This window comes from Paenibacillus sp. J31R98, assembly GCF_056269245.1.
This window is the reverse complement of sequence record NZ_JBWDNO010000010.1, coordinates 1-115343: the sequence shown is the minus strand read 5'-3', so window position 1 is coordinate 115343 and position 115343 is coordinate 1. Positions and strand designations below refer to the sequence as shown.

Annotated in this window: 101 protein-coding genes, 1 other RNA gene, 1 riboswitch and 1 other annotated feature (1 of these 104 running past the window's edge); of the genes, 67 read left to right on the top strand and 35 right to left on the bottom strand. The window is 52.8% G+C overall.

From position 1 onward, the window contains the following. Both AC0YNX_RS27395 and AC0YNX_RS27390 read left to right on the top strand, forming a co-directional pair. Positions 1–75, top strand: the 3' end of a protein-coding gene (locus AC0YNX_RS27395) for a DMT family transporter (protein WP_475818886.1). It extends 897 nt beyond the left edge of the window; 75 of the gene's 972 nt are visible here — the last part of the coding sequence; the start codon falls outside the window, past its left edge; the stop codon is at positions 73–75. An 81-nt stretch (positions 76–156) separates the two neighbouring features. Then, positions 157–540 (top strand): VOC family protein, encoded by a 384-nt coding sequence (locus AC0YNX_RS27390; RefSeq protein ID WP_475818885.1) that lies wholly within the window; start codon positions 157–159, stop codon positions 538–540. A gap of 231 nt (positions 541–771) precedes the next feature. Here AC0YNX_RS27390 and AC0YNX_RS27385 read toward each other — a convergent pair whose 3' ends face one another. Next, entirely contained in the window at positions 772–1398 is a 627-nt protein-coding gene (locus tag AC0YNX_RS27385) for a DUF975 family protein (protein WP_475818884.1), read from the bottom strand. Between the two features lie 253 nt (positions 1399–1651). Between AC0YNX_RS27385 and AC0YNX_RS27380 the strand changes: the two genes are divergently transcribed. Together AC0YNX_RS27380 and AC0YNX_RS27375 are read left to right on the top strand one after the other, a co-directional pair. Then, positions 1652–2530 (top strand): AraC family transcriptional regulator, encoded by an 879-nt coding sequence (locus AC0YNX_RS27380; protein WP_475818883.1) that lies wholly within the window; start codon positions 1652–1654, stop codon positions 2528–2530. A gap of 191 nt (positions 2531–2721) precedes the next feature. Next, positions 2722–4068 (top strand): transglutaminase domain-containing protein, encoded by a 1347-nt coding sequence (locus AC0YNX_RS27375; protein ID WP_475818882.1) that lies wholly within the window; start codon positions 2722–2724, stop codon positions 4066–4068. Between the two features lie 18 nt (positions 4069–4086). On the opposite strand, the gene AC0YNX_RS27370 is transcribed toward AC0YNX_RS27375, so the two are convergent. Beyond that, positions 4087–5280, bottom strand: coding sequence for a GGDEF domain-containing protein (locus tag AC0YNX_RS27370; protein WP_475818881.1), 1194 nt, complete (start codon positions 5278–5280; stop codon positions 4087–4089). Between the two features lie 103 nt (positions 5281–5383). On the opposite strand from AC0YNX_RS27370, the gene AC0YNX_RS27365 reads away from it, so the two are divergent. Continuing rightward, positions 5384–6019, top strand: a complete 636-nt coding sequence (locus AC0YNX_RS27365) for a hypothetical protein (protein WP_475818880.1) — start codon at positions 5384–5386, stop codon at positions 6017–6019. A gap of 13 nt (positions 6020–6032) precedes the next feature. On the opposite strand, the gene AC0YNX_RS27360 is transcribed toward AC0YNX_RS27365, so the two are convergent. The 3 genes from AC0YNX_RS27360 to AC0YNX_RS27350 form a co-directional block, all read right to left on the bottom strand. After that, positions 6033–6236 (bottom strand): hypothetical protein, encoded by a 204-nt coding sequence (locus AC0YNX_RS27360; protein ID WP_475818879.1) that lies wholly within the window; start codon positions 6234–6236, stop codon positions 6033–6035. 157 nt (positions 6237–6393) lie between these two features. Further along, on the bottom strand, positions 6394–6684 hold the full coding sequence (locus AC0YNX_RS27355) for a transporter (RefSeq protein ID WP_475818878.1): 291 nt from the start codon (positions 6682–6684) through the stop codon (positions 6394–6396). A 49-nt stretch (positions 6685–6733) separates the two neighbouring features. Continuing rightward, complete coding sequence (locus AC0YNX_RS27350) at positions 6734–7144, bottom strand: hypothetical protein (protein ID WP_475818877.1); 411 nt, start codon at positions 7142–7144, stop codon at positions 6734–6736. A 217-nt stretch (positions 7145–7361) separates the two neighbouring features. Between AC0YNX_RS27350 and AC0YNX_RS27345 the strand changes: the two genes are divergently transcribed. The 3 genes from AC0YNX_RS27345 (at position 7362) to AC0YNX_RS27335 (ending at position 10186) form a co-directional block, all read left to right on the top strand. After that, positions 7362–8366, top strand: a complete 1005-nt coding sequence (locus AC0YNX_RS27345) for an asparaginase (RefSeq protein ID WP_475818876.1) — start codon at positions 7362–7364, stop codon at positions 8364–8366. A gap of 97 nt (positions 8367–8463) precedes the next feature. Then, on the top strand, positions 8464–9198 hold the full coding sequence (locus AC0YNX_RS27340) for a glucosamine-6-phosphate deaminase (protein ID WP_475818875.1): 735 nt from the start codon (positions 8464–8466) through the stop codon (positions 9196–9198). Between the two features lie 22 nt (positions 9199–9220). Continuing rightward, positions 9221–10186, top strand: a complete 966-nt coding sequence (locus tag AC0YNX_RS27335; RefSeq protein ID WP_475818874.1) for a D-2-hydroxyacid dehydrogenase — start codon at positions 9221–9223, stop codon at positions 10184–10186. Positions 10187–10529: 343 nt separating this feature from the next. Here AC0YNX_RS27335 and AC0YNX_RS27330 read toward each other — a convergent pair whose 3' ends face one another. Beyond that, positions 10530–11420, bottom strand: coding sequence for a LysR family transcriptional regulator (locus AC0YNX_RS27330; protein WP_475818873.1), 891 nt, complete (start codon positions 11418–11420; stop codon positions 10530–10532). Positions 11421–11543: 123 nt separating this feature from the next. On the opposite strand from AC0YNX_RS27330, the gene AC0YNX_RS27325 reads away from it, so the two are divergent. Then, a complete protein-coding gene (locus AC0YNX_RS27325; protein ID WP_475818872.1) occupies positions 11544–12638 on the top strand; it encodes a branched-chain amino acid aminotransferase in 1095 nt (364 codons plus the stop codon). Between the two features lie 31 nt (positions 12639–12669). Here the strand turns inward: AC0YNX_RS27325 and AC0YNX_RS27320 are convergent, their stop codons facing one another. Beyond that, positions 12670–13995 (bottom strand): amino acid permease, encoded by a 1326-nt coding sequence (locus tag AC0YNX_RS27320; protein WP_475818871.1) that lies wholly within the window; start codon positions 13993–13995, stop codon positions 12670–12672. Here AC0YNX_RS27320 and AC0YNX_RS27315 point away from each other — a divergent pair. The 6 genes from AC0YNX_RS27315 to AC0YNX_RS27290 all read left to right on the top strand — a co-directional run bounded on the left by AC0YNX_RS27315 (position 13990) and on the right by AC0YNX_RS27290 (position 20395). Continuing rightward, positions 13990–14637 (top strand): GyrI-like domain-containing protein, encoded by a 648-nt coding sequence (locus AC0YNX_RS27315; protein ID WP_475818870.1) that lies wholly within the window; start codon positions 13990–13992, stop codon positions 14635–14637. The two genes, AC0YNX_RS27320 and AC0YNX_RS27315, sit on opposite strands and share 6 nt — an antisense overlap. A gap of 126 nt (positions 14638–14763) precedes the next feature. Further along, on the top strand, positions 14764–16731 hold the full coding sequence (locus AC0YNX_RS27310) for a CTP synthase C-terminal region-related (seleno)protein (RefSeq protein ID WP_475818869.1): 1968 nt from the start codon (positions 14764–14766) through the stop codon (positions 16729–16731). Between the two features lie 34 nt (positions 16732–16765). Further along, positions 16766–17176: a VOC family protein gene (locus AC0YNX_RS27305; protein WP_475818868.1), complete on the top strand. Its 411-nt coding sequence runs from the start codon at positions 16766–16768 to the stop codon at positions 17174–17176. Positions 17177–17352: 176 nt separating this feature from the next. Next, positions 17353–18366: a lysylphosphatidylglycerol synthase domain-containing protein gene (locus AC0YNX_RS27300; protein WP_475818867.1), complete on the top strand. Its 1014-nt coding sequence runs from the start codon at positions 17353–17355 to the stop codon at positions 18364–18366. Next, positions 18356–19561 carry a glycosyltransferase family 4 protein gene (locus AC0YNX_RS27295; protein ID WP_475818866.1) on the top strand — a complete coding sequence of 402 codons (1206 nt, stop codon included), beginning with the start codon at positions 18356–18358 and terminating at the stop codon, positions 19559–19561. Before AC0YNX_RS27300 ends, AC0YNX_RS27295 begins: the two co-directional genes overlap by 11 nt. Before the next feature lie 123 nt (positions 19562–19684). After that, complete coding sequence (locus AC0YNX_RS27290) at positions 19685–20395, top strand: M50 family metallopeptidase (protein WP_475818865.1); 711 nt, start codon at positions 19685–19687, stop codon at positions 20393–20395. Here AC0YNX_RS27290 and AC0YNX_RS27285 read toward each other — a convergent pair. After that, positions 20379–20834 (bottom strand): VOC family protein, encoded by a 456-nt coding sequence (locus tag AC0YNX_RS27285; RefSeq protein ID WP_475818864.1) that lies wholly within the window; start codon positions 20832–20834, stop codon positions 20379–20381. The genes AC0YNX_RS27290 and AC0YNX_RS27285 overlap by 17 nt on opposite strands. 160 nt (positions 20835–20994) lie before the next feature. Here AC0YNX_RS27285 and AC0YNX_RS27280 point away from each other — a divergent pair, with 160 nt between their 5' ends. The 3 genes from AC0YNX_RS27280 to AC0YNX_RS27270 all read left to right on the top strand — a co-directional run bounded on the left by AC0YNX_RS27280 (position 20995) and on the right by AC0YNX_RS27270 (position 24104). Beyond that, a complete protein-coding gene (locus AC0YNX_RS27280) occupies positions 20995–21666 on the top strand; it encodes an RNA polymerase sigma factor (RefSeq protein ID WP_475818863.1) in 672 nt (223 codons plus the stop codon). After that, positions 21624–22571 (top strand): hypothetical protein, encoded by a 948-nt coding sequence (locus AC0YNX_RS27275; protein WP_475818862.1) that lies wholly within the window; start codon positions 21624–21626, stop codon positions 22569–22571. The genes AC0YNX_RS27280 and AC0YNX_RS27275 overlap by 43 nt, the downstream gene beginning before the upstream one ends. Positions 22572–22796: 225 nt before the next feature. Continuing rightward, on the top strand, positions 22797–24104 hold the full coding sequence (locus tag AC0YNX_RS27270) for a glycoside hydrolase family 140 protein (RefSeq protein WP_475818861.1): 1308 nt from the start codon (positions 22797–22799) through the stop codon (positions 24102–24104). An 82-nt stretch (positions 24105–24186) separates the two neighbouring features. Here the strand turns inward: AC0YNX_RS27270 and AC0YNX_RS27265 are convergent, their stop codons facing one another. After that, the gene (locus AC0YNX_RS27265; RefSeq protein WP_475818860.1) at positions 24187–25953 is read right to left on the bottom strand and encodes a cache domain-containing sensor histidine kinase; all 1767 of its coding nucleotides are present in this window, start codon (positions 25951–25953) and stop codon (positions 24187–24189) included. After that, positions 25950–27656 (bottom strand): response regulator, encoded by a 1707-nt coding sequence (locus tag AC0YNX_RS27260; RefSeq protein WP_475818859.1) that lies wholly within the window; start codon positions 27654–27656, stop codon positions 25950–25952. The genes AC0YNX_RS27265 and AC0YNX_RS27260 overlap by 4 nt, the downstream gene beginning before the upstream one ends. A gap of 97 nt (positions 27657–27753) precedes the next feature. Between AC0YNX_RS27260 and AC0YNX_RS27255 the strand changes: the two genes are divergently transcribed. The 4 genes from AC0YNX_RS27255 (at position 27754) to AC0YNX_RS27240 (ending at position 33585) form a co-directional block, all read left to right on the top strand. After that, positions 27754–28677: an ABC transporter permease gene (locus tag AC0YNX_RS27255; RefSeq protein ID WP_475818858.1), complete on the top strand. Its 924-nt coding sequence runs from the start codon at positions 27754–27756 to the stop codon at positions 28675–28677. A 13-nt stretch (positions 28678–28690) separates the two neighbouring features. Further along, the gene (locus AC0YNX_RS27250; RefSeq protein WP_475818857.1) at positions 28691–29575 is read left to right on the top strand and encodes a carbohydrate ABC transporter permease; all 885 of its coding nucleotides are present in this window, start codon (positions 28691–28693) and stop codon (positions 29573–29575) included. 106 nt (positions 29576–29681) lie between these two features. Next, the gene (locus AC0YNX_RS27245; protein ID WP_475818856.1) at positions 29682–31319 is read left to right on the top strand and encodes an extracellular solute-binding protein; all 1638 of its coding nucleotides are present in this window, start codon (positions 29682–29684) and stop codon (positions 31317–31319) included. A 193-nt stretch (positions 31320–31512) separates the two neighbouring features. Then, a complete protein-coding gene (locus AC0YNX_RS27240) occupies positions 31513–33585 on the top strand; it encodes a hypothetical protein (protein ID WP_475818855.1) in 2073 nt (690 codons plus the stop codon). Between the two features lie 48 nt (positions 33586–33633). On the opposite strand, the gene AC0YNX_RS27235 is transcribed toward AC0YNX_RS27240, so the two are convergent. The 5 genes from AC0YNX_RS27235 to AC0YNX_RS27215 form a co-directional block, all read right to left on the bottom strand. Next, complete coding sequence (locus AC0YNX_RS27235) at positions 33634–34158, bottom strand: MarR family transcriptional regulator (RefSeq protein ID WP_475818854.1); 525 nt, start codon at positions 34156–34158, stop codon at positions 33634–33636. 30 nt (positions 34159–34188) lie between these two features. Continuing rightward, the gene (locus tag AC0YNX_RS27230; protein ID WP_475818853.1) at positions 34189–34917 is read right to left on the bottom strand and encodes a siderophore-interacting protein; all 729 of its coding nucleotides are present in this window, start codon (positions 34915–34917) and stop codon (positions 34189–34191) included. A gap of 136 nt (positions 34918–35053) precedes the next feature. After that, entirely contained in the window at positions 35054–35785 is a 732-nt protein-coding gene (locus tag AC0YNX_RS27225; protein ID WP_475818852.1) for a suppressor of fused domain protein, read from the bottom strand. Positions 35786–35816: 31 nt separating this feature from the next. After that, positions 35817–36800: a sensor domain-containing diguanylate cyclase gene (locus AC0YNX_RS27220; protein ID WP_475818851.1), complete on the bottom strand. Its 984-nt coding sequence runs from the start codon at positions 36798–36800 to the stop codon at positions 35817–35819. Positions 36801–36827: 27 nt separating this feature from the next. Beyond that, positions 36828–37634, bottom strand: a complete 807-nt coding sequence (locus AC0YNX_RS27215; protein ID WP_475818850.1) for an alpha/beta fold hydrolase — start codon at positions 37632–37634, stop codon at positions 36828–36830. Positions 37635–37873: 239 nt separating this feature from the next. On the opposite strand from AC0YNX_RS27215, the gene AC0YNX_RS27210 reads away from it, so the two are divergent. From AC0YNX_RS27210 to AC0YNX_RS27200, 3 genes are all read left to right on the top strand, one after another. Further along, positions 37874–38662, top strand: a complete 789-nt coding sequence (locus AC0YNX_RS27210; protein ID WP_475818849.1) for an alpha/beta fold hydrolase — start codon at positions 37874–37876, stop codon at positions 38660–38662. 176 nt (positions 38663–38838) lie between these two features. Beyond that, positions 38839–39300 (top strand): flavodoxin, encoded by a 462-nt coding sequence (locus AC0YNX_RS27205; RefSeq protein WP_475818848.1) that lies wholly within the window; start codon positions 38839–38841, stop codon positions 39298–39300. Between the two features lie 212 nt (positions 39301–39512). Beyond that, entirely contained in the window at positions 39513–40418 is a 906-nt protein-coding gene (locus AC0YNX_RS27200) for a peptidoglycan-binding domain-containing protein (RefSeq protein ID WP_475818847.1), read from the top strand. 78 nt (positions 40419–40496) lie between these two features. On the opposite strand, the gene AC0YNX_RS27195 is transcribed toward AC0YNX_RS27200, so the two are convergent. Continuing rightward, a complete protein-coding gene (locus tag AC0YNX_RS27195) occupies positions 40497–40985 on the bottom strand; it encodes a DinB family protein (protein WP_475818846.1) in 489 nt (162 codons plus the stop codon). Positions 40986–41005: 20 nt separating this feature from the next. Beyond that, complete coding sequence (locus AC0YNX_RS27190; protein ID WP_475818845.1) at positions 41006–41503, bottom strand: HugZ family pyridoxamine 5'-phosphate oxidase; 498 nt, start codon at positions 41501–41503, stop codon at positions 41006–41008. 179 nt (positions 41504–41682) lie between these two features. Between AC0YNX_RS27190 and AC0YNX_RS27185 the strand changes: the two genes are divergently transcribed. After that, on the top strand, positions 41683–42630 hold the full coding sequence (locus tag AC0YNX_RS27185; protein ID WP_475818844.1) for a DMT family transporter: 948 nt from the start codon (positions 41683–41685) through the stop codon (positions 42628–42630). Between the two features lie 128 nt (positions 42631–42758). Here the strand turns inward: AC0YNX_RS27185 and AC0YNX_RS27180 are convergent, their stop codons facing one another. The 4 genes from AC0YNX_RS27180 to AC0YNX_RS27165 all read right to left on the bottom strand — a co-directional run bounded on the left by AC0YNX_RS27180 (position 42759) and on the right by AC0YNX_RS27165 (position 48297). Further along, positions 42759–43961 (bottom strand): Calx-beta domain-containing protein, encoded by a 1203-nt coding sequence (locus AC0YNX_RS27180; protein ID WP_475818843.1) that lies wholly within the window; start codon positions 43959–43961, stop codon positions 42759–42761. Positions 43962–44098: 137 nt separating this feature from the next. Next, complete coding sequence (locus AC0YNX_RS27175; protein ID WP_475818842.1) at positions 44099–45019, bottom strand: nucleoside hydrolase; 921 nt, start codon at positions 45017–45019, stop codon at positions 44099–44101. Beyond that, positions 45016–47019: a dihydroorotate dehydrogenase gene (locus AC0YNX_RS27170; RefSeq protein WP_475818841.1), complete on the bottom strand. Its 2004-nt coding sequence runs from the start codon at positions 47017–47019 to the stop codon at positions 45016–45018. The genes AC0YNX_RS27175 and AC0YNX_RS27170 overlap by 4 nt, the downstream gene beginning before the upstream one ends. A 582-nt stretch (positions 47020–47601) precedes the next feature. After that, positions 47602–48297, bottom strand: coding sequence for a metal-dependent hydrolase (locus tag AC0YNX_RS27165; protein ID WP_475818840.1), 696 nt, complete (start codon positions 48295–48297; stop codon positions 47602–47604). Positions 48298–48418: 121 nt separating this feature from the next. On the opposite strand from AC0YNX_RS27165, the gene AC0YNX_RS27160 reads away from it, so the two are divergent. After that, the gene (locus AC0YNX_RS27160) at positions 48419–48922 is read left to right on the top strand and encodes a CYTH domain-containing protein (protein WP_475818839.1); all 504 of its coding nucleotides are present in this window, start codon (positions 48419–48421) and stop codon (positions 48920–48922) included. Continuing rightward, a complete protein-coding gene (locus tag AC0YNX_RS27155) occupies positions 48922–49572 on the top strand; it encodes an HD domain-containing protein (RefSeq protein ID WP_475818838.1) in 651 nt (216 codons plus the stop codon). The genes AC0YNX_RS27160 and AC0YNX_RS27155 overlap by 1 nt, the downstream gene beginning before the upstream one ends. A 72-nt stretch (positions 49573–49644) precedes the next feature. Here the strand turns inward: AC0YNX_RS27155 and AC0YNX_RS27150 are convergent, their stop codons facing one another. Further along, a complete protein-coding gene (locus tag AC0YNX_RS27150) occupies positions 49645–50412 on the bottom strand; it encodes an exodeoxyribonuclease III (protein ID WP_475818837.1) in 768 nt (255 codons plus the stop codon). 162 nt (positions 50413–50574) lie between these two features. Between AC0YNX_RS27150 and AC0YNX_RS27145 the strand changes: the two genes are divergently transcribed. From AC0YNX_RS27145 to AC0YNX_RS27100, 10 genes are all read left to right on the top strand, one after another. Then, complete coding sequence (locus AC0YNX_RS27145; RefSeq protein ID WP_475818836.1) at positions 50575–52146, top strand: methyl-accepting chemotaxis protein; 1572 nt, start codon at positions 50575–50577, stop codon at positions 52144–52146. Between the two features lie 254 nt (positions 52147–52400). Further along, positions 52401–53786, top strand: a complete 1386-nt coding sequence (locus AC0YNX_RS27140) for a response regulator transcription factor (protein ID WP_475818835.1) — start codon at positions 52401–52403, stop codon at positions 53784–53786. Then, the gene (locus AC0YNX_RS27135) at positions 53783–55507 is read left to right on the top strand and encodes a sensor histidine kinase (protein WP_475818834.1); all 1725 of its coding nucleotides are present in this window, start codon (positions 53783–53785) and stop codon (positions 55505–55507) included. Before AC0YNX_RS27140 ends, AC0YNX_RS27135 begins: the two co-directional genes overlap by 4 nt. 2 nt (positions 55508–55509) lie before the next feature. Further along, positions 55510–57141 carry an extracellular solute-binding protein gene (locus tag AC0YNX_RS27130; RefSeq protein WP_475818833.1) on the top strand — a complete coding sequence of 544 codons (1632 nt, stop codon included), beginning with the start codon at positions 55510–55512 and terminating at the stop codon, positions 57139–57141. A gap of 103 nt (positions 57142–57244) precedes the next feature. After that, positions 57245–59545, top strand: coding sequence for a discoidin domain-containing protein (locus AC0YNX_RS27125; RefSeq protein WP_475818832.1), 2301 nt, complete (start codon positions 57245–57247; stop codon positions 59543–59545). A 253-nt stretch (positions 59546–59798) separates the two neighbouring features. After that, positions 59799–61109: an ABC transporter substrate-binding protein gene (locus tag AC0YNX_RS27120; RefSeq protein WP_475818831.1), complete on the top strand. Its 1311-nt coding sequence runs from the start codon at positions 59799–59801 to the stop codon at positions 61107–61109. 100 nt (positions 61110–61209) lie between these two features. After that, positions 61210–62100 carry a carbohydrate ABC transporter permease gene (locus AC0YNX_RS27115; protein ID WP_475818830.1) on the top strand — a complete coding sequence of 297 codons (891 nt, stop codon included), beginning with the start codon at positions 61210–61212 and terminating at the stop codon, positions 62098–62100. Between the two features lie 18 nt (positions 62101–62118). After that, complete coding sequence (locus AC0YNX_RS27110) at positions 62119–62943, top strand: carbohydrate ABC transporter permease (protein WP_475818829.1); 825 nt, start codon at positions 62119–62121, stop codon at positions 62941–62943. A gap of 160 nt (positions 62944–63103) precedes the next feature. Further along, entirely contained in the window at positions 63104–64087 is a 984-nt protein-coding gene (locus AC0YNX_RS27105) for an MBL fold metallo-hydrolase (protein ID WP_475818828.1), read from the top strand. Between the two features lie 32 nt (positions 64088–64119). Next, complete coding sequence (locus AC0YNX_RS27100) at positions 64120–65034, top strand: polysaccharide deacetylase family protein (protein WP_475819009.1); 915 nt, start codon at positions 64120–64122, stop codon at positions 65032–65034. A 53-nt stretch (positions 65035–65087) separates the two neighbouring features. Here the strand turns inward: AC0YNX_RS27100 and AC0YNX_RS27095 are convergent, their stop codons facing one another. Next, positions 65088–66668 (bottom strand): methyl-accepting chemotaxis protein, encoded by a 1581-nt coding sequence (locus AC0YNX_RS27095; RefSeq protein WP_475818827.1) that lies wholly within the window; start codon positions 66666–66668, stop codon positions 65088–65090. An 84-nt stretch (positions 66669–66752) separates the two neighbouring features. After that, a complete protein-coding gene (locus AC0YNX_RS27090) occupies positions 66753–67595 on the bottom strand; it encodes a nucleotidyltransferase domain-containing protein (RefSeq protein WP_475818826.1) in 843 nt (280 codons plus the stop codon). Positions 67596–67637: 42 nt separating this feature from the next. Between AC0YNX_RS27090 and AC0YNX_RS27085 the strand changes: the two genes are divergently transcribed. Next, positions 67638–68789, top strand: a complete 1152-nt coding sequence (locus AC0YNX_RS27085; protein WP_475818825.1) for a cation:proton antiporter — start codon at positions 67638–67640, stop codon at positions 68787–68789. A 24-nt stretch (positions 68790–68813) separates the two neighbouring features. On the opposite strand, the gene AC0YNX_RS27080 is transcribed toward AC0YNX_RS27085, so the two are convergent. From AC0YNX_RS27080 to AC0YNX_RS27065, 4 genes are all read right to left on the bottom strand, one after another. Continuing rightward, positions 68814–69311, bottom strand: coding sequence for a DUF5946 family protein (locus tag AC0YNX_RS27080; RefSeq protein ID WP_475818824.1), 498 nt, complete (start codon positions 69309–69311; stop codon positions 68814–68816). Positions 69312–69495: 184 nt separating this feature from the next. Next, a complete protein-coding gene (locus tag AC0YNX_RS27075) occupies positions 69496–70467 on the bottom strand; it encodes an acetylxylan esterase (RefSeq protein ID WP_475818823.1) in 972 nt (323 codons plus the stop codon). Positions 70468–70485: 18 nt separating this feature from the next. After that, a complete protein-coding gene (locus tag AC0YNX_RS27070; protein ID WP_475818822.1) occupies positions 70486–71727 on the bottom strand; it encodes an MFS transporter in 1242 nt (413 codons plus the stop codon). 459 nt (positions 71728–72186) lie between these two features. Then, complete coding sequence (locus AC0YNX_RS27065; RefSeq protein WP_475818821.1) at positions 72187–76824, bottom strand: DEAD/DEAH box helicase; 4638 nt, start codon at positions 76822–76824, stop codon at positions 72187–72189. Between the two features lie 233 nt (positions 76825–77057). On the opposite strand from AC0YNX_RS27065, the gene AC0YNX_RS27060 reads away from it, so the two are divergent. Further along, a complete protein-coding gene (locus AC0YNX_RS27060; RefSeq protein WP_475818820.1) occupies positions 77058–77477 on the top strand; it encodes a hypothetical protein in 420 nt (139 codons plus the stop codon). Positions 77478–77767: 290 nt separating this feature from the next. On the opposite strand, the gene AC0YNX_RS27055 is transcribed toward AC0YNX_RS27060, so the two are convergent. The 3 genes from AC0YNX_RS27055 to AC0YNX_RS27045 all read right to left on the bottom strand — a co-directional run bounded on the left by AC0YNX_RS27055 (position 77768) and on the right by AC0YNX_RS27045 (position 81633). Further along, positions 77768–78265, bottom strand: coding sequence for a C40 family peptidase (locus AC0YNX_RS27055; protein ID WP_475818819.1), 498 nt, complete (start codon positions 78263–78265; stop codon positions 77768–77770). 4 nt (positions 78266–78269) lie between these two features. Then, a riboswitch (cyclic di-AMP (ydaO/yuaA leader) is annotated at positions 78270–78434 on the bottom strand. 345 nt (positions 78435–78779) lie between these two features. Continuing rightward, entirely contained in the window at positions 78780–79598 is an 819-nt protein-coding gene (locus AC0YNX_RS27050) for a hypothetical protein (RefSeq protein WP_475818818.1), read from the bottom strand. A gap of 28 nt (positions 79599–79626) precedes the next feature. After that, on the bottom strand, positions 79627–81633 hold the full coding sequence (locus tag AC0YNX_RS27045) for a M1 family metallopeptidase (protein WP_475818817.1): 2007 nt from the start codon (positions 81631–81633) through the stop codon (positions 79627–79629). A gap of 161 nt (positions 81634–81794) precedes the next feature. On the opposite strand from AC0YNX_RS27045, the gene AC0YNX_RS27040 reads away from it, so the two are divergent. The 3 genes from AC0YNX_RS27040 (at position 81795) to AC0YNX_RS27030 (ending at position 86010) form a co-directional block, all read left to right on the top strand. After that, positions 81795–82319, top strand: coding sequence for a YwhD family protein (locus tag AC0YNX_RS27040; RefSeq protein ID WP_475818816.1), 525 nt, complete (start codon positions 81795–81797; stop codon positions 82317–82319). A 149-nt stretch (positions 82320–82468) separates the two neighbouring features. After that, positions 82469–84235 carry an ABC transporter ATP-binding protein gene (locus tag AC0YNX_RS27035; protein ID WP_475818815.1) on the top strand — a complete coding sequence of 589 codons (1767 nt, stop codon included), beginning with the start codon at positions 82469–82471 and terminating at the stop codon, positions 84233–84235. Next, positions 84232–86010, top strand: a complete 1779-nt coding sequence (locus AC0YNX_RS27030; protein WP_475818814.1) for an ABC transporter ATP-binding protein — start codon at positions 84232–84234, stop codon at positions 86008–86010. Before AC0YNX_RS27035 ends, AC0YNX_RS27030 begins: the two co-directional genes overlap by 4 nt. Positions 86011–86418: 408 nt before the next feature. Here the strand turns inward: AC0YNX_RS27030 and AC0YNX_RS27025 are convergent, their stop codons facing one another. Further along, a complete protein-coding gene (locus AC0YNX_RS27025; RefSeq protein ID WP_475818813.1) occupies positions 86419–87120 on the bottom strand; it encodes an SDR family oxidoreductase in 702 nt (233 codons plus the stop codon). Between the two features lie 15 nt (positions 87121–87135). Next, positions 87136–87588, bottom strand: coding sequence for a VOC family protein (locus tag AC0YNX_RS27020; protein ID WP_475818812.1), 453 nt, complete (start codon positions 87586–87588; stop codon positions 87136–87138). A gap of 148 nt (positions 87589–87736) precedes the next feature. Between AC0YNX_RS27020 and AC0YNX_RS27015 the strand changes: the two genes are divergently transcribed. Next, entirely contained in the window at positions 87737–88579 is an 843-nt protein-coding gene (locus AC0YNX_RS27015; RefSeq protein WP_475818811.1) for a sugar phosphate isomerase/epimerase family protein, read from the top strand. Between the two features lie 381 nt (positions 88580–88960). Here the strand turns inward: AC0YNX_RS27015 and AC0YNX_RS27010 are convergent, their stop codons facing one another. Continuing rightward, entirely contained in the window at positions 88961–91069 is a 2109-nt protein-coding gene (locus tag AC0YNX_RS27010) for a transglycosylase domain-containing protein (RefSeq protein ID WP_475818810.1), read from the bottom strand. A 213-nt stretch (positions 91070–91282) separates the two neighbouring features. On the opposite strand from AC0YNX_RS27010, the gene speE reads away from it, so the two are divergent. The 7 genes from speE (at position 91283) to argS (AC0YNX_RS26975) (ending at position 98668) form a co-directional block, all read left to right on the top strand. Beyond that, on the top strand, positions 91283–92110 hold the full coding sequence (speE, locus tag AC0YNX_RS27005; RefSeq protein ID WP_475818809.1) for a polyamine aminopropyltransferase: 828 nt from the start codon (positions 91283–91285) through the stop codon (positions 92108–92110). Positions 92111–92129: 19 nt separating this feature from the next. Beyond that, a complete protein-coding gene (gene speB, locus AC0YNX_RS27000) occupies positions 92130–92999 on the top strand; it encodes an agmatinase (RefSeq protein WP_475818808.1) in 870 nt (289 codons plus the stop codon). Between the two features lie 312 nt (positions 93000–93311). Next, entirely contained in the window at positions 93312–93563 is a 252-nt protein-coding gene (locus AC0YNX_RS26995; protein WP_475818807.1) for a DUF7667 family protein, read from the top strand. 77 nt (positions 93564–93640) lie between these two features. Next, positions 93641–94150: a DNA-deoxyinosine glycosylase gene (locus AC0YNX_RS26990; RefSeq protein WP_475818806.1), complete on the top strand. Its 510-nt coding sequence runs from the start codon at positions 93641–93643 to the stop codon at positions 94148–94150. A gap of 69 nt (positions 94151–94219) precedes the next feature. After that, positions 94220–94485: a binding site (T-box leader), on the top strand. 106 nt (positions 94486–94591) lie between these two features. Beyond that, a complete protein-coding gene (argS, locus tag AC0YNX_RS26985) occupies positions 94592–96316 on the top strand; it encodes an arginine--tRNA ligase (protein ID WP_475819008.1) in 1725 nt (574 codons plus the stop codon). 99 nt (positions 96317–96415) lie between these two features. Then, positions 96416–96919, top strand: coding sequence for a YwiB family protein (locus AC0YNX_RS26980; RefSeq protein WP_475818805.1), 504 nt, complete (start codon positions 96416–96418; stop codon positions 96917–96919). A gap of 69 nt (positions 96920–96988) precedes the next feature. After that, on the top strand, positions 96989–98668 hold the full coding sequence (gene argS, locus AC0YNX_RS26975; protein WP_475818804.1) for an arginine--tRNA ligase: 1680 nt from the start codon (positions 96989–96991) through the stop codon (positions 98666–98668). 115 nt (positions 98669–98783) lie between these two features. On the opposite strand, the gene AC0YNX_RS26970 is transcribed toward argS (AC0YNX_RS26975), so the two are convergent. After that, positions 98784–99908: a S8 family peptidase gene (locus AC0YNX_RS26970; RefSeq protein WP_475818803.1), complete on the bottom strand. Its 1125-nt coding sequence runs from the start codon at positions 99906–99908 to the stop codon at positions 98784–98786. A gap of 420 nt (positions 99909–100328) precedes the next feature. Here AC0YNX_RS26970 and rpoE point away from each other — a divergent pair, with 420 nt between their 5' ends. The 16 genes from rpoE (at position 100329) to AC0YNX_RS26890 (ending at position 115037) form a co-directional block, all read left to right on the top strand. Continuing rightward, positions 100329–100904, top strand: coding sequence for a DNA-directed RNA polymerase subunit delta (gene rpoE / locus AC0YNX_RS26965; protein WP_475818802.1), 576 nt, complete (start codon positions 100329–100331; stop codon positions 100902–100904). A 237-nt stretch (positions 100905–101141) separates the two neighbouring features. Beyond that, positions 101142–102746 (top strand): CTP synthase, encoded by a 1605-nt coding sequence (locus tag AC0YNX_RS26960; RefSeq protein ID WP_475818801.1) that lies wholly within the window; start codon positions 101142–101144, stop codon positions 102744–102746. Positions 102747–102886: 140 nt separating this feature from the next. Beyond that, on the top strand, positions 102887–103285 hold the full coding sequence (locus AC0YNX_RS26955) for a response regulator (protein WP_475818800.1): 399 nt from the start codon (positions 102887–102889) through the stop codon (positions 103283–103285). A gap of 210 nt (positions 103286–103495) precedes the next feature. Next, positions 103496–104350 carry a class II fructose-1,6-bisphosphate aldolase gene (gene fba, locus AC0YNX_RS26950; protein ID WP_475818799.1) on the top strand — a complete coding sequence of 285 codons (855 nt, stop codon included), beginning with the start codon at positions 103496–103498 and terminating at the stop codon, positions 104348–104350. A gap of 215 nt (positions 104351–104565) precedes the next feature. Further along, entirely contained in the window at positions 104566–105813 is a 1248-nt protein-coding gene (locus AC0YNX_RS26945) for a UDP-N-acetylglucosamine 1-carboxyvinyltransferase (RefSeq protein WP_475818798.1), read from the top strand. A 144-nt stretch (positions 105814–105957) separates the two neighbouring features. Next, positions 105958–107337 carry a transcription termination factor Rho gene (gene rho / locus AC0YNX_RS26940; protein WP_475818797.1) on the top strand — a complete coding sequence of 460 codons (1380 nt, stop codon included), beginning with the start codon at positions 105958–105960 and terminating at the stop codon, positions 107335–107337. 64 nt (positions 107338–107401) lie between these two features. Beyond that, positions 107402–108661 carry a radical SAM family protein gene (locus tag AC0YNX_RS26935; protein ID WP_475818796.1) on the top strand — a complete coding sequence of 420 codons (1260 nt, stop codon included), beginning with the start codon at positions 107402–107404 and terminating at the stop codon, positions 108659–108661. Between the two features lie 137 nt (positions 108662–108798). Beyond that, positions 108799–108996 (top strand): 50S ribosomal protein L31, encoded by a 198-nt coding sequence (gene rpmE / locus AC0YNX_RS26930; protein ID WP_475818795.1) that lies wholly within the window; start codon positions 108799–108801, stop codon positions 108994–108996. A 67-nt stretch (positions 108997–109063) separates the two neighbouring features. Continuing rightward, entirely contained in the window at positions 109064–109459 is a 396-nt protein-coding gene (locus tag AC0YNX_RS26925) for a hypothetical protein (protein ID WP_475818794.1), read from the top strand. A 94-nt stretch (positions 109460–109553) separates the two neighbouring features. Continuing rightward, positions 109554–109818: signal recognition particle sRNA large type (gene ffs / locus AC0YNX_RS26920), an RNA gene on the top strand. Positions 109819–109962: 144 nt separating this feature from the next. Continuing rightward, the gene (locus AC0YNX_RS26915) at positions 109963–111420 is read left to right on the top strand and encodes an ATP-binding protein (protein WP_475818793.1); all 1458 of its coding nucleotides are present in this window, start codon (positions 109963–109965) and stop codon (positions 111418–111420) included. Positions 111421–111551: 131 nt separating this feature from the next. Continuing rightward, complete coding sequence (gene dnaX, locus AC0YNX_RS26910) at positions 111552–113351, top strand: DNA polymerase III subunit gamma/tau (RefSeq protein ID WP_475818792.1); 1800 nt, start codon at positions 111552–111554, stop codon at positions 113349–113351. Positions 113352–113394: 43 nt separating this feature from the next. Then, a complete protein-coding gene (locus AC0YNX_RS26905; protein ID WP_090582045.1) occupies positions 113395–113706 on the top strand; it encodes a YbaB/EbfC family nucleoid-associated protein in 312 nt (103 codons plus the stop codon). Between the two features lie 27 nt (positions 113707–113733). Continuing rightward, positions 113734–114333, top strand: coding sequence for a recombination mediator RecR (recR, locus tag AC0YNX_RS26900; protein ID WP_475818791.1), 600 nt, complete (start codon positions 113734–113736; stop codon positions 114331–114333). 165 nt (positions 114334–114498) lie between these two features. After that, positions 114499–114777, top strand: coding sequence for a DUF2508 family protein (locus AC0YNX_RS26895; RefSeq protein ID WP_475818790.1), 279 nt, complete (start codon positions 114499–114501; stop codon positions 114775–114777). Continuing rightward, complete coding sequence (locus AC0YNX_RS26890) at positions 114774–115037, top strand: pro-sigmaK processing inhibitor BofA family protein (RefSeq protein ID WP_475818789.1); 264 nt, start codon at positions 114774–114776, stop codon at positions 115035–115037. Before AC0YNX_RS26895 ends, AC0YNX_RS26890 begins: the two co-directional genes overlap by 4 nt. Positions 115038–115343: the final 306 nt, after the last annotated feature.

Genomic DNA, 115343 nt, shown 5'->3' with positions numbered 1-115343 from the left:
CAGCTTCCGCAGTTCAAATTGTTGCGTGGGGATGGACGGCTGAGAGCTTCAAAGACGAGTCCAGAATCGCGCTAGGCTGGGGAGGAATTCGGGCAGCGGATGTCGTATTCATACGGCAGCAGTTAACATCCATCAGGTGATGAAGGGGTTGTCCGAATGTCAGCAGCAGAAGCAAGGGCAGGGATTGCACCATGGTTGCTCGTCCATGACGCGGAAGAGGCGGCGGCTTACTATAAATCGGCGTTCAGCGCGGATGAATTGCATAGGCTGGAAGGCGATGCCGGCAAGCTGGAGCTTGCGCAGCTAGCCATTCAAGGCGCGGAGTTCTGGATTCAAGAGGATCGTGAATTTGATCCTCATGCAGCTGGCAGAGGACTGGCGCGGATGATCTTGACGGTTGCTGATCCGGACGCGCTGTTCGATCAAGCGGTGACGGCAGGAGCTGCCGTTGTCGTACCGATGGAAGAAGCGCACGGCTGGCGCGTCGGACGCATTGCCGATCCGTTCGGGCATCATTGGGAAATTGCAAAGCAGCTTTGAAATGGCAGAGCATGACGAGTCGCAGACTCGCTTATGCTCTGTTTTTGTTTACGCGTGAGGCGGAGCTTCGCCAAGCAGCTGAAATCGGCTGGTTTCTCATCTGAGAATTCGAAAAATGCACTCTCAGCCCCGCCCAGGCTACGACCGCCGAAGACGTTTGCTCACGAGGCTAGAAATACAAAAACAGAGCACAGCGCCATATACGCTAGTGCTCTGTTTTATCTTTGGCGGCTATACGTGGTTCAGATAGCCGTTATTGCCGCTGGCATTGTGCTGTCCACGCAGATCTTCGTAGAAGTGCGCGATGGATGTGTAATAATACGGTCCAAGCCAGAGGAAGCCGATGCCGAGTGTCAGGATACACAGCAGCCCCCAGCCGATGAAGGAGAGGTTCAGTACAAATAGCCGCCACTTGTGACCAATCATCAGCTGCTTGCTCTGGCTAATGGCTTCAAGCGGTGACAGGCTCGGATTGTCTCTAAGCAGGAATGGAGCCTGCGAGTACCGGAGTGCTGCGATAATGCCGGGAATGATGAACAGCAGCGTCCATAGGATGGTGAAAATCATCGTCAGGATATATAGGATAAACGTTTCTTTGTACCGTTTGTAGCCGCGGAACAGGCCGTTCGCGTCGGGCAGCTTTCCGCGGGCATAGTCCAGATAATGATTATAGATTCCGTATCCGAGCGGCGCTTCAAGCAGAATGCCGATCCACCAGCCGATGTACTTGATGTTCTGTGTAACCATGTTGATGAGGCTGCTGACAACGATGAACAGCAAGAAGTGCAGGACGGCAGACTTCCAGTTTCCGGATAAGCTTTGCCTTGCTTGCGCGCGGATTTGCGGGCGTGTGAGCATGAATAGATTCCTCCCGATATTCTTAGGGTTTGGTTCATTGTATGGTTGTGGTTGTCCTGATATGAGCTTGGCGGGACGATTATTGGTAAAATAAAATACGTAATCAGGAACAATGCGTTCCATAAAGAAGCTATTTGGCAAGTCTAAACTACAGCCGCGCCATGAAACGAGGCAACCCCATAAAACCCGAACGCATATTGTCGGGCTGCGCACCCTTGTCGCTGCTATTCTCTTGTAAGGAGGTCATAACGAAATGGATGCACTCAGAGGCATGAACAGTGCGCTGGCGTATATAGAGGCGAACTTGGCGTCGGACGAGCTGGATGTGAAGGCAGCAGCCAGGCTTGCGCTCTGTTCGGAGTATCATTTTCAGCGGATGTTCTCGTTCCTTGCTGGCGTATCGCTATCCGACTATATTCGCCGCAGACGGATGACGCTTGCCGCACTCGAACTTACAGGCAGCAGTGCCAAAGTAATCGACATCGCGGTCAAGTACGGCTACAGCTCGCCCGATTCTTTCACAAGAGCGTTCCAGGCGATGCACGGCATATCCCCGTCGGAAGCGAGAACGGGCGGTCATGCGCTGAAAGCTTATTCGAAAGTGACCTTCCAACTATCTGTTCGAGGAGGCAGCGAAATGCAATACCGCATTGTAGAGAAAGAAGCATTCCGCATCGTCGGCATCATGCGAAGAGTGCCGATTGTGTTCGGCGGCGTGAACCCGGAGATCGCCGCGATGTGGCAGAGCTTGGACGCCGCATTGATTAAGACGATAAAGGAGCTATCCAATACGGAGCCCAGCGGCTTCATTAGTGCGTCTACGAATTTCTCCGATGGGAGGATGCAGGAGCAGGGCGAGCTGGACCATTACATTGGAGCGGCAACGACGCTTCCGTGTCCTTCAACGATGAAGGCACTTGAAGTTGAAGCGTCGACGTGGGCCGTGTTCGAGGTCGTGGGACCTTTCCCGAATACGCTTCAGGATATATGGGGCCGCATCTATTCGGAGTGGTTCCCTACTTCGAGCTATGAACAGGTGATGGGACCGGAGATGCTCTGGAACGCGGATAAAGATACGACTTCGCCAACCTTCCGCAGCGAGATCTGGATTCCGGTTAAGCGCAGAACGTAACGAAGCGATACAATGGCAGCGCGCTGTCAATGTATGATTAACGTATACGGCAAAAGAGCCTTGGTCTGGATCATACGGACGAAGGCTCTTTCATTTGAACAAAATTCGCCAAGCTATTTACAAATTCAACCTCCTTACTTATAATGTGGAAATATTTTTCAACCTATTATAAGTGTCGGAGAGTGAACAAAATGCGGATATTCAGATCGCTGTGTCTAACGGTACTCGCTTTGATGGTATGGGCGGTTACCGTGCCGGTGGATCAATCGGCTGTTGTAGACGCTGCGGCGGGACAAGCGGCAGATTGCGGTAAGACGTGGTATAACGCGAGCATGACCGTTGTGCCGAGAGGCATGATTACGTTCAAGGGGCAGGAAGAGCCGATTTACTTTAAGGAACCTTTCAAAGATGGCATTTACAAGCTCAAGGAAACATTAAGCAAAGGTTCTCAAGTCTATGTGAGAGAGCCAGTCAAGAATTCAGGTGTTCTCTACTACGATATCGGCAATAACCAACTTGTTAAGGCTAGTGCTAGCGTCAAATATACAGCTATTCCAACGAAGGTTAGAACCTGTGTTGAACAAGCGGTATTTAATCATAACGTCAGCACATGGGTTGCCGAGGCGAAGAAGCTGAAGACGCCACTGCTTCGGCTTGCGTATTTGTTTACGCAGCTTAGCAAACATGTTGATTACGATTATCCGCTCTATTATGGTACTGGGGGATATGTGGAGTCGTATTCGAATCTTGGTGCAATTTCCTATGGCAGAGCAGTCTGCGAAGGATATGCAGAGGCGCTAAAGCTGTTGCTTGACAAGGTCGGCATTGCCAACCGGCTGATTACTGGTACTGCTGTCAATGGAGATGGACCAGGGGGGCATATGTGGAATCTTGTGAAGCTTGGCGGGTTAAGCTATCATGTCGATCCGACGTGGGGAGATAATGATGGAAACTCGTTCCGCTACTTCTTGATTCCGGACCAGGACATGCAGCGCGATCACCAGTGGAGCGGGAAGACATACGCCACTAGCGATAAATATGCTTTCATTGACCGATATTCGATATACGGATTTAATTTCAACTTCCAAGATGGTTCTTTCTTAACAGGGGGAGCCACCATTGATAGAATGTGGCTGGACAACTCGAAGGCAACGCAGATTTCACCAAAGGGCGACTATGTATTCCGGCACCAGCAGGTGTACAACAATCAGATTTATTATCTGACCCTCGATGGAGTCAAGAGGATGGATATAAACGGCGGGAATGCTCAGCTTCTTACGGATGCTCGAGGGGCAACGAATGATTACTATGTATTTAACGGCAAGGTGTACTACACTAGTAATATAATGAATCCCGACCAGTCGTATTCGTTTGAGCTGTATCAATGCAACCTGGATGGCAGTAGCGTCAAGCTTGTGCATGAATTCACCGATTCGAATCGCAGCTTTGACGGTTTCACCGTCGTCCGTGTCGGCAATCGTGATGCGCTCTACTACTATACCAGTGACAAACAAATGGTAGAGCTCGATAAAGTGTGAAAAAAAAGGCCGGACTTCTCATACGAGAAGCTCGGCCTTCTGTTCGATGTGCAGCTGGCTGCGGGACATGCGGTTACGCCCGGTTCGTTTGGCATGGTAGAGCGCCCTGTCGCAGCTCGTGTAGAGATGTTCAATCCGTGTTTTCGCGTCAGGAACAACCGTTATGACACCTAAGCTAATCGTATAATTCAGGGAAACAGCGTCAAGCGGTGCGGATTGCCGGACCTTCTGCATGATCGCTGAGGCCAGCTTGTCTGATTCGACCTCGTTAGAGTCTGGCAACAGAATTCCGAATTCATCGCCGCCGTAGCGTACGAACAGATCAGCCTCACTGAGATACGGCTTAATCTGCCCGACCAGGTCCTGCAGCACTTGGTCACCGGCGTGATGACCATGCGTATCGTTGATTTGTTTGAATTGATCGATATCAAACAAGAGATAGGAGACCGGATTGGCCTGCTTCGCAGCATGATGGATCGCTTTGTCCGCATAGTCTGTAAAGGCTCTGCGGTTGAAGGTATTCGTCAAGCTGTCATAGCTCGCCAAGCGGACAAGCTCATGACTGGCCTGTTCCTTCAGGAGGAGGACAAAGCCGGTACTGCTAAGAACAAGGGCAAGATAAATGGTCATGATGGAGATGAGTTGAAACGAGCTCGGTTCATACAGGCTTGTCCAGTTGGTTGCCTGCCAAGCGGATATTCCTCTGAATAAGCAAGCCGCCATAATAAGCATATATACACCGCCGATGGCGCGCATTAAGGCGCTGGCACTTTGGTGAAGAGCGACTCGGCAGGTCGGGAGCAATAGAACGCCCATGGTTATCGAAGAGCAGACGATGCGATAATGCTCCTCGTTATGGAATACGTATACATATTGAAAACTGCCGATACAGAGTGCGGTAATGAGGAGATAGAGTTGTACTAGCGGCCGGTTAGGCGCATACTGGATGCGAAGCAGGGCAATGACCTCGAGCGCCAAGCCGAGCAGCATCAGTGAATTAGCAATTGAGATCGACAGCCAGTCCGCAATATCGCCGCGAAACACCGCTAGGAACCATCCGGCCGTTTGGGCTGTTTTTGACGTGAGGAACAGGATCTTGATCGTATTCATCCTCTGTTTATCTCGCCAATATGCGGCGATAAGCAGCAATGTTAATAGATAGCCGATGCCAAGAGCTGTTGTAATGGTCTTCATATCGAATAAGATAGGCATATGATGTGTCACCAGCTTGAGATGTAATTTATTACAAGGACTCCTCTATTATAGCAAAAGCAGATGTGCTGTATATAAAAGCTTCTGACAGGAGGAACTAGAGTTGCAGTTGTTTCGCATGAACATTCAAGCAGAGGGCAAGCATGGATTGTCCGAATATCTTGCCAATCATTATATCCGCTTCGGCAAGCAGGGTCTTGGCGATCTAAGTCTCATAGCCAATTACGGTCAGCTCGCTGTGAAGCTGGCGGAAGTCTACCCGATAGCTGAAGTGCAGCAGCAGGTGGATATGCATATGTTATTCGCCCACGTTATGCAAGACGGCGATTATATTCTCGTTAACGATGGCGAGCGCACTTATTTAGGTGACCTCGGCGACTATTACTATGTTGAAGAATATGATACGACGGAGGAAGACAGCGGTCACCGGCGAGGTGTTACGTGGCTTCAGCAGGTGGAGAGGGAGAGCATACATCCGGAGCTAGCAGCTTTCCTTGAACAGGACGCGGAAATCAGCCAGTTCGATCGTCCGCTCAGCCGCGAGCAGTTGGACCAATTGCTCGTGAAGCCGGCTGCTGCAGCTGCGTCGCAGCTAATTGACGCTGAGACAATCTCGCAAGCGGTCGCGATTCTAAAAGAAGCAATGCGAAGCGAGGACACGGAGCGGCGGGAACGGGCGGCGATTGCGCTCTTGCAAGCGGCGGCTCTGCAGCTGCATCGGCCGGCCTCGCTAGAATAGGACGTTATGCGCCTTAGCGAGAGCCTTTGCCTCCACGCAGCGATCTGCGAATAATCATGGGGCCGATCATGCTGCCAAACATACCGATCATGACCGAATGCAGCGGCAGCTTGATCATATAATACAGCGCGGTACCGCCGATAATATCAATGACGATAAACTTCTTGATTTCAGACATCGGAATAACGACGACGATAAACTCCTGTTTGGTTGACATGTGCGGCACTCTGCCTCCTTGAATCATCTCTCCATGTGAAAGTGTATGGCGAGAAGGCTTTGTCCGATGTCCGCCTCACTGGCTTTACGTGAATAAAACCTGTATACCCGGCTTAGCAAGCAGCGGCGGGCATACAGGTTTTTTTGATGGTCATTATTTATACACAAGTGAATGCGTCAATACGGGACAGATCGAAGCCGGAGAACATCCAGAAGAAACCGTTCCAGCGGAAGCCGGATACGGAAGTCCGGCCGACGAAGATCGGATAGAACCAGAAGCCTGCTCCATTGCGAGGCCAGATGTACGTATAGCGGAACATGCAGCGGGAGATGGCCCCTGGATCAATAGCGAGCGTCGATGTGAGCGGCTTAATTGGAACAGTTGACGGCGGTGGTCCTGCTGGCGCTTGCTGTGAGCCTTGCGGTCCAAACGGCGGGGTAAATGCCATTAATAATTCACTCCTTTAAATAGATGGCTTGTTCATGTTAAGCTGCCGGTTACAGCAGCGAGATGGCAAGCAGGTTAAACAGCACGAGCGGCAGCACGTTGTTGTAATAAACCGGCGGTCCACCTGGGAAGAAAGCGCGGTCGCAGCCTTCGTTCGATAGACAGATAAACAGAACGCCGCGGTGGCAGGACACGATATGCCCTTCAAACACGTCGCCATCGCAGGTTTCTACTTTCACGAGCCGGTGAACATGCTCTGCACACAGCTGATGGAGATGGTCCTTAACCGCCATCATCGTTTTATGAACCTTCCCGTCGCACTGGTAGATCGGCTTATGGCCGTGATGGGGTTTATGTTCATGTTGGGGTTTATGCTCATGCTGGGATTTTTGCGCATTGTTCGATTTATGCTCATGGTGAAGCGGCTTATTTTCCTGATTTGCCGAAGTTTGCGAGTTCATAGCTTGATACCTCCGTTTATAATCATGGAGCATTCTATGCAGAAGCCTAGCAGGGCGTTACGGAGATTCGGACCGCTTGCAGGCGTGGGTGGCGATATTTTACTTATAGTGGCTAGTCTAGTTAAATAATCGTTCTGGAAACATGCAGCTAGCGAAAAGTGCTAGAATGGTAGCATAATTAGAAATTCATCTATGGCGATGGGAGTGGGCAAGGGAAATGTCGGACGTGCTAGTGGAAGAATACAGAGGCGAAATTGTGGAAAATGTACATCGCGGGCGGATTTGCGGTGTGAATGATAAAGGTGAGGTTTTGTATGCGGTTGGCGATATCGAGCTGCCGACATTCCTTCGTTCGGCGGCCAAGCCGCTGCAGGCGCTGCCTGCCGTTGCGCGCGGCGTACAGGAGCAATTCGGGCTGAGCGATGCGGAGCTTGCGCTTATGGCAGCATCGCACCGGGGAGAGCCGTTCCACATTGAGGCACTGGAGTCGTTATCGCGCAAGATCGGTCTCGTGGAGGACAACCTGGTCTGCTTGCCGACGTATCCGCTGAATCCGGCAGAGCGCGACAGCCTGTTTAAGGACGACAATCCGAAGCGGCGCATTTACCATAACTGTTCGGGCAAGCATTTTGGCATCATGTCACTGTGCAAAATGCTAGGCGTGGGCACGGATGAATACTGGGAGAAGGAGCATCCAGCCCAGCAAGAGATTCTGCAGACAGTTGCTGCGCTCGCGGACTTCCCTGCCGAGAATATTCAGCTTGGCGTCGACGGCTGCGGCGTGCCAGTCTTTGCGCTACCGCTGAAGAATATCGCGACGGCGTACATGAAGCTCGCTTGTCCGGATCTGATCGGAGACGCAAGCCTGCGCGAGGCGGTAGAGCGCTTGACGAAGGCAATGAATGCGGAGCCTCAGATGATTGGCGGCTCGAACCAAATCTGCTCCACGCTGCTACGCGATTCGAATATCGTAGCCAAGGGTGGGGCGAAGGGCGTATACTGCTTCGGCCTCAAGGAAGAGCGTCTCGGCTTCGCGCTGAAGGTGAGCGACGGCTCGGAGGAAGAATGGCCGCTCATCGTGGCGAGCATTTTGCAGCAGATCGGCTACAGCAATCAAGAGACGATTGACAGCATGCTGCAGCTGGCAGTGCAGAAGGTCATTAATGACAATAACCGTATTGTGGGCGACAACAAAGCGGTGTTCCTTTTGCAGCAGGTATAGGCGAGAAGGCAAGAAGGCGTGAAATGCGAGAAATGCGAGAGTATATGGACTTGTAAATTCGTGAAATCGTGAATTCGTAAAGGAGTGGTCATGAACGATGAAGTTTGAAGTAATGACGACAACGGAGATCGCAGCTCGAATTGCAGATTCGCTGGCGGCGCAGCTGAAGGAGAAGCCGGATTCCGTACTGGGCATGACGACAGGCTCTTCGCCGATCAAGTTCGGCATCTTTCAGGAGTGGATTCGCAGGGAGGAAGCGGGAGAGCTGGACTTCGCCGAGGCAACCTTCGTCAATCCCGATGAACTGATCGGCATTACGCCGGATCATCCAGAGAGCTACCGCACCTTCATGCAGGAGCATCTGTTCCAACATCTGCGCACGAAACGCAAAGCGGCTCATATCCCGGACGGTTCCGCGGCGGATCTGGATCAGGAGTGCAACCGGTTCGATCAAGTGCTGCGCGACTTGCAATTCGCCGATTGGCAGCTGATGGGGCTTGGATTGAACGGGCATATCGCCTTCATTGAGCCCGCAAATGCTATACCCGTAACCACTTACGTAGCGGATATCTATGAACAGAATCGTCCTTCGGGCTCTGTTCACTTTCACACACCAGAGGAAGTGCCGAGCCGGACGATTACGATCGGTCTCGAAGCAGTCATGAAAGCACGAGCTATCGTGCTCGTTGCAGCTGGCGCTAATAAAGCGGATATTGTGGCAGAGGCGTTCCACGGTCCGGTAACGACCCGCGTGCCAGCATCTCTGCTGCAGCTTCACCCGAATGTAACGGTTATTCTGGACGAGGGATCGGCGAGCAAGCTGACCTTGTAACGAGAGGAGTGCGATGAGCGCGATGAGTATTAAGCTCTTATGCTTGGATGGTTTGACGGAGGAACAGCAAGCGGCTATACGGCTTGCTTCGCCGAATGCGGAGATTGTATTCGGGCAGCATGGAGCCGAAACCGATGATGTGCATTACCAGGAGGCGGAGGTTATCTTCGGCTGGGATGCGAAAGTAAAGGGCATAGCGCTGCAGGCAGGTACGAAGCTGCGCTGGGTGCAGAGCTGGTCGTCCGGCATCGATAAGATGCCGCTGCAGCAGCTTGCAGAGCGCGGCATCATGCTCACCGATGCCAGCGGGGTTCATGCGAGGAGCGTGTCGGAGACCGCTCTCGCGATGATGCTCGGCCTCTCGCGCGGCATCGCAGCGGCCGTCCGCAATCAACAGGGCGGCGTATGGGAGAGTCCGCATACGCTGGCTGAGATGAACGGCGGCACCGTTGCTATTGTCGGTGCGGGCGAGATTGGCCGCGAAGTTGCGCGGCTTGCACGCGCGTTCGATATGCGCGTCATCGCGGTTCGGCGCTCGGGCGGCACGATGCCGGAGGCCGATGTGGTGTACGATACGGGCCGCCTCGACGATGCGCTGCGGGAAGCGGACTATGTCGTGAATATTCTGCCGCTGACGGAAGAGACGGCGCATCTGTTCCACGCGGAGCGGTTTGCCGTCATGAAGCGAAGCGCGTATTTCATCAACGTCGGACGCGGCGGTACCGTGCGAACCGAGGATCTTGTGGAGGCACTCCAGCAAGGAATCATCGCAGGCGCGGGACTCGACGTGTTCGAGCAGGAGCCGCTGCCGGCCGGTCATCCGCTCTGGTCGCTGCCGAACGTCATCCTGACCCCGCATAATTCCGGGGGTCATACCGTTCGTAATGCAGAGCGACTCGTGAAGCTGTTCGTCTCGAACCTGCAGCATTACTTGGCAGGCGAGATCGGAAGCGTGCGCAATGTCGTTGACTATTCGAAGCAGTATTAAGTAGGAGTGGCGTTCGACGGGGATAACTGCGCTCTACCCGCCAACGCCTTGATCTCATCCGGCTAACGAATCATATATTGCTTATTTAGCGGATTTCATCTGGTGATATCAGCTAACGAACTGTGGACACGCTAATGCGCTGATTTTTCTACCCAAATGGATCAAATTAGCGAAATAACGTTACCTAAGTTCGTTAGAATAGCAAACTCGCCAAATTTGCTCGAATAACGCCACTTGGGTTCGTTAGAGGGGGAGCTGGGCTCGCCTTGCTGCACTGTGACCTAAGTAGTAGCGATATTTTACACTGGGCTGGCTCTTGTCACAAGGAGCCGGCTTTTTCTTATTACGGCTCAAAGCACGCAATGAAGTGCTCCGCTCTGCGCGAGAGCTTCTGATCCTTCAGCCACACGATGCCGACTTCCGATTCGAAATGCGCATCGCGCAGCTCCAGCACCCTGACTTGATCCGATGGGAAGGAAGCAATGACGGACTTCGGGAACACGGTGACGCCAATGCCTGCCGCGACAAGCGACATAATTATGGCGACGCTGGAGCACTCGCCGATTAGATTCGGTTCTAGACCCTTGCGCTTGAACTCTTGAACGATATGCTCGTGCATGCGAATCGTCTTGTCCGTCTTCAAGGTGAGAAAATCGAACTTCGCCAGCACTTCGATGCTAATCGCACGATCACTGGAAGCGGGTGCCCAGGCGGCGGGCATCAGCGCTACATACGGATCGGAAGGGAGCGGGTGAACCGCCAGCCGCGCCGGCAGAATATCCGATTCAAAGGGCAGCCGCGACACCACCAGCTCGATCGCGCGGTTGCTGAGCATCTCCCCAAGCGAGTAATGGTCGCCCTCGGCGATTTTGTACGTGACGAAGGGATACTTCCTTCTGAACTCCTGGATCGGTCTCGGCAAAATGGATACGCAGGAGACGACAGCACCAATGGAGAGCGTTCCCCTTATGCCAGCCTCGAGCTCTCTGACCTCGTTAACCGTTTCATCGAACTGCAGCAGCAGCGCTTCCGCTTTGCCCTTCAGCAATTCCCCCGCCGCGGTGAGTGTCAGCTCCTTGCGTCCCCGTTCAAACAGCTTCGTGCCGAGCTCCTCCTCCATGAGCATGAGCTGGCGGCTTAGCGGCGGCTGCTCCATATGAAGCAGCTTGGCTGCCCGCGTAATTTGCTTCTCCTGCGCAATCGTCAGGAAGTATTTGAGCTGTCTAATGTCCACAGTTGCTGCCCCCTATGTCGCATACCTTGAAAGTATGGATAATCGACCTAATAGATATTTTATATATACCTCTCACGGTGGTAGTATGCAATCAAAATCAACAATGAGGGAGAAGTGGGAAGTATGATCCGAATCGAACAAAGCACGAATTTGAAAGCGAAACCGCCGCAGGGGGAGCTTGGTTTCGGGCTGTATTTCACCGACCATATGTTCATGCTCGACTATGACGTATCGAAGGGTTGGCATGATGCTCGCATCGTTCCCTACCAGCCGCTCACGCTGGACCCGGCAGCCAAGGTGTTTCATTATGGGCAGACGATCTTCGAAGGGTTAAAAGCCTACCGCGGCAACGATGGCCGTATCCGGCTGTTCCGTCCGGAAGCGAATATCGCGAGGATGAACCGTTCTAATGCGCGTATGAGCGTGCCGCAATTAGACGTTGAGCTGTTCCTTGCCGCGCTGGAGAGGCTAATTGAAGTGGATGCGGCATGGATTCCGTCCGAGCCAGGCACTTCGCTCTATATTCGGCCGTTCGTTATTGCGACGCAGCCGGTGCTGGGCGTTGCTCCATCCGAGCATTATCAGTTCGCCATCATCATGTCGCCCGTAGGCGCGTATTATCCCGAAGGCATTAATCCGGTTCGCATCTTCGTAGAGTCCGAGCATGTCCGCGCCTCCGTCGGCGGGGTAGGCGAAGCGAAGACAGCGGGCAATTATGCCGCTACGTTCATGTCCCAGCAAGCTGCAAAAGAAGCGGGCTACACGCAGGTCATGTGGCTGGATTCGTCGCAGCACCGGTTTATCGAGGAAGTGGGCAGCATGAATGTGTTCTTCCGCATAGACGGCAAAGTGTGTACGCCTGCTCTATCCGGAAGCATCTTGGCAGGCATTACGCGCAGCTCCATCATTCAGCTTCTGGAGAGCTGGGGGATAACAGTCGAGGAGCGGACAATCTCAATTGAAGAGGTTTATGAGGCAGGTCGAGCAGGGTTGTTGGAGGAAGCGTTCGGCACGGGAACGGCAGCAGTTGTATCGCCTATCGGGGAGCTGTGCTGGCAAGGCGAACGGCTCATGATTGGCGCTGGCAACGCAGGTGAATTATCTACGCGTCTGTATAGCACGTTGACGGGCATTCAGTACGGAACCGTGGAAGATCGCTTCGGCTGGATGAAAGAAATTGATTTACAGGCGATCATACGTTCTGATAGTATGGAATAAATTAGTAAAATTAGAGACGAAAGAGTAATCTCTAAGGCTTATGCCTTGCAGCAACCAAGCGAGAGGCGAGCAGCACAGTGACGATGAGCGCTGCGCTTAGACAGAGCCCGATACGTTCATTACGGTGCAGCATTGCGCCGGAGATGGCAATCAGGATGAGGCCGATGCCTGCGCATGCGGCGTATGGATGAGCAATTGCGCGGCGTGGCTTTTGAGCTGGATGTTGTCTGCCTTGCAGCTTCAAGTAAGAAGCCAGAATGAGAATCCAGTTCAAGATAAGCATGACGCCTGCAGCCGTTGTGACGTACTCATACATCGTGTTCGGGAGGATATAAGAACAGCCGATGGAAACAGCTAGGGCGGCTGCGCTCAGCAGCAGCGATTTCCATGCGACGCCTCTTCGGTTCAGCGAGGCAAGCCCGCGCGGCGCATCGCCGTCCTCGGCGAGGGAGACGATGATGCGGCTGATCGAGAAGAGCGCGCCGACCATGGTGGAGAAGGCCGCGCTAATAATGACGAGATTGAACAACGAATCGAGGTACGGAATGGAGAAGGCCGACAGCGCAGTGACGAATGGGCTGGTCGCTTCGCTGAGCCCACGCCAATCCGCCATGCGCAGTACCAGGTACAGCGCCAGCACATAGATGAGCACAAGCGAAATGAGCAGCGTTGTGCCCGCTTTAATGATGTCTTCTTTGCGCCTTAGCTCTGAAGCGGTAACGCCAACAACTTCGATGCCGCCGAAGGAGAAGAAGATGATGACCATCGCTGACCATAGCCCTTTAACGCCGTGCGGAAACCAAGGATGCACGACGTGCGAGGTAGTCACAGCCGTGGTTGACGGATGAATCGCGCCGAAGATGAAGAGGGCGCCGAATAGAATGAAGCCGATCAGAATCGCCAGCTTGACGATCGCGAAGGTGGATTCCACCTGGCTGAAGTTGCGGACGCCAAGGAAATTGATGCCGAAGCCGAGCGCCGCGTAGGCAATGGAGAATACCCCGAGTGGTACGCTCGGGAACCAATATTCCGTGAAGGTCGATAAGGCGACGATCTCGCTGGACATGATGAGAACGCCGGATAGCCAATACACCCAGCCAGACAGGAAGCCTGCGGAGCGTCCGAATGCCATTCTTGCGTAAGTACGGAAGGAGCCTGGCTGCGGATCGTTCGCCGTCATTTGGGCAAGCGATGCGAAGACGATGAATGTTGTGATCCCGGCGATGATGTAGCCGATGAGCACCGAGGGGCCAGCCGTTCGGATCGACAGTCCGGTTCCGAGGAAGAAGCCTGCTCCGATGATAGATCCGACGCCAATCAGTGACAGCTGCTGCCACGATAATCCTTTCTCATGCATAAGAGAAGCTCCTTCCTTCGTTTCCGCACGGTGGCGAATATTCCAACCGTTGTCAGTATGTCCGGACAGAGCAGCTGTTATCAGGCGGTAATTCGTACAGCAGCAAGCGCAAACACAATGGATGCGATGATTATAGAGCATGGAGGCGAGGCGATCCTCATGGAACAGGTCAGTGCGTACAAGCTGATTATGAAGGAAAAGGTACAGGCGGTAGGCTTAAGATGGGAAGGGACGTTCCAAGAGGCAGGGGCAGGAGGCATTCGGGTTATTCATACCGAGATGCAGAACCGTCTGCATCAGATCAAGCATGTGCTCGATTCAGGGACGCTGCTTGGCTTGTCCTACCACAACGACATCTTCAAAGACGGATTTACTCATTATGCGGTTGTAGCCGTGGAGCGAATTGAGGATATTCCCGAAGGTATGGTGAGCATCGAGGTTCCTACTCTTACTTATGCTACATATGAGCATCAGAAGGGTCAGAGTATCGAGGCTTCTTATACGGACATAGGCGAATGGATTGCGAATCAAGGCTATAAGCTGCATGCAGGCGAGTTGACGCATTTCGAGGAGTATCCGATGCGCCAAGATCCGTATGATTCCGATCCTACTTTTATGATTAACATGCCACTCGAGCAATAGCTTGTAATGGCTGGACGAGTCGCGAATCAGACTAGCTCATCAATGCTTGCTGACATAAGCCGGGAAACACCTCGATTGAGGAACTCCTGGCTTATGTTTGTTTACTTTGAGAGGGGGAAATAGGAGATGGGAGCTTCAGCTTCACAGGCAATTAGGGATTATATGAGTCGCTATATGGAACGTTGGCCGTTCTCGGGGACGATTCTTGTGATGCGGCAGGGCGAGAGGATCTTTCATCAGGCTTACGGCAAAGCCTCTCTTGAGCTCGACGTTCCGAACGGGCTGGATACGCGGTATGGACTAGCTTCGGTGTCCAAGCAGATGACTGCATTCGCCGTTATGCAGCTATATGATCAGGGACTCATCGATATTGATCAGCCTGTGAATCGCTACTTGCCCGTTGATCTAAGGCTCAGCGATGATCGTATAACGGCGCATCATATGTTGTCGCATACCTCCGGTTTAGCTACCTTTCATGGCAATGACCATGGCTTCTATGGTGATCGGGATAAATCGAATTATAGCCGCGACGTTCTCCTTAGCTATTTCCGCAACCAACCGCTCAAATTCGATCCGGGCACGCAGTTTGAGTACTGCAACGCCGGCTATCATATGCTGGCCTTTCTCATCGAAGCGGTGAGCGGGAAGTCATTCAAAGCTTATATGAGCGAGCAAGTATTCGAGCCTCTCGGAATGAGCAGCACGGTCGTGGAAGACGGCATGGAAATTCTGCATGGCAAAGCTTACGACTACTGCATGAGCGGATCTGATGTTGTGAGAGGGGAGTACCACAACCCGATGTTCAGCATTGGCGCTGGCGGTATTGTGTCGAGCTGCGGCGATCTGTATAAGTGGCATCAATGCTTAAGGGAGCGGAAGCTGCTTGGAAGCGCCGCCTATGATCGCTTCTTCCGGATGAACTTGAATGGCTACAGTTATGGGCTGTTTCAAGATACACGCCACGGCAAGCCGCGGGTGTATCATGACGGGGCGTACCTGGGTCTCTGTTCGTATTTGCAGAGCTTCCTTGAGGATGATATTTGCGTCATTGTGCTGTGCAATTATGGTTTTGTTCATGTCTATCGGATTGGCGATGCCATTATCGACCTTCTGTTAACCGGACAAGCGGATGTGCCCGCTATGCCTGAGGAAGTCGTACTGCCGGATGAGCTGGCGCGTAAGTACGAAGGGGTATACAAGCAAGACCGGGTGGAGCTTCGCAGGGAGAATGGTCAATGGACGTTCATTCATCTGAACAGGTTCCTTAAGCCGCTCTACCCGATCGGCGACCACCGGTTCCATAGTACATGGATGGATCACTCTTACACCCTTAAGCGGGGCGAGGATGGCAGATTCGAGTTCCTTGGCTACCGGAAGCCGCTCGTCAGAATTGGGCTTATCGGCGATTACAAGCCGGAGGTGAAAGCTCATTTGGCGATTCCGCTCGCGCTAGAGCTTGCGGCGGCAGAACTCGGCTGCGAGGTACAGTATGAATGGATTCCAACTACAGAGCTGGACGAGCATTGGGAGAGCAAGCTTGCCTCGTATAACGCGCTCTGGTCGGTGCCGGCAAGTCCTTACGCAAGCATGCAAGGCGCGCTGAATGGCATTCGCTTCGCGCGGGAGCACGGTATTCCGCTGCTGGGTACCTGCGGCGGGTTCCAGCATATGGTCATTGAGTATGCGCGAAATGTGCTTGGCCTAGCAGAGGCGGACCATCAGGAAGTGAATCCGGCTGCTTCGCTTCTGTTAGTCACGCCGCTTACCTGCACGCTCCGTGAAACAACGGATACCTTCATTCTTACAACGGGCTCACTCGTAGCGAAGGCCTATGGACGGCAGGAGATTACGGAGCAATACGGGACATGCAGCTATGGGCTTAACGCCGAGTTCCTTGCGAGATTCGAGAGCGGCGGAATGCCTGTCGTTGGCGTTGATACGGACGGCATCGCTCGGATTATGGAGCTTACCTCGCATCCGTTCTATATCGGCGCATTGTTTCAGCCCGAGCGGTCGGCACTCAGGAACGAAGTGCATCCGCTGATCAAGGCTTACTTGCAAGCAGCACTGGGCTATACTAGTGAAAGATCATGAGCAATGCCAATATGAGCAGAGGGGATGCGAAGCGATGGGAAGCTTAACGCCATATATTCAGTCGGAAGACGCACGGGCACACGCTGCATTTTATGTGGAGGCGCTCGGCGGTGAAATCCTGTCTGTTATGACCCATGAGCAGCTTATGGGCGCGCAGCATAAGTTCAAAGATAAAGTGATGCATCTTAGTATGGTCGTCGCTGGCGGCAACTCCATCTTCATGTCGGACCGGATGGAGGCGCTCGAGTATGGGACAGCCATTTCACTCAGCATGTCCTATCCAACGGAAGCGGAAGCAAGCGAAGTGTTCGCGAAGCTGTCGGCAGGAGGAAGTGTCCGTTATCCGATCGCGATGCAGCCGTTCGGCATCTTCTACGGGGAGCTTGTTGACCGGTTTGGCGTGACGTGGAGCATTACGGCAGAGACGCCGCAAACGGGCAAGTAGCATGGATAGAAGAGCATGGCGCAGCGAGCGCCGTGCTCTTTTTTTATTTGGTAAGCGTTTCGGGCAACGTATTCTTAATAATATCTGTAAGAAGGACGGCATAAAGCTTAACAATTGCCGCTTACAATTAAGAGATGGCTTCTACCGATAGGGAAAGGAAGTGAATCAAAGTGGCGGTGCTGCGAAGATTAGCGCCAGCTGTGCTTAAGGCCGTATTCTTGGCGGTCATCGTCTTCTTCATCGTGCGGAATATTCCGCTAAAGCTATCGGATATTTCTTCGTTTCTATTGACAGCGAATGTGGAGTTCTACGCTTCATTGGCTTTGTTTGCATTCTTCTTGATGCTGCAGGCGGGAATTTGGGTGCTGATTGTGAATGCAGTAGGCAGAGAAGGCCGGCGTTCTGCCAAAGAAGGAAGCGGTGGCGGGTTGCTGAGGCTGCTGCCTGGTCTGCACATCTTTATTAACTCGCAATTTGCGAAGTACATTCCCGGAGGCTTCTGGAACTACGCCGGACGCATCGTGCTTGCCTCTCGTGCGGGAGTACCGCTGAATGCTCAGTTCTCCGCAATTATTTATGAGAATATCCTCCTCGTCTCGGCCGCTCTGATCTACGCGCTGATGCTTGCCGTGACATTAGGCACGCCTCCGCAGCTCATTCTGATCGGCGTGCTGGTCGGCTGCGCCTTGATTTACTTCTACTATCCGCGCGTTACAGCGTTGACGGGCAGATTGTTTGAGCGGGCTTCCAAGTGGAAGCTGCTGCAGCGGGCGATCGCCAAGTTCTCGGGACCTTTCGGCGACGATGCTCGCCTTAGCGGGGCGAAAGCTCTGCTCACGCGCAATCAATTCTTCGGCTATTTGGCGTGCTTTCTCGGCAGTCATTTCATTATGGGGATCGCCTTCTGGATGCTGACGAGGAGCTTCAGCGGCGAGCATATCGGCTTGTTCTATGCGGCAGGGACGTTCGCGACATCATGGCTGCTTGGCCTGTTTAGTCCGCTCCCGGGCGGGCTTGGCGTCCGCGAAGGGTTCCTCGTTTATTTTCTATCCCTCAGACTTGGGGCAGATGTGGCGCTGCATATTTCGGTGATTGCGCGGCTGTGGAATATCATGGCAGAGGTTGCATTTTGGGCTGTGATCCAATCGCTTACTTACCTGAAGAGAAAGGTGAAGGTCTATGAAACGTAGAAAAATCGTTCTCGTTACAGGTGTTTTCCCTCCTGGCATCGGCGGTATGCAGAACTATTATTACAACTTATCGAAGCATACGAAGCATGGCATGACCGTCATTGCGCCGGAGTATGAGGGGGATGCGGAATTCGATAACGGGCAGCCGTTCACGGTTACCCGGGGGTCCTTTATGCGTAATGAGCAAGTCGATGTGACGAGCTGGCTCCGGCTATTCCGCCAAGTGCGGCGGACGATGCGCAGCGAAGAGCCGGATGTGACGATCTACGGCTATGTGCTGATCGGCTTTATCGGGCTGCTGCTGAGGGTGTTCAGCGGAAGACGATACGTCGTTTCGACGCATGGCATGGATATGCTCATGTTCCGGCGATATATTGGCCTCAACCAAATCGTGAAGCTCATTCTGCGCAAAGCGGACGGCATTCTGACGAACAGTGAGTATACGAGGCGTCTAGTGCGGCAATATGGGGTTCACCCCGATCGAATCGGCATCGTCAATCCCGGCGTGGAGAAGATCTATGAGAAGAAAGCCTTGAACAAGGAGCTTGTGCAGCAGCACGGCTTGGAAGGCAAATATGTCATTCTATCGGTCGGACGTCTCGTGACACGCAAAGGCAATGACCGGACGATTGAAGCGATGCCAGCCATTCTGGAGCAAATTCCGAATGCGGTGTATGTCATTGTCGGCGACGGCCCAGACCGGGAACGGCTAGAGAATCTTGCTCAGGCGGTAGGCGTGTCGGACGCTGTGCGATTCATCGGCAGCGTCAACGGAAGTGAGCTGCTCAACGAATACTTCAACCTGGCGGACCAGTTCATCATGGCATGCCGGGAGCTGGAGAAGGGCGATGCGGAAGGATTCGGCATCGTCTATTTGGAGGCGGCGTCCGCAGGTGTGCCCGTCATCGCCGGACGCTCCGGCGGGGCAGTGGAGGCGGTGCTGGATGGAGAGACCGGATTGGTGGTCGACCCGCATTCGCCGGCGGAGATTGCGGCTGCCATTAGCCGTCTCGCTCATGACGCAGAGCTGCGAGAGCAGCTAGTTCGCAGCGGCTACAAGAGGGCGAAGACGCAGTTCCAGCACGAGGTGCTGGCGGAGCTGTTCGACCAGTACGTCGGGCGGGTATGCGCGCGTCCGGCGACGAGATGGAGACGCGCCCGTGCAGGGGAGACCGCGGTCAGCAAGCGGTCTTGATCTTGGCTTGAATGAGTCGTGCGGCGTGTGAGGCCGCACGGCTATTTTGCCTGCAGACGCGAGGGGTTGTCCCTGTGCTACAATGGAAGCAGCATGATCGCCATACAAGGGGGCAGGCTACTTATGAACTGGAAGTATATCGGTTATTTCATACTCGCATTTATTGTCACTCATATTCCCTTTATCGGGTCGTTCTTCCGCATCGCGAACACGCTCATCCACGAGTCGTCGCATGCGATTATGTCGCTCGTTCTGCAGGGGAAGGTGCTGCAGATTCGCCTCTTTGCGAATACGGAAGGCGTTACCTACACGATGTCTTCGTCGTATCTGGCCTCGATGGCGACAAGCGTGGCTGGCTATGTGGGTTCCGCGCTTGCCGCTTACGGATTAGCGCTGCTCTGTGCCAGAGGGAAGCATACGGTAACACTCTGGCTGTTCGTCATTCTAGCCTCCGTCAATGTGCTGCTCTGGGTGCGCAATCCGTTCGGCATCGTGTGGCTGCTGCTCTTCATCGGACTGCTCGCTTTTGCGCTGTGGCGGAAGGGCAACTGGGCCGCTGCGCTGTCGATCGGCTTATTTGCAATCGTGCTGTCGGAGTCAGTAGCGAGCAGCTATACGATTCTGTGGCTCAGCCTTTACACGCCGGCTGGTGCGGGAGATGCAGCGGGCTTGGCTAACAAGACGGGGCTGCCTGCCGGATTCTGGGGCATCTTCTTCATGCTTCAAGCGAGCGTGCTCGGCTATCTGAGCGTTCGGGCCGTGCTGCGCAAGAAGCGCGGCGGGCTAGCGAAAGGGCGAGGGAGTCGCGGCTCCTCTGTTACTCCGCCTCTTTAACCGCAGCGAGCTTCGCGCCCCACGACTCCGGATGGACGTCGCGGATATGCTTCGCGAAGATCCAATGATGGCCTTCCAGGTCTGCTGCAACATATTGCTGTTCGCCGTACTCCGTCACGCCTAGCGGTTCAATGATTGTGGCCTGTGCAGCGCGGGCTGTCTCGTAATGCGCTTCGATATCATCAATAAACAACATGACCGACTGCGTCTGGCCGCCAAGCCTTGCAGGGCTCGTGGACGATTGGCCGGGGCTCTTGAGCATAACCCAAGCGTTGCCCCGAACCATCATCGCACCGTGCAGACTGCCGTCAGGGAGCTCGAAGCGGAAGTGCTCCGCTAGACCAAAAGCGCTTTGCAGCCACTCCAGAGCGGCGGCAACATTCTCATAGAACAGGTGAGGCAAGATGGTATCGACCGGCACAGAACGATTGTGAATCATGGGCAGGCACCTCCGAATAATTGGGTGAGGACGCGTTATGCGATCAGCATATCATAGCGTAACGCCATATCGTTAGCGAAATCTAAGCTGCACTTGGAATCATTCCAGAAGCAGCTTTTTTTATATTTTCCGATAAGAAGCGGCACATTTCCCTGTGCTCATGTGTTATAGAGATGTAGCTACAAAATACTTTCGTCAGGAGGTGTCGAAAACGAAGTTGGAATCGTTACAGCAGCGACAGGATGAACGAGATATCGAGAGGCTGATTGCCTCCGTTCAACAAGGGCATGCCGGGCAGTATGCCGATATTGTACGAATCTTTCAGCAGCCGATCTTTCGCTACTGCTATCGCCTGCTTGCGGACAAGCAGGATGCGGAAGACGCGGTCCAGGATATTCTCGTCAAGGCGTACCAGTCCCTTCATCAATACAAGCGTGCCGAGCATTTCTCGGCATGGATATACCGGATTGCGCATCGGAATTGCTTGAATCTGCTGCGCCGGCGACGGCTGCATCAGCAGGTGATGCGGTTTATGCGACTGGAGCTTATTACACCGGGACCAGAGTCAGAGCTTGGGGGAGAGCTGTACAGTCCAGCGCTTGCAGCCGCACTCACCAAGCTGTCGTCCGAGGAGCGCAGCTTGCTTATTCTGCGGGTGTTCGAGGAGAAGTCGTTCGAAGAATTGAGCGATATGATGCAAGTCCGCCCGAATGCACTCATAAAGCGGATGCAGCGCATTAAGCAGAAGGTGCAGAGGGCAATGCGAATAGCAGAGGAGGAAACGGTAAAATGGAGCGAACCGAGCAATTTACCCATGAATACCGAGATATAAGAGCAGCGGGCGAGCGAGCAAGCATGCCGGAAATTAACGTGGTGGAGCAGGTGATGGACCGCATCACGGCACAGAAGCAGAGGCAGAGGAGCGGAGCGGCGTTCAGGAGCATGACAGCGCTCGGCAGTGCAGCGCTCATTCTTCTGCTCATCTCCGTAACGGCTTATGCAGCTACGGAATATATTCAAATCCGGAATAAAGCCGGGCAAGTGAAAGTGCAATATGAAGCGCCGAGCATAGCGGCGGGAAGCGGGAACGCATCGGCATACGATAAATTCGCCGCGCAGGCGCAGAAGTTCGCCGGTGAAGGAGAACTCGTTGCTTACTATGTAAAGGGAACCGGAACGCCTGCCTTGCAGTTCGAGTTTAAGGAGAAGCGCTTGAAGTCGTACGCGGATTTCGCGCAGGAGATGAAGCGGACAGCAACGCCGGAGCTGCCGAAGATGGCGCTCGACTACAAGTTCGATTACGGCACCGTGTATGCGTCCAAGCCGACCACGGATAAGGACAAGCGAAGCTCCTTCTACCAACAGACGCTTGCCGAGCTGAAGGCAGAAGCGGATAAACCGGGCAGCAGCCGCCTTGTTATGAAGAAGCTCCCTTGGACCAAGCCTTCGTCGGTCAGTGCGGTTTATTCGAGAGGCAAGGCGTATATTGGTCTGAACGCGCTTCTCATGGACGGCGGGCAGATGAATGTCGTACAGGATGCGGACAATAAGACGGATAAAGTGATGGTTGGCCGTACAACGGTTGTCTACAACAAGGTGACCAAGGACAAGACCAGCTTCGCTTATCTCAACTGGTATGACGAAGAGCAGGATGCCTACTACACGCTGACGAGCTACGGAGATCATAAGCTGACAAGGGCGCAAATGCTCCAATTGGCGAAGACCATGATTAACTAGCGAAGCACGCGGCATAAGCCGGGAAACACCTCCTTTCATGGAGGCGGTTCCCGGCTATTCTAATGCCCTCTTATAGACGGTATATTTATTGTATACATATTGTGCACTTGGCGTGAATATGATAGCCTGAGAGTACAGCTAGGCGGTTTTGTGGAAGCGAAGCGGTGAATGCCGCCTGCATGAATTATACATCATTCATATCATCGGGAGCGTGAGTGTACAAGCATGTCGACGTTGCAGCGTTTGAAAGTAAGCAGCAATAAACGATTTCTAGTTCATGAGGATGGAACCCCGTTTTTCTGGCTGGGCGATACCGCCTGGGAGCTGTTTCACAAATTAAACCGTGAAGAAGCCGATCTGTATTTGCGCAATCGGGCAGAGCTGAAGTTCAACGTCGTGCAGGCAGTCGCGCTGGCTGAGTTCGACGGCGTTGCAACAAACTCCGCCTATGGCAGGCAGCCATTGAAGCGAAATGCGAGTGGCGAATATGATCCGACAATGCCTGATACGGATGGCAGTGATAACTACTGGGCGCATGTCGATGAGATTATTGATCTTGCGGCATCGTACGGACTCTACGTGGCGCTGCTCCCAACATGGGGAGACAAGTATCATAAGGCCGGGTTTGGCAAAGGGCCGGAAATCTTCAACGGCGAGAATGCCAAAGTATACGGGCGCTGGCTGGGCGAGCGCTATGGCAACCGAACGAACATTATTTGGGTGACTGGCGGAGACCGTTCGCTCCTGACACGCAATCATTTTGAAGTAAACAACGGGCTGGCTGCCGGTTTGCGAGAAGCCGTAGGTGATACGCAGCTTATTACGTTCCATCCGAGCGGCAACACTTCTTCTTCCTTGCATATGCATGACGAGACTTGGCTGGATTTCAATATGATCCAATCCGGGCACCATGAGCAGGTTCGGGAGAATTATAAGCATGTGAAGGGTGATTACGATCGGCTGCCAATCAAGCCTACCGTTGACGCGGAGCCGGCTTATGAAGATCATCCCGTCAACTTCAATGCGTCCCGCGGCTACTTCGACCAAGCGGACGTGCGGACAGGTGCTTATTACGGCGTCTTCGCAGGCGGCTTTGGCACGACATATGGCCACCACAGCATCTGGTCGATGACAACGGAGCCCGCGCCGTATTTCATTATGACGTGGCAGGATGCGCTGAATCGTCCGGGCGCGACGCAGATGCAGCATCTGCGCGCACTGATGGAATCAAGGTCGTTCCTGGACCGCGTGCCAGACCAAAGCTTGATTGCCGAGAATTACGAAGGCGCGAATTATATGGTCGCAACACGCGGCGAGAACTATGGCCTCATCTACAGCCCGAACGGGATTCCGTTTCGTGCTTCGCTTGGCAGCATCCCGGGCAGCCGTGTATCCGCGTCATGGTTCGACCCGCGCACAGGCGAATATAGCGCGATTGGCGAGTTCTCGAGCCTTGGCGAAGCTGCGGTCAAGTTCACGCCTCCGATCAGCGGTAGAGGCAACGATTGGGTGCTCGTGCTGACCGCATCCTAGGCAGCGCAGCACATCGCATATGAAGCAAAAAACCTTCAAATCCACCATGTGGGTTTGAAGGTTTTTTTTACATTGGCATTCGCTAGGGCAGGCTCCTCATGACAGCCGGCAGCGTAATGGTAACCGTCGTGCCTTTGCCGAGTTCACTTTCATAAGACAAGCCGTATGAAGTGCCATACAGAAGCTGAATGCGCTCATGAATGTTCTTGATGCCATAGCCATGAAACCCATCGGATGTCTCGGCGTCCAAGATGCGCAGAGCGGTCTCGGGGGGCATGCCAACTCCGTCGTCAGACACGCTGAAGACGACAATATCGCTCCGACGGAAGCCCGAGATTCGGATCGTGCCGGATTTGGCAGGGCTGCGCAGAATACCGTGAAGGATCGCGTTCTCCACAATGGGCTGCAGCGTGATCTTCACCATGAGCAGCTCCATCATGTCCTCGTCAACTTCAAGCACGAGCTGAATCTGATCCTGGTACCGCAGATTTTGCAGCATGACGAACGCCTGAACATGCTCCAGCTCATGCTTGATCGGAATAATGTCGTCCCCTTTGCTGAGGCCGATTTTGTAGAAGGTCGAGAGCGACTGGATCATGGTTTCGATCTCGGTGTTGCCGCTCATGACGGCGGACCAGTTGATCATATCAAGCGAGTTGTACAGGAAGTGCGGGTTAATCTGGGATTGCAGCGAACGCAGCTCCAGCGACTTGATCTTCTTGCCCGTCTCGAACCGATCTTCGATCATAGCGGCCATCTCGGTCACCATGTAGTTGAAATCCTGCGAGATTTGGCCGATCTCATCCTTCGACGATACCCGGATGCGCGTATGGAAGTTGCCGCTGGTCACATTCCGGATGTTCCTTGCCAGATGCTTCAGCCGAAGTGCGGTGGAGTTGAACCACAAGTAAGCGAGCAGGAAAGCGATGACGCCGGTCGCGAGCAGCATGAGAATCATATAGAAGCGAACATCGTTGCCGCTTGATTTGATTTCGTTGTACGGAATGACCGAGATGAATGTCCAATCCGTATTCGCAATCGTTCGAGATAACGTCAGGAAGTCCGCATTGCCCGCATGGATATCGCTGCTGTCCTGATCCGCGCGAGCGGCTTGCTCGGCGGCTTTGCGCAATTCGGTATTTGCCAGCAGATCGGGATTGCCCGAAGCGGTAATGACCTCCCCGCTGTCATTCACGATGTAAGATAGACCCGTGGACGTAACGTTAGCCTGCGCAACGATGTCCTTCACGACCGGCTCCCGCATATCGATGCGAATGACGCCGTCAGCGACGTTGAACGTTTTGAGCGTAATCCGTCTTGCAAGCGATATAATCGGAGTGCTGCCTTTCGTTTCTTCTGCGAACCGACTGGGCGGAATCCAGGTCACGACCGATCTGGAAGCCTTCAACCCCTCATACCATGGAAGGTTATCCAAATCCTTAAATACGAAGAACCGAATGTTATCGTACAAGTAGCCGGGAATGTCCCTCATGTAGAGCCGGACCTGCTGCACGTCGGAGTTATGTTCGATTTGGTTCATGAGCGTGATCAGATTATTCTGGTCGATATTCTGCTGGATATAATCATCGTCATAGATGGCTGGATTCACCGTAATGACGTCCTGCAGCGTCTTGTCGAAATAGATAATGTCCGTTGCATTAAGCAGGTTGTTCAGCTTGGTCTCGAGGTAAGTGGTCGATTGCGTGAGCGCGTTGCGAGACGTACGCTGCATGTTGTCCTCCATCTGTGAGGATACGCGCCAATAGGTCAGGCCTGTCAGCACGATGAGCGGCACGAAGATCAGGATCAGATAGGAGAAGAACAGTTTCGTCTTTATGCTGATTGTCATTTCTGTGCATTCTCCCTGTATTCGGAAGGCGTAATGCCCGTGACGCGCTTAAATGTTTTCGTGAAATATTTGGCGTCATTATAGCCGCTGCGCGCCGCCACTTCGACTAGCTTAACGCCCCGGTCAGCCAGAAGCTCCTTCGCCCGGTCGACCTTATAAGCATTCATATAGTCGTTAATCGTCTGGCCGGTGTCTTTCTTGAAAATCTGGCTAAGGTATGCGGGCGTCAGATGAAGATGCGAGGCAATATCGCTTATGGTGAAGCCGCCGCCCTGATAATGGCGCTCGATATACCGGATCGTCTCATGCACGACGCGGCTTTGCGCGCCGACGGAAGCGACAGCGTCGAAATAAGCACGCACCTCTGACTCCAGAAAGGCCAGCAGCTCGTGAAGCGTGCCGCTGTCCGCGACCCGGTGCCATAGATATTCTTCCTTGCGGCCTTCCAAGTAGCGGCCAAGAAATTTGTGCTGTGCTTCGGCGTACAGCGCGAGCAGCAGCTTGTAGAAGAGCATCTTCACGTCGTCGATCGACGCGGCGTGACCGCGTATTTCGCGGGAGAGCGCCGTTATGAACGGGAATACCGCGCTGTTGCAGGTGTGGACAAGCGGTCCGAACTCGCGCACGAGCTTGTCGGTTGGCAAGGCTACGCCGGCGGGCTGCTCCTCGAAGATGACGGCACGGCTGTTACCTAGGAAGGAAACCTGCTTCACCGCCGTAAGCGCTGTTTGATAAGAGCGATGCAGCTGTGCGGTTCCTCTTACCGGCTGACTGATGCCTGCGAACAACAAATGCCCCGATGTCTCGCCGCATCGACCGGCGAAGTCCGCTTTAATCCGATCAGCGGAGGCGCGCAGATCGTTCAAGCCGAGCGCCGGAGTCAGCAGCAAGTGTGCCACAAGATGCGTGCCATCAATCGTGCCGGACAAATACGTAATTCGCTGCCTGCCGAATTCATGCGCGAGCGCGTCATCCAAGCAGGCGCGGAGCGTCGCCGCTTGTTCCGCGGAACTGTCCGGCGCAAAGCCAAGGCGCAGATCAAATAAAACGCTTACATAATTGCCGTCTGAAGGAAGCCCGAAGCCCGAGTCAGCCAGCAGACGGCTCATATTCTCTGTATCGGGGCTGCCTAGGGCAAGATGAACGGCATAATCCCGCTGCAGCATGCCAATGCTCGTCGTAAGCTTGGCTGCCGATTCCGCAAGACGCTGGAACTGCTCCGCTTCCTGCCGGCAAGTTTCGGTTACGCTGCCAATGCAGCCTTTCAGCTCAGCGACGCTGATCGGCTTCTCGATAAAACTAACGGCTTTCAACTGAATCGCCGCTTTCAGATATTCCTTGTCGGCGTAGCCGCTAATGAAGACGAACTTGCAGCGCGGCAATTCGGCCTGTACACGCTGCGCCAGTTCAATGCCCGTCATCGTCGGCATCCGGATGTCGGACAGTATAATATCCGGCTTGAACGCAAGCGCGGTTTCCAGTGCGGTATGGCCGTCATCGGCCTCGCGGATTTCGCCGATTCCGTAGTCCGTCCAAGGCAAACACATTTTGAGCCCGTCCCGGGTCCGTTTCTCATCATCTACAATCAATAGGTTGAGCAAGCAGCAGACAGCTCCTTCCGGCATCATTCTCGTAGATTCACCATAGCAGATTCGGCGCCAATGCCACAACCAGAACGTTAAGCAGACTATAGAATAGTGCACCAAATTATAAAACCGCATCCTATTGTAAGTGCTTTCACCCTCCTATAATCAGGGTATAGCCAGTAACAACGACCTAGTAACGGAGTGTGCATAGCCTATGGTCCGCAAACGAAACATGCTGTTCTATCTTGTCCAAAATCGTTCTTTCCTGTTGATGATTCTACCTGCGGTGCTGTTCTTCGTCATGTTCTCCTATTTGCCGATGGCGGGCATTATCGTTGCTTTCAAGAATTTCCGCTTCGACCGCGGCATCTTCTTCAGCGATTGGAACGGCATCAACAACTTCAAGTTCCTGTTCCTCTCGGGACAAATCTGGAATATTTTCAAAAACACGTTCTTCTACAACGTGGCCTTTATCGTAACGGGTACCGTGTTCCAGGTCGGGGTCGCGGTTCTGCTCTCCGAGCTATCATCGAAGTTCATGAGCCGATTCTCGCAAAGCTTGATGTTTCTGCCGTATTTCATCTCCTGGGTTATCGTGGGCGCTTTCTTCTACAACTTGTTCAACTTCGATTACGGTCTCGTGAACACGGCGTTGAAAGCACTCGGCTTCGACCCTGTAGATGTGTACAGCTCGCCAGGCATGTGGAAGTACATCCTCGTCTTCTTCAACAATTGGAAGTGGATCGGCTACGGCTCGGTGCTGTATCTTGGTGCCATACTCAGTGTTGACGAAGAGATGTATGAAGCGGCGGATATCGACGGCGCGAACGTGTTTCAGAAGATCTTCCGCATCACGCTGCCGAATATCGTACCGACGGTCATTATCATGGTGCTGCTGCAGGTCGGCAATATTTTCAGAGGGGATTTCGGAATGTTCTATCAGTTGGTCGGCAACAACGGCAATCTATACGATGCGACAGACATTATCGACACGTACGTGTTCCGAGCATTATCCCAAATGGGCGACATTCCGATGTCATCGGCTGCGGCTTGCGTCCAGTCCGTCCTGTGCTTCCTGACGATTAGCGTCGTCAATGGCATCGTCCGCAAATTCAGCAAAGAAAACGCCCTCTACTAAAGGAGAACGGGATATGAAAGCAATCCAAATCGATAAGCTGGCACTGAACATTGTCGCATATGTCGTCATCGCTGTTGTCGCTCTGCTGTGCGTTATTCCGTTCATCATGGTGCTTGCAGGCTCATTTACTTCTGAGAGTGCCGTCATGACCAACGGCTACGGCCTATGGCCATCCGTATTCTCGGTCGAGTCCTATCGTGCCATTCTGACCGATCCGACTTCCTTGCTGAAAGCATACGGCGTTACGCTGTTCATTACGATAGTGGGTACGGCCGCAGGCTTGTTCATCACTGCGATGACGGCATACGTGCTCTACCGCAAGGATTTCCGCTACCGCAACAAGTTCGCCTTCTTCTTCTATTTCACGACATTGTTCAACGGCGGACTCGTTGCCTATTATCTGATTATGTTGAAATATTATCATATGAAGGACAGCTTGCTGGCTCTAATCGTACCGCTGCTGCTGTCCCCGTATTATATTCTCATTATGCGGAATTTCCTGAAAGCGGTGCCGGATGCTATCCCGGAATCGGCAAAGGTCGACGGGGCAGGCGAATTCACGATCTTCACTCGGCTCTGCTTGCCGCTCATGAAGCCGGCGCTCGCGTCGATTGGCATGTTTATCGCGCTGGGGTATTGGAATGACTGGTATCAGGCGGCACTGTTCATTGACGATCAGAACAAGTTCCCGCTGCAATACATGCTGTACAAAATGATCACGAACATTGAATTCCTCTCTTACGCAGCTGGCAACAACGGCATTCCGACGGTCGAGCTGCCGCATGAAACCGTGAAGCTCGCAATGACCGTCGTCTCGATTGGGCCAGTCGTGCTCGTTTATCCTTTCGTGCAGAAGTATTTTGTCAAAGGGCTGACGGTTGGCGCAGTGAAAGGGTAGCAAGTAGAGCACAGTAAACACATGAAAGTATGGCTTCTGGTTAATACCGTATAGCGGATTAACATACAGCAGATTAGAATGAACGAACATGAGGAGGTCAATCGGATTGAAGACGCAGACCAAGAAAGCGATTATGATCGGAACGCTTGCGCTTATCCTCGGCACAACGATGACAGCTTGCGGATCGAACAGCAACAATGGATCGAACAATGCGGCAGGCAACAAGAGCGCGAGCAGTGGGGACAATACGAAGGGGACGGGAAATAACGCGGCCAGTGATGGCAACGCTTCCGCCGGTACGAATACAGCTTCGTCCGGCCCGGATATCTCGAAGCATGTGAAGCTGACATGGGCAGCGCTTGGCGACCCGCCGAAGGACTTCGACACGGTAAAAGCCAAATTGAACGAAATGACGAACAAGGATTTGAACGCGGACGTCGATTTCGTCTGGATCGGCTGGGGCGACCTGGACAGCAAATATCCGCTTATGCTCATGTCCGGCCAGAACGTCGACATGATTTACACAGCTGGCTGGCTCGGCTACAGCGACAATGCGAAGAAGGGCGCGTTCACGGAGCTGACGAAAGACATGCTGGACAAGTACGCGCCAAACGCCGAGCAGAAGCTGCCGCCTGAGGCGTGGGCGAATGCGACCGTCGATGGCAAAGTCATTGCAGTACCGCGTAACTACCTCGAGTATCAAGATGCGGGACTTGCGGTACGCGGCGACATTATGAGCAAGGCTGGCATTACGGCTCTGACGAATCTCGATGATGTTGAGAAGTACTTGGCAGCAGCTAAGGAAACGGATCCGAAGATCGTTCCGTTCAACACAGGCGCGTCCGTTGGCGACTACCCGCTGACATCGTTCATTACGAAGAAGGAATCGCTTGTTTCCGTTCCAGGCTTGCCAGCGAACATGTTCATGTTCGATCCGCTGGAAGCGAAGCCGCAAGTGAGCTCGTCCTTCGACAATCCGGATCTGCTAGCTGCTTATCCGAAGATTCGCGATATGTTCCAGAAAGGCTACATCAACAAGAACGTATTGAACAACAAGACGCCTTCCCGCGATTCCTTCCAGTCCGGTCAATCGGCACTCGCTGCATACGGCGATAACCAGTTCCGCGATTCGTTCAACAGCATCAATTCGGCGCATCCCGACTGGAATGTCTCGTTCCAATCGTTCTCGCCGGAAGGCCCGTTCATTAAGCTGGCTTACGATTCCGGAATGATGGCCATTCCATCTGCATCGAACAATAAAGAGCGCGCACTTATGTTTATGGATAAGTTCTTCAGCGATCCGAACTATTACATGCTCATGATCTACGGCATCGAAGGCAAGCACTGGGAGTATACGGCGGACAAATCGCAGATTGAGGTTCCTGCCGGCACGGATCCATCTCTCTATCCGAAATGGCAGTATCCATGGGGCTTCGGCGACTGGGTCGGCTTCAACAAGCCGTCCACGACCGATTACCCGGATTACGCGAAGCATGTCCAGTACATGGCAAGCGTAGCGAAGGACAATCCATACGCCAACTTCAAGCCGAACACGGATTCCATCAAGAACGAAATTGCAGCTTTGAATAATGTGTTCATCAAGTATGGCGGCGCGCTTGCTTACGGAGCAGTCGATCCGGACGAAGCACTGAAGAAAGCGGCGGCTGAGCTCAAGGCAGCTGGTTATGACAAAGTGAAGACAGAGATTCAGAAGCAACTCGACGCATTCACGCCAGGCTCGTAATTAGCATCACATACGCACAGACGACTAGGGGAACTGCTGATGACGAATCGACAGTTCCCTTTTCGTATAGCTTCAATGGAAGCGCATTCATAAAGGTTGGTATAGGGAAGGGGGGAGTTGGGCGGCGCTATAGGCGTCCGTGTAGAAGAGAGGAAAACATAGTACTTATTTTGAATCGGAGGTGTTTATGTTCATGGTCCATTCTATTCGAGCAAGGAAATTAAGCAAGAGCATGCTCGTCATGCTGGCAACGATGCTCCTGACCAGCTTGTTTACCTTCACGCAGCAAGCTTCGGCAGCCGTACCAAGCCCATGGCAGCAACAGGACATCGGTTCGGTCGGCGTAGCCGGCTCCGGTGATTATGCGTCGGGTACATACACCATCCAGGCGTCGGGCACGGATATCGCCGGGACGGCCGACCAATTCCGCTACGTCTATCAACCGCTTAGCGGTGATGGCACAATCGTGGCTCGCGTCGCATCCATCTCGAATACGAGCGCGTGGGCGAAGGGCGGCGTCATGATTCGCGAAGCGCTCACGACCGGCGCGAAGCATGTATCGACGGTCATGGAGTATGCCTCTACATCCGGGGCACAGATGGTCAGCCGCAGCACCGCTTCAGGCAGTACGGCAACCGTTACGCAAACAGGCGTCGCAGCGCCATATTGGGTGAAGCTTCAGCGTGCTGGCAACGTGTTCACCAGCTCGATATCGAGCAACGGCACGTCTTGGACGCAGATCGGCACGGTGACGGTCTCCATGTCATCGAGCGTGTACATTGGCCTCGCCGTATCCGGCCAGAACAACACCGTACTGAATACGACAACAATGGATAACGTCACGGTGACGGCAGGCAGCAGCCCGACTTTCGTAAAGGGCATCAATCTGAACGGCGCGGCGACGACGATCGACGGCAACAGCTGGATATCGTATTCGTCCGCACTGAGCAGCGGTCTGACGGTTTCCAACGCCTCGACGTTCAGCGGAACTTACTCCTTCGCGTTGAATCCAACGCCGGATACCAATACGCAGACGATGCTCCAATCCGCCTTGTACCGCAGCGGTCCTGCGAACGGGCAGGGCTTCTCGCTTAATCAGACCATTGCGAACGGCTCTTATCAGGTTTATCTATGGACGCTTGAGAATTACCAGAGCAATTTCCGTAATGAGGACGTGAAGCTCGAAGGCACGACGGCTGCCACGGGGATCGGCGATCTTGCGCTCGGCAGCTGGGCGAAGTACGGGCCGTATAACGTGACGGTCAGCGACGGCGTGCTGAACATCGACATCTTGCGCTCGACCAAGGGCGATCCACAGCTCGCAGGCTTAGCCATCTTCTCGACGGGCGGCGGCACGGTTACTCCGCCAACCAACCGCAGCGGCTTGCCTTGGAAGTCCGGCGTATACCGCACGACGAACGATCAGGCTAATTGGACAGCGATTCAGAACTTCGAATCGTGGCGCGGACGGCTCGCGGACATTACGACTAACTTCCCGTACCGCTATTCGTGGGACATCATGACGGTGAGCGGAGCTTTCTTGAACGGCTGGCAGAACGCGCCATGGACGCCGACGTATGCCATGCCGATGTTCCCTGAGAACATTGGCGCGACATTCTCCGCCTGCGCGGCCGGCAATTACAACAGCAACTGGACGACCTTCGCGCAGAATCTTGTCAGTCACGGCCAAGGCGGCGCGATCATCCGTCTCGGCTGGGAGTTTAACGGCGACTGGTTCGCTCACTCCGTCACGACGGCGAACATGACCGATTGGAAAGGCTGCTTCCGTCAAGTCGCGTCTACTATTAAAGCGACTGCGCCGAACGTCAAGATTGACTGGAACGTCAACCGCGGACACGGCTTGAAGGCAGCAGGCGGTGCAGACCCGGCGCTCGTCTATCCGGGTGATGATGTTGTCGATTACATCGGCGTGGATAGCTACGATCAATGGCCGCCGGTGTTCGATGATGCTACGTTCACGAACAGCCATATAGGCGGGGCATACGGCCTGCAGCACTGGATTGATTTTGCGGTAGCGCATGGGAAGAAATTCAGCGTGCCGGAGTGGGGCCTCTACCACGGTGCAGCGCCTAACTATGGGAACGACAATCCGTTCTACATTGAGAAAATGTGGTCGTTCTTCAACAGCCTTGGCTCTACGCTCGCCTATGAAGCTTACTACGACGAGGATGTGCTGACGAAAGGCAATCTCTCGTACGGCAGCAACAATCCGAACAGCGCGCCGGTGTACAACTCGCATTGGTAATAGAATAGCCGGGATACGCCTCTCTATAGAGGTGTATCCCGGCTATCTTCATTGCTTCTGCGAACCCTCGATATGACCGTCCATCGCGCTCATTGCCTGCTCGAGTGCACCTGACAGATCACCTGCAAACCGCTCAATGACTTGAAGCTCCACAGTGCTATAAGGCACAATAAACTGCTGGAATTCTTCCTCCGCCATCTTGTCGTACTCAGCATAAGACTGATATACCTTCTGCCCTTCGGAAGTAAGACGGTAATGGACCTCTTTGAGATTCCCTTCAATGGTTACCCGCTCAATCCAACCACGAGATTTCAGTTTGGCACATATCTTGGTAATCGCGCCTTTGGTCAATTCCAGCTGAGCCGCAAGACCTGTCACATTAATGGACTCGGCAAGACCGACTTGCATGACGAGATGAACCTCTGCCCCCGTTAAGTCACTCGTCGTATTCGAGGCGCCCGATTGCTTCGCAAGAGCAAGCATCAGCTTCTGCTCCTTCGTATGATAATCTTCGATTACATGGAACAGCTTCTGAAGCCTCACATAAAGCTGTTTCTTCGCTTGCTCGTCCATCTAGCAGCTTCCTTTCTAGCACACGAATCCTTATTCGAGTCCTCTCCTGCCCGGCATCCAGAAAGGCTTCGTCTTCACCTGTCCGGCTTCCCACTGCAGCTCTTTCTTGAAGTAACGATGCAGCTCCGCGCATACCCTTCCGTCGCCGCCGACATAGACCATGCCTTTGCCCTTCGCCTGCTGCACGATCGGGCGGAGCTGTTCAATGAGCTGCTGGCTCGGATTCAGAGGCAGCTTGCTGAAGGAGAGCGGCGTACTCCCGCCCAGATCAGCGAAGAAGTCCTTCTCGTTATCCGCGTAGATGAAGCTGTGCACCTGCTTCTGAGCAGGCAGATGTCGCCGAATTTCGTACAGGTGAGCCAGCGCAGAGATATCACCGATCAGAATATAATAGTCGCTGCTGTCGCCTTCATTCACAGTAAATCTACCCTTTGGCCCAGAGTAGTAGACCGCGTCTCCGACGTTCACGCGTTCCGCCCAGCTAGCACCAGCACCAGCAGAGAATGTGCTGACAGCCATATCTATCGTCCGCGCCGTGGCATCGTAGTTCCAGACCGAGTAGGTTCGAATCATGTCCATGAATTTGGCATCTTGATCGAGGCCAACGAGGACGCGTAGAAACTCGCCGGGCGTATAAGCAAATTCCTTCGTACCCTTCAGTTGCATGGAGATTAGATACGTATGCTCGGCGATTTGCTTCTTCTGCACGACAACAGCCTCGTGTGAGAAACGTTTAGCCATATTTTCAATAAATCCCATGGGGGATCAACTCCTCGTCGTATTATTGTTTCCTAGGAAATAATATAGCATGCATGATGAATAGCGACAATGGAAGAAAAAAGCCGGAGCTGCCTTTACGAATAAAGGTACCCCGGCCCTGATAGGCTGCGCATGATTAGAATAGTCCAAACCGTTTCTTGCAGCTGTTCTTGCGATCTACATCAATAATATCGGTAACGCCTATTTTCGAGAGCTTATCGAGCAATGCATCGGCGCCATGCTTCAGCTTATAGTCCATTTCTTCCGTATACAGCGGGATCAAATTAAAGAAATGCACCTCTTTCTCAGGTGAGAAGGGGAGTGTGAAAAATTCATTTATCTCTTTGATCGTAGCAGGAACATAGAGCATCATTCCAGTAAGCTTGGTGTTAGCGGCATAGCGCTCAGCTGGATTGCCGTTTGGAATTGTGTGCGCCGCGTACAACCAGGTTTGATGTTCATGTGGCAGCCGTGCTAAAGTTTTCAAGCTGCGTACAGGCCAATAGTTCTCTTCCTTGCGAAACCCTTCCTCGGACACATCCCAATCAGGCGGCAGACAGATCATTAACTCGGCATAACGATATGCTTCGGCTCCTGCTGGAACAGTCATCGGTTTGTCGCTCATCCCACAAGTAACAAGTGTGTAGAAGTTGCGCTCTTTCGTTGGCGCTATAATAAGAATATCGATATGGACCAGGTCGGAGACCACCTCATGAAACACGGTTTGAACGGGTCCAATATGTTTCTCGACATGCTCGGTGATTCGGTCGATCGTATCTTCATTTCCGTGTGCGGGTACAAGTTCACGTTCTTTGGCATCGTGACGATAGATGGGCTGCCCCGAAGGGGATACTTCTTGTTTACTCATAATAAGCCTCCCAAAGTAGAAAATATGATAGCTAGCTCTTCACTAAACTCGCCCAAGACGTCACGCGGTTGCGTCCGCCTGTCTTGGAGGCGTAGAGCGCTTGATCGGCCTTGTCGATCAGCGACTTGTCGGTATCTCCAGCGGCTACGGTGGATACGCCGATGCTGATCGTAATGCGCTGCTCGCCGCATGGCGTGGCAGCAGCTGCCTTGCATATCCGCTCGGCCATGCGGAGCGCTTCTTCGTCGGCCACTCCTGGCACGATAATCACGAATTCCTCGCCGCCGTACCTTGCAACGATATCTTCCTCGCGCGATTGCGATTTCAGCAGCTGCGCTAGGCTCGCCAGCACCAAGTCGCCGACAGGATGTCCATACGTGTCGTTAATCGACTTGAAATGATCAATATCGACGATGAACAGGGAGAACACCGTCTGTGTTCGCTCGAATAGCGCGATATTCATCTGCAGACTTTCACCGAAGAACCGCCGGTTCCGAAGCCCAGTCAGAGGATCTGTCGAAGCCAGTGCCTCAAGTCGGTCGTTGAGCTCCAGCAGCTCCTGCTGCTTGATCTCGTATTCGGCATGCAGCCGCTCAAGCTCCAGGTTCGCTTGATGCGTCGCCTGATAGAGCTCCTCTAGCTTAGCTTTGGTCTGAAGCACATCCTTCTCATGCTCGATCCGCTTCGTCATCTCCAGTACAACGCAGTCGATAACCTGCTCTCCATCCCGTTCCTGCCGAACCCCGTTCAGAAGCACTGGCACATCCCTTTCATCGATCGTTCGGATGGAGAAATACATCTCGTTGACATGCCCGTACAATTGGATAAACGGATAGAAATACGTATGGAAGAACAGCTTATTCGTCACGGACATGACGGATTCGATATGCCGGCCGGTCAGCTCATCCCGTTCATAACCGAGCATACGCAGCATCGTGGCGTTCACCGATTGCAGAATACCGGCGCTGGATATTGAGAAATAACCGCAAGGGGCGTAGTTTAGCTTTGCGTCCATCTTGGCACCGCCTCTCTCAAGCAGCGTCTACACGCTGGTCAAATATTGCTGGATCATGCTTGTCGTTTCAATTGGATGGCTCAGATGCGGATAATGGCCTCTCGCTTCCAGTTGCAGCAGGGTGCTGTTCGTCAGATGGGCATGCAAATAGTTGCCGACCTCGATAGGCGCGATGCTGTCATGCGAGCATTGTAGAATTAAAGCAGGAATGGTCGATTGCGACAGCGCTTCGCGGTAATCGCACAGGAAGGTTACTTCCGCGAATTGCCTCGCAATATGCGGATCTCTCGAGCAGAAGCTCTGCTGAAGCTCGTCCGTCAGCTCCTTGCGGTCCGCATTCTGCATGGCGACGGGGGCCATGTAGCTGGCCCAGCCGATGAAGTTCATCTGCATCATCTGGAGGAGCTCTTCGATGTCGCGCCGATCGAAACCGCCGTAATATTCGGGAAGGTCGTTCATATATCGCGGAGATGAGCCCACCATGATGAGCCTTGCAAAAGAAGCCGGGTTGCGATTCGAAGCCAGCATCCCGATCATGCCACTTACCGAGTGACCGACGAAGATGACATCGCGCAGCTGAAGCGTCTCGATGATGTCCAGCACATCCTGTGCATAGCCTTGGAGATCGTTATATTTATCTGGATTATAGCAGTCAATATGGGAGTTGCCCGAGCCAACATAGTCGAATAGGATGACGCGGTAGTCCTCTTCAAAGTGAGGGACCAGGTGACGCCACATCGTCTGATCGCAGCCGAAGCCGTGAGCGAAGATGATCGGCTGCTCGCCTTTGCCTGATAGATGCACATTGTTGCGTGCTAGGACGTCGTTTGTCATAGGAAGTACCTCACCCTCGAATAAATAAATAAGCATTTCCTGTATTTAGGGGATGCTTATCGTTATTATACCTGATTGGCGCTGCTAGGGAATGTCCAATCTACGAAAAATGACGAGTATAGTCGAATGAAAGAAAGCATCCGTTTGAGATTACGAAGGACGGCCAAGCTAAAGTGCTGCACCTCTGGGCGCATAGGCGAGTATCTTAGTGTGATACCACTAGCGAAGGAGATATGGGCATGGGATTTTTCGTAAAAGCAGAGAAGAATGTGAACATATACGTAGAAGACATTAACCCGGAAGGCGAGAAAACGATTCTATTCATTCACGGCTGGCCGCTGAACCATCTTCAGTACGAGTACCAATACAATGTGCTTCCAGGTGTTGGATTCAGGTGCGTCGGCTTGGACTGGCGGGGATTCGGCGAATCGGACCGTCCATTCCACGGCTACAATTACGACAGGCTGGCGGATGATGTTCGCGCAGTTGTGGATGCGCTGCAGTTGAAAGATGTGGTACTCGTCGGGCACTCCACAGGAGGCGCGATCGCCATTCGGTACATGGCGCGACATCAAGGCCATGGCGTATGCAAGCTTGTGCTTCTCGATGCAGCTGCGCCGGACAGCGTGCCGAAGGATATTGCGAATAAGTTTATTACCGATTCGCTGAACGATCGTCCGAAGATGCTTCGGGACGTTACGGATTTGTTCTTCTTCCAATACCAGAGCGGGCCGATGACGGAGTGGTTCTCCCAGCTCGGGCTTGTCGCTGCGGGCTACTCGACAGCGGCGATTATGGCGATGCTGCGGGATGAGAATGTGAGCAGCGATCTAAGCAAGATTCATGTGCCAACGCTTATCGTCCACGGTACTCATGATAAAATCGTGCCGTTCAGCCAAGGGGAGAAGACGCATAGCATGATTGCGAATTCGCAGTTCGTACCGTTCGAATTTAGCGGACACGGTGCTTTTATAGAGGAACGTGACAGGCTGAACCAGCTGCTAATCAAGTTTATTGGCGAGCAGTGAGCTTGCAAGACAGTATGCAAATATACAGAAGCTGCAAGTTCTCGAGAGGGAACCTGCAGCTTTTGTCGTTTATACCGAATTGGACAACTGGGGAAATTTTGCTCATGAATTAATTGACAATGATAATCATTATCAATTAATATGAGTGATGAGAACCGGAATGGGGAGTGTTAGCGGTGGCGAATATACTCATGATCTATGCCAGCATGACTGGCAATACAGAAGATATGGCAGACCTGATTGCAGAAGGAATTCGAGATGTTGGCGGGGTGATTACGATCCAGATGGTGATGGACACTTCGGCGGCGTCGCTAGCAGATTATGATGGTGTTATTCTCGGTGCGTATACATGGGGAGACGGGGAGCTGCCGGATGAGTTTCTTGGCTTCTATGAAGAGATGGATCAGCTGCAGCTTACCGGCGTGAAAGCCGCTGTATTCGGCTCATGCGATTCTAGATATTCCGAGTATGGAGCGGCAGTTGATCTGTTAATGGACAAATTAAAGCAGATCGGCGCCGACGTCGTGCTGAACGGACTTAAGATAGAATTTGCGCCAAGTGGAGATGAGCGAGAGGTGTGCAAGTATTTCGGGCGTCAATTCGCTGCATGCTTCGCGCAGGAAGGAAAGGTGCATTAACATGGGCTTACTTTATCAGATTTACATATCCCGAACTGAGAACGCGGATCAAATCAATGTAGCAGAGACTTTAGAGGATAGGGAGCTCGAGCTGGAGCAGATGGAGCCTCCTCAGTTGATCGATCTGTTGAAAAAGTTAAAAATGGAATAATTTAGAGTGGTCGATAACCGATTGCAGGGAGCATAATGGAAATTCATTGTTGGGTATAGTAATGGCGGTAGCGAATGCCGACTTATATCCAATCAAGGAAGGTGCTTACTGTATGGAGGAGAATTACCGCGCTCAACGGCCGAGAGGAAGAAATCCGCTTGCATCGGCTGCTAAATGGTTAGGAATCGTAGTGCTTGCACTTACCGTCATGGTGAGCATGCCGGATGTTGGCTCAGCGATTGGCAAAGGCGCTCGCGGGCCGGATGTGTACGTCATCCAAGGGATGCTGAAGTCGCTTGGTAGTTATGCAGGCCCGATTAATGGGGTCTACAATACGAGTACAGTTCGCGGCGTCAAGTATTATCAGAAGACGCATGGTTTGCCGGTGACGGGTAATGTCGACAAGCGCACGATGAAGTCGATGGTCTATGCCTATGAGAGCAAGAAGTCCGGAGCGAAGGCGCAGATGCGCGCGAAGAGCAGAGGACAGGCGAAGAATCTAGGACGAGGTAAAGGCGCTGGCGGAGGTCGTGGCGCAGGTAAAGGCGGAGGCTTTGGCGGCGGAGCAGGAAGCGGTCAAGGTGCAGGCCAAGGCGGCGGAGCGGGAGGCGGTCAAGGCGGAGGCAATGGCGGCGGAGCAGGAGGCGGCCAAGGCGGAGGCAATGGCGGCGGAGCAGGAGGCGGTCAAGGCGAAGGCAATGGCGGCGGAGCAGGAGGCGGCCAGGGCGGAGGCTTTGAAGGCGGCAAAGGCGGAAGCCAAGGCGGCGGCACAGAAGACAACCAAGGCGGCAAAAGCGACCAAGGTGGCAAAAGCGATCAAGGCAAAGGCGGAAGCCAAGGTGGCGGCAATGGATCGGGCAATAACGCTCCAGGAAACAATGCTCCAGGAAACAACGCACCAGGAAACAACGCGCCAGGTGAAAATGCACCTGCACCGCAGGAGAATGCAGAAGGCAGAGGACGCTAATCACCTCATAATAAAGAGAGAGGACCAGGCCATTCATGGCCTGGTTCTTCTTTTGTAGAATTGCGATGTCATGTTCGCTTACTGAATGATTGTCTGTTTAACTGCTGCCGTAGCTTGCGGCGCATGTTTACGGATGAGGGCGATCTGGCCTGCATGGATGCCGGTATGATAGATGGCGCGGCCGAGCGCTTCGCGCGGTGTTGACGGTCCGATCTTCGAAGTGATCTCGATGTCCCATAGGTCTTCCGGAAGCTCGCTCATTGCCTCCGTAAGATAGGCATCAGCCGCTGCGGAGAAGGCGATTGACGCTTCGAGCCGGAACGCCTCAGGATCATGGTGATCGGTTTTACCGCTTGCCAGATATGTAATGTCTTCTGGTACGCTGCGACCGAAGAACCAATCGGCGAACATGTACTCGACCTCCGCATTATGGCGAATCATATGCGTAATTTTAGCCGATTCCGGCGTCATTGCCATGTGGAGCTCTTCTTCGTTCAAGCTTTCCACCATCTTCTGAAAGCGATCGCGGACAACCCGCCAGATCGGCAGCACAGCTTCATAATTCATCGTACATACACTCCCTTCTGTTATTTATCTTTGCGGTCAACGACGACATGCTCGAATCGCTCGCCGGACAGATCGACATCGAACGCCTGGCCGAATCCAACGACGTAGCGGCCGCTTGATGGCGTCAGCTCGAACAGCGAGAAGTCGAGCCCGCGCAGCATACCCATCATTTTGTCGCCAAACCGTTCATCGAACATAGCGAAGATCTCCTCGTACCCTTCGTTGCCAAGATTCTGCGACTCGCACACCCAGCGCGCACGTTCACGGGCGAACACATTCGGCGAAGCGGATTCATCGCCGATGAGCATGACATGGATATGTGCATTGTTCTCGACATAACGGTAATGGTCCGAAATACGGCTAATATAGATATAGAGCTTGCCTTCTGTCTGGACGAATGGCGCGTAGCTGACGAATGGCACGCCTTGCTCGTCCTGCGAACTGATTACAAGCGATTTGCGGCTATTTACGAACGATATATACCGTTCTTTGAGCTCCTCGGTATTCGGTTGGTTCAAAAATAGTTCCCCCTCGGCCTATTCTAATTAATATTGATAATCATTATCAATAAGACCAGCTTCATCATCATAACCTACCGAAATAGGGAATTCAAGGGTTATTTAAAGGTCATGGACGGTACACCAACCATCCTTTACAATGGGAAGATTAGATGCCCGAATTGGATTGTGAGGTACCGATGAGCGAACGACAACCTACTCAGAAGCTGCGCGCTTCACAGAATCCCTATGTATTAATGCCGATTCTCCTGCTGCTTTGGGGTTCGGTCGCTGCAGTCAGCAAGCTTGTGCTGGGGCAGCTGGACAGCTATCAGCTGTTATTTTATATGAATGGCGTCGGAGTGGTGTCCTTCTTCGTCATTGCCCTGTTCCGCCGAGGCAAACTGCAGGCGTTGGCATCATGGACGAAGAGGCAGCTGCTGCTCCTGACGGCATGCGGAATATTCGTGTTCCTGTATGACTTTCTATATTTGGAGGCACTCACCCGTGTTCCGGCTGTGGAAGCTTCAATGCTGAATTACTTGTTCCCGATCTTCATCGTGCTCTTCGCTATTCCGTTTCATCAAGAGCGGATGAACAGGTACAAGCTGATTGCTGTACTGATGGGCTTCATGGGGACCGTGCTGCTCACGACCAAAGGCGATTTCACCACGCTCCGGTTCACGAATTTGACGGGAGATCTGCTGGCGGTGCTGGCCGCGGTCAGTTGGGGGCTATTCACGAATCTGGTAAAAATCAATAAGCAGGACATGCTCTTGAGTACATTATTCATGACGGTCGTCTCCTTCGTGCTGTCAGCATGCGGCATGTTCGTCCTCTCCGAGCCGGCGCTTCCTCGCCTAGAGGATTTCGCAGGTGTGTTCTGGCTCAGCATGTGCAACATTGTGCTTGGATTCTTCCTCTACATTCAGGCGCTTCGCTATTCCACGGCATCGCTCGTTGCGAGCTTCACCTTCTTCACGCCTTTCATTACGCTGCTCTTTATTATGCTGCTTCTCGGGGAGAGACTTAGCGCCATCGATGGCGTTGCAGCGCTGCTGATTCTATCCGGCGTACCCATCCAGCGGCTTGGTCAAAGACTAAACGGCGGCAGGGCAAGGGCGGAAAAGGAAGAGCGGTTGAGCTGAAAGCAATCTGTTAGCAATCTTTAGCAATCTGAAAGCAATGTGTCTCGAGTCGAATCGTTGCGTGTTGCAGCACCGATAATAAGAAGCCCCGCCTTCTCGATGAAGGCGGGGCTTCTTCATGCTGCTTCTTACTTAACGGTGGCAGGATTGATCTGGAAGGACATCGTGTTCACCGGAACAACAGCTCCGTCTACGATATCAAATACATGCCAGAGTGTTCCTGGCGTATGGGTTGGAACGGAGAAGGTGTTCAGAAGTTTCGAGCCTTTATATACCGTTACCTTGGCCTCGGAACCGGACATTGCAGCGCTGGTGCTGGAGAATCTGTAGGTGAAATCATGAACCGAGTAGTGGTAGGTGCCATCTTGAATGTTTGTAATCGTAATGGTTTCCGGTCCGTGGCTGGACTTGTCGTCAGCATCGAGAGCGACGCTCGATGTTCCTTTGACAAACTGCTTGTTAGCCGTAGGATAGAAGACGTGGAATCGGTCTGCGGCTGAGCTTGGACCTGTAAGATGGGAATCAAGGTCGGCCGGGTTGCCGTTCCAAGTGAGGATCACGCGGATCTCATTATCCGCAAGAATTGGCGTAACGGTCCCATTCTGTTTGCCCGTTGTCACGCCGGCGTTAGAGACAGCAAGCAGCTGGCCAGTGACATAGCCTGTCCCAGCAATCGTCGCCGTGTAGCTGCCTACCGGCAGACTCACGGAGTAGTTGCCGGAATCATTAGTCGTCGCCGAGCCGACAATTGTACCGTCTACAACATTAGAGCCGCTGCGGAATTCCAGCTTCAGGTTCGGCACGGTTTTGCCTGTGAGGGCATTCGTAATAGTACCTTCCACGGTGCCGCTGGTTTGAGAATGCGATGTGGATCCATTCTTCACATTATTCGAGTCATTGTCGATAATGGATACCCATGCTAATTCTGGACGAATAATGGTGGCGCCGCCGGTCGGGTTTCTCAAGTTCAACTTGAACATCTCTGTCCCTTCGACCAACGAGTCATCCACGATAGGCACTTCCAAGGTTTGCTCTGTGACACCGTCACCGAATGTCAACGTGCCATACACGTGGTCATAGTCTACGCCTTGGGTGGCGGAATTGCCGCAGTTGCAGTAGTCGACTGTGACATTGCCGTCGCTGCCACCAGTGCGCAGCACTTTGACCGTTAACATACCTGCACCCTCGTTCACGGTGTACGAGTCATGCTGGAGCTTGAGTTGGCCGGGTTTCAGCGGGCTTTCTGCCGAAACAAGCTGCGGCAGCAGCATCATCAACATGAGTAAGCCAGCTAGTACAACAAACGTGCTGCGTTTCATCTTGAGGCTCAATTTATTTTTCCTCCTCCAAAAATATACAATATGTATCATTATTAATATTATGATACGATACGTATAGTGTCAATGAGCATTTTCTTCGTTTCTCGACATAGAAAAAACGCTCCGATATGGAGCGCTCCAAGAAAGCGTCAGCGACAAGCTATTGCAAAATAATGCTCGAAAAACCGCTCGCGATCGACTGTGGCTGCAATCTCGTCACCGCCGGAACTTGGCTGGAAAGCCATAGCGCCGAGAGTCTCGGTAGTGGTGTAATCAACCGTAATGGACCCGTTCTGCTGATAGGAACATAGCTGAGGCTCGAACAAACAAGCTGCCGCGAGCGGGTCGTGGAAGGTCATCGCATGGCTCGCAAGCCAAGGCGAACCGAAGTCGCCCACCGCACGCATCACGTCTCCTTGGCCTCGGGTAAACAGATCCGGGCGCTCTTCCTGCTTCAGCACAAGTTGGCTGGTCACATTCAGCCCGAACGTTCGGCGAATCGGCACATCGGCATCATATACAATGGCGCAAGCATGCGGGTCGAGCCACGAGTTCCAATTGCCCATCGGCATATCTGGACTGGCTTCGAGCGGGGCGGAGAATACGCCGCCCATAATATGCAGCTTCTTGATCAGCTTCGGAATGTCCGGATCGAGCCGGAACAATAGCGCGATGTTGGTCAAATGTCCGACTGCGAGCAGCGATATCTCGTGCGGGTGTTCGCGGATGACGCGGCGCATGGCATCGACGGCTTGGTCTTTCTTGGTGATCAGTCGGTGAGGCCAGTCCGGCAATCGGGAAGCGCCGTCTGGCGTCGGATAGATGCTGCTGGGCAGCAGCTGCCGGTCAGCGCCCGCATAGATCGGGATGTTCCGGCGCCCGGCTGCTTGGCAGATTGCATCGGCAACCATGGCTCGCCGCTCAGCTTCACCGCCAACGGTCGAGATGCCGATTAGCTCGCAGGCAGGCTGCTGAAGCAGGTAAGCGAGGCATAAGGCGTCATCAATATCGCCGCCGATGTCGGTGTCGAGCCATACTTTTTTAATGGATGAGGATGAGGATAATGTCATTGCAGATGCCTCCTTCTACTTGGCATTCTTGGCATCAGGTAAGGGTAAAGCAGCACAAGCCCGCCTATATAGAGCGCGAGGGCGAAGACGGCTGGAGACAGATGGACGAAGTCGGTGTAGCCGATATGCATATGGACCGAGAATGCGGCGATGAAGGCTGGCGAACCACCGAGCAGGTAGGTCCACCACAACCACCTCTGACCTTGCTGCAGCCCCCACAATGACATCATCAGCAGCGCGAGCGCATCGGAGAACAGTGCTCCGCCGAAGCCTGCCCTGTCATGAGCAATGAGCGGCACGAGATGCGGATTCACCGCCTGCAGCTGAGCGGCGGTGGTTCCCATAAAGCTAAGGTCCTGCGGTACGAATACAGTCGTAATGCCATACCCGGAGATTGTAATACTGCCAATGACGAGCGCGAATCCGAGCACGACCATGCAGCACTGTCCCCACATGGCTCGCCGCCAAACAGCGTCATTCCTGACATTGACCGGTCCCCGGAAGGGCTGGTCGGGATTCCGGCGCATACTGAGCAGAAACATCGGCAACAGCAGTATGGCGACCAAGCCATGCAGTGGATCGAAGTAGCCATAGCCAAGATAGAGGAAGAAGCTTAAGAAGCCGACCGTACAAGAGACCAGCAGTGCCATGCGCGCCCAGTGCAAGCTGTATTGCAGCCCGTAACGCCCCAGTTGATAATAAATGACGCCAATCGAGATCATCGTTCCGGCTAGCGTAATTCGGTCATGCGACATGAAATGCAGCAAACGGTGGTTGATGTGATGGATGGCGTCTCGCTTCATGCCGAGGAAAGCTTCGTCATAAGGGAGCAGCACAGTGGTAGCTGCGATCATCCATGCGAGCAGGCCGCCGAAGATCATGCCGATACCGAGCAGGCACATCCAGCCCCAATGCCGCCAGAAAGACACAGGCTCGGGTGCTGGAAGCAGCTTCGCCTTCTCATGTACAATCGCTTCATTGACGCGCTTCGGCAGTCCCGGTCCGGCAAAAACAAATCCGGCATGGAGCATAACGTAGGAAGCACCTGCAGCTATTGCGTCAAGCGCATCCTGCGGCTCATAGATGCCGGCAGCGGCGATCAGCGGGAAGTCTGCGTCAGGGCGGCTCGTCAGTTCTCGGATCAGCTTCAGCTTCGCGAGGCATGTTTGCCGGTCAAGCGGGTCGAGTACGAGCTCGCCTGTATCGCCAGAGTCCGACGCGACCGTTCGTGCTTCGCCAATGGCCGCGCCTGTCCATGAGGCTAACTCGATCGCTTGTAGGACCTTTAGCAAGGCAGCTTCCTCGGCGGCATGCGGGATATATAGAAACAGGAGCGCTCCGCTAAGAGCTTCATCCGCGCGCGTATAGGTGCGAAGCTGCTCCAGCAGCCATGCGGCTCCTTGCGGATCAAGCGGCTGCTGCAGCGCATCCACGAAGAAACCGGCTGCGCCAGCTTGCCGCAGCTGCCGCATTATAGGCAGCAGCTGCGAGAGCGCCAGCTCCGGCGCGCTTCCCGGCAGCGGCGTTAGCCGCACGAGCTGCGCCAGCGCGTGCCCCGGCTTCGCGAGGCGGGCGACAGCCGCGGCGACGCCCGCGTTCTGCGCATACGCCGGATAGACGATGCGCTCGCTCGCGGCATCGAGCATAATCGGCGCAGCGACGGCGCTGGCCGTTGGTTCTGCGGCAGCCCGGGCCACAGGCTCGGCCATTACCGGGCCGAGCTCAATAAAGCCAATGCCGAACTGCGCCATCGCCCGGTGCGCGGTTCCGGCTGGATCGACGCTGCCCGCGAGGCCAACGGGCGTTGGTAGCTCTACGCCGTCAATGCTGCTGCGCAGCAAAGGGGACGGCTCCATATGTCCAAGCGTACGAATGACGAAGGAGCCAAGCGGCAGGCGGCTGAGTGTGCCGATCGCGCCAAGCGTCAGCGCGCGCGCCGTCCGCCCGGGCAAACGAAACAGGAGGGGGCGGAATAACGTTTGATAAGACCAATCCGGCATAGATGGTGTCCCTCCCTTGCTGTGAACAGGTCATTTTGTACTTGTAGTATAGCAAAAGAGTCCGCCTACATTTACATATTTTTTCCTTCCATTGAAGAAGTTACTGCCTCGAAAATTGCACCCTCAGCCTCACCAAGCCGCCGAAATCGGCAGTTTCCACATCTGAGAGTGCGAAAACTGCACTCTCAGAGCAGAAATTTGCCGATTCCCAAGCTGAGAGTTCGAAAATTACACTCTCAGCGTCGCCAAACCGCCGAAATCGGCAGTTTCCATATCTGAGAGTGCGAAAACTGCACTCTCAGAGCAGAAACCGACTGATTCCCAAGCTGAGAGTTCGAATATTTGACTCTCAGCCTTACCAAACCGCCGAAATCGGCAGTTTCCACATCTGAGAGTGCAAAAACTGCACTCTCTCTCAGAGCAGAAATCGACCGATTCTCAAGCTGAGAGCTCGAAAATTGCACTCTCAGCCCCGCCGCCCCTGTCCTGTGAAAATCCTCGCACAAACAAAACGTCCGTTCCGACTGCCTGATTCTAATCGGGCAGTCGAAACGGACGTTATTCAAACACTAACTAACTATATTATCCTTCTACGTGAAGCTCATCGCCCGGAGCCATTACTTTCCCTTTCAAACCACGAGCTTCGAGTTGGCTGACGAACTGCTCGGCATCCTGGTTAATGAGCGAGAATGTGCTGTGATGGATCGGCACGACCAGCTTCGCGTTATACCACTCCGCAGCTTGCAGAGCATCCTCCGGTCCCATCGTGTAATGGTCGCCGATCGGCACGAAGGCGACATCAATCTTGTGACGGTCGCCAATCAGCTTCATATCGCCGAAGAGCGACGTGTCGCCGGCATGGAGAATCGTAAGCCCTTCGGCAAAGACGAGGAAACCTGCTGGCATGCCTGCGTACAGAATCTGCTTGTTGGCCTCATCGACGATACCGGAGCTGTGGAAGGCTTGGACCATCTTCGCTTTAGCAAATCCGAGATCGACGGTTCCGCCCATGTTCATGCCAATGGTCTTCGCGCCTTGCCAAGACATATACGTGGCAAGCTCAACAATCGCGACAACCGGAGCATCGTTCGCAGTTGCAATTGGCGCGGCATCCCCGATATGATCGCCATGCGCGTGCGTCAGCAGGACAGCGTCGGTCTTGATCGAATCTGCCGAAAGCACGGCGACCGGATTGCCAGTTAAGAAGGGATCAATAATGAGCGATTTGTCCCCGGTTTGAATTTGAATGCAAGCATGGCCATGATAAGTGATTTTCACAAGTAATCGACTCCTTAGGGAGAATTGGGCACTTCTTAAGTGTGCCAGAATATGGAGCCGGAATCAATTTGGGCTATAATAGCTATGTTATGTTTCATTGATCAAAGGAGGAGAGAAGAAGATGGCGCTTGAAGTCGAACGCAAATTTCTGCTGCCTGTCTACCCGGAGGCGCTTGTTCAATCGGGTGAGCTTGTCATTCTATCGGAGCAGCGTATTGAACAGACCTATCTCGCAATAGCGGATGGCCAGGAGCTGCGGGTGCGCCGAATTGTGGATTTGGCGACGGATACCGTGCATTTCACGCATACGTTCAAATCCGGCGGCGGACTCGTTCGGGAAGAGATTGAATATGACATTTCGCAAGGGCTCTATGAGCAAGTCATGCAAGCCCTTCAAGCCATACCGCTGACGAAGAACCGCATTACGGCACGCTGGGGAGATACCACGGTCGAAATCGACATCTATGACCAGATTCAACTAACGGTGCTGGAGGTTGAATTCGAGTCCGAAGCGGAAGCGCTGGCGTTCACGCCGCCGGGCTGGTTCGGGCCAGATATAAGTACGGCAAAGGAATACAGTAATAAGAAAGTGTGGCGTGATCTGCAGACAAGGAGGCAGAGCTGATGGAGCAACAGCATATTCTCGAAGCGGCGGAGCAGCTCGCCCGAGCTGAGCTTGGAGGCGACACATCAGGCCATGATTGGTGGCATGTCCATCGCGTCGCGCGAATGGCGGAGCGGCTTGCGAAGGAGGAAGGCGCGAACGTGTTCCTATGCGTTCTCGCCGCGCTGCTCCATGACGTTGCGGATGAGAAGCTGAATCCGTCGAAGGAGGCGGGACTTCATAAAGTGAGCAGCTGGCTGAATGGACAAGTGCTAAGTGAGACTGACAGCACGCATGTGATGGAGATTATCTCGAACATGTCCTACAATGCCGGCAAGAACCCGCCAATGCGGACGATTGAAGGCCAAGTCGTGCAGGATGCGGACCGGCTCGATGCAATCGGAGCCATCGCCATTGCGCGCTGCTTCACCTATGCCGGCTGGAAGGGTGATTCCATGTATGATCCTGCCCTCGCCCCGCGCGATGAAATGACGCCGAAGGAGTACCGCGAAGGAAGAAATACGGCGATAAATCATTTCTATGAGAAGCTGCTGAAGCTGAAGGATCGTATCAATACGCCAGCTGCGAAGCGAATTGCAGAGGAGCGCCATAAGTATATGGAGGCGTATCTTGCGCAGTTCATGCAGGAGTGGGAAGGCACGGACGGCTAGTCTGCACGACACGAGAAGACAAGAAGCCGGGAGTATCCTCGTCATGGGACGGGGGACTCCCGGCTTTTTGCCTTAGCCTATCGTATCTTCGTTTAAGGTGAGTACTACCGGACAATGATCGCTGCCCATGACGTGACAGTCGATCTGCGAGTCTATGAGTGCAGGCTCAAGCCTTGCCGAGACGACAAAATAGTCAATCCGCCACCCTACGTTCCGCTCGCGCACCTTCGGCATATATGACCACCATGAATACATATCCGTACGGTCCGGGTAGAAATGGCGGAACGAGTCGGTGAAGCCAGCGCCGAGCAGCAGCGTCATCTTCTCGCGTTCCTCTAGCGTAAAGCCGGAGTTGCCGAGATTCGGCTTCGGATGCTTCAGATCAATCTCCTCATGTGCAACATTCAGGTCGCCGCATAGAATGACAGGCTTCTTCGCGTCCAACTCGACCAAGTAGCGGCGGAATCGTTCTTCCCATTCCAGCCGGTAATCCAGCCGCGACAGATCGCGCTTGGCGTTCGGCGTGTAGACGTTAACGAGGTAGAAGCCCTCGAATTCGAGCGTGAGCAGACGGCCTTCCGGCTCATAATCCTCTTCCATACCATAACGAACGGACAGCGGCTCCACGCGAGTGAAGACAGCCGTACCCGAGTAGCCCTTCTTCTCCGCATAATTCCAATACGTCTTGTACGAATCGCCAAGCTCCATCTCAATTTGGCCTTCCTGCAGCTTCGTCTCTTGCAAGCAGAACAGATCCGCGTCTACCTCGGCAAAATAATCATAAAACCCTTTTGTCACACAGGCGCGCAGCCCATTTACATTCCATGATACGAGTTTCATCTCTAGTCCAATCTCCTTGCTGCAGCTTGTATGCCTCTAAGTGTAGCACACCGATCCTGCCCAAGTGGAAGCCTAACAGAAATTAAATAAACGCTCCATACAAATTTAACCTCGGTTTGCTATGATGAACCAGAATCATATCAGTCATAGGGGGATACATGGATGTCTATTTCAAGAATGCTCAGGTATATAGGTATTTTGTTCGCACTCCTCTCCACGCTGCTTGTCGTCTCTGTTATCCTGCTAAGTCAGAACTACACCAGCGTTAAGGAAGCGACATCCAGACAGGCCGAATTCAAGCAGCTCGGTATTGATCTTGCGAACGCGTCCGATTATTTGACGAATGAGGCACGCCAATACGTTCAGTTTGGCGACAAGACGCACTATGACAACTACTGGAAAGAAGTTAACGAGACGAAGACGCGCGACGGCATTGTGGCTCGGCTGAAGGAGCTTCAGGCGCCGCAGTCGGAGCTCGATCTCATTCAGCAAGCGAAGGATAACTCGGATTCGCTTGTGAAACTCGAAGACGAGGCGATGAAAGCGGTAGAGAAGGGCGATTACGATAAAGCGCGTCATCTGATGTTCGATCCGAAGTATGATTCGGACAAGAAGCACATTATGGAGCCGATTACAGCCTTTCAGAGCCAGATGAATTCCCGTGCAGAGCAAGAGAGCGCCGCTGCGGAGAAGAGCATGTACAATTATCTCTACCTCGTCACAGCCATTATTATTATTGTTTCAATCAGCATGTTCGCTTCCATTCTCGTTCTGTCTCGCAAAATGCGACCGCTTCGCTCCATCGTTACGAAGCTGGAAGAGCTGTCTCACAATGAAGGCGACTTGACAGCTCGTCTTCCTGAGGGGGGCAAGGACGAGATTGGGCAGCTATCCCGCTCGTTTAACCTGATGCTGGAGAATTACCGATTATTCATTAGCGAGTTGTCTATATCTTCGAGGAATATGGCGGCGATCGCGATGAACACGACCAAAACAGCCGAGGAAATCGCCATGGGCAGCAGCAATCAGGCGCAAGCTTCACTGAACATTAATGAGCTCATGCATGAGCTGAATATAGGGATGGAGACAGTCGCGAGCAGCGCGGAGAATGTCTCGACCATGTCCGATACGACGGAGAAACTGGCGAGATCTGGGTATGAGGTCATTTCGAAATCGGTTGAGGGCATGAATAAGCTGAACGATCAAGTAGTGGTGCTCGTGGAGGATTCCGTCAAGATCAACCAAATTATCGAAGTCATTAATGATATTGCGGAGCAGACGAATCTACTCGCACTTAATGCAGCCATTGAGGCGGCACGGGCGGGGGATCAAGGAAGAGGCTTCGCAGTCGTTGCGGATGAGGTCAGAAAACTGGCTGAACGCAGTGGCGAAGCAACGAAGGACATCTCCAGCATCATTAAGTCCATGCAGAATAATATGGGCCTAAGTGCAGAGGCAGCAAGAGAAAGCGCCGCAGTCGCTGTGAGAAGCGGTGAAACCTTCGATATGATCTTGACGCAAATTAAAGGCGTTACGGAGAAAGTAGCTGAGATTGCAGCTGCTATGGAAGAGCAAAGTTCGCAATCTAATAATATATTAAGCGCGGTTGAGACCATTGCAGCGGGCAGCCAGCAATCCGCCGCAGGAAGCCAGGAAGCGGTCACCCTCATGCGCAATATGAGTGGATTTGCATCGAAGATCGAGCAATCGGTATCGACATTTAAATTGGACTAGTTGAAGGTATATCAACAGCAAGAAGCTAGGCCGGGTTCCTTTTTGGAGGGACCCGGCTTTTGTTGTAGCCTAGCATAGGCGTCATCTCTAGGGTGAAAGTCCCGAAAGGGGGCTGGTGAACCAAATTGCCAACTTCTACAAAAAATCGTATGATGCGAATAGATAGAGGGAGTCGAGGTAGAGATATCGATTATGAAGAATAGACTTGTGACTAACTATTGCAAGCGCATTCAAATATATGGTTAAACGGGGGCATGGAAAGGTTGATCAAAGTCTTGGTTGTAGATGATGATACTTTGGTTAGACGAGGATTCATCAGCATAATGCCCTGGCAACAATTCGGCCTTGTCGTCGTCGGTGAAGCGCCAAACGGCGAAGAGGCGCTTGAGTTTCTGGCAAATCATGAGGTTCAACTTATATTCACGGATGTGTCTATGCCGATTATGTCAGGACTAGAGCTAATGAAGCATGTTAGTGTAAAGCATCCTGAGATCGGTACGGTTGTGCTCACTTTCTACGAGGAATTCGAATACGTCCGGGAAGCGCTTCGACTTGGTGCGCTGGATTATATCATGAAGATCGATCTAGAATTGGACCAAATGGACGCCATACTAAGTCGAGTAGTAGATCGATTCAATCAAAATCATTTTTCCCCAAGTGCAAAACTTTCTGTTGATCGCAAATATGCATTATATCATCTGCGTTGCGATGACCGTCCTGCCTTAATGGACGAGTTTGTTCAACTTGCTGGGCTCCGTGCCTCTTATATTGATAGCGGGATTTGTTGGCTGGAGGATGAGAGGGAGAGGGATGGCTTAAACGTTAAACGAGTATTGGAGGCACATATGTTGCCTCCTTATTTGTCCATTGTTGAATGGACAAATATACGAGGAAAAACACTAGAAGAGGCTAATGCTGCTGTCCGAAACTTCCGTGAATCGCTATTTTATTTATATACACAAGCCAATCCCTATATTATTCAGAGCTTCGATATAAACGACATGTTCACGTTCGGGGCATTTGGCCAAAAGCGACTACTCGAAATGGAAGAAGAGTGGGTTTCTTTACAATGGATTATTGACAAAGATAAGTTTCACACCATGGTGGACCAATTGTTTGAATTAAAGCCGACCAGCATTATTTTGGAAACTTATTTTTATAATTTGGCAACGAAGTGGACGAAGATGTACGGCTTCAATGTGGTCAAACCTGATGATTCCTTGCGCTTCAATTGCTGGGAGGATGTGCGAAACTGGTTGCAGCACGTTAAAGACAATATGCTCAGTACCATGAATAAGCATTCGTACTCGGAAGATGTCATCCGTGACATTATGAAGGCTGTCGACTATATTCACCGAGAATTTCAAGCGGATTTAACGACTCCGGAAGTCGCAAAACGCGCTAATATGAGCCGAAGTTATTTCTGTAGGTGTTTCCATGATTTAATGGGCACAACATGCAATGATTATATACGTACATATCGCATCGAGCATGCAAAGAAACTGTTAAGGCAAACCATGAAGTCAATTAGTTGGATCGCTTATCAATCCGGTTACCCGAACGAGAAGTATTTCTGCAAAGTTTTTCGAGCTATCGTCGGCGTGACGCCAAGCGATTATCGAAGGGTGGAGATGTCTTGATCAGATTCGGGAAATCTTTCATGCCATACTCCTTTAAGAATCGCTTAATCCTTTTCTTGGTTTTAAGCGTGCTGACCCCTATCTTATTAATCGGCAGTATTTCCTACTTCTCCATGATTTCGATCCTGGAAAACAAAACAGAAACCGGGATGGTAAGTAACCTTCACCAAGTCAGATTGTCGCTCGACAACTTGCTTAGCCAATTAAATCATGTCTCCCAACAACTTGCATTTGATGGTCAAGTTGGACAGAATCTGGAGAAATACTTAACTACGACTTCTCTGGATAAGAAACTGGCCTACGATAATTTTCGAACGCAGCTGAATTTAATCCAATCTACGAATCCCTCCATTGGACTGTTGTTTTATTTTAACAAGAATAGCGGAGAAATATTGTTCGAGAACAATCCGATTAAAGATACGGCATTAATCAAACAATTACCGGTTTTTGATCAATTTAACGAGATTACCTATTATGGTCCCCATGAGACGATGAGCACGGTTCTGAGCAGAAAGGTGATCTCCATTGTACGCAAAGTCAATCTGCCTAACCGAGAGGATTTATACGTCTATATTGAATCCAACTTGAGATTAGGAGACGATCTTTTTGTGAACGGCACGATTGGAGGGGATGCCTCCCATCTGATCGTGGGTCATAATGGGATCATTTCGTATAGCGAGAATCCTGAAGCATTTCCTATTGGCTCCATTTATCCGCAATCGTCTTTATCTACGCGTACAATCGGGGATTATTATGTTTTTGAAGAAACTAGCAATCAAGAGTGGAAAGTCATTGCAACGATTCCGAAAGCCGCGTACGAGTCCGAAATTCGGAGTTGGGTGATCAAATATATTTTATTGACCATCTTCATACTATGTTTAGGCATTCTGATTGGAATAAGTATTTGGCGATCTCTTTACCATCCGCTGCGGATGCTAAGCCAGAGTATACGCCATATCAAACACGATAATCTAAATATGCACATCCAATCGGTTAATATCCTCGAGTTTGACTCCATTCATTCGGATTTTAATCAAATGAGAACCCGCATCGTTCAATTGTTGGACGAGTTGGCGGTGGAAGAGAAAAAGAAGAGCCAGCTTGAAATGGAAAAGCTACTGAATCAGATTAACCCTCACTTCTTGCATAATACGCTTGATACGATCAGGTGGATGGTTAGAGCGACTGGTCAGAGAGAAATTGATCGATTAATTACGGCCATCATGAAAGTATTGCATTACAATCTTGGCAAGAGCGGTCCGGCTACCATTAAAACTGAAATCGCTAATGCTGAAAACTATGTTCATATTCAAAGAAGCCGGTATCAATTCAATTTCAATATCCAAGTGAATGCTGACCCGGAAGTACTTAATTTATCGATTCCCCGCTTTATTCTGCAGCCCCTCATTGAAAACGCGATTTATCATGGACTCTCTTCTAACGGGACCATCGAAGTAACGATTGCCAAACACGGACCCAATCATGTCGCCATTTGCGTTCGAGATGATGGGCGGGGTATGAGCAAGGAAGAGATTAACAAGATCATGCTTGGCGTGCCTTATGAGAGACAAGCTGGCATGGGAGTAGGACTGCAATTCGTTCGACGCATGGTTTTGGAATTCGGAGTGGATGGAGATATGTCGATCGACAGCGAGACAGGGGTAGGTACATCTATTCATCTGCGTCTACCCATTTCGATAAGTGTGGTAAGGGGAGCATAATTATGACTTTAAAACCTGCAGCGAAACTCTCAATCTTGTGGTTACTAACCGGAACTTTAAGTGGATGCTTCAGCGATTTGAAAGGAGCAGATTCTTCGTCGGTAACTCCTAACATCTATCGCATGCCTAATCCGGTCGAAATGACGATCGTAAAGCAGATTAAGCCGAATGCACCGCTTCCGAATGGCGATACGCTGGAAAACAATACGTATACCCGATATCTTACTGATAAAACAAACATATCTTTCAAAGTACTATGGGCAGCTACCGATCCGGATTATGAGGATAAATTAGACTTGGCGGTGGCAACCAATGACATTCCCGATGTGACAATCGTGAATGAAACGATGTTTAAGCAGATGGCCAAAAACGATCAAATTATGGATTTATCCGAAATTTATAAGCAATACGCATCTCCCTTAATTAAGAAAATTTACGAGTCATCCGGAGGCCGGCCGCTTAGAGTGGCAACGATTAAAGGTAAACTGATGGCAATTCCTAACGTGAGCATTCAAGCAGACGCTTTCAGCATGTTATGGGTTCGTCAAGATTGGCTTGATCGGCTTGGACTGAAGCCGCCCGAAACGATGGAAGATGTGACCAGGATAGCCAAGGCGTTCAAGGATCAAGACCCTGACGGCAATGGCGCCCCGGACACGATAGGATTAACGGGAAACTCGGAAGAGATCGCTTCCCAGACGGGAAGCATGGATTTCACCGGTTTATTTGCCGCCTATCACGCATTTCCCGGAATATGGTTGAAGGACAAACAAGGGAAAATCGTCTACGGTTCAACGGCAAGCGAGGCTAAATTCGCTTTGGGCAAGTTACACGAGATGTACGCCAAAGGCTTGGTAAACCCTGAATTTTATTTGCAGAACGAGCCACAAGACGCTATCGCGAATGGGAAAAGCGGGTTGTTCTTCGGAGCTTGGTGGTCGCCGTGGTATCCTCTCAATGAAGCCATGAAAGTCAACAAACAAGCAGTATGGCGAGCCTATGCAATTAAAAGCACGGACGGTCAAATCTATTCACGCGCATCCGACGTCAATCAATGGTTTATCGTAGTGAGGAAGCAAGTACAGCATCCCGAAGCCTTGATGGTTTATCTCAATAATTTTGTCAATATTCAGCGTTATCAAGATCCCGATGCCGCGAAACTGGATTTGTCGGTCGATCAGTCCTATTATCCCCTTTATACTTCATTCGACTACGCAGACGCGGTTGAGCGCAAGCATAACGATCTGATGCTCGCATTGGCAGGCAATAAGCCGCTTAACTTGCTGGATCCGGAAATAAAGAGGCACTACGTATCCTGGCAGAAGGTGCTGGCTAACCCCGATCGATTTGATATCGGAGATTGGATGGCCCCATACGCTTATATCTATGGAGGGGCAGCGCTGAACGAAAACATTCATTTCGTGAATAATGAATTTACGGCGACGACTAGAACAATGAAAGAAAAATGGTCTAGTCTGCAGAAATTGGAGTCGGAAGCTTACTATAGCATTATACTTGGCGAAAAACCTCTGGATTACTTTGATCAATTCGTAAAAGAGTGGGAAGAAATGGGTGGAAGTCAAATTATCAGTGAAATCGATTCGGAAATCAAAGACAATAGTGCACCTAAATAGAGACTATATCTCACTTGGAAAACGGTTTTATTGATTATAGTCGAATTACCGTTGCGGGAATAACCCTCTCGGCAAATGAATTCATTCAGAGGGAGCGATCAGAGTGATTCGAAAGAAGGATTGGAAGTTCAGTAAGTTCATGCTGGTTGTATTAATCGTCATTACAGCTTCAGGCATTTGGTCTCCGGGAGGAAAGGCACATGCAGCCTCGACGTTGATCAGTCAGGGCAAGCCGACGACGGCGCTGGATTCCGAGCCGGGACATGGACCGGAATTGGCGAACGATGCCGATGCGAGCAACAATGGCTATTGGAGCTCCGTCCTGGGCGATCAGCGCAAAAATACGTGGTGGCAGATCGATCTGCAAAGCCCGCATCACGTTGATCAGATTGTGCTTCGTAATTATGTGGATGGATCACGGTTCTATCAATACTATATTCGGGGAAGCATGGACGGAGTCAACTGGACGCCGATTGCGATCAAAGGAGGAAATTCGGTTTCGACGGATGCCGGAGATACATACAATGCCAGCGTGGCAGCAAGATATATTAGGGTGAATTATACACTCGGTTCGGCCAATGGCATTGCGCATATGACCGATTTTAAAGTATATGGGTATCCGATCAGTACGATGGGAACCCCGCATCCAGTTAAATTGGAAGCCGTTTCGCTTGATAAGACTGCTTACAAGGCAGGCGATGCAATCAAAGTTTCTTACAAATTAACGAATACATCGGACGTAACCAAGTATAATGTCACGAGCGTGAAAGCGAAAATTCTTGGGCTGACCTCTCCTTACTATTTACAACTGGAGCAACAAGTCGGCGCGAATATTAAGCTGAATCCTGGCCAATCGTATAATCAATCCAATAGTACGGTCTGGACGGTTCCTAGCGGATTTACGCCTGGCGCATACGGATTATACATGCAATACAATTTCGCTAACGGCAGCTCTTGGGAGTCCTATCAAACCTTCTTCAGAATTACCGACGTAACAGAAAAATACAATTATACAATCGATAAAGAAGTCTATAACGATCTACCTGTGTATAAACTGGACGGCGATATGAGCGCAGGTTTGGCAGTTGAGAAAGCAGGCGAATCGTTAGGTGCGGGAACATCGCAAATGTGGAATACGACCGGTGGCATGCTGACTTCGATTCATGCCACGCCGTCTTTCTTAGTCGATTCCGTACAACAGACCGTTGATTTCTATAATCAAGAGTTCGGCGCTACAACAAATTTTGATACGGTGTTAATGGGCACGGGCAGCTTCAGTGCGCCTTATTTATCCAGATCGCTTAGAGCGCCATTCTTGCCAACGCATTTCTTGGTTAGCGCAGACACGATTCAGCAGCTTCAGTCCGTTCAAGACTATTCCATCTCGAAAGGATTGTCGGTTTACAGCATGTTCGGCTCCGACGCATCCGTTAATGAGGGAGTTGCCTGGATGGAATTGCTGGACTTGCCTCCGGCGTACGTCTCATTCTTGCAACAGCATCATGTCAAAAATATCGTGTTCGTCGGAGCGGTAGGCAACGGCGGCGAGAGCTTGGTTAAGAAGGTGCTCACTAAGGGTGCGGCGCCAGGTCCAACGGCAAACGGCGACATCTATCTAGGCTTTAATTTTGCCGGCGTTCCAGAGTATCAGAATCTGGTCAACTTGAATTATAAAGTGAAGGACTTCAATGATTATGCGCTTACAAGCTCGCTAAATTTGAAAGACTGGGAAAGCGGCATTCTCCAGCAACAAATCGACAGTTATGTTGCTACGGCGGTCAGTGCTGTTCCATCCTTAGAAGCAATCGACTCGGTCACGAGTAATTTATGGGGAATTGCTCCACACGCGATGCTGTCGTTTTACAAGAAAAACAACATCCCGCTGCAAGGTGTTGTCATTAACCCTTATATGAATACACATCCTTTCTATGAATCCAAAGAGGGATATGCGCCATTCTTGATGCTGCAGTGGGGAACGAATATTAATAATTTGGTCGATAACAACCTGAACGTAAATTTTAGAAGCCTCGTGCAGCACTATTATCCGAACGTTAATTTCGACGATTTGAATTTCTGGGTGAACTTCTCGAGAAATGCCGGAAACAATGACGCGCCGCCGGCCGGAGGGTTATGGCTCTCGGAGCAAATCAAGAACCGGTTGCAAAGTAATTCCTTGAATTCGGTGACCTTGAACGCGAATGACACCACGGTCAACGAAGTCTGGGATTTAAGCGACGGATTAAACTCGCCAAGTGAAATGATTGCAAGCGAGCTGGTTACGAACTACACAGCTGCAGGCGTAAAAGCATGGGATGCGGCGTTATCTCCGTTAACACTTGATGAGCTTGAGACGATTTCGACGGTAGATTCGAGCATTGTTGTAGAGCGAAACTTTAGAAAGTAATAGAGATGGCCTCCTCCTTGATTTGATAAGGAGGAGGTTTTTTTATGTTTCTGGATGATAAAGAACGCAACTATTCATCTTGAAAAAAGTGCATTATCGTCTTTAGAAATTTCAACCCGTGTCCTTCATAAAGACGAAAGTACACCCAAGATAAGACCCTAGATAACTTCGGAAGGAGAAATATTTAATATAGTTTATTTATGGCTGCGGAAATGCTCCGCATTGCTGCAATATACAAAATGGAGGGTCTGAAATGAAAAGAGTACTGTTGTTGTTGTCTGTGATGTTATTGACTGTTGCTACTGCATGCTCGAACAAGACGGAAGTGCCCGGTGATGCAACCAACTCATCGCCTACGGCAAATAAAACCGAGAACTCGAGCGTTCCGTCGAATGAGAAAGTAACGTTGTCTTTTGGGCTATGGGATAAGAATGCAGTTCCTACATTTGAAACCATGTTTCAAAAATTCCACGAAGCCAATCCGAATATCGAAGTGAAGGTCGAATTAACACCGTGGGATCAGTACTGGACGAAAATGGAAGCAGCAGCAACTGGTGGAGCTTTACCAGACGTGCTATGGATGAATGGGCCTAACTTCATGAAATATGCTTCTAACGATGTCATTGCGCCGCTCCAGGATCAAATTCAAGCTAGCGGCATGGATCTGAACAATTATCCGAAATCTTTAGTCGATCTTTATACGTACAACGGGAAAAGCTATGCACTGCCTTTTAGCTTCGACACGATCGGATTGTGGTATAACAAGAAACTGTTCGACGAAGCCGGAATTTCTTATCCCGATGCGACTTGGGATTGGAATACATTTAAGGAAGCCGCAAAAAAACTGACAAATCCCGCAAAAGGAATCTATGGATTTACGGCGGATTTGTGGAATCAGGGCGGTTATTACAACACGATCTATCAGAATGGCGGTTACGCGATCTCGGCCGACAAGAAAACGTCCGGCTTTGATCAGCCGGCTACGATCGAAGGATTGAAATTCTGGACAGATTTAATCGCTGAGAAAATATCGCCTACCGCAGCGCAGCTCAGCGAAACGCCGGGCGTAACCATGTTTGAGTCCGGTAAATCAGCGCTTTATTTCGGGGGCTCATGGATACAATCGGAGTTCGGCAAGAACGAGACGATCAAAGATGTGGTAAACGTTACGGAATTGCCGCACGAGAAGACGAAAGCTACAATCATTCATGGTCTCGGCTTCGCGATGTCCGCGAATACGAAGCATCCTGAAGAATCATGGAAGCTGATTAACTATTTGGATTCCAAGGAAGCGCAAGAGATTCTAGGCTCTACAGGTACAACGATTCCGGCATTTAATGGAACGCAAGATGCTTGGGTGAAGTCCAATCCGAACTACAACCTGCAATCCTATATTGATTCCACTAAGTATGCCGTACCGTTGCCATCCTCGAAGAATACGGCTAAATGGCAGGATAAAGAATGGGAGCTGTTCAGCAAAGCATGGGCTGGCCAAATGACAGTAGAAGAAGCATCGAAAGAGCTGGCCAAATTTATGAACGCTGCGCTTCAAGAAGAACAATAGTTACTTGATATTAGATGCTGGGTTGCATAAGCGGACGCTATTTCTCGTGAATGGCGTCTGCTCTTGAATGTCGTTTTTTTGAGAAGGGGGGAGGGACACGATGAGAATCAACAGCATGAAGCGCAAAGATTACTTGTGGGCTTACGTCATGATTGCGCCTACCTTCTTGGGCTTGTTTATTTTCTATATGTGGCCATTATTGCAATCCGTTTATTTAAGTATGACCAAATGGGGGGCATTCGGTAAATACGAATGGTCCGGATTACAAAACTATGAAAGAATGCTGCATGATAAAGAGTTATTGTTAGCATTGAAAAATACATTGGTGTATACGGTGATTACGGTACCGGCGAGCATCGCAATATCTATTATCATCGCTGTGCTTTTGAATCAGAAGAAATTGAAAGGTTTAAAGGCTTACCGTACATTGTTTTACCTGCCTGCCGTGACGATGGCAGCTGCCATTGCGATGGTATGGAAATGGTTATTTCAAGCCGATTATGGGCTCATCAACTATATCCTTGGGGAATTCGGCATCGATCGAATTCAGTGGCTGACGAATCCTCACCTTTCGCTCTATTGCGTAATCATTGTTGCAATTTGGTGTTCCATCGGATCCAACATGGTTATTCTACTATCCGGACTTCAAGGGATTTCCTCACAATATTACGAAGCGGCAGACATCGATGGCGCTAGCAAACTAATGCAATTTTTCCGTGTAACCATACCTCTTCTGACGCCGACCCTATTCTTTGTTTCCACAATGTCCTTGATTGGGGCTTTTCAGGTGTTTGATTTGATCTACATGATGCTGCCTCCGAGCGCTGCCAGGGAATCCGTGCAAACGGTCGTTTATTTATATTACAATTATGCATTTAGCTCGGGAGACAAAGGTTACGCGACAGCTATTGCAATGCTCTTGTTTGTAATCATATTAGTGATCACAACCGTTCAATTTCGCTTGCAAAAGAGATGGGTGCATTATGATTAGAAGGGCGGGAGTTGATCGATGAGGAGCAGTAAAGCTGCCAGGTTTGCGATACATGGGATATTAATAGGAGGCGCTTTTATTATGATCGTGCCCTTCCTGTGGATGATATTGACCTCGTTCAAGACGTTGACGGAATCGACAGCGGTTCCACCTGTCATTATTCCGAGTGCATTTAACTGGAATAATTACAGGGATTCTCTTGATAATCTGCCTTTTGCAACCTTTTTCTGGAATACCGCTTTTGTCGCGGGTATAAGAACGGGCTGCCAATTGCTGCTATGCTCATTAGCTGCTTATGCGTTCGCGAGAATTGAGTTTCCAGGTCGCAACGTAATCTTCTTATTGTTCTTATCGGTACTCATGGTTCCATACCAGATTTTTATCATACCGCAATACCTCATTATGATGAAGCTGGGATGGCTCAATTCGATCAAGGCGCTAATTGTTCCGGGATTATTCAGCGCTTTCGGGACCTTTTTGTTGCGTCAGTTTTTTATGATACTGCCGACTGAAGTAGAGGAAGCCGCCAAGATCGATGGCTGCAATCATTTCCGTATCTATAGTCAAATCATGATGCCAATGGTCGTTCCGGGGCTTATCGCTTTAAGTATTTTTACGATTTTGGCCAGTTGGAATGATCTGCTATGGCCGCTGATTGTGAACAACTCACCAGATAAGCTGACTTTGGCAGCCGGCCTCGCCTCACTGAATGGAGAACACTTTACGAATTATCCCGTTCTAATGGCGGGTACCGTTATGGCGACAATTCCAATGATTGTGATGTTCTTCGTATTACAGAAGCAATTTATTGAAGGCATTGCGCTTACAGGGCTGAAAGGATAGTTGATATTTTGTTAAAGCAAAGCCGGGCGTTCTCCGCGTTGGAGAATGTCCGGCTTTCAATTATGTTGCAGTTGTGATCGCGCTAGTGCTGGAGCCGCGCTTTACACTATAATGGTAATAACAGGAGTGAGCTAGGACAATTAAAGGGGCATGATTGCAGATGGCTTCAACACGGCACAATAATAAATTTGTCAATGGCATACCGACCAAGATGGGGATGAACTTCAAGTCGGTCATCAGCATGCTTCGGGATATGGTCAAAATCAGCCCGAACCGCAAACCTGCGCAGGCGATTCCGTACAAGACGTTGTCGCTGCTGGGCCGGCCGCAAGCGGAGGGTATACAGGTGACGTGGTTCGGGCATTCTGCGTTTCTGCTGGAGATCGAAGGCAAGCGGCTCTTGTTTGACCCGATGCTCGCGAGCGCACTATCTCCGATTTCGCTGTTTGGAGGCAAGCGCTACAGCGGCGGGCTTCCGCTGCAAGCGGAGGATTTTCCGGTTATGGATGCCGTTATTCTGTCGCATGATCATTACGATCATCTGCATGCAGGCACCATCCGCAAGCTAAAAGACAAAGCGGGGCGGTTTATCGTTCCGCTTGGCGTAGGGAAACGGCTGCGGAACTGGGGTGTCGATCCTGCCAAAATATCCGAGCATGACTGGGGCGAGGAGCTTCAGCTGGCGGGGCTAACGCTTGCTTGTATGCCGGCTAGACATTTTTCAGGCAGGGGACTATTCGATCGTAACGCTTCGCTGTGGTGCTCGTGGGTCATCGCAGGCGAACGGCATAAAGTGTTCTACAGCGGAGACAGCGGCTATGGGCCGCATTTCAAGGAAATTGGGATGAAGTACGGACCGTTTGATCTCACGCTGATGGAATGCGGCCAGTATGACGAGCGATGGTCGGCGATTCATATGATGCCAGAGGAAACGGTGCAGGCGCATATCGATGTGAGGGGAGAACTGCTGATTCCGGTTCACTGGGGTGCTTTTACGCTTGCCTATCACGATTGGACCGACCCGGTTGAACGCGCAGTGAAGGCGGCTCACGCGCAAGGTGTCGCAATTGCAACGCCGCAGATTGGGGAAACCGTCGAGGCAGGCAATGGAGACTATCCTTCTGCTGCTTGGTGGAGGAAGTAGCCCTTGGAAAGGACGGAGTGTCTATGAAGGAGATGGGGAAGTTTCTCGTCATCAACTGCGATGATTTTGGCCAAAGTGCGGCAATGAACGCAGCGATTATGCATCTGCTTGAGGAGCGCAAAGTATCGTCCGCTACGCTGATGGCGCCTGCGTCTGGCTTTGAAGAAGCGGCGGCGTGGTGCAGGAAGCGCGGGCAGTCCAATATCGGGCTGCATCTTACGCTGACGAGCGAATTCGATGCGCTTCGCTGGAAGAGCTTGACCGGTGATGCCTCGCTTCATGATGAGCAGGGCTATATGTATAAGTCGGTGTTGGAGTTCGAGCGCGGCGCGAATACAAAAGCGGTCATGAAAGAGCTGGACGCGCAGTATGAGCTTGTCCGGAGACAGGGCATTACCATTACGCATGCCGACAACCATATGGGCAGCTTATATGGAATTGCCGCCGGGCGGAGCCATATTCCCCATGTGCTGATGCGATGCGCGAAGTGGAAGCTGCCGTTCCGGATCTTTCGCCGTGTGCATGCGGACGACGTGCTTGCGACAATTGATGGCGTGGAGCGGGCGGCAGGCAAAGCGTCCGCGCTGGCGGGAACGCTCGGCGTAGCGCTGCCGGATTACTTGCTGTCTCATCCGTTCGAGGCCACGGAAGGAGAGACCTACGAGTCCTTCAAGCAAGAGATGATCGCGAAGCTGTATCACCTGCCTGAAGGAATAAGCGAGACCTACATTCATCCGGGTCTTGATGATCCGGCGATGATCGCATCCGTTCCGCACTGGGAGAAGCGGGTATGGGAATACCGGCTAATGCTCGATGATGATATGCACGCAGCGATGAAGGAAGCCGGTGTGACCCTCGTGGATTACAGCTATATCGCGAAGCATGGCCGAGAATCGCGATTCCATGCGGTTCGGCGGCTGGCAGCCGAGCTGCTTCGAAGATCATGAAACAAAAGCAAAGGCAGGTCCCTATTCTTGCGAGTAGGGGCCTGCCTTTCAACTTAGATGCGGAATTTCCGTACGACGGTGGTAAGCTGGTCCGCCAGCATTCCTAACGTCTGGGACGAGCTCGCCGTCTCCTCGGCGGAGGCTGCAGCTTCCTGGCTGATGGAAGCAATAGCCTCAATCTGTTTCATGACTTCTTCCGACTGCGCAGCTTGCGTGACGCTTGATGCGGCAATTTCCTTCGTCTGCTGCGTGACTTCGCCGACGCGGTGCACAATGCTTTCCAGCGCGCTCCCCGCCTGTTTGTACAAGGTTTCGGTAGTCGACATGGCCTTCACGCTCTCCTGCGTGCTGCGCTGCATGCCGGTAATGATGGATGAGATTTGTTTCGTCGCATCTCCGCTGCGCTCCGCTAGCTTGCGCACTTCATCGGCGACGACAGCGAAGCCGCGTCCTTGCTCGCCGGCACGCGCCGCTTCAATCGCCGCGTTCAGCGCAAGCAGGTTCGTCTGCTCGGCGATCTCGTCGATGACCTCGATAATGCTGCCGATCTGGCTCGAATCCTGCTCAAGCGCGTACATGCGTTGCGACAGATTGTTCATGCTGGCGAGCGACTCGCTGACTGTCTTGCTGCATTCGATCGCATCTTGGTTCGTCCCCACCGTTAAGTTTGTCGCTTCCTGCGCACGGTGCTGCGCCTGCTGTACGCCCTGCGACAGCTGAGTAACGACTTCGGCCGCGGTTTGAGCCGATTCGGCCTGATACATATTGCCGCGCGCCACTTCATCCGTCGTTGCGGAAATTTCCGCTGCGGCGTTCGTTACGCGCTCTGCCGCCGACATGACCTGGCTGATGAGCTGGCGCAATCCATCCGCCATTGTATCGATGGCTTGCGCGATGCTGCCAAGCTCGTCCTTATCATGAACCGTCTGTGCGTCTGCCAGCAGATCGCCTTCGGCGAAGCGCTTCGTCCGGTTCAAGATCATGTCGACCGATCGGGTAATGCGCCGAATGACGCCGAAGCCGATAACCCCGATGGCCAGCGTTAGCAAGGCGATGACAATATAGATAAATTCATTAGATGTCTGGTTCGCTTTCTGAATGAGCTTCGCCTGCGAAATTGCGTAACTATCCAGGCACTCGCCAAGCTCATTCAAGCTCTCCCTGGCTGCGTCAAACTTGGCCGTATCGCTCGTATGATTGGTTGCGTTGCCCGACCAAGCTGAGAAGTTCTTCGAGAACCGTTCCAAGTTCTGCTGTACAGTCGTATGCGATGATGGATGCTCGCGCGATAGTAGGTTATTGTCCGACAAGATTTGGCCGGCCTTGTCGACACGTTCGGTCGCCTGAGCAATATTATCGCTAAGATCCTGCTGTTGCTTCTGCAGTTCCTCATCCGTTAGCCCGCCTGCGCCGATTGCCTGATAAGCGACGAGCGCTTGATACATGTCGCGGTCCGCGTTCAGAATAAGCGATGTCGATTGGTCGGTAACGTCGTACATCGATATTTTCATGTCATTCAAATTTAGATCATTCTTCTGCATTAGATAGAGGCAGATGATTATAAACAACACTAGCGGGATGAGAAGCAATCCGCTAAGTTTCTTCTTTAACGAGACATTGTGCAACAACCACATCCGAACAACCCCTTTTTGACATCGATCCAATCTCTTGAACCAAATTATAGGCAAAAGGTGTTTAGGAAGTGTGGTGAAAATTGTTTAAAATGTGTTTGTTTTTACAACTCGCTGCGTCTCTTCAATAAGCGCATGAAGCTGCAGCAGCGAAACTTCCAGCTTGGCAGTATCCGGTGACAGCCCGGCGAATACGGCATCTACCCGGTTTTTGTAATCATGCGGCTTCCTTGCAAAATCGTCTGCGATCAGCACAGCGCCTTTCTCGTTCATCCAATATGTCTCGTTCAGCGCAAACAGCGTCTGGTTGAGACAGGAGACAGCGCGGTAGCAGCAGCCTGCAATGTAGGATATGTCAAGGCGGGCAATGCCTTTCTTGGCAATCGAACAGGAGAAATCTGCTTCCCATAGAAACTTTTCCACGAGTGCTTGCTTCAGAATTGGCGAGAAAGGCGTCGTCCGCGCCTTCAGGTTGCTAAGCGCGCCTGTCGCATCCCATAGAATACGGCAAACCGCAACTTCGCTCACATAGAGCGCGTTCGTATAGCCATGTGGATGTCCCGGATGGTAGTCGATTGTCACTTCGCCCGCTAAGCACTGGTTCATGACACGGGCTACTCGCTGAAGGTCCCGGTAGATGAAATCAACGGCGCAGCCCTGCACCATCAGCCAGCCTCCGCCGTTTACCCAAGGTCCCCAGCCGCCGATATCCGTCAAGACAGCATGGCCCTCATCATGAATCTCGGATGCGACCTCCCGTAAGGCGATTAGATCTAACGCCTCCGAATTGCTATAATAAATACCAATATCGATATCTGAAGCAGGCGAGTGTGTGCCTCGGGCTCTTGAGCCGCCAAGTACGACGGCTTCGATGCCCTGCACGTTCCGAAGCTTCTCGGCAATCATGGCAATGATTTGTTCCGGTTTCATTTTGTGTAACCTCCTGCATCTGTTTAAGAAAGGGATTGGATCATGCTCATTTATCAACTTGTTATTATTCTAATCGCTTCTAAGCTCGCGGGTCATCTCAGCGTCCGGCTGGGTCAGCCTTCCGTGCTCGGCAAGCTGCTGATTGGCATTGCGCTCGGACCGGCTGTGCTTGGCCTTATTCATGAGACGGAAGTGCTGAAGGAAATTAGCAAAATCGGCGTTATCTTACTGATGTTCATAGCGGGCCTTGAGACGGATGTGGCAGAGTTCAAGCGTACCGGCAAATCCGCAGCCTATGTCGGCTTCTCCGGTATTATCGTGCCGTTCGGGCTTGGCTATTTAACGGGGACTCTGCTCGATATGACGAGCGCCGAGGCGGTCTTTCTCGGCCTGTTGCTCTCTGCTACGAGCGTCAGCATATCTGTTCAGGCGCTGAAAGAGATGGGCCAGCTGAAGTCGCGGGAAGGGTCGACGATACTCGGCGCGGCGGTCATTGACGATGTCGTGGTCATAATCGCGTTAGCTTTTGTCATGAGCTTCACCGGCGGCGACGTCAATCTTGGCCTGATTATTGTGAAGAAGGGCATCTTCTTCGCAGTAGCCCTATTGTTCAGCTGGCTCGCGGTGCCTTGGTTCCTGAAGCGGTTCTCGTCACTGCGTGTCACGGAGACGGTCATCTCCGCGGGGCTTGTCCTTTGCTTTAGCTATGCTTATTTTGCCGAATATACCGGTGTTGCGGATATTATCGGCGCTTATATTGCAGGTGTTGCCATTAGCGTGACCGATTACAAGCATGAAATCATCGAGAAAGTGGAGAGCATCAGCTACTCGATCTTCGTTCCGGTGTTCTTCACTTCTATCGGTGTTGCGGTCGAGTTCCATGGACTGACTGGCAGCAGCTACGTGTTGATTATCGTACTTAGCCTCATTGCGATTATCTCGAAGCTGGCAGGTGCGGCGATTGGCGCCAAGCTATCGGGGTTTGGGCTGAGGTCATCGCTTGGAATCGGTGCTGCGATGGTATCCCGCGGCGAAGTGGCGCTTATTATTGCGTCGATTGGACTTGAGGAAGCTCTGATCTCGAAAAGCATGTTCGCTGTACTTGTCGTCGTGGTGCTCGTGACAACGATTGTGACGCCGCCGATGATGAAAGTGTTCTTCAGGGAAGAAAAGAGGTCACTTGCAGACAGCTAAGCGCTGCCTGTAAGTGACCTTCTGTTATTGAATGAACGGCTTCGCGGCATCCTTCACCCAGTCGTGGGCGTGCGCCCAGCTGGCCCATACTGCGCTCACCCATGTACGAATCATGGCGTCCCGCGCTTCACCTGCTTCAGCATTCAGCACATCCTGCACCGTAACAGGTGCGCTTGCTTTCGGCGGGACAAGCTCCGGCCAGGAGGATTGGCTGCGGCCGAGCGTCATGTGTACCTGCTGCACCTGTTTGCCGGTGAAGCCGTGCTCTTCCACCAGGTAAAGCCCAATGAGCGAGAATGCGGTCGTGATCGGCTTGGAGATGCCGCCGGAATGCTGGGCACCGTAGCAATCCAGCGCGAGCTGATGGATAAACTCCGGCTTGCCGTGCGACGTAGTGTAGAACGACAGTTGGTTGTACAGCTCATTGCACTCGCCCGAGGCATGGAAGCGCGCCGGTTCGGCGAAGTACTGGTTCGGGAGAAGCAAGCCGCACCCTGGACATTTGACGATCGATTGTTTCATGGACATACCGCCTCCCTAAAGTGAGTCTATTATGCCAAATAGAACAAAAGAACCTCAGTTTCCGGCAGTTTACATGCAGCGAAACGAAGAGGCTCTTCTGGATTCTCATAACCGATCTATGAAACTTATTTAATTCGATTATAGCGGACGAGGATAGGTTATGCACGGGTTACTTTTACAAAATTTAGCTAAAATGCTTCTGTAGAAAAGCAATTCGCTCCCTATTGTGATACTCGCTCACTTCATGTCCGCTGAACGGATAGTCGTAGATGATTTTCTCGGACGTAATCCGGTTGTAGACTGCGTAGATCGTCTCCGGTAGACAGACGCTGTCCTTCCAGCCGACCGACATCAGCACAGGCACGTGAATGCGCGAAGCGAGATTCAGCATGTCGTAGTGGGCGAGCGTGTGCAGCACCTCTTCAGTCCGCTCTGGATAACGCTTTAGATGATGGGCGATCTCTGCGAGCGAGCTGCTCGAATGCAGCACGCCATGGTCCATGTTGCACATATTCGGGATGTCCGCGACGATGGCGGTTACCTTGGGATTAAGCGCAGCCGAGATGAGTGCAAGGCCGCCGCCTTGGCTGCCGCCGACAGTAGCAAGCCTTGTAGTGTCGACTTCCGGCTGCGCCGCTGCCGCATCGACTGCGCGCACGACGTCGATTGCAAGGGCATGATAGTAGGAGCCTTCAGGCACGAGCAGGTTGCTGGACACCCAGCCTTTGATGGAGCCAGATTGCTCCGGCATATGGTTGCCGGTCTCGCCACCTTGACCGCGCACGTCGACAGCAAACACCGCGTAACCGAGCAGCAGCCACTGCGCGTAGCGCTCGGGGTAGCCTCGATCGTCGGTGTAGCCTGGGAAAGTGACGATGGTCGGATAGGATGCTGTAGTGGCTGAGTCAGGCGCATGCGGAACGATAAACCAGCCGTGAATCGGCGTATCGTCATAGCCTCTGTAGGTTAGTTTGTCGATCGTAATATGGGGAAAAGGAGACTCCTGCCGCTCGCGCTGAATGCCGAGCGGCTTATTCTCATAAGCTTGCAGCGCTCTTTCCCAGAAGGCGTCAAGCTGTGCAGGGTCAATGGTAAGCTCCGCTGTATGTTGCTGAAGCTCGCGTCCGCGGCGTGTAATGGCGTGATTAATCGTCATCGTATGAGGCCCTCCTAACTAGTGGAAAGATTGAGTGATTGCTTGTTGTGATCTGTTTGCAGAAGTAGCTTGTTTACGGGCCGTAGTAGCTGCCCACAGCATAACTGCCAGCAACAGCAGAGCTGTTCCAGCGAACAGCCAGCGCACCGAATCCGGTCCGTGCTGGTCGAGAAACCAGCCGGTTCCCTTGGGCAGCAGCCCTCCGCCAATACCGCCGCATGCCATGAGCAGGCTTGTTGTCCGTTCCGTCATGCCGGGCGTTGCCCGGTTGGCGAATACGAGTGCGATGGCGAACATGCCGGACATCATGAAGCCGACGGCAAAAGCAAGCAAGAATGCCGCAACTGCGCCGGTAAAGAGGGTCATCAGCACGAACAGTATCGCCGATACGCAGCAGGTGACGATCAGGTACATCGCACCGCCGATCCGATCGGCAATCTGGCCGGAGATCAGCCGCCCGATAACCATAGCGCCCCAGAACAAGCTGATGGCGAGTGTAGCGGACGATTCGGGCAAGTTGTTCGTGTTGACGAGCAGCGAAGGCAAGTAGTTAACATAGCTCATCTCCAGCCCGACGTAGACGAAGAAGAACAGCGCGCAGGAGGCGAGCATGACGCGCATCTGCAGCTTCGAGCTCTTCTTGTTGCCCGCTAACGCTTGCGTGTCATGGTTGGCAGTGGCAGCCGTTTCTGCCGCAGCAGATGCTGGCGGACGGTCAAGCAGCTTGGGCCACCAGATGAGCCACAGCACGAATGCGATGACAGAGAGGACGGCGACGAAGCTGAAAGACAGCTTCCACAAACCTGCTGCGATCAGCGCTGCGCCGGCGAACGGGATAATCAGTGCACCGACACCGAAGAATGTTTCGACGCGGCTCATTGCCGTATTGGCTTTCTCCCCCGAGTAGCCAATGATGAGCGAGCCTACGACTGCTTCCGTCATGCCAAGGCCAACGCCGGCAAAAGGAGCAATTGTCAGCATGACGCTCCAAGGCGGGAGCAGGGCATAGAGAAATTCAGGAATGATGATGAAGGCGATAGAAAGCAGCAGCACGAACTTTTTGCCGCGTTTGGCCATGAGCCATGGCGCGAACAGAATGCCCACCATGCCGCCCATGAACTGGTGCATAACGAGCTGTCCGCCGTCGCTGTATTCAATTCCGTAAGCGTGGACCATCGGTTCCATGACCGAGCCGATAACGAGCTGGCCAAGCCCGGTGACCAGATAGGCGATGCAGCCTAAGATGACAAGCCGTAACATTTCACTTCTCCTCACTGGAATGACTGGATTGCTGGGATGATGGTAAAGACAGGAGAGACATTTGAAATCTCTATGATGAAAATAGATACCCCGAACAGACTGTCTTCACCATAACATAATTAGTTATGAGGGACGATAGGGAAAGTCAGTTATTGCGGTGCGGGGAGTCTTTCGAACTGTACTGCCCAAACACCGCCTGCATTCTGCGCAACCGCAAACTGTATTGGTCAAACACCGCCCGCACTCTGCCCACTAACAACCGCTCCGCGCCTTCTAACGGAACGTAAAGCGCTTATTTGGCGAGAAATCGGGCTTTTGAAATTGTAACGGACTCCAGTAACCTTATTACAGTCAAACACTCCCCAATGATGCACTTTGGTGGTGAATAACGCTTCTAGGTTCCGTTAGCCCTGCTTGGGCTGCAAAAAAACCCGCGCTCTCCAGCACGGGTTCAACTGTTTATCGCAGATTACTCGGCCACAGGACGAGCGAGCGATTGTCACGCTCGGCGCCCAGCGCCCGCAACGTCTCAGCAGCCGCGGACTCGGTGATGGGCTCGCCGTTCCAGCGGTCGATCTTGATCTTGCTCAGCTTCTGCTGGCGAAGCAGCGTACGGAAGATTTCCTTCAGCGGAGCTGTGTCGTCCTCGGAGGGCAAAGCTAACTCTCCATCGGAGCTGTCGCTGGTCTGTGGCAGTTCCACAATGTTCCGTCCGTTATTCTCCAGCCAGTACCGCCAGCGGCCATGTTGGAGAACAAGGAAGTTGCCGCTTTTGCGAGCGAAGCCGGTGCCTTTGCCCGCGGTAGGCCAACCGGAGGCGAGACCGAATGGGTTGGCAGGGTCGGTCGAGGCCAGCACAGTAATCGTATCGCTATCTTGATTAATCATAGGCTGGCGAACCAGATCAATATGCTCGCGCCGTGCAAACTGCAGCGTCTGCACGCCCTCTACGAGCAAGCCGCGAGTGACGACGCCCCACTGCTCGAGCTGCTTCAGCACTTGGAGAAGCTCATCCCAGCTGAAGGGGGACAGCTGCTGCACAAGCTCCTTGGACACGATGCCGAAGCTGTCCAGCAGATGCTGCGTCCAGTGCAGCGCCGACTCTGATACATCTGAGGTAACAGCGCGCAGCTCGGCGGCGCCCAGCGTGTGGGCGGTGTTGTCGCTGGCTTGAACATCGCCGCCCAGGGCTGACACTTCAGCCGCACCGCGCCCAGCGCTGCCGGCTGAGGCATTGCGGGCGGCACCGCCCACCGGGTCTGATGGATCGGCGAGCGAGCCCGTCCAGTACCAGCGCCCAAGGCCGGAGCCGGTCCGCGCGAGCTGCTTGCCCTTCGTAAGCAGCTGCAGGCGCAGCGGCGCGAACTGGTCGTTCGAGACTGCGCCTTCCCAGACGAGCTCGAGCAGCTCCTCCAACAGCTCGGAAGGGACTTTGCCGTAGTCGCGGCTAAGCCGAGTCAGGAAGCTGGCGCCACCATCCTGAAGCAGCCCGAGCAGCTGCGGGTGCTTCGTGCCGGAAGCCGTCCATGCAGCGACGGATTGCGCGATGATCGGCGCATACAGAGGTTTCGATTCGGTGAGGAAGAAGGCGATCTTGCCTTCTTTCTCCGACTCTTCCTTGCGGCCAAGCCAGATCACCTCGCCTGTTGCGCATAACAGATCCAGATCTTCTTTCCGATAGCCCGTTACGCGAGCCGGAAAGATAAGCGATTCCCAGTGCGAGGCAGGGAGGAAGAAGCCCTGCAGCCGCTCTATCACAATGCGCAATCCGTCGATGCCACTGAGCTGCGTACCGGACAGAGCATGTTGGAGCGACGACATATGCGCGCACCAACGGATCGGGTCAACCGGCTCGGCTTGTTTGCGCGCTTGCTCCAGCGTTAACCGAATGAGCCGCTTCGCCACTTGATGGCTCGTCCATATCCGCTCCTGGCTGCTCTCGGCGAATGGCGCGAGCTCGGTCCGGTCAAGCGCAAGCAGCACGTCGGCGACATGCGCCGCTTCGCCTGCGTTCAAGCTTGGATACCGTTCCCGCAAATCTGCTTCGGTGAACGAAATCCGATGCTCCGCGAAGCGCCCGGCAACGAAGGCAATAGCGCGCTCGCTCTGCGGGAACTCGGCGTACAGCTCACGTTCCTCGGCGCAAATCCAGCGCTCCAAGCCGCCGCCCATCGGCAACAGCACGACGCGCTCGCTCCCCGCGAGCAGCTGCAGCCATTCGGTGGCCTCTCCGCCCGCGACAGCAACAAGCTCATCCTCGCTCATGTCGCCGCGCCGCTTGAGCAGCGTGTACAGCTCATCGGCGCTCGCGGGCATGAGCTGGCCGGCATCGAGCCGGTCTTGCTCCGTCCGGGCAATAGCGGGATCGACTGCCCGCTGCACGGTTTCCTCGCCGAACAGCTGCCCCGCGAGCGACTTGCTGATACTGAGGAGCTGCAGCTGGGTCGCCTCGCTAACACCGTCACCCTCATACAGCAAGGAGTTGGCGTAGTCGGCCAGGAACTGCACGGCAAAAGGAGAAGGTGCCTGCGATTCCTTAACCAGCGCCTCAATATCCCCAGAAGCGATGCCATCGAGCATCCGCTTGAGCCCCTTCGTATCGAGATACTCATGCAAGCATTCCCTCATCGCCTCCTGCAAGTAAGGGAACTGCTCCGCATAAGGAAGCGACTGCTTCAGCAGTTCCTCGCTGCGGAACCGTTTCTGCCACATTGGCGTACGCGTGAAGCTGCGCGAGAGCAGCAGCGATGTCTCTGCAATCCGGCGAAAAGCGATCGCAAGCAGCGGAGAGCCCGTAATCGCCTCTGTAAGCAGAGACTCCACGCTCGCAGATGTGGTTTGCCACAGCGTCTGCAGCCATGAAGCATCCCATTCCGGCACGACCAACTCAATGCCGTTATCTTTGGCATTGCCGTAGACACTGTAAGGGAGCAGCCGCTGAAATTGCCGCTGAATAGCAAGCAGCCATGTCCGGTTCAGACGCCGCCCATACGGATTATGTATAATGATTCGGGTCTGGTTCATGAGGTCCCGATAATGTTCGATAATGATTCGCCGTGACGTCGGCACTCCGAGTGCTCGATGCTGTGCGTGAATGAGATCAATCAGCTCGGATGCGGCATAGGAATCAAGCCCGTACTCGGTATCAAGCCAAGCGATTGCAGCTTGCTCGCGTTCCCAAGCTTGCCCATCATCCTCCAATTGAAGCGCAAGCCGCACCGTCGCTAGTTCCTCCAGAAACTCGCCGAGCTGGATGCCTATCTCGTAGCTTCTGCCGTTTGCCTCTGCGTTCCAGAACGGAATTTCACTGAAACGGTTCGGAGCTTCCTTGACATAGACACGGTCATTGTCGATGCGACTAATCATCCACGAGCTCGTGCCAAGCTGAAACACATCGCCGGCGCGGCTCTCTGAGATATATTCTTCGTCGAGTTCACCGAGCAGCGCGCGGCTGTCAAGGTGATGTACCGGATAGTTGGCGCTTGAAGGTATCGTGCCTGCGCCTGTAACGGCAGCCATCGCCGTATTGGCGCGTTTATGCAGCCGATCTGCGATGCGGTCCCAATCCATGAGCGGGCGGGCAAAAGGGTAAAATCCCGTCAGCACCTTCAGCGCTGCTTCCATCCGCTCGCGCGGGAAATTCCGGTAGCATTCGCTGCCCGCAATGAGCCGGTGAAGCTCGCCCACCGATATATCAGTGGCGGCGACTATCGAGGTCATCTGCTGCGACAGCACATCGAGCGGCTCATGCGGCAGGACAATCGCTTCAATGTCGCGCCTTGCGATGTCGCGGCAGAGCACCGCGGCTTCCGGCAGCTCGCTGCGCTGCCGCGTCACGATATAGCCGCGGCTGATATCTCCGACGGCATGGCCCGCGCGCCCGATGCGCTGAATGCCGGCTGCGGCGGCTTTGGGCGAGTCGACCTGAATCACGAGGTCGACGTGCCCGACGTCAATGCCGAGCTCGAGCGAGGAGGTGGCGACGAGGCAGCGCAGCTCGCCCGCCTTCAGCATACGCTCGACTTCGAGCCGCCGCTCGCGCGCGAGGCTGCCGTGATGGGCGCGCGCCATCTCATAGCCGGCGTGCTCGTTCAGTCGCAGCACGAGCCGCTCGCACATGCGGCGGCTGTTCACGAACAGGAGCGCGGAGCGCGCGCCGTCCATCAGCGCCATCATCCTCTCGATGATGGGCTGCCATACACCGTCGCGCGTGCGCGCAGGGCGGCTCAGGTCCGGCATCGTCACGCGGACCTGCATCTGCTTCGTCATCGCGCTCTCGACGATGACGACAGGCCGCTGCGCATATCCAAGCGGATGCGCAGGCTGCTCTTCGAGGTCGCTTGGCGCCGCATCGCCGTTCACTGCATCACGATCACGCGACCCCGCCGCCCGAGCACCGCCCAATCCCGGCAGCTCCCAGCCGCCAAGAAATCGCGCGACTCGCGACAGCGGCTTCTGCGTCGCAGACACGCCGATGCGCTGCACAGGGCGCTTCGCGAGCGCGGACAGCCGCTCAAGCGACAGTGACAGATGCGCGCCGCGCTTGTCGCTTGCAAGGCTATGAATCTCGTCGACGATCACCGTCTCGACCGTGCCCAGCATCCCTCGTCCCTTGTCCGAGGTCAGCAGCAAGTAGAGCGACTCCGGCGTCGTCACGAGGACGTCCGGCGGGCGCTTCGCCATACGGACCCGCTCACTCGACGGCGTGTCGCCCGTACGCACAGCGGAGCGGATGGCTGGCCACTCGAGGTTGTGCTCGCCGGCGAAGCGCTCAATCTCATCCATAAAGCCGACGAGATGGTGCTGGATATCATTGTTCAGTGCTTTAAGCGGCGTAATATAGAGCACTCGTACGCCTGATGCGAGGCTGGCTCCACGCGCAGCTGCATCGGCTTTTGTAAGAGCGATCCGATTGATGCACGGAAGCAGTGCCGCAAGCGTCTTGCCGGAGCCTGTCGGCGCAGCAATTAGGGTATGCTGATCTTGCATAATGGAAGCCCAAGCATCGTGCTGCACGGGGGTAGGCTCGCCGAAGCTATGTGCGAACCAGCCTGCTAATGTATGGTGAAACCCTGCCGAAGCGAAGGGAGGTAGCATCGCGAAGCTCCTTTGCCTTTTTATTCACTTGCTTATAAGGACGTACTCGTCGTTTACCACTAACCTGTTTCTCCCATTCTATCATCCTACTATTCATCTTTTGTAAATTAATTCCTCTTTAGTCAGCTTCAAAGCCGTTTCGCCTAAAAAAATATCCGGTCAGTTTAAGGGACATTCGACATAGAATTTAGAAAAATAGCAGCAGCCAAATAAGCTCGGGAGGTATCGGCTATATGTCGAGATGGCGGGACAGCTTAGAGATGCGCAGAGCAGAGTGGAGAAAGCTGGAGTATGCAATGACGGATACGCTTGCAGGCAGGCGGGTGCTGAGGGTTGCGGGACCGCGATCGCCAAGGCTTACGACGCCGGTATCGAAGGCAATCCGGCAAGAGGAGCTAGTCGCTTTCTCGGAGACATTCGACGCCGGGCTTGCATGTTTCTGCATAGGCGAATTATCGCCGCAGCAGCGGGCGCATTTCCTGCAGCATTGGCATGCGAGGCTCGCTGCTGGTGCAACGGTTGTGATGGCTGATCGCCGAAGTGAGGGCTGCGCTTCGCCTGTGGAACTATATGATCTATTCGCACCGCTCGCCACTGCGCTCGACGTTCAGGTCGGCCGCACGTTTTGGTGGGTTCGCTACAAGCGCAGCTAATTTGGAATCGAGCGGACGCTAACGGAACTCAGACGCGTTATTTGGCACGGGTAAGCCAATGTTCGAATCTAACGGAACCCAGAAACGTTATTCCGCTGAAATTAGCCTGATTCGGTTGCAAAACCTTCGAATAGCGCTTCTTGGGTCCGTTACAATTTTTTGAGCGCTATATTCGGATCAATAAGGCTTCTACGGACCGTTAGCTATGCAAGCGACAGACACGTAGAGCACAAACAAAAAACGAGCTCGCCTCAACTGAGGTGAACTCGTTTTTTGCAAGCAAGTACTAATTAATCGGAGTCTCCATCGCCTGGTTCATCAGAAGGCTCGTCAGCGTATTTTTCATACGTTTGCGGGCTCATAACGCGGCGTGCAGTTACATAGCGTTTTGAATAGTAGGAATCGCTAAGCGCGCTAATCGTAACACCTTTGCTCGAAGAAGCGTGTGCAAACTTGCCATCTCCAACGTAGATGCCGACATGCGAGATTCCTTTGCCAGTCGTATTGAAAAATACGAGATCGCCCTCAATCAAATCGCTTTTCGCGATTTTCTTGCCGAGCTGTGCTTGCGAACGGGATGCATGAGGAATGCTGACGCCCAGTTTACCGTACACGTACATGGTAAATCCGGAGCAGTCGAACCCTTTCGTCGTTGTTCCCGTGTAGGAATACGGGGTGCCAATCACGTCTTGGATGACGCCATCCATTTTGGAATCTGCAAAAACGCTTCCAGCTTGGACTAGTAAGAGCATCGCAAGACCGATCAGTAGTGCGGAAATCTTTTTCAAAACAGGAAACTCCTTCCGGTGCCTACGAGGTTAGCTGTGGGGTTCGGTTGAAGGCTCCCTATGATCACCTCTGGCATTCGCGTCCGTACATGATGTGCGAATGTCGGGATCAATTCACCCAGAATGGTTCCCCCGTTTCCCGTGAAAGGGAATTCGGCAAAATTTTCTTTTCGAGGAAAAAGTATTCGATCATTTTCTCGGTTCTCCTTCCAAGTTCACAGGTTGTTCACAAATTAAAATTATTAGAATGCAACATTTTTGGGCTCTAACTCGTTGCGGGGCCTGGGATTGAGCGGTTAATAGGCATTTATTCCTCCTTCAACGAATTAGAGAAGAATATGGCGAGAACTGTCTTGTAGAAAAATATGAGAGCGGGCGAGAGGGGTGTCGGTTGGAGCGCTCCCGGCTTTGCTAACTAACTGACCTCCGAGACACTACTGGCAGAGGCACTCGAAGCGAAGCGAACGCAAAAAAGGCTGAGCAGGTTTCGTCCCTGCTCAGCCTTTATGAATATCTAAGCCTGCTTCGATTGCCACACATCATACTGGGCGGCTACCGTCCACACCTTCATAATCGTGCGCAACATCTGATAGCCTTGATGCAGGATGAGTGCGAACAGGCCTGCCCACATGAGCGATACGGAGGCGATCGTCATGCTCAGCAGGGCGCCGATGCCCCACATGAGCAGCGAGATACCGGCAAAAGGAAGGAAGTTCACGATGCCGCCCCAGAGAGAGCGGAGCGTGCCAGTGCCGCTGGCGGCTCCGAACTGCATGGTGAGGAAGAGCAGGTGGATGAGCACCGCCCATGCCAGCCAGGCGGCCGCCCACGGTCCTGCATGCTGAGCGAATTCGAGCAGCGAATTGCTTGCGAGCAGCTTCGTCAGTGCGCGCGGTAGCAGCCAGATGGCAGGGAGCAGGGTGAGCGCGGTTTCGATGAGATAGAGCAGGGCGATGGGCTTCCACGCTTTACGGATGCCGCTTAGAAACTTCGTTCCGGCCTCATCTGTCATATGATGCAGCGAATGGAACAGGCCGGCGTTGAGGAATGGCGTGATGAGCATCCGCCCGGCCAGCAATCCGCAGAACAGCCAAGCGTAGGGCTGGATGAGATCCGTCTTGAGCAGCTGGAACTGGGCCTCGGTCATGAACAGCTGGACCGCGTGACTGCCGTTGCTGTACGTATCGGGAAACCTTTTCAAGACAGGCACGACGATCCCTTCAATGGTCCGGTAGAGGAAGAAGCCCCAGATCAGCTCGTACAGAAATAGCATAATAATAATATAGAAGTGCTTGATTGCCAGGCGCCAGCCTTGCTTAATATGTGCTTTCACTCCTGCTCACCTCCTTCATAGTAAGGCGTTACCAAGCGAGTGAGGCGAATATCGTCTCGAGCAGCTTGGTGATGCCGACGCTCCATCGGGTGCGGGTCTGCTCGGTCAGATCAGCCTTCATAAAGTTGTTGATATGTTTATTGTCGAGCACATTGTCGTGCTGAGGGTCCACCGCCGCCCAGACGAGCTTGGAGGAATGAACGAGTTTGTACTGGATATGATCCTGTTGACCATCCCATACTTTCGGCATGATCGTACCGTCGGCAAAATGGAACACCACCGTCACAGGGCCGAAGCTGCCGCCTGTCTTCTTGATGAGCACAACCGATTCGTACTGCGTCTTGCCCTCCTGCTTGACGGGACGCACATGAATGGAAGCAACCGAGTAATCCGACATATCGCTGCCGTAGACGAAGTGGCTGAAGTAATCGTTCCACTTTTTCTTCGTGACCGTTTCGACGACCTTCTGGAAGTCAGCAGTTGATGGGTGCTTGAATTTATACTTCTGGAAGTAGGTGCGCATGATCTTGCGCATCGTCTGGGCGCCGACCTGTTTCTCGATGCCGTAGAGGACGAGTTTGGCGCGCATGTACACATTTTCGGCATAGTGATTGTTGCTGTGGTACGACCACGAAAGTTGCTTCAGCGGCGCAGGATCGGTCATGTAGCTCGATTCCACCGGAAGGTTCGGCTCTACGCCGTATTCGCTCTCCATCACTTTGTCCTCTGCATAGGACGTGAAGCCTTCGTCGAGCCAAGCTTCCTCGAATTCATTGGAGGCGACCATGCCGTACCAGTATTGATGTCCGATCTCATGGACGACGGTCCGCTCCAGATCATAGCCTGGATTGTCGTTATCCGCGGCAAAAGCCGTAATCAGCGTCGGATATTCCATGCCGCCCGCACCGTTGCCACCCTTCGGCGGTACGACGACAGAGAGCGTGGAGTACGGGTAAGCACCGTACCACTGCGCGTACTTGGAGAGCGCGGACTTGGCTGCATGCATGTAGCGGTCCTTGAACTTCGCATGCTGCGGATCAAGGTAGAGCTTGATCCTTACGCCAGGGACGCCTTCCGTCGAGAACGGCTCCTCGGCATAGACGAAGTCCGGCGAAGCCGACCAGCCGAAGTCGTGCACATCATCGGCGTAGAATTGATACGTCTTGCGTCCGTCTGCGACAACGGATGCTTTGGTCTGGAAGCCGGTGGCGGCTACTTTGTAGCTGCTCGGAACGTTGATTTTGACACTGTAGATGCCAAAATCACTATAGAACTCCGAGTTGCCGTGATACTGATGAATATTCCAGCCTTCGGCAGCTCGTCCGCGTGTGCCGGCTGTTTCGTATACGGCGAGCTTCGGGAACCACTGCCCCGCCATTACGAAGTTGCCCGCATAACCCATGCGCGCGAACACTTCAGGCAGCTTCACCTCGAACTTCATTCGTAGCGTTACGCTTTTGCCGGGGGCGACTACGGCGGGCAAGCGGAGCTTGGCCAGCGTTAAGTCATTCGTATTGCCGTCATCGGGCTGCACGTAGTGGAGGCGCGGCAGCAGGCTGTACCCTTCTGTTGTCTCGAGAGAAAGCAGGTTCATGTAGCCGATGCTGTCCACAGTCGCTTTATCGTTACGTAGCTGGCCGCCGGACTCCCGCATGAACGTTGTGTCTTTGGAGCGGAAGGCGTTTGGATACAGGTGGAAGTACAGCTCGGACACCGGCAGCTTGCCAGGGTTTGTCCAAGTTAAAGTCTGCTCGCCGGTGAGCATATGCGTATCTTCCTGGAGGTTCACATTAATGTGATACTCCGTGACCCGTTTGCTGAGCGCAACCGGCTTCGGCTGCATCACGATATCGGGTTCTGGTGCAGCTGGCGGAGCTGCCGGCTTGGGCGGCGGTTCTTTCTTGGCGGGAGCAGGAGCGGAGGCATATATATAGTGTGAGACCCAAGCATCCCCGAACCCTTGCTGTGCCGTTATCCCGATCAGCACGGCGGCGAGGGCAAAGAGTAGAAATCGTTTGGCGCGACCCAGATTCATTGAAACATTCCCTCCCGTTGACAAGCATCTACAGCATGTATATGTTTGCTTTTCCGAGATTATTAGCTAAAATGGAATTAATGTACGGACAGGCGTGTGAAGCCGCGCCGGACGTGGAATTCGAGGGTGTTTGTAAGCTGGAAAGGGAGTTGAGAAGGACCGTGAGCGAACAAGATAATACGCAGCAGCCGCCGGAGAAGAAAGAGAAGAAGTCCCTTTCTTTGAACGTGGTGAGCAACAAGGAACATAAAGGATTTGGAGCGGGGACAATCGACCTGAGCGCGGTGTCCTGTGTCATCATTGATAACGGCGAGGCGTACATCGATGTGGGTGCGATGCATGCCAAGAGCAAAGTGGAACGCGGCATCAAGTTCAGCACGAACAAGGAAGATGTGCCGAATGGCCGCTTGTGCTGGATCGTTTGGGTAGCGGTTGAGCGCACGGAGGATGGCGCAAGCTACGCAGGGGCGACAGCATGTCCAATGTTGATCGATACCGAGGCGCGCAGAGGCTGGAAGATCCTTGCGCAGCATGTGAACAACCTCGACTATGCGATCAAACGCCGTTACGTACTCGATGAGCTTGGCGTGGATGAGAAGCGGGCACTGAAGAACCTGCTTGTCACAAACAATCCGGAGTGGTGGGACCGCTCGCCGGATAAGCTGAAGGAAGCTCTCGAAGTATAGCAGTCATGATGATAGGGCCGCTTCACCGTCTCTTAAGTGAGAAGGATGGGGCGGTCTTTTGTTTAGGGGATTTTTCCCTATTATGGATACTGTGATTGTGATATAGTCATAATACAAGAACGCTTGTTCTGTAAAAAGGAGGACTTCCATTGACTAGTGAGAAGCGCACAGCTTCGCGTAACCATTACGGCGAACTGCTGAAGCGCTATCTGCTGCCGCAGAAACGAACTCTTATTGGACTTACAGTGCTGCTTATTCTCTCCACCGCGCTGCAGCTCGTCAATCCGCAAATCATTCGCTTCTTCATTGATAAAGCGCAGTCGGAGGCAGATCTCCAGCCGCTGCTTCTTGCTGCTTGCTTGTTTATTGCTTTCTCGGTGGTCCAAGGGATTGTTTCGGTCATTGCCACGTATTTCAGCGAGAATGTCGGGTGGAAGACGACGAATGTGCTTCGCGGCGATCTGGCCTCGCACTGTCTGTCGCTGGATATGCCTTTCCACAAGTCTCATACATCCGGTGCCATTATCGAGCGGGTCGACGGAGATGTGAACGCGCTGGCGAATTTCTTCTCAAGCATGATTATTAACCTCGTCGGGAATGCGCTGCTCATGATTGGTATTCTCGTGCTGCTGTTCCGGGAGAGCTGGCTGATCGGCACGGGGATGACCGTGTTCGTCATTGCCGCAATATTCGTTATTCAGCGTATCCGCAAGATCGCTTCGCCGCTCTGGACGCATTGGCGGCAGGCGAATGCAGAGATGTACGGATTTATCGGTGAGCAGCTGGAAGGGACGGAGGACATCCGTGCGAATGGTGCATCCGGCTATGTGATGGGCCGTTTCTATGCGATGCTGCGAGTCATGCTGCCGCTTCGGATTAAGGCGTTCCTCGGCTTTGCCTCCATGTGGAGCACGACGATTATGGTGTTTGCATTCGGCAATGCGCTGGCGTTCGCGATCAGTGCGTATTTATGGAAGGAGGGTTCCATTACAATTGGGACCGTTTATTTGATCTTCTATTATACAGAGCTGCTGGCGAAACCCATTGAGAAGATCCGATCGCAAATGGAGGATTTGCAAAAGGCTGATGCGAGCATCACCCGTATCCGTGCTTTGTTCGAGACGCGTTCCGCGATTGTGGACGGTCCAGGTGCGACGCTGCCGGCAGGCTCTCTTGCCGTGAAGTTCGACGATGTCACGTTCCGCTATGAGGATAGCGATGGGGAGCCGACACTGGACAGCTTGGCGATCCAGCTCCAACCGGGCGAAGTTCTGGGGTTGCTCGGACGGACGGGGAGTGGAAAGTCGACGCTGGCCCGCCTGCTGCTGCGGTTCTATGATCCGCAGGAAGGCGCGATTTCGCTGGGGGAGACGGACATTCGGCAGCTGAAGCTGAGCCAGCTGCGCAAACGCGTGACGCTCGTTACGCAGAATATCGAGATTATTGAAGGAACCATACGGGACAACTTGACGTTCTACGATGATTCGATTCGCGATGAGCGGATTGTGGAAGTGCTGGAACAGCTCGGCCTTGAGAGTTGGTACGCGTCGATGCCTGAAGGACTCGATACGAGGCTCGCTTCGGGTGGCGGTTCTTTGTCGGCAGGGGAGGCGCAATTGCTTGCTTTTGCGAGGGTGTTCCTGACCGATCCGGGGCTCGTGATTATGGATGAAGCTTCATCACGGCTCGATCCGCTCACAGAGCAGCGAATTGAAGAGGCGATTAGCAAGCTGCTCACGAATCGTTCCTGCATTATTATTGCGCACCGGCTGGCGACCGTGCAGCGTGCAGATAAAATCCTCATTCTGGAGAATGGCCGCGTCATTGAATATGGCAGCCGGACGGCGCTCGCCGCCGATCCTTCGTCGCGCTTCAGCACGATGCTGGTGACAGGGCTCGAGGAGGTGCTCGCATGACGACTTTTCAATATCTGATACGGCTTATTACATACCGGACAACGCTTTATGTATTCAACGCGCTGGCTTGGACGATTATTTATCTAGTGCCGATTGTGCCGGGTCTTATTACAAAAGAGTTCTTCGACTCGCTCACCGGCAGTGACACGCTGAAGCTCGGCACTTGGGGCATTATTGCGCTTCTTCTGGGTGCATCGGCTGCGCGCGTCATGGTGCTGTTCGTCGGTTTCATAACCGATGTGAATTTCCGCTTCCGCATGGGTATGATGCTTCGCCGCAATTTGCTGCAGCATATCCTGAAGCAGCCCGGCGCTCGCGCCATTCCTGTCTCGCCGGGCGAGGCGATAAGCCACTTCCGCGACGATGTCGATCAGTCCGAAGAAGCGGCAAGCTGGTCTGTCGACGTGTTCGGCTTAACCTGCTTCGCAGCGGTGTCGAGCTATATTCTTGTCGGTATCGACTTGCAGATGACGCTGCTAGTGTTCTTGCCGCTGGTCATTGTGGTAACAGTCGCACAGCTGTCGACGTCGCGTCTGCAGAAGTATCGTGCCGCCAGCCGTGAGTCAACCTCGCGCGTAACCGGCGCGATCAGCGAGATGTTCAGCAATGTGCAGGCGATTCAAGTGGCAGGCGCGGAGGAGCGTGTTATTGAACGGTTCAGGAGGTTCAATGACGACCGCCGCCGCACGATGTTGAAGGATAAGATGATGGGCTCGGTGCTCGATGCCATCTTCACGAACACGGTCAATCTCGGGACGGGCCTAATCTTGCTGGTCGCCGGTCAGAAGATGCAGTCCGGTTCGTTTACGATTGGCGATTTCTCGCTGTTCGTCTACTATTTGACGTTCATCACGAGCATTATTACGAATGTGGGCACGTTTATTACGCACTTCAAGCAGATGGGCGTCGCGTTGAGTCGGCTAATGGCACTGCTTCAAGGTGCGCCTGCTAAGTTGCTGACGCTGAAGGATACGCTGTATTTGCGCGAAGGACGGGAATCGTCTGAGGGGCATGGATCTTCTGCAGTGGAGAATACTCCACCACTTCGCAATTTGGAAGTGTCCGGTTTGTCGTACCGGTTCCCGGAGACGGGCCGAGGCATTGAAGATGTACGGCTGCAGCTGAAGGGCGGCTCGTTCACGGTAGTGACGGGCACGATCGGCTCCGGCAAGACGACGCTCGTTCGTACGCTGCTCGGCCTGCTGCCGAAGGATGAAGGTACGATCAAGTGGAATGGCCGGGTGGTCGAAGACCCGGCGACGTTCTTCACGCCGGCGAAGAGCGCGTACTCCGCGCAGATTCCGCGGATGTACAGCGACACGCTGCGCAATAATATTCTGCTCGGGCAGCGGGAAGAGAATGGCTCTCTTGAGCAAGCGATCCACGCAGCGGTGATGGAGTACGATATCGAGCATCTCCAGCAGGGGCTGGAGACGATGATCGGCCCGCGCGGCGTGAAGCTATCCGGCGGCCAGATGCAGCGAACGGCGGCAGCGCGCATGCTCGTGCGCGATGCGCAGCTGTATGTGTTCGACGATCTCTCCAGCGCGCTCGACGTCGAGACGGAGCAGAAGCTGTGGGAGCGGCTATTCAAGAGCAGGGGCGACGCAACCTGCCTTGTGGTCTCGCACCGCCGTGCGGCATTGACGCATGCCGATCACATTATCGTCATGAAAGACGGCCGCATCGAAGCGGAGGGTACCGCCGAGCAGCTGCTTCGCGAGAATGCCACGTTCCAGGAGCTATGGAGCGGGGATGAGCGCGCGAAGGGGTAGGGTGCTAGGTGTGTGGTGCGGTGAGTGAGAGCGGGAAAAGCCTCTCTCGAGCGAGAAAACCGTGAAAATGGTGAGTGAGAGAGGGGAACCCGCTCTCGGGGAGCGTCAGAATAAAGGTTAGTTGGTTGGTTTTCGGCGTTGAGAGCACATATATGCTCTCTCAGCCAACATTCGGCGTGTTTCAAATGCTGAGAGCACGTATGTGTTCTCTCAGCGTCAGAATAAAGGTTAGCTGGTTGGTTTTCGGCGTTGAGAGCACATATATGTTCTCTCAGCCAACATTCGGCGTGTTTTGAATGCTGAGAGCACGTATGCGTTCTCTCAACCAAATCTCACGCAGAGCCCTCCCCCCACCAAAGAACAAAAGCCTCGCATTCCGCTTAAACCAGCGGAATGCGAGGCTTTTTCTCATATCAGCATTGTCCGGCCTGTATAATCGACGAACTGCCACGGGCTGTCCGTTTCGATGCGCCGCTCGATTAGATCGAGGATGCCGCGAGCGCTGTCGCGCGGATCGGTTGGTGCTTGTTTGCCGCCCATGTCGGTGAACATCCAGCCGGGGTGGATGCTGAGCACAAGCACGCCGCGGTCCTTCAAGTAGCTGTGCAGCTGCAGCGTGAACATGTTGAGCGCCGTTTTCGAGATCGCGTACGGGTAGTCGCCGGGGTAAGCATTTGTCAGGCTGCCTGCTTCCGACGATATGTTAATGAGCGCTGCATTGTCCTCCGTTAACAGAGGCAGAAAATGCTTCACCACCCGCATTGGTCCGTACACATTCACATTGAAGGATTCGATCACGTCATCCATATCGAGCTTTTCAATGTGCGTGTTGCGTGCATTCAGAATGGCGGCGTTGTTGACGATGGCGCCAAGCGACCGCCCTTCCTGGTTCAGGCGTGCCGCTAGAGCGGCGATGCTCGCTTCGTCAATAACGTCGAGCCGAGCGATTACAATTCGCTCTCCATATTCGGAGCGAAGCTCCGCCAGCTTGCCCGGCGCGTCCACATCTCGCACGCCTGCGATAACGGAATGCCCTCGCTCAAGCGCCTCGGCTGCCATCTCGTAACCAAGCCCGCGGCTTGCTCCCGTAATAAGTACATTCATCGACATCGACGAGAAGCCTCCTTATTTGTCGTTCTCCAGCAGCTCGACAAGTACCTTCAACTGAGGAATCGTGTTCATGTAGGCATAACGTCCACCGGTATATTCCCCTTTTTGCTCCAGCAGGAAGCCCCTGTTCTCAAGCAATGAGACTTTTTCTTTCATCCCTTCAATGACAAAAGCAATATGATGCGGCCCTTCGCCATGCTCATCTAGATAATTCCGCCATGTGCTCGGATGCTCGTCCGGCTCGATCAGCTCGAGCTGAAGCGAGCCCATGTTGAAGAACGCCAGCTTTGCCCGCGCTTCACTAGGCTCACCGTTAAACTTAGTTTGCGCTTTGTCCGCTGTATCGGTGATGATGATTGGAGGCTTTTCGATGCCGAAGAAATCGGCGTAAGCTTGGCTTACTTTTTCAATATCATGTACGAGAATGCCGATTTGCGTAATGATGTTGTTGCCTAGTAATCCTGCCATTAGGGAACCATCCTCTCATAAATCCGTTCTCATCTCATAGCTCTTATTCGGCACTTAGCTTATTTCTCCTTGTTGACCAAATAAAGGAAATATTACCACTGTACTATGATATACTGGCGCTAACAACTACAGGTCAACGAAGGATGGGATGAAAGCGATGCGGCTAGGCGGACAAGTGTTTCTAGAAGAGAAGAATCCGGAGAGCTGGGCGCTGGCGCATAAGCAAGCGGGCTTTCGAGCGGCAACGTGCCCGATTGATCGGGAAGACCAGCTAACTGAGCTTGACCTTTATATGAAGGCTGCGAGCGAGCACGATATTATCATCTCTGAAGTAGGGGCTTGGAGCAATCCGATCAGTCCGAACGAGCAGACCAGACGCGAAGCCATCGCCTATTGCAAAAGAAGGCTGGAGCTTGCGGAGCGCATTGGAGCGGGCGTATGCGTCACGATTGCAGGATCGCGGGGCGAGCAATGGGATGGGCCGCACCCGGACAATTTCAGCGAGGATACGTTCGAGCTCATTGTGGAGACCGTACGCGATATTATTGATGCGGTGAAGCCGGAGCGGACGGTATTTGCCCTTGAGATGATGCCGTGGGTATTCCCGGACTCAGCCGATACATATCTTGCCTTAATGAAGGAGGTAGATCGCAAAGGCTTCGGCGTTCACTTCGATCCCGTGAACATAATCAGCAGCCCGAGGACGTACTACCGAACCGGTGACCTCATTCGCGACTTCTTCAGCAAACTTGGACCTTATATTCGCAATTGTCATGCCAAGGACATCCTAATTCGCAGCAACCTGACCGTCCATCTCGATGAGGTCATTCCGGGTCAAGGTGTGCTCGACTACCGGGTGTTCCTGACAGAGCTGCACAAGCTGCATCCGGATACCCCGCTTATGATCGAACACTTGCGCACCAATGACGAGTATCGGCAGGCGGCGGATTATATTCGCGGCGTTGCAGCGGATCTGCGGATTCCGTTGTAATAGATGCACAGTGGAGTGGGCGGAAAATGTTCCTTCTCGATCTGGTAGTCCAGCATTCCAACACGCAACGAAAGGCTAACGAATCCTAGCATCCTTATTTGCCCGAAAATCACACTTTACAGGCGCTAACGAACCCTAGCGATGTTATTTAGTATAAATCCGGGGGATTTGGCGAGAAAACGAGGAAATAACGTGTCTGTGATTCGTTAGCGCTCAAGAACAGCTAATTCGTAGCGAATAAGCTCATCTGAGTTCGTTAGGAGTCTACTGCGGCGATCGCCATTGTTCCTTCAAGCATAAATCCCTAAAAAAAAGCCCCTATACCCGGCAGCTTCTCCAGCCTGCCGTTATATAGGGGCTTTCCCTTTCATCTAAACAGCGCTAGTTCGACCACCAGCGCTTAAACGATTTCCACCATGCTTTCGTCTGCACCGACTTCGCGTCGGCGTTGCCATCCGGCGACAACGGCGTATCGCCATGGACGCCGCATACCTCGACCGGTTGCGTGCCGCTCACGAACGTCTCAAGCCGCTTGTTCGGGCAAGTCTTGCCGGCGAGCTTGCCGCTGCTTGGGTCGATATAGACGGACACGACGCCGTCCGGCAGCGGGAAGATCTTCGGCGGAATCGCCGACAGCGCCGCTTCCGTATAGGAAGCGAAGATCGGCGCCGCCCGCCGCGCTTCCGTCTGCGACAGCTTGCGGTCCTTGTCGTAGCCGACCCACACCGCAGTCGCAAGCTCAGGCGTGTAGCCGACGAGCCATGCGTCGGTCGCGGTCGTGCCGGTCTTGCCGGCGACCGGCCGTTTGATCATCGCCGATACCCGGCCGGCGGTGCCGCCGGTATCGAACACGCTCTCCATCAGGCTCGTCAGCACATAGGCATGAGCCGCGTCGACGACTGTATAGGAAGCAGGCTGCGCTTCATAGAGCACTTCGCCCTTACTGTCCTCAATCCGCAAGATCGCCGTAGGTTCCATCCGAATGCCGCCATTGGCGAGCGTGCTGAAGGCGGACGCCATCTCCATCGGGCTGATCGGGAATGTGCCGAGGGCAAGCGATGGCACCGGCTTCATCGGGCTCTCGATGCCGAGCTTTCGCGCCATGTCGATAACCTTCTCCGGCCCAACGGCCATAATCGAGTTCACCGCATAGATGTTGTCTGAGCTCGCAATCGCTTGCCGCATATCAATAAAATCGCCGACATACTTGCTGTTATAGTTGCTCGGCGAATAGGTTTTGCGCCCTTCATCATAAGTGAAGATGGTCGGCGCGCTCTTGAATTTTGACACTGGCGTCAGCACGCCTTGCTGCAGGCCGGCCAAATACAGAATCGGCTTAAACGAAGAGCCAGGCTGCCGCGTCTTGGCGAAGACCCGGTTATATTGATTCGTCTTGTAATTTCGCCCGCCGACCATCGCTTTAATATAGCCGGTGCGCGGGTCAACGGAGACGAGTGCGGCCTGCTGCTGCGAATCCTCAGGAATTCCCTTCGCCACAGCTTCCTCCGCGGCGCGCTGCGCTTCAGGATCCAGCGTCGTGAAGATCCGGATTCCGCCTTCGCTTAGCTTCCGCTCATCAATGCCGAGCTTGTCGACAGCGATGTAGCGCACATAATCGCGGAAGTAAGGCGCAGATCCGCTCGCTTTGCTCGTACCAAGCGGGATGAACGTGAGCAGCTCCGCACCTGCCGTTTGTGCATCGGTCTGCTGAATAATACCTTGATCGGCCATCGTCTGCAGAATCGTCCGCTGGCGATCCTTTGCATTCTTCATATCCATATAAGGCGAGTAATACTTCGGCCCTTTCGGGATGCCTGCAAGCATCGCGCTCTCAGCCAAAGTCAGCTCGGAAGCGTGTTTGCCGTAGTACAGCTCGGATGCCGCTTCTGCGCCATAAGCTCCGTGGCCGTAGTAGATTTCATTCAAGTAGAGCGCCAATATCTCATCCTTGGAATAATGCATCTCCAGTTGAATGGTATACATCGCTTCTTTCAGCTTCCGAGACCAAGTTCGCTCATGCGTCAAATACAGATTGCGAGCAAGCTGCTGCGTCAACGTGCTCGCCCCTTGCTTCCGCGATAGATGCTCCACATTCACGAAAGCGGCACGAGCCATTCCTTTCAAATCAAAGCCTAAATGGTCATAAAAACGTTGATCCTCTATCGCGAGCGTCGCCTCAAGAAGGTAGGGCGAGATTTCTTTCAAAGGAACCGATTGCCGGTTCTCGCCGGCATGGAAGGTGTCGATGACGTGGCCCTGCGCATCCAGCATTTGTGACGTTTGACTGATCGCCGAAGCAGGCAGCGCCTGCACTCGCAAATAATAGAGGAAGCAGAAAGCCGCTACGAACAAGAGCAGCAGCGCCCCTCCCGTATAAAGCAGCCATCTCTGCAGCCGCTTCAAGAAAGGCATCCAACGTTCCAGCTGAATCCGAACCGGTATCCGAAGCTTCCTGCCTCCGCTGCCATGCCTGAACACGAATCGTTTCATCTGTTTCGCTCCTAACCTGTTAATCCTTACACTAGTTTCTAGTAGTATGGAAAACATTGGGGCACGCTATTCAGATGGAGGCAAGGGTTGTTAAATTTTTGTGCACATCTGGCAAAAGGTTGCTTTTTCCCCTCGTTAACTTATAATACAGATTGAAACATTTGACCTTATGATCAATTGCACCATTACATACAAGAAAGCAGGGATTACACGATGGAATTGTGGTACACCGAGAAGCAAACGCCAACGTACGGCATTACAATGAAAGTGAAAGAAACTTACGTTAGCGAGCAAACGGAATTTCAACAGCTTGACATGATCGAAACAGAAGAGTTCGGCACAATGCTCGTGCTCGACGGCATGGTTATGACTACAGACAAGGACGAGTGGGTTTATCACGAAATGGTCGCTCACCCTGTACTGTACACGCACCCGAATCCGAAAAAAGTTCTCGTAGTCGGCGGCGGCGACGGCGGCGTAATCCGCGAAATCCTCAAGCACCCGAACGTTGAGAAAGCAGTCCTCGTTGATATCGACGGCAAAGTTATTGAATACTCGAAGAAATACCTTCCGCAAATCGCTTGCGGTCTGGAAGATCCGCGCGTTGAAGTGCACGTGAACGACGGCTTCATGCACATCCATGACCACAAGAATGAATATGACGTTGTAATGGTTGACTCCACTGAGCCGGTTGGTCCTGCGGTAAACCTGTTCACACGCGGCTTCTACCAAGGCATCTACGATGCGCTCAAGGAAGACGGTATCTTCGTTGCTCAGACGGACAACCCTTGGTTCACGCCTGATCTGATCACGAACGTTAACCGTGACGTGAAAGAAGTATTCCCGATCGTGCGCGTATTCTGGGCGAACGTTCCGACATACCCAAGCGGCCTGTGGACCTTCACAATGGGCAGCAAAAAGTACGATCCGCTTGAAGTGGACGAGTCCAGCATTCCTGAGATCGACACAAAATACTACTCCCCACGTCTGCACAAAGCAGCTTTCGTTCTGCCGAAGTTTGTAGAAGACTTGGTTAAGTAAGAGGAGACTATCGCGACCTATGAAACTCGATCAAAAATATTCCGGCAACGTCTTTATCCTAAGCTCGGAAGACTATAATACGTCCAAGGCTGTTATCTACGGCATGCCGATGGACTTTACCGTATCGTTCCGCCCAGGCTCCCGTTTCGGCCCTCCGCGTATCCGCGAAGTGTCTATCGGCCTTGAAGAGTACAGCCCGTACCTCGACCGCAGCCTGGAAGACATCGAATATTTCGATGCAGGGGACCTGCTTCTGCCTTTCGGTAACGCGGCTCGCTCGCTCGATATTATCGGCGAGTTCGTTGCAGGCGTTCTTGAAGACGGCAAAATGCCAGTTGGTCTTGGCGGCGAGCACCTGTGCTCGTGGCCGATTTTCCAAGAGGTGTACAAGAAGTATCCGGATGTAGCGATCATCCACTTTGACGCTCATGCCGATCTGCGCGAGAGCTACGAAGGCGAGCCTCTTTCGCACTCCACGCCTCTTCGCAAAGCAGCTGGCCTCATCGGCGGCAAGAACATTTACCAATTCGGTATCCGTTCCGGCTCCCGTGAAGAATGGCAGTTCGCTCGCGAGAACATCAATTTCCACCCGTTCGAAGTGCTCGAGCCTTTGAAAAAAGTGCTGCCTGAGCTCGCAGGTCGTCCCGTTTACCTGACGATCGACATCGACGTGCTCGACCCTTCCGCTGCTCCTGGTACAGGTACAGCAGAAGCTGGCGGCATCACTTCGAAAGAATTGATCGACGCGGTCCATGCGATTGCAGGGGCAGGCATCAACATCATCGGCTGCGACCTTGTGGAAGTAGCGCCAGCGTACGACCCAACGGAACAAACCCAGATCGTCGCGGCAAAAGTCATCCGCGAAATGCTGCTAGGTTTCATCAAGTAATTTGTATAAACAAAGCTGAGAGTGGTGTTCGTCACTCTCAGCTTTTTTGCTCTCTTTTGTTCTGTGCAACGGGAACGGAGCAGTTCCAATGATTCTGTAGAAGCGTAGCGGTCGCCTTTGTAGACGGATAGTAACATCTAAATGTCTTAGTGAATCGGAAAATATCCAGGCTACAACAGCGATCGGAAGAACATTGGACTGAGAAGTGGGAGCCGTTTGAGGTTCTTTAGGCTTGTCGCTGTTTTTGCGTTTTACTCTCTCTCTTTTCTGGTCATACTGGTTACTAGTAGATGATTAGGAGGGATGGCGCACGTGAACATTTTACCGATTCATGAACGGCTCGCCGAGCTGTGGACGATTCGAATTCGCCGTCAGCTAACAGGGGACGAGCAAGCTGATTTCGAGCATTGCCTGGCTGTCAACGCGATGCATATTAGGCAGCTCGCCAATCTGCATAATTTGTCGCTTGCCGCCTCCATGGTGCAGGACGTCGAATGGCAGCATGAAATTTGTCAGCGTCTCGAGAAGCTGAGCGGTCAGCCGCCAGGTTCGCCTCAGCTTTAAACAAGCTTGCCGAGCGCTTGCATCAGCTGGTCGCAACAGGTTAAGCTCGGAGGAGAAGAAGGAGGTAGCATATCACCATGACGATGCGCGTTCACTCTTTTCCGCCGGTCGTTAACGATGGGGCGACCATACTCATTCTCGGCAGCATGCCGGGAGAAGCTTCAATCGCAATGAATCAGTATTATGGCAATCCGCGCAATCATATGTGGCGGGTGCTATATGGCTTGTTCGGTCGTGAGCCGGATGAGGCGTATGAGGATAGGCTTGCTTTTGCAGCTTCACACGGCATTGCCATGTGGGATGTCATTGCATCCTGCGAACGCGAAGGCAGCCTCGATGCTAACATTCGCGCGGAGGTGCCGAATGACTTGCCCGGTCTGGTGAAGGAACATCCGACCATACGCTGCCTGATATTTAACGGAACGAAGTCGCACGATACGTTCAAGAAGTATTTTCGCGACGATCCAACCTTCGAAGGCAAGGCAATGCTGAAGCTGCCGTCAACGAGCCCCATTCCGACCAAGCATATGCGCAATACGGCTGATCGCATTGAAGCATGGCGGGTGATTCTACCGTTCTTGAAATAGAAGCATTTTCAGATAATCATTTGCCGCTTGCAATTTCAGCGAGGTTGCATATAATAGGGGAAATAACAGTTATATACGATGATCGGGACAGTACCTTGCAGTTCGGTGCTAGCAGCGAGCCGGGACAGTGAAAGCCGGTGCAGCGGCGTAAGGGAAGCGGACCCGGGAGTAGATGAACCGAAACGCGAACTTGGCGGCAGTCTTCTGCATGAACAAGCGCGTCCGTAGGCGCATCCGGTCACCCCGTTATCGTGCCTTGAGAGGCTTCTTGTCGTGCACGTGCGCGAAGGAAGGCTAGAAGAGTGGTACCGCGGAATTCAACCTCCGTCTCTTTATTGAGACGGGGGTTTTTTATGTTCCAGCACAAAACGGTGATTACCTGCTGAAAGTGGGCAAAGGCGTTTTTGTAGCATCACAATGGGGAGGAAACGACGGATGAGCCTGTTATTGCAATGGGCAGCTGTACAGCTGCAGTCGTATGTCGCTTTGGAACACGAGGAGATCGTTCGGCTGCTGGAGCTGCCGCCGAATCCGGAGCTTGGCGATGTCGCGTTCCCGTGCTTTGCACTCTCGCGAACGCTTAAGCGCGCGCCTACCGCGATTGCGGAAGAGCTTGCGCATCGCATCAATGGAGACGGGAAGCCGGTCCGCGCAGAGGGGAAAGGACCGTACCTCAACCTCTTCCTGCAGCGTGAAGAATGGGCGCCTAAGCTTCTCTCGCCTTTACTCGCAAGTGATTTCGGCCAGTCGCAGGCTGGTGCAGGACAGCGCGTCATAATCGATCTATCCTCTCCGAATATAGCGAAGCCGTTCGGGGTCGGACATTTGCGCTCGACGATGATCGGCAATGCGCTTGCTCAGATGTACCGTGCCTCCGGCTATGAAGTCGTCACCGTCAATCATATCGGGGACTGGGGCACGCAGTTCGGCAAGTTGATGGAAGCGTACCGCCGCTGGGGAGATGAAGCGAAGTTGAAGGAGGCTCCGATCAAGGAGAGCCTTAGCTTATACGTTCGTTTTCACGAGGAAGTGGAGCGCGATGCGACGTTGGAAGATGAAGCTCGCCGCTGGTTCTGGAAGCTCGAGAACGACGATGAGGAAGCGCATCGTCTCTGGCAGTATTTTGTCTCCTTCAGCATGGAAGAGTTCGACCGCGTCTACGCGCGCCTCGGCGTGAAGTTTGATTATACGCTTGGTGAGAGCTTCTATAACGATAAGATGGGTGCTGTCGTCGAACGTCTGACGGAGCTGCAGCTGCTGGAAGAAAGCGACGGCGCACAAGTCGTGCGCCTCGACGAAGAAGGGCTGCCGCCATGTCTCATATTGAAGACAGACGGCACGACGATCTACCCGACGCGCGATCTCGCAACGGCGCTCTACCGGAAGAAAGAGATGGGCGGGGACCTGCTGCTGTATGTGGTCGGCGCGGAGCAGAAGCTGCATTTCTCCCAAGTGTTCTCGGTATTGAAGCGTATGGGTGAAGAAGTAGCAGATGACTGCCTGCATCTGCCCTTCGGCCTCATGAAGTTCGACGGACGCAAAATGTCCACGCGCAAAGGGCAGGTCATCTTCCTCGATGAAGTGCTCGATGAAGCGGTAGCGAAGGCACTCGCCATTATCTCGGAGAAAAATCCGGAGCTCGAAGGAGCTCAAGACGTAGCGGAAGCAGTCGGCATCGGCGCTATCGTCTTCGGTGACCTGAAGCATCACCGCATGCTGGAGGTCGACTTCTCGCTCGATGAAGCGCTGCGCTTCGAAGGGGAGACCGGCCCTTATGTGCAATATACAGCGGCAAGAGCATTCAAGCTGCTGGAGAAGGGCGGCCTGTCGCTTGAGGAAGCGGAGACGCTTAGCCAGTCCGGCGCGATTGCGGCAGGAGGACGTTACGGTCAGCATCTGACCGGCGCAGCGGCATGGGAATGCTTGAAGGCGCTGGCTGCTTACCCGGAAGCCATTACGGAAGCGATTCGCCAGCACGAGCCTTCCGTGCTCGCGCGTTTCCTGCTTGATGCGTCGAAGCGATTCAACCGCTTCTATCATCAGGAGCGCATTCTGACGGAGAACGAGGACGAGACTTCCGCGAAGCTGCTTCTGGCTGCAGCGGTTGCGAATCTCTTGCGTTCGGGGCTGACACTGCTCGGTCTCAAGACACCTACTCAGATTTAAGTCCCGCCCGCTTACACGGCGCGTGCGGCGGGCATTGAAATTGGCGATGCTCCTGTATATAGTGAGGACAGGAGTATTAGGCGATGGGAGCCGTGATCCATGACGGATAGAGCAAAAGTAACCATTACGCTTACAAGCGATGTTGATGGGGAACGTGAGCATAACACATTCAGCGGCGAATGGTTTCGCAAAGGCAGCACCGTGTTTATTCGCTATGGCGAGACGGTAGAGGGTGCTTCCGGCGCGAGCGCGGAGGTGCGCACAATGATTCGCTGGCGCGACGGCGAGCTGAGCTTGTCGCGGAATGGTGCCGTGGAGTCGCAGCAGATATTCGTTGCTGGCGTCCGCCGCACGGGCCATTACACGTCGGCGCATGCGAATTTCCATATGGAAACAGAGACGAAGCTGCTCTGGATGCAATTCGGCGATTTTGCCGGGCAGCAGGAGCAGGTGCAGCGGCAACCTCAGGAGACACCGGAGACAGGCGACCTGCTTGTACCGATGCTGCCGATGCTGCTCGAATGGCATTACACGCTGCTCGTTGACGACGAGCCGACCGGAGAGTTTATGATTCGGCTGCGGGCCGAAGAAGAAATGGAATAAGTTTGTTACAAGTTGTCACCACATACATTGACATGTTCACATCTATGAATCAGGGGGATTGTATTTTTTATGAGAACGAATGTTATTGAACAGCTGCACGATCAGCTGAAAGAAGCGATTGCAGACGCAGTCGTGAACGCGGGGCTTGCAGCACGCGAGGAGCTTCCGGTATTCGTGCTGGAGGTGCCGAAGGATAAGGCGCACGGCGACCTGGCAACGAACGCAGCGATGCAGCTGACGAAGCTCGCGAAGAAGAACCCGCGCCAAATCGCGGAAGCGATCATTGCCGGGCTTGATATGAAGAAGGCGTCGATCCAGAGCGCTGAGATCGCCGGACCGGGCTTCATCAACTTCCGTATGGACCGCAGCTATCTGTATCCGGTCGTAGCGCAGGTGTCGGAACAAGGCGCTGATTATGGCCGCATTGATGCTGGCGCAGGACAGCGCGTACAAGTCGAGTTCGTCAGCGCGAACCCGACGGGCAGCCTTCACCTTGGTCATGCCCGCGGCGCGGCAGTGGGCGATGCGCTTTGCAACGTGCTTGATTTTGCCGGCTATGAGGTATCGAGAGAGTACTATATTAACGATGCGGGCAACCAGGTTGCGAACCTGGCTTACTCCATTGAAGCGCGCTACATGCAAGCGCTCGGTCAAGACGCGGCGATGCCGGAAGACGGCTATCACGGCGAAGACATTATCGGCTTCGCGAAAGAGCTTGCCGCTAGCGAAGGCGACCGCTTGCTGTCGCTATCGGATGAAGAGCGTTTCACGTTCTTCCGCGACTACGGCCTTGAGCGTGAGCTCAATAAGATCAAGCGCGACCTCGGTAATTTCCGCGTTGCGTTTGACGTATGGTACAGCGAGACTTCGCTGTATAAGACTGGTCAAGTCGAGCAGGCTCTTGCAGCGCTGCGCGAGCGTGGCCAAGTATTTGAAGAAGAAGGCGCAACCTGGCTGAACACGATGGAGTACGGTGACGACAAGAATCGCGTGCTCGTGAAGAATGACGGCTCGTACACCTATTTGACGCCGGACATCGCTTATCACCGCGACAAGTACGCGCGTGGATTCGATCGCATGATCAACATCTGGGGTGCTGATCACCACGGCTACATCCCGCGTGTGAAAGCAGCGATGGAAGCACTCGGTAACGATTCGAAGAAGCTAGTTGTCCTGATCGCGCAGATGGTAAGCCTGTTCCAGAACGGCGAGAAAGTGAAAATGTCGAAGCGTACGGGCAAAGCCGTTACGATGGTAGACTTGATGGACGAAGTCGGCATCGACGCCATTCGATACTTCTTCACGATGCGCAGCATGGATTCCCACCTCGATTTCGACATGGATCTCGCGATTTCCACATCCAACGAGAATCCGGTGTTCTATGTGCAATACGCGCACGCGCGGATTTGCAGTATCTTCCGCCAAGCGGAAGAGCAAGGCATCGCGGTATTGCCGCTTGCTGAAGTAGATCTGAGCAAGCTGACTACCGAGCATGAATTCGACCTGCTTCGCAAAATCGGCGAGCTGCCGCAAGAAATCGCGGAAGCGGCTGTGCAATATGCGCCTCACCGCCTCATCCGCTATGTATACGAGCTCGCGTCGCTGTTCCACAGCTACTACAGAGCCGACCGCGTCATTACCGAAGACGCGGCTCAGACTGGGGCGCGCTTCGCGCTGCTTGGCGCGACGCGTACAGCGATCGCGAACGTGCTGCGCCTCGTCGGCGTATCGGCGCCGGAGCGCATGTAACCCGCGCTTCGCGCTTAAACGCCACGCGCCCTCGGCCTTCGCGCACCTCGCGCTTCGTGCCGCTTCGTGTCACCGCGATTGCGCCAGCACAAATAAAACAAACCGCGGACGCTGTTCATTTGTCCCCGGTCTGCAGCATACGCATCACATCAAGCTCCCCGGCAATCCGGGGGGCTTTTGTGCCTCTTAGAGGCAGCATCGATCGTTTCACGACCGTTTTAATTTCGGCCGGTGACAGTCCTGGCCGATGAGCAAGTAATAAGGCAATGGCACCGCTGACATGCGAGGTCGCCATCGAAGTGCCGCTCATTTCGTGATATTTGCCGCGCAGCCAAGAGGACAGAATTTTGTCGCCTGGCGCATACACATCAATATAAGTGCCGCGATTGCTGAACGGCGCAATACGGCGCAGCCTGTTCGTCGCGCCGACGGCAATGGTCTGCGGATAACGGGCTGGGTAGTCGATTGCCTTGCGTTTGCCGTCATTGCCGGAAGAGGCAACAATAATAACGCCTGCGTTATACGCATTCGTAACGGCAGTCAGCAGCGACTTGCTCCTTGTTTTCATGCCGAAGCTCATGTTGACGATATCCATCTTGTTGCGCACGCACCAATCAATGCCGAGTACAATGTCAGAGACGAAGGCGCTCCCGTTCTGATCGAATGCCTTCACCGGATAGACAGTGGCGCGGGGGGCTACGCCGATCATGCCGTGCAGCTGGTTCGCGGCGGCGATCGTCCCGGCGATGTGGGTCCCGTGTCCGTTATCGTCATGCGGCAGCGTACCGCGGCTGAGCAGATTGATGCCCCTGCCGAGCGAATGCTTCAAGTCGGGATGGCTGAAGTCAACGCCGGTATCAATAACGCCGATTTTAACGCGGTGTCCAGTCGTCATGCTCCAGGCGAGCGGAGCTTTAATCTCCTGCACGCCCCATGGGATTCCCTTTTCACGGGATACGGATTTGAATGCGGTAGAATGAACGGTTAGAAGAGGGTCGTTCTCGACCCGGATGTCGGCGCAGGAGGCGGAAGAGAGCAGATCTTGAGCGATGGGCAGGGAGAAGCCATGAATGGAAGGGAGATGGCGGATCAGCTTCTTGTTGCTGTCGATTTTCGACCACTCGCTGTGGAACTGCTCGTAATCGGCAAGCTGCCGGAAACGGACGATCCGCCGCTTAACGTTAGCGGCTCCAACAGATAACGCGCTGTGTAACAGGCGGAGAATTGTCGTTTTGTCCAAATTAGGCTTCCCCTCCCCGGCGACTTTGTTGCTAACGGAGTCGCACGTAAGCTCCAACTACCAGTTACAATGTTTGCTGCAGTATTGTATGAACGAGCGTAACAAGCTGTATAAGCAACTTGCCTTTTTTCGCATAATTAGGCTGCAAACCGTGTCATTCGCCGTACGGGCACATATCATAGATCAAGAGTCATTAACGGGCTCTTATTACCGGAATAGGCGGCAGCGCTTTATCCGGAAGGATACAGTCAAAGCGAGGGGTTCTCCTTCGCTTTTTCTTTTGGGCATCTGCATCTATGGGGGAGCTTGCTTTTTCCAAAGAAATAGGTTTTACTATAGGTTGATAATGGATTGCTTGGATTTTGTGTGAAAGATTGATTTGCCAGTCCCGGCAGTTGTACATGAGAGGAAGTGTCCGAAATGAGCAGCGAGATTGTCTTGAAGATCGATCCAGAGCGCGTCAAAGAAATGCCGATGGTCGACTTGGCATTTGAATTGCTGAAAGCGGCGAACACGCCGTTCTACTATCGCGATCTAATGATGGAAATTGCAAAAATTCGGGGCCTGTCCCAAGATCAAATCAACGATGTTATTGCGCAAGTATATACAGAAATTAATATCGACGGACGTTTCGCGTGCGTCGGCAGCAACATGTGGGGATTGAAGCGCTGGTATCCGGTTGAGCGCAATGAAGATCCAGTTGGCAATGCGAAGCGTTCGCGTATTATCAACGACGAGGAAGACGAGGATCTGTACGCCGACGAGGAAGAGGATACTTACGCAGCCGAGGAAGACGATTTCGATTCGTACGATGAGGATCAAGAGCTCTTCGATGAAGCAGAGGAAGATGCTGAAGTCGATGAAGAAGTGGCTATCGACGATGAAGAGATCGAAGAAGAGGGCATTGAAGTCGAAGGCGTTGGCGAAGTAGACGGCGACGACGAAGAAGATGCTGAGGAAGACTTCGAAGACGAAGACGAAGAAGACGACAAATAAAATCGCTTGTGACGGTATCCCTTTTGTCCGCTTGACATGGGGATACCGTCCGAGTAAACTATTGTTTGGGCTTCAAGTACGGACATGCGAGCAAAACGGTTTTGCCGTCATGCAATAGACAAATTCAGAAAGTGCCCCGTTTATACGGGTGTCACTTTTTTCTTTTTTTTAACCATTTTTCTTGCGAAAATGGGGGAAACTATTCTTTAACCATACATTCTGTGGAGGGTATCATCAGTGACTAAGTACATTTTTGTAACAGGCGGTGTTGTATCGTCGCTCGGTAAAGGTATTACGGCAGCCTCGCTCGGGCGTTTGCTCAAGAATCGCGGATTGAAAGTAACGATCCAGAAATTCGATCCGTATATTAACGTTGACCCGGGAACAATGAGCCCGTATCAGCACGGCGAAGTATTCGTTACGGACGATGGCGCTGAGACGGACCTTGACCTTGGCCACTACGAACGTTTCATCGACATCAATCTGTCGAAGAATAGCAACGTAACGACAGGTAAGATCTATTCGACCGTTATTTCCAAGGAGCGCCGCGGCGAGTACTTGGGCGGCACGGTTCAAGTTATCCCCCACATTACGAATGAAATTAAGGACCGCGTATTCCGCGCAGGCAAAGAATCAGGTGCAGATGTTGTCATTACGGAAATCGGCGGAACTGTCGGCGACATTGAGAGCCTTCCTTTCCTCGAGGCGATTCGCCAAATTAAGAGCGATATCGGCCGTGACAATGTGATGTACATTCATGTCACGCTCATTCCTTATATCAAAGCGGCCGGCGAAGTGAAGACGAAGCCGACGCAACATAGTGTAAAAGAACTAAGAAGCATCGGCATCCAGCCGAACGTCATCGTATGCCGCACGGAGTACGAGCTGGCTGATGATCTGAAGCGCAAGATGGCGCTGTTCTGCGATATCGATCCAAGCGCAGTTGTTGAATGCCGCGATGCATCGACATTGTATGAAGTACCTCTGAACCTGCGTGAGCAAGGCTTGGACGAAATCGTCGTCAATCATTTGAAGCTGACGGTTGGACCTCCGGATATGTCGGAGTGGGAAGATCTCGTTCGCCGCGTGCAGAAGCTGAGCCGCACGACAGAGATCGCCATCGTTGGTAAATACGTTGCCCTGCACGATGCTTACCTCAGTATCGTTGAATCCCTTAGCCACGCGGGCTTTGATGCCGACGCTGATGTGAAGCTTCGCTGGGTAAATGCAGAAGAATTGACAGCAGATAACGTTGCCGATATACTGCAAGGCGTTAACGGCGTTCTTGTACCTGGCGGCTTCGGCGATCGCGGTATCGAAGGTAAAGTACAAGCGATTCGCTATGCTCGCGAGAACAAGGTTCCGTTCTTCGGTATTTGCCTTGGTATGCAAGTTGCGGTTATTGAATATGCTCGCCATGTAACAGAACTTAAAGATGCGAACAGCTCGGAGATTAACCCGCTTACTCCGTATCCGGTTATCGACTTGCTGCCGGATCAGAAGGATATTGAGGACATGGGCGGCACGATGCGCCTTGGCCTGTACCCTTGTAAGCTGAAGCCAGGCTCGCTTGCTGAACGCATGTACAACGACGAGCTTGTGTATGAGCGTCACCGTCACCGGTATGAGTTCAACAATGAATACCGTGAAACCATTGAATCCGCAGGGCTGAAGATTACGGGCACATCCCCGGATGGACACCTCGTTGAGATGGTCGAGCTTCCAGAGCACCCTTGGTTCCTTGCGGTACAATTCCATCCGGAATTCACATCGCGTCCGAACAGACCGCAGCCGCTGTTCCGCGGATTCGTTCGCGCAGCACTGGAGCAAGCAGAGGGCTAAGTCGCTCAGACAATATTTTTAAGAATTTTTCCAACGCAAGCAGGAATATGGATACTCGGACGCGAAACAGTAGCGAGGGTTATGGAATTCTAATCCAATCTAGGCGAGTGATTGTCGTACATTCCTGGGAGGGTTTCAAGTTGGAAAACAAGAAAGTCTTGATTGTCGATGATCAGAATGGCATTCGTATTCTATTGATGGAAGTGTTCAGCAGCGAAGGGTATACCACCTTCCAAGCCCCGAACGGCAAGCTGGCGCTCGAAATCGTAAAGAGCGAGAGTCCCGATCTGGTTTTATTGGATATGAAGATTCCAGGTATGGACGGACTGGAGATATTGAAGCATGTCAAAGCGATTAACAAGGATATCAAGGTCATTATGATGACGGCCTATGGTGAGCTTGACATGATTAAGGAAGCGACCGATCACGGTGCGCTGATGCATTTTACGAAGCCGTTTGACATTGATGAGATGCGAATGGCGGTTAATCTTCAGTTGCGCGGCGGAGACGCAAGCGGCTGGTACGCAGTGGGATCCTAACTAGTGGATCCCACTTTTTTTTGTGCTCCGAGCGGTTTATGGAGGGGTCAGATGGGCATGTAAGGGAGCAAGGTGTTTTTCAGGCGCTTGTACCAAACGAAACATGATTGTGGTATACTGGTTTGGTGCGTATCAGATGCGTGATTTTTAGATCAAAGACAACCTTATGAGGCTCCATGCTTCATAACAATTTAGGAGGAGTAGAGAACCATGCCACTCGTTTCAATGACTGAATTTTTGCCAAAAGCAAAAGCTAACAAATTCGCGGTAGGCCAGTTCAATATGAACAACTTGGAGTTCGCGCAAGCGATCACTGAAGCCGCTATGGAAGAGAACGCTCCGTTTATCTTCGGTGTATCCGAAGGCGCCCTGAAATACATGGGGATCGAGTACACAGTTGCGATTGCTGAAGCAGCAGCTAAGAAATCCGGTTTGCCAATCGCTCTTCACCTTGACCACGGCAGCAGCTTCGAAGTTGCTATGAAATGTATCCGTGCAGGTTTCTCCTCCGTTATGTTCGACGGTTCCCACTATGGACTTGAAGAGAACATCGAGCTGACGAAGCAAGTTGTTAAAGCAGCGCGCGCTATGGGCGTTTCCGTAGAGGGCGAGCTTGGTACAATCGGCGGCGTTGAGGATGACATCAGCGTTGACGAAGAGCACGCATCCCTTGCTAAGCCAGAAGAAGCGATCCGTTTCTACGAAGAAACAGGCGTTGATTGCTTGGCAATTGCAGTAGGTACTGCTCACGGTATGTACAAAGGCGAGCCAAAGATCCACTACGATATCATTCAAAAAGTATCCGATGCAATTCCAGTTCCAGTTGTATTGCACGGCGGTTCCGGTGTGCCTGACGAAGCAATTCGCCTGTCCATCGCAGCTGGCGTAGGCAAAATCAACGTAAATACAGAGAACCAAGTGGCTTGCACGAACGCAATCCGCGAAGTTTTGAGCGGAAACTCTTCGGTTTACGATCCTCGTAAATACCTAGTGCCAGCTCGTTCTGCTATGAAAGCAGTCGTTCAAGAAAAAATCCGTTTGTTCGGCAGCAGCAATCAAGCGTAACTTCCGGAGCAAACTAAGAATCAAACAAACAGCCGCGTCATGAGCGCGGGCCGATTAGAAGCAGGCGCTTTCGTCCTTCAAGAAGTTGTTGAGAGATGGGGCGCTTGCTTTATGGCATTTAGTGGGATCGATGGACACTAAGGGCAACTCGCTTTCTTACGCGGCCGTTTATGATTCTTCTGTTCTCTTCTCGGATAGGAGGATATGGAATACAGATGGAAAAACTGATGATCCGCGGCGGGCAACCGTTGCGCGGCACCGTACAGATTAGCGGTGCGAAGAATAGTGCTGTAGCGCTGCTTCCGGCTGCAATATTGGCAGAATCAACGGTAACGCTCGATAATCTTCCGCATTTGAGCGATGTTGCGGTTTACAGTGAGATTTTGGAGGATCTTGGCGGTACGGTACATTGGAGCGGCGATTCAATTGTTATTAATCCCGCTGCGATGCAATCCATTCCGATGCCTAACGGCAAAGTGAAGCTGCTGCGTGCCTCGTATTATTTGATGGGTGCATTGCTTGGCCGTTTCGGCGAAGCGACAATCGGCCTCCCAGGCGGCTGCAATTTCGAGCCCCGTCCGATTGATCAGCATATTAAAGGCTTTGAAGCGCTTGGCGCGCAAGTGACGAATGACCACGGCTCTGTAAGGATTGTGGCGAAAGAGCTGCGCGGGGCAAAAATCTACTTAGACGTCGCCAGTGTTGGGGCGACAATTAATATTATGCTTGCGGCCTCCCGGGCCAAAGGCTCCACCATTATTGAAAATGCGGCAAAAGAGCCTGAAATCATAGATGTAGCTACACTTCTTAATTCCATGGGCGCTAAGATTAAAGGTGCCGGTACCGAAACCATTCGAATTGAAGGCGTCGAGCGGATGCACGGCTGCCGACATTCTATTATTCCCGATCGTATTCAAGCAGGAACGTACATGATTGCTGCTGCGGCAACCCGCGGCGATGTCTTAATTGATAACGTTATTCCGAAGCATATGGAAGCTGTCACAGCGAAGCTTCAAGAGATGGGCGTTCATGTGTATGAGATGGATGAGTCCATTCGTATTGTGGGTCAGCCGCGCTATGAAGCGATTGATGTGAAGGCGCTTGTATACCCCGGATTTGCCACGGATTTGCAATCCCCAATGACTAGCTTGCTGACTCAAGCGACAGGCGTAAGCATTTTGAGCGACTATGTATATAGCAACCGATTCAAGCATGTGCCGGAGCTGACACGGATGGGTGCTAACATTCGTGTGGAAGGTCGTTCGGCGATTGTCGACGGAGGCAAGCTCAATGCAGCTAAAGTACGCGCAGCGGATTTGCGTGCAGGCGCAGCACTTGTTGTTGCAGCACTGACTGTTGAGGACGGCGTGACTGAGATTACAGGCGTCGAATATATTGACCGCGGTTACGACAACCTCGTTGAGAATTTACGCATGCTTGGAGCAGATGTTTGGCGTGAATAGTCAGTACATTTCGGGTCGGCCTTTGGAATAGAGAAGGCCGATTCCGGCAATGATGGTTGAGGCTTGGACTTTTTTTAACTGTTTTGCCAGTACAAGGACGGCATAGCCGTTTTTGCTTGGAACATTGAAAAAGATGGTGATAATATGTCAGAACTTCAGATCACAGATCTTGAAGTGATGAAGCTCACAGAGCTGTATAAGCTGGCCAAACAGCACCAGATTCAGGGCTATGGCCAATTGAAGAAGCGAGAACTGATTTTTGCGATTCTGCGTGCGCAAGCTGAGCAGAGCGGACTTATGTTTATGCAAGGCGTACTCGAAATTTTACCCGAAGGCTTCGGTTTTTTGCGACCGATCAACTATTTGCCAAGTCCAGAGGATATTTATATTTCCGCTTCGCAAATCCGCAAATTTGACCTCCGTACAGGTGATTTAGTTTCTGGTAAATGCCGTGCCCCTAAAGAAAATGAACGATTTTTTGGATTGCTTCAAGTAAATGCCGTTAATGGAGAAAGCCCCGAACACGCTGCAGAACGTCTTCATTTTCCAGCTCTTACTCCACTCTATCCCGAGAAGAAATTGGTGCTCGAAACCGCTACTCCCAAGATCTCTACACGAATTATGGATTTGCTTGCGCCGGTCGGACTTGGCCAGCGCGGTCTCATTGTAGCGCCGCCTAAGGCTGGTAAAACATTGCTTCTGAAAGAAATTGCGAACAGCATTTCCACTAATCATCCCGAAATCGAATTGTTCGTCCTACTCATTGATGAACGGCCCGAGGAAGTAACTGATATGTCCCGTTCCGTGAAAGGCGAGGTCGTCGCTTCGACATTCGACGAGCTTCCGGAGAATCATATTAAAGTTGCCGAGCTGGTGCTGGAACGTGCGTTGCGTCTTGTAGAGGCTAAGAAGGACGTCGTTATTCTGCTCGATAGCATTACGCGACTTGCTCGCGCATACAACCTTGTTGTGCCGGCGTCAGGCCGTACGCTTAGCGGTGGTATTGACCCTGCTGCGTTTCATCGTCCGAAACGGTTCTTTGGTTCGGCTCGTAACGTCGAAGAAGGCGGTAGCTTGACGATTCTGGCAACAGCACTTGTCGAGACAGGCTCGCGTATGGATGATATTATTTATGAAGAATTTAAAGGTACAGGCAATATGGAGCTTCACCTTGACCGGAAGCTCGCGGAACGCCGTATTTTCCCGGCGCTCGATATTCGCCGTTCCGGCACACGCCGCGAAGAGATGCTCATGTCGAAGGAACAGCTTGATAAAGTATGGGCAATCCGTAAGAGCATGAATGACTCGATGGAGTTTGTAGACGGCTTCTTGAAGAAGCTTGGTGAGACGAAGACGAACGAAGAGTTTTTGATGTCGCTTGATACATCCGCGGTAGCGCCTGCATCTGCGCCAAGAAGCAGACCGAGCACAAGCGGAGGCGCCCGGACAAGCAGCAGCAGTTCCGGTGGCAATGGCTCGGCTGCGCCGAGAAGACCGGCGACACGCTCGACGACTGTGACATAGATTTTGAATTGCTTATGAAGTGACATTTTGCCCGGTGCAAAATGTTTAGGAGGTTAGTTACATCATGAATCTCGTTTACGCAGATGAACATGGCAATTTGTTCGATCATCCTGATTGGACAGGGCTTGGCCGCAGCGGCGATATGGTTGTTGAGCTGATGGAAGATGAGCTCATTCCGCTGCCGGATGGGGCAACGATGGTTGGTCTGCCGCATACCCGCCCAATCGGTATTCATAACGAAAGCGGCGAGATGCGTCCGATGCCGGGCAATGTGCAGGCGGTTGGCGCGTTGCTTCCGCAAGGTTATACCCGTTTGTGCATTCCGGGCTATATGAAGACGGATAAGACGCAGAAGCTGCCGCTATTCGGTTACTCTGCCGTTGTGTGGAAGGAAGACGGATTCTACGTGGCAGCGCAGAAATGCGATGATCCGGAACGCTGGAACCCGATGAACTGCGATCCGAAGGAGCTGAACGTTGGCGTAGAGAGGCTGCTTGCGAAGTACCCGGAGAACCGGTTGTACAAGCATCTGTCCAACTGTGCGCTAGGCTATGAATGCCTGACCGCGTCCAACACGTTCCTTCAACGCTGGGAAGGCGCAGTTCCGGTATCGTTCTCTTGCAACGCAGGCTGCTATGGCTGCATCTCGGAACAGCCGGATGACAGCGGCTTCCCTGCACCGCAGACTCGGATGAACTTCAAGCCGACTGTAGATGAGATCGTTGACGTCATGATGGAGCATCTCGTGACGCCGGATTCGATCATCAGCTTCGGCCAAGGCTGTGAAGGCGAGCCTTCGACGCAAGCGAAGATCATCATTGATGCGATGCGCGAAGTACGGAGACGGACGAATCTTGGTTACATCAACATCAACACGAATGCGGGCCTGACGGATCATATCCGCGGCATCGTGGATGCGGGACTTGATCTCATGCGCGTAAGTACGATCAGCGCACTGGACGATCATTACAATGCGTATTACAAGCCTCGCGGCTACACGCTTGCGAATGTGGAGAAGTCGCTCCGCTACGCGGCGGACAAAGGCGTCTACACGTCGATCAACTATCTGATCTTCCCAGGCGTCACTGACCGTGAAGAAGAGATCGAGGCGATGCTTGGCTTCGTTAAGCGGACAGGGCTGAAGCTTATCCAGATGCGCAACCTGAATATTGATCCGGAGAGTTATTTGGACCTTATTCCGAAGCCGCAAGGCGATATTTATGGCATGAAGCAAATGCTGGAGATTTTCGCTGACGAAGTTCCGGATGTCGTGATTGGCTCTTATACGCATGTGCCGCCTGCACCTCTAAAGCAGCCGCTGTAAGGTTGTTCGCATACTGAACTTTCCAGCTTGGCAGCCTACAAAAGCATTGCTTTATCGAGAGTGACCATGCTATACTCTCCTAGTGTGTAATTACTCTGGGTCCGCATGTTGATCCAGGGCGGAAAGAGGTGAACGAGATGAAACAAGGTATTCATCCGACATACCACATCACAACAGTAACTTGCGCTTGTGGCAATAGCTTCGAGTCTGGTTCGATTAAACAGAACCTGCGCGTTGAGATTTGCTCCAACTGCCACCCGCACTTCACGGGTAAGCAGAAGTTCCTGGATGCTGGCGGTCGCGTCGACAAATTCAAGAAGAAATACGGTATTTAATCTGCCGAAAATTAGCAGAATACAAGAACCTCCCTCAGCCATCCTATTGGTTAAGGGAGGTTTTTTTATGCGAAGCAAACGGCTTATATTAGGTGTAATAACGGTCACGGTCATGACGGCCATCTCTCTAACAGCGTGCGGCGGCAATAAAGATGCCACGAATCATTATAATGCGAACTCGTACGGACACGACGGCTACTTAGGGTTGTCCAACAGCAACCCACACTTGCCTAATCGCAACGGCAACTTTCTCAACCAGAATGATGATGGGAATTTTGCGCAGCGCCAGCTGCTGCAGCAAGTTAGCGGAATTAAGCGGGTTAACATTATGTTCCGCACGCCCGATATGGATGTGACCATTACACCTAAGCCAGGAGTGAACAAGGCGCGGTTGAAACGGGAAGCAACTGCCGTGCTGAAGAAGAACATGCCTCGCTATAACGTCAAAGTGAAGGTCACCTGAGCCTAACGCAGCTCAATACAGCTCCATAGTCTTGGCATTGAACCAGCGAATCGGCGCTTGCACTTTGCGGTAGAACAAGCTATACTTACTTTTGCCGTGCTAGATGGGGAGGTAGCGGTGCCCTGTAGCTCGCAATCCGCTGTAGCGAGGTTGAATCCCTACCCGAGGTTGTGTCGATGTGGGGCTGGAGTTCATGAACAGTGTTGACGGCTGGGTCCTCCGCAATGGACGCCTGTGAACGGGTCAGGTCCGGAAGGAAGCAGCCATAAGCGGGTCCGCCCATGTGCCGGAGGAGTGCTTGGCCTGAGCTGGGAGTGGAAGTGCCGCTCATGTCGCATTTATCAGAGGTAGGTGCACGGTCACCTATGAATGAAGCTAACATCCTTTTGTGGTTCGATAAGAACCATGAATAGGATGTTTTTTTCTGTTCTGGCAGGATTATCTACTTTCGTAGCCGAAATGGAATAGAATCGGACCCGGATCTACGTAAAGGAGACAAGAGCATGCCCGATATTCCTTCAGCATCCATTGTACGTCTCAGCCTTCAGGCTCTTGAAAGCTATTGCGGCCAATTCGCAGATACGATGATTGTCATGCTGGACGAATCCCTTAAGATCGTCCATGTAAATACTCGCTTTCTAAAAGAAACGGGTTATGCCGAGGCGGATTTGCTGGAGCAGCCGCTAAGCGTAATCACGGACGGAACAGGACAATGGACGGACCCGGCTGTGTTGTTCGAGACCATTGCGAGTCGGCTGCAGCGTCCGGTGAATGAGGGAATTCCTCTGCAGCTGATTGCAGCTGAGAGCAACCGGATCTCTGCGACTACCGCTCCAATCATTGTCCAGACGGAGCAAGGCATCAGATGTCTGTTTTTTCTGTACAGCCAAAGCGGTATGCGCTCCGGCAATCTCATAGAACGCTTTGGAGAGACGATGCTGCGTGATGAGCATATCGGCGTCATTCTCCTGCATCCCGAATCGTTAAAAATATTAGATATTAGTCCGCTCGCCTGCCAACTGCTCGGTGTCGAGCAATCGGCTGTCGTGAATGTGGAGCTGTCATCCTTCTTCGCCGAAGCGGAGAAGGAGTATGCGATCATATGCGAAGCCCTCGCGAGCGGCGAGACCGTTCGGAACTATCCGCTGACCTGGCGATACGAAGATAAACAAAGCGAGCTGCTGATGGATGTCGGCCTGCTGCACAGTGCAATCTTCGCCAGGGAAGGCGCTTATATTATTTTCAAAGACGTGACGAATCTACGCTCGCTCGAGACGCAGGTGCAGCGAAGCGACCGTCTGGCGATGATCGGACAGATTGCAGCGGGCGCCGCGCATGAGATCCGCAATCCGCTTACGGCCATTCGCGGCTTCCTGCAGATGTTCCGCAAAACAATGATCGAACACAATATGAACAAAGAAAAAGAATACACGGATATCATGCTTGGCGAGCTTGATCGAATTAACCATCTCGTCGGTGAGTTTCTATTGCTCAGCAAGCCGAAGCAAATGACAACCAGCTGGATCGGCATCGAAAGCGTGCTGCGAGATATTATGCCGGTTGTCTCAAGTGAAGCACTGCTGCATAACGTAACGGTGAACTGGGACGATCAGATGGAACTGCCGCGTGTTCTTGCAGACGGCGAGATGCTGAAGCAGGTCTTTTTAAACTTGTGCAAGAACGGGATTGAGGCGATGACCGAAGGCGGGACGCTGACCGTGCGGGGATCTGTACTCCAATCGGGCAAGTCGTCGCGGCTTGTCATTGAGATTGAAGATACAGGGCCGGGGATACCGGCTCACCTGGCTAATAAGATCTTTGATCCTTTCGTGACGACGAAGCAGAATGGTACCGGGCTCGGTCTATCAGTCTGCCAACGGATCTTGCATGACTTCGGAGGTACCATCTCTGCGGCAACAAGGGAGCAAGGTGCGCTGTTCACGGTCATGCTTCCTTGTTAGAGAACGCTTTCCTTGTCCGCCCGTTCCTATGCGCTTAACTTGATTTCGTCTCTTTTTGGGTGATGAAGCGGTTTTGCTAGGCTGTCTGCATCGTGTATAATAGAGTACAAAAGCCGAAAGGAACGGATCGTATGTCACATATCGCTTTATACCGTGCTTGGCGTCCGCAGACGTTCCAGGATATGGTCGGCCAGCAGCATATTATTCAAACTTTACAGAATGCGATTCGCGAGCAGCGGGTTTCGCATGCCTATTTATTTAATGGTCCGAGAGGGACGGGTAAGACGACAGCGGCGAAAGTAATGGCCAAAGCCATTAACTGCGAACGCGGTCCGACGCCTGAGCCCTGCAATGTCTGCGATGCATGCCGAGGTATAACCGCCGGTACGATTATGGATGTTGTGGAGATTGATGCTGCATCCAATCGCGGTATCGACGAGATTCGGGATATACGCGACAAGGTGCGTTACGCGCCGTCTGAAGTGCGCTACAAAGTGTACATCATTGATGAAGTACACATGCTGACTTCCGAGGCGTTCAATGCACTCTTGAAGACGCTCGAAGAGCCGCCTGCTCACGTCATCTTTATCTTGGCGACGACAGAGCCTCACAAGCTGCCGGCAACAATCATCTCTCGTTGTCAGCGTTTCGATTTCAGGCAAGTTTCCATGCCGGAGCAGACCGAGCGGCTTCGCCAGATATGCGAAGAAGAAGGCATTCAAGCGGAAGACGATGCGCTTGCTTATATAGCTAGATTGTCCGACGGCGGGATGCGCGATGCCATCAGCCTGCTTGAGCAAGTATCCGCTTACGGCGGAGAACGAATAACGCTGAACGATGCGATTGATGTTACGGGCGGTCTTGCGACAGAGCAGTTCAAGCTGCTCGCTGATGCGATAAGAGAGCGGGATGCGGCAGCGGTCATGCCGCTTGTTGAAGGGCTCATGCAGGCGGGCAAGAGTGCGGACAAATGCCTCGAGAACTTGATCTTCTACTTCCGGGATTTGCTCGTACTCAAGCTTGCTCCCGGCGGCAAGGTGGCAACGGAACGCATTGTCGATCAGGAGAAGTACCGCGAGATGGCGAACTCCTTTAGCAGCGAGCTGCTCTTCCGGATGATTGACGTGCTTAACCAGTACCAGCTTGAGATCCGCCACGCGGCGCTGCCGCAGACGATATTCGAGATCGCGCTTATGAAGATTTGTACGATGCAGGATACAGGCGGCGGAGCATCTGTTGGTGCTGGCTCTGAGTCGGCTTCCCCTGCAGGCGGTGATGGCGGTGCTCCAACCGGCGAAGTACAGCGTCTACAGCAGCGCATCGACACGCTGGAGCGCAAGATCGAGCAGTTGCTCCAATCTGGCGTCCGTCCGGATGGACAGGGCGCGGCTTCCGGCGAGCAAGCCGGCGGTGGTGCGCGAGGCAATCGCAACTCTGGCTTCGGTGCTAAGAGCGGCGCAGCGGGAGGCGCAGGTTCGCCTATCATTGCGCGCGTGAAGCTGGATCCATTCTTGGCTGCTGCCGAGAGTCAGGCGACCGGTCAGGTGCGGATGAAGTGGAGTGACATTTTACAGCGGGTGAAAGGGAACAATATTTCCACCCATGCCTGGTTCGTGAACGGAGATCCAGTCTCAGCGGCGGACAACACGATCTTGGTTGCATTCAAGAACTCCATCCACCGGGAGACGACGGAGAAGCCGGCTAACCGCGAAGTCATCGAGCGGGTGCTTAATGAAGTGTTCGGTCGACCTGTTCGATTGGCAACCGTCATGCTGAAGGAATGGCAGACCGCAGCGGAGAAAGGCCCAGCGCCGGCAGGCGAGCTGCTGTTCGAGCAAGAAGATGGCGATAGTCAGCCGAAGGAGCCGGAGTGGGTTGAAGAGGCTGTGAAGCTGTTCGGCGAAGATCTTGTTGTTATTGAAGACAAGTAATGCATACCAATATCTTAACTACACATAAGGAGTGACCCTAACAATGAATAACATGAACCAAATGATGAAGCAAGTGAAGAAGATGCAAGAGCAAATGCTGAAAGCGCAAGAGGAACTTGGAACGAAGCTTATCGAAGGTTCTGCTGGCGGTGGCGTTGTTACTGTACAAGTTAACGGTCATAAGAACGTACAAAGCATTGTGATCAAGCCAGAAGCTGTGGATCCAGACGATATCGAAATGCTGCAAGATCTTGTGCTGACTGCAATCAACGATGCGCTGAACAAAGCTGATGAACTGGCAAACAAAGATATGGGTAAATTCACAGGCGGTATGAAAATTCCAGGCCTGTTCTAATTGTGATTTAGTAGAGGAGCTTCCGCCTTGTATTATCCCGAACCGATAGCCAAACTGATAGATGCCTTTAGCCGCTTGCCGGGCATCGGTCCGAAGACGGCAGCCAGACTGGCATTTCATGCTTTGAAAATGAAAGAAGATGACGTCATCGATTTTGCGAAGGCGCTCGTCAGCGTGAAACGAAATCTGCATTACTGCTCCGTATGCTGCAACATTACCGACACCGACCCGTGCCGAATTTGTTCTGACAAGAGCAGGGACAATTCGATCATCTGCGTCGTGCAGGAGTCGCGTGACCTCGTTGCCATGGAGAGAACCAAGGAATTCCAAGGCCAATACCATGTGCTTCAAGGGGCGATTTCGCCGATGGAGGGGGTTGGTCCGGATGAGATCCGCATTGCCGAGCTGCTAAGGCGGCTCAGTGACGAGACCGTTCAAGAGATGATCCTCGCCACGAATCCGAATATTGAAGGTGAAGCGACAGCGATGTACCTGTCTCGTCTCGTGAAGCCATTCGGTATACGAGTGACGCGGATAGCCCATGGTCTGCCTGTAGGCGGAGATTTGGAGTACGCGGATGAAGTGACGCTCTCTAAGGCGCTTGAAGGCCGCAGAGAACTCAGCTAATGGAATTAATCTTTAACCCCGTAGGAGGGATGTCTCCTGCGGGGTTATTTGCTTTTACGCGGGCTTATCCGACAGGGGCTTGTTCTATTTCCGCAGTCTGCTCATAAATTCAACTATATGCCTTTTGCTGGGATGGCTATTCGATCGGAGAGAGGGGCGTTTAGCATGTGGAAGTTATGGCTGCGTTCGAAGAAGCAGGCTGCGGTGTTGAAACAGAAGAAGACCGAGGTACAGGAGCAGCTCGAGCTGTATGCGGAGATTAAGACGGCGAAGCAGGAATGGGATAATGCACAGCGGTATTTCGAATACGCACTCGGCAAAGATCAGATTGATTATGCCGTATTTGCAATGGCTGCAGCTGAGAAGCGTTATGAGATGCTGATTCGTAAGGCCAAGCGCATGCCTATAAAATGGTCAAATCTGAAAGGTGGTTTATCCGGATGAAAACGGTATGGTTGGTTAGTCTAATTGTGTCCTCGCTGCTTCTTATAGTCGTTATGTTTCGGCACAAGCTACCGCTGCAATGGGTAAGGCGGTTTGCGCTTCATCTTATAGCGGCAGCTCTTGTTCTTTATGTGCTTAACTTTTCGGGATTGATATCAGGGATGGAAGTGCCACTTAACCCTATGACGATTGGTACAGTTGTGCTACTCGGCCTGCCGGGTATTATGCTGGTTCTTGGACTACAGATGACGTTATTTTGAATGTAATATTTTTCAAGTAAATAATTTAAGGATAAGCCTTGACCTTATAGAAGCATATATGTTACATTATTTCTCGCGCCACTGAGGCGCTTACGAGTTGCAAAAACAAATTAAAAAAAGTGCTTGCAATGAAGTAAACGAATGTGATATATTAATCAAGTCGCCGCTGAGACATACGGCGCACGAAACAAGAATATTTGTTCCTTGAAAACTGAACAATGAGCGACCTGTTAAAGGTCTTAAAACAAGCTAGTTTTTTGAATGAGCTAACAAGCGAATTCATAAATGATCTTCGGATCACTTTTA

What these genes read in the sequence shown, in the direction of transcription:
- AC0YNX_RS27130 (WP_475818833.1), top strand. Translation starts at nt 55,510, where the DNA reads ATGACTTTAAAACCTGCAGCGAAACTCTCAATCTTGTGGTTACTAACC.
- AC0YNX_RS26990 (WP_475818806.1), top strand. Translation starts at nt 93,641, where the DNA reads ATGACGATGCGCGTTCACTCTTTTCCGCCGGTCGTTAACGATGGGGCG.
- AC0YNX_RS27145 (WP_475818836.1), top strand. Translation starts at nt 50,575, where the DNA reads ATGTCTATTTCAAGAATGCTCAGGTATATAGGTATTTTGTTCGCACTC.
- AC0YNX_RS27290 (WP_475818865.1), top strand. Translation starts at nt 19,685, where the DNA reads ATGAACTGGAAGTATATCGGTTATTTCATACTCGCATTTATTGTCACT.
- AC0YNX_RS27230 (WP_475818853.1), bottom strand. Translation starts at nt 34,917, where the DNA reads ATGGGATTTATTGAAAATATGGCTAAACGTTTCTCACACGAGGCTGTT.
- AC0YNX_RS27220 (WP_475818851.1), bottom strand. Translation starts at nt 36,800, where the DNA reads ATGGACGCAAAGCTAAACTACGCCCCTTGCGGTTATTTCTCAATATCC.
- AC0YNX_RS27090 (WP_475818826.1), bottom strand. Translation starts at nt 67,595, where the DNA reads ATGAAACCGGAACAAATCATTGCCATGATTGCCGAGAAGCTTCGGAAC.
- fba (WP_475818799.1), top strand. Translation starts at nt 103,496, where the DNA reads ATGCCACTCGTTTCAATGACTGAATTTTTGCCAAAAGCAAAAGCTAAC.
- AC0YNX_RS27370 (WP_475818881.1), bottom strand. Translation starts at nt 5,280, where the DNA reads ATGCCTATCTTATTCGATATGAAGACCATTACAACAGCTCTTGGCATC.
- AC0YNX_RS27160 (WP_475818839.1), top strand. Translation starts at nt 48,419, where the DNA reads ATGGCGCTTGAAGTCGAACGCAAATTTCTGCTGCCTGTCTACCCGGAG.
- AC0YNX_RS27295 (WP_475818866.1), top strand. Translation starts at nt 18,356, where the DNA reads ATGAAACGTAGAAAAATCGTTCTCGTTACAGGTGTTTTCCCTCCTGGC.
- AC0YNX_RS27345 (WP_475818876.1), top strand. Translation starts at nt 7,362, where the DNA reads ATGTCGGACGTGCTAGTGGAAGAATACAGAGGCGAAATTGTGGAAAAT.
- AC0YNX_RS27315 (WP_475818870.1), top strand. Translation starts at nt 13,990, where the DNA reads ATGCATAAGAGAAGCTCCTTCCTTCGTTTCCGCACGGTGGCGAATATT.
- AC0YNX_RS27095 (WP_475818827.1), bottom strand. Translation starts at nt 66,668, where the DNA reads ATGTGGTTGTTGCACAATGTCTCGTTAAAGAAGAAACTTAGCGGATTG.
- AC0YNX_RS27275 (WP_475818862.1), top strand. Translation starts at nt 21,624, where the DNA reads ATGGAGCGAACCGAGCAATTTACCCATGAATACCGAGATATAAGAGCA.
- AC0YNX_RS26905 (WP_090582045.1), top strand. Translation starts at nt 113,395, where the DNA reads ATGAATAACATGAACCAAATGATGAAGCAAGTGAAGAAGATGCAAGAG.
- AC0YNX_RS26935 (WP_475818796.1), top strand. Translation starts at nt 107,402, where the DNA reads ATGAATCTCGTTTACGCAGATGAACATGGCAATTTGTTCGATCATCCT.
- AC0YNX_RS26895 (WP_475818790.1), top strand. Translation starts at nt 114,499, where the DNA reads ATGTGGAAGTTATGGCTGCGTTCGAAGAAGCAGGCTGCGGTGTTGAAA.
- dnaX (WP_475818792.1), top strand. Translation starts at nt 111,552, where the DNA reads ATGTCACATATCGCTTTATACCGTGCTTGGCGTCCGCAGACGTTCCAG.
- speB (WP_475818808.1), top strand. Translation starts at nt 92,130, where the DNA reads ATGAAACTCGATCAAAAATATTCCGGCAACGTCTTTATCCTAAGCTCG.
- AC0YNX_RS26980 (WP_475818805.1), top strand. Translation starts at nt 96,416, where the DNA reads ATGACGGATAGAGCAAAAGTAACCATTACGCTTACAAGCGATGTTGAT.
- AC0YNX_RS27360 (WP_475818879.1), bottom strand. Translation starts at nt 6,236, where the DNA reads ATGTCAACCAAACAGGAGTTTATCGTCGTCGTTATTCCGATGTCTGAA.
- AC0YNX_RS27170 (WP_475818841.1), bottom strand. Translation starts at nt 47,019, where the DNA reads ATGCCGGATTGGTCTTATCAAACGTTATTCCGCCCCCTCCTGTTTCGT.
- AC0YNX_RS27280 (WP_475818863.1), top strand. Translation starts at nt 20,995, where the DNA reads ATGTGTTATAGAGATGTAGCTACAAAATACTTTCGTCAGGAGGTGTCG.
- AC0YNX_RS27305 (WP_475818868.1), top strand. Translation starts at nt 16,766, where the DNA reads ATGGGAAGCTTAACGCCATATATTCAGTCGGAAGACGCACGGGCACAC.
- AC0YNX_RS27185 (WP_475818844.1), top strand. Translation starts at nt 41,683, where the DNA reads ATGAGCGAACGACAACCTACTCAGAAGCTGCGCGCTTCACAGAATCCC.
- AC0YNX_RS27010 (WP_475818810.1), bottom strand. Translation starts at nt 91,069, where the DNA reads ATGAAACGATTCGTGTTCAGGCATGGCAGCGGAGGCAGGAAGCTTCGG.
- AC0YNX_RS26890 (WP_475818789.1), top strand. Translation starts at nt 114,774, where the DNA reads ATGAAAACGGTATGGTTGGTTAGTCTAATTGTGTCCTCGCTGCTTCTT.
- AC0YNX_RS27390 (WP_475818885.1), top strand. Translation starts at nt 157, where the DNA reads ATGTCAGCAGCAGAAGCAAGGGCAGGGATTGCACCATGGTTGCTCGTC.
- AC0YNX_RS27150 (WP_475818837.1), bottom strand. Translation starts at nt 50,412, where the DNA reads ATGAAACTCGTATCATGGAATGTAAATGGGCTGCGCGCCTGTGTGACA.
- AC0YNX_RS27200 (WP_475818847.1), top strand. Translation starts at nt 39,513, where the DNA reads ATGGCGGTAGCGAATGCCGACTTATATCCAATCAAGGAAGGTGCTTAC.
- AC0YNX_RS27100 (WP_475819009.1), top strand. Translation starts at nt 64,120, where the DNA reads ATGGGGAAGTTTCTCGTCATCAACTGCGATGATTTTGGCCAAAGTGCG.
- AC0YNX_RS27080 (WP_475818824.1), bottom strand. Translation starts at nt 69,311, where the DNA reads ATGAAACAATCGATCGTCAAATGTCCAGGGTGCGGCTTGCTTCTCCCG.
- AC0YNX_RS27070 (WP_475818822.1), bottom strand. Translation starts at nt 71,727, where the DNA reads ATGTTACGGCTTGTCATCTTAGGCTGCATCGCCTATCTGGTCACCGGG.
- AC0YNX_RS27375 (WP_475818882.1), top strand. Translation starts at nt 2,722, where the DNA reads ATGCGGATATTCAGATCGCTGTGTCTAACGGTACTCGCTTTGATGGTA.
- rho (WP_475818797.1), top strand. Translation starts at nt 105,958, where the DNA reads ATGTCAGAACTTCAGATCACAGATCTTGAAGTGATGAAGCTCACAGAG.
- AC0YNX_RS27320 (WP_475818871.1), bottom strand. Translation starts at nt 13,995, where the DNA reads ATGCATGAGAAAGGATTATCGTGGCAGCAGCTGTCACTGATTGGCGTC.
- AC0YNX_RS27105 (WP_475818828.1), top strand. Translation starts at nt 63,104, where the DNA reads ATGGCTTCAACACGGCACAATAATAAATTTGTCAATGGCATACCGACC.
- AC0YNX_RS27140 (WP_475818835.1), top strand. Translation starts at nt 52,401, where the DNA reads ATGGAAAGGTTGATCAAAGTCTTGGTTGTAGATGATGATACTTTGGTT.
- argS (WP_475818804.1), top strand. Translation starts at nt 96,989, where the DNA reads ATGAGAACGAATGTTATTGAACAGCTGCACGATCAGCTGAAAGAAGCG.
- AC0YNX_RS27085 (WP_475818825.1), top strand. Translation starts at nt 67,638, where the DNA reads ATGCTCATTTATCAACTTGTTATTATTCTAATCGCTTCTAAGCTCGCG.
- AC0YNX_RS27030 (WP_475818814.1), top strand. Translation starts at nt 84,232, where the DNA reads ATGACGACTTTTCAATATCTGATACGGCTTATTACATACCGGACAACG.
- AC0YNX_RS27155 (WP_475818838.1), top strand. Translation starts at nt 48,922, where the DNA reads ATGGAGCAACAGCATATTCTCGAAGCGGCGGAGCAGCTCGCCCGAGCT.
- AC0YNX_RS27060 (WP_475818820.1), top strand. Translation starts at nt 77,058, where the DNA reads ATGTCGAGATGGCGGGACAGCTTAGAGATGCGCAGAGCAGAGTGGAGA.
- AC0YNX_RS27340 (WP_475818875.1), top strand. Translation starts at nt 8,464, where the DNA reads ATGAAGTTTGAAGTAATGACGACAACGGAGATCGCAGCTCGAATTGCA.
- AC0YNX_RS27350 (WP_475818877.1), bottom strand. Translation starts at nt 7,144, where the DNA reads ATGAACTCGCAAACTTCGGCAAATCAGGAAAATAAGCCGCTTCACCAT.
- AC0YNX_RS26945 (WP_475818798.1), top strand. Translation starts at nt 104,566, where the DNA reads ATGGAAAAACTGATGATCCGCGGCGGGCAACCGTTGCGCGGCACCGTA.
- AC0YNX_RS27240 (WP_475818855.1), top strand. Translation starts at nt 31,513, where the DNA reads ATGGTCCATTCTATTCGAGCAAGGAAATTAAGCAAGAGCATGCTCGTC.
- AC0YNX_RS27380 (WP_475818883.1), top strand. Translation starts at nt 1,652, where the DNA reads ATGGATGCACTCAGAGGCATGAACAGTGCGCTGGCGTATATAGAGGCG.
- AC0YNX_RS27235 (WP_475818854.1), bottom strand. Translation starts at nt 34,158, where the DNA reads ATGGACGAGCAAGCGAAGAAACAGCTTTATGTGAGGCTTCAGAAGCTG.
- AC0YNX_RS27285 (WP_475818864.1), bottom strand. Translation starts at nt 20,834, where the DNA reads ATGATTCACAATCGTTCTGTGCCGGTCGATACCATCTTGCCTCACCTG.
- AC0YNX_RS27355 (WP_475818878.1), bottom strand. Translation starts at nt 6,684, where the DNA reads ATGGCATTTACCCCGCCGTTTGGACCGCAAGGCTCACAGCAAGCGCCA.
- AC0YNX_RS27270 (WP_475818861.1), top strand. Translation starts at nt 22,797, where the DNA reads ATGTCGACGTTGCAGCGTTTGAAAGTAAGCAGCAATAAACGATTTCTA.
- speE (WP_475818809.1), top strand. Translation starts at nt 91,283, where the DNA reads ATGGAATTGTGGTACACCGAGAAGCAAACGCCAACGTACGGCATTACA.
- AC0YNX_RS27110 (WP_475818829.1), top strand. Translation starts at nt 62,119, where the DNA reads ATGAGGAGCAGTAAAGCTGCCAGGTTTGCGATACATGGGATATTAATA.
- AC0YNX_RS26915 (WP_475818793.1), top strand. Translation starts at nt 109,963, where the DNA reads ATGCCCGATATTCCTTCAGCATCCATTGTACGTCTCAGCCTTCAGGCT.
- AC0YNX_RS27120 (WP_475818831.1), top strand. Translation starts at nt 59,799, where the DNA reads ATGAAAAGAGTACTGTTGTTGTTGTCTGTGATGTTATTGACTGTTGCT.
- AC0YNX_RS27265 (WP_475818860.1), bottom strand. Translation starts at nt 25,953, where the DNA reads ATGACAATCAGCATAAAGACGAAACTGTTCTTCTCCTATCTGATCCTG.
- AC0YNX_RS27175 (WP_475818842.1), bottom strand. Translation starts at nt 45,019, where the DNA reads ATGACATTATCCTCATCCTCATCCATTAAAAAAGTATGGCTCGACACC.
- rpmE (WP_475818795.1), top strand. Translation starts at nt 108,799, where the DNA reads ATGAAACAAGGTATTCATCCGACATACCACATCACAACAGTAACTTGC.
- AC0YNX_RS27335 (WP_475818874.1), top strand. Translation starts at nt 9,221, where the DNA reads ATGAGTATTAAGCTCTTATGCTTGGATGGTTTGACGGAGGAACAGCAA.
- AC0YNX_RS27075 (WP_475818823.1), bottom strand. Translation starts at nt 70,467, where the DNA reads ATGACGATTAATCACGCCATTACACGCCGCGGACGCGAGCTTCAGCAA.
- AC0YNX_RS27325 (WP_475818872.1), top strand. Translation starts at nt 11,544, where the DNA reads ATGATCCGAATCGAACAAAGCACGAATTTGAAAGCGAAACCGCCGCAG.
- rpoE (WP_475818802.1), top strand. Translation starts at nt 100,329, where the DNA reads ATGAGCAGCGAGATTGTCTTGAAGATCGATCCAGAGCGCGTCAAAGAA.
- AC0YNX_RS27310 (WP_475818869.1), top strand. Translation starts at nt 14,764, where the DNA reads ATGGGAGCTTCAGCTTCACAGGCAATTAGGGATTATATGAGTCGCTAT.
- AC0YNX_RS27020 (WP_475818812.1), bottom strand. Translation starts at nt 87,588, where the DNA reads ATGGCAGGATTACTAGGCAACAACATCATTACGCAAATCGGCATTCTC.
- AC0YNX_RS27065 (WP_475818821.1), bottom strand. Translation starts at nt 76,824, where the DNA reads ATGCTACCTCCCTTCGCTTCGGCAGGGTTTCACCATACATTAGCAGGC.
- AC0YNX_RS27115 (WP_475818830.1), top strand. Translation starts at nt 61,210, where the DNA reads ATGAGAATCAACAGCATGAAGCGCAAAGATTACTTGTGGGCTTACGTC.
- AC0YNX_RS27015 (WP_475818811.1), top strand. Translation starts at nt 87,737, where the DNA reads ATGAAAGCGATGCGGCTAGGCGGACAAGTGTTTCTAGAAGAGAAGAAT.
- AC0YNX_RS27250 (WP_475818857.1), top strand. Translation starts at nt 28,691, where the DNA reads ATGAAAGCAATCCAAATCGATAAGCTGGCACTGAACATTGTCGCATAT.
- AC0YNX_RS27385 (WP_475818884.1), bottom strand. Translation starts at nt 1,398, where the DNA reads ATGCTCACACGCCCGCAAATCCGCGCGCAAGCAAGGCAAAGCTTATCC.
- AC0YNX_RS27255 (WP_475818858.1), top strand. Translation starts at nt 27,754, where the DNA reads ATGGTCCGCAAACGAAACATGCTGTTCTATCTTGTCCAAAATCGTTCT.
- AC0YNX_RS27195 (WP_475818846.1), bottom strand. Translation starts at nt 40,985, where the DNA reads ATGAATTATGAAGCTGTGCTGCCGATCTGGCGGGTTGTCCGCGATCGC.
- AC0YNX_RS27045 (WP_475818817.1), bottom strand. Translation starts at nt 81,633, where the DNA reads ATGAATCTGGGTCGCGCCAAACGATTTCTACTCTTTGCCCTCGCCGCC.
- AC0YNX_RS26925 (WP_475818794.1), top strand. Translation starts at nt 109,064, where the DNA reads ATGCGAAGCAAACGGCTTATATTAGGTGTAATAACGGTCACGGTCATG.
- AC0YNX_RS27215 (WP_475818850.1), bottom strand. Translation starts at nt 37,634, where the DNA reads ATGACAAACGACGTCCTAGCACGCAACAATGTGCATCTATCAGGCAAA.
- AC0YNX_RS27210 (WP_475818849.1), top strand. Translation starts at nt 37,874, where the DNA reads ATGGGATTTTTCGTAAAAGCAGAGAAGAATGTGAACATATACGTAGAA.
- AC0YNX_RS27225 (WP_475818852.1), bottom strand. Translation starts at nt 35,785, where the DNA reads ATGAGTAAACAAGAAGTATCCCCTTCGGGGCAGCCCATCTATCGTCAC.
- AC0YNX_RS27025 (WP_475818813.1), bottom strand. Translation starts at nt 87,120, where the DNA reads ATGTCGATGAATGTACTTATTACGGGAGCAAGCCGCGGGCTTGGTTAC.